We start from the raw sequence: 115,343 nt of genomic DNA, 5'->3' as shown, positions 1-115,343 counted from the left end.
ACCAAACACTAAAATAAGTTAAAAAAATCTTAAAGAAAGAACTGCTTATCTGCTTCTTTTACCTTTAGAACGGCTTGCAAAGCTAGAGCTTGAACCGCCTCCTGATTTAGATTTCGATTTGAAATCTCCACCACCGCTTCTTCTGTTTCCTCCAGATCCAGAACCGGAACTTTTTTTGTATCCGTTACCACTGCTTCTGCGGTCGCCTCCTTTGCTTCCGTAACCTCCTCTTCTTTCGCCGCCACGATCACTTCTTTCATTTCTGTCTCCTCCTCTACCTTCTTTCTTTTCAGGGATTGAGATTTGAACTTCGATTTCGCCATCACCTTTAAATGACTCTAAAATCAATTGTTCGTGCGCAGAATCAGCTTCGAAAAATGAGAAGTTTCTCAATATCTCAATTTTTCCGATTTCTATATCACGCTTACGCGTTTTTTCGTTGATTAATCCAATTAAATTAGGAATTTTGATTTGTTGTTTCTGTCCAACATTGATATGGAATCTAGTCATTCCGTGAACATTTCCACCACGGATTTTACCACCTCTTTCCTCTCTTCCGGATTCTGAAACATTCAAATCTTTTGCATGTTTGTAGTAATCCAAGAAAGTTGTGAATTCCAAAGAAACAAAACGTTTCAATAATTCATCACGATCCATCCATTCCAATTTTTGAGAAATGGTTTCCAAGTACGGTTCGATTTGAGAATAATCAACATCGATTTTTTCAATTTTATCAATCGTCGCAAACAAACGTTTTTCAACAATTTCTTTTCCGGTTGGAACTTGTTTCGCTTCGATTTTTTTACCGATGATTCTTTCAAGATCTTTCAGTTTTCTTCCTTCTCTTGAATGTACAATCACGATAGAAACTCCTTTGTTTCCCGCTCTACCTGTACGTCCGCTTCTGTGTACATACACTTCCGGATCATCCGGTAAATTGTAGTTGATAACGTGCGTCAATTCATTCACATCGATTCCACGTGCTGCAACGTCCGTCGCAACCAATAATTGCAATTGTTTTCTACGGAATTTATCCATTACAGTATCACGTTGAGCCTGAGATAAATCACCATGTAAAGCATCTGCATTGTATCCATCTTCGATCAAGGCATCTGCAACTTCTTTGGTTTCTCTTCTTGTTCTACAAAATACGATTCCGTAAACATTTGGATTGATGTCCGCCAAACGTTTCAACGCCAAATAACGATCATTTGCACGAACCATATAATAATGGTGCTCAACGTCATTTGAACCTTCATTTGTTTTTCCGATTGAAATTTCTTCCGGCTTGTGCATGTATTCAGAAGCGATTCTGCGAACCTCTTTCATCATCGTTGCAGAAAACAACAAAACTTGTTTTTCTGAGGGCGTTGTTTCCAAAATCGAATCGATGTCTTCACGGAATCCCATGTTCAACATTTCGTCTGCTTCATCTAAAACCAACCAATTTATGTTGTTGATTTTCAATGCACCACGTTTGATCAAATCCAAAGTTCTACCAGGCGTTCCTACCACGATTTGTGGATTTTTCTTCAAACCATTGATTTGTTTCAAAGCATCTGCTCCACCATAAACCGGCTGGATCGCTACGTTTCCTAAAAACTTGGCGAAATTTTCTAAATCCTTGGTAATCTGCAAACAAAGTTCACGTGTCGGGCAAAGAATAATTGCCTGAACGGTTCTGCTGTCTGCATCTAATTTTTCTAAAATAGGTAATCCGAAAGCGGCAGTTTTACCGGTTCCGGTTTGTGCCAAAGCAATTAAATCTTTCTCAGATTCAAGGATTTGCGGGATGGCTTGTTGTTGGATGGGAGTTGGGTTAACGAAACCTAATTCGTCCACGGCTTGTAACAACTTTTTGTTCAAGCCTAATTCGTGAAATGTAATCATAAAATTTTTATTTGCCGGTAATCGGTCATCTGCCTTCGCACCGGAGATTGTTAAATCGAATGCGAAAAAGATGAACTTAAATGGCTACGCAGCCTAATAAAACCCAAAATGATCTTTATACATTCGTGTTTTCTACCCAGAAAACGGGTGCAAATATAAAAATTATTTTTGGATAAATCACTAAACCTTATATTTCACTGTAAATCAATCAGTAAAAACTACAATGGAATGAAAATTCTGGGACGGAAAATGGCGCAGATCATCAAAATTAAATAGCCAATTAGTATTGGATAAAAATATTTTGGAATTTTTTGGATGAATTCTTTCACATTAAGATCAGACTTAATTACAGATTCTAAGTCATGATGTAAAAAAAAAGTTCCACACATCATCACATCTTCATTATGTTGTTTGATATGAATTACCTCAAAAGTATTTTCTTCAAGTTTCCAACCATACCTTGGCTGTTCAGCTTTTTCCATTATGTTTAACAAGTTAACAATATCTCCATAAGTATTATCTTCAGTAAGCTGAAATCGAATGGCTGTTTTATCAATATTTTTTTCTTGTAAATCTTTAACTAAATTTAAATATTTGAGCTCTGTTTCATATGAAAAATTTGATGGTACTTTGACATCATCATATTTCATATCGGCAAAAACTTCAGCAAACTCTTCTTCTTCCATATAATCCTTTGGAGGCATATTAAAACCCAACACTCTGTAATCATTTTCCTGAATGTATTGCGTTCCATAATGCCACAAAATCAAAGGAATTACAATCAAACTAATGATTCCGGGAACGTAATAAATCTTTTTATGTTTTTTGAATTTGGACAAATTTGAAATTTCATTAAAGGTAAAAAATAAATTGAAAGAGTTGATTTGGTCTAATTTTTTCTATAAAAACGAAAATTTGAATGATGAAAAATTTAGTTTTGACCTTAACTTTTTTATGTTTTTCGGGATGGATGAATGCGCAAAGTCCGGGAGAAATTTATTTCAATTACGATGAATTAATTGGAATTAAAATCGAATCGGAATCCAATTTAAAAGTGTATTATAATTTGAAAGGAAAACAAGATTCGCAAGCCACAGATTTCACCAAAAATAACAACGGAATCCTACTCGGAAAACTCAATTCCAACGCCAATCCCAACATCAAAAAACTCAGCGGAGAACCTCTCGAACTCAAAGATGGAAATTTGTATTTGACTAAATACAGAATGTTTTTTTATTCAGACAAATCCAGAAAAACGATGGAAAATCAAGATTGCTACATCGTCAACAATGAGATTTTTTATGCGCCCAAAGGAAAAGTAAAAGGCAAGCTCAAAAAAGCCATCCAAAATCTACAAAAAGAATCTTTACAAACCGTCCAAATCAATTCCAAAACCACTTATGACAAACATGGAATCCATTGTCTGGGAGCTACTGAAATCTTAGGAATTCCTAAAAAATAATTTCATCTTTGCAGCTATCTAATTTAGCTCATGAAAAAAATAATTATACTTTTTGCCTTAATTTGTTCTGTAAATTCTTTCTCACAAGAAACCTCCAAATGGCGTTTTGGAGGCGGTCTCGGATTAAGTTTTGGAAGCAATGATTATTTTGGATTTGCCATTTCTCCGTTTGCCGGATATGAAATCATGCCGATGCTCGAAGCGGGTGTGACAGCGGGGTATCAATATTCGAAATGGAGTGATTCCAGACAAAATCTTTTCAATTTCGGACCTTATGTAAATTTTTATCCGATCCAGAACATATTTATCAGAACACATTTTGAACATTACATCGGTTCACAGAAATATGATTATGAATTTGGAGGCTCCAATAAATATAACTTTGATGAAAGTGCGCTTTGGGCCGGAGGCGGTTACAGAAGTTCCGGAAGAGTTCAATTTTTTGGCGGATTGATGTACAATGTGCTTTACAAAGAAGACGATAGTTTATTCTCAACAGGACTCAGACCTATCTTTGGTGTAAGCTTGGGGTTATAATTAACTTCATAAAACACAATAAATCAGTTAATTATAAGTTATTTTTAATTTTATTGAAATTTAATTTGGATAATTAAATTATTCAGCATTAAATTTGCAACCGAGAAGTTCATAACAATTATTCTTATCAAGAAAAGCTGAGGGAAATGGCCCGTTGAAGCTTTAGCAACCTCTTCTGTAAAAGGAAGAAAGGTGCTACGTCCAGCCGCTGCAAAGCGGAAAGATAGGTACAGACACAGTTTTAGATATACACAAAATATATACAAGGCTCTTCTGACTTATCAGAGGAGCCTTTTTTTATTTTGGCTTTTCTGATGCTGCTCTTGGTGAGATTTTAAATCAAAATAGTAACATTAAAAAATCTTATAAAATGAGCAGAATTACAGACATCATCCATTCAGTACCGGTAGATCCATTGACGGGTTCTATTTCAGTTCCGGTTTACCAAACCTCCACTTTTGTACAGGAAGCGCCAGGCGTTCACAAAGGTTACGATTATGCAAGAAGCAACAATCCAACCCGAAAAGCTTTGGAAGACATCATTGCAAAATTGGAAGGCGGAGACAATGCATTTGCTTTTGCGACCGGATTGGCAGCAATCGATGCTGTAGCTAAATTACTTTCGAGCGGCGATGAAATCATTGCGGTTGATGATATTTACGGAGGGGCATACAGACTATTCACACACATTTACGAAAAATTAGGCATCAAAATTCACTATGTTGACACGACCGATGCTGAAAACATCCTTGAATTCATCAATGAAAAAACAAAATTCATCTGGATCGAGTCTCCGACCAATCCAACTTTGAAAGTAACAGATATTCAGAAAGTTTCTGAAATCGCAAAACCATTCGGGGCACTTGTAGTGGTGGACAATACCTTTGCCAGTCCGGTAGCACAATTGCCTTTCGAATTGGGAGCGGACATCATCATCCATAGCGCGACCAAATACATTGCCGGTCATTCGGATTTGGTTGCGGGATTGGTGGTTACAAAAACACCTGAATTATCAGAAAAAATCAAATTCATACAAAATGCAACCGGAGGAATTTTAGGTCCGTGGGATTGTTTTTTGGCGATACGTGGTATAGAAACCTTAGAATTAAGGGTCAGACAACAAAGCGAAAATGCGAGTAAAATTGCAGAATATCTGACAACGAGGCAGGAAATAGACAAAGTTTATTACCCCGGATTAACTACACACAAGAACCACGAAATTGCAAAAAGACAACAAAACGGACTTTTCGGCGGTGTGATCTCATTTAGTTTGAAAGAAGATACGGTAGAAGCTGCAAACCAATTTGTGACTTCAACCAATTATTTCAAATTGGCAGAAAGTTTAGGCGGCGTAAAAAGTTTGCTTTGTCATCCTGCACAAATGACTCATGCTTCGATCCCAAGAGAAAAAAGGTTGAGCTCAGGGGTTCAGGATTCTTTGATCCGTCTTTCATGTGGAATTGAAGATGTGGAGGATTTGATCAAAGACATCGAAAATGCTTTGGGGACTTTGAAGTTAGAAGTTAAAGGTCAGAAGTTAGAAGCTCAATAAAATAATAATTATCGGTTGTCCCGCGCAAGGGATGGAGGCATCTGTTTGAGCTCTTCCCGTTTTTCACGGGAAAGCGAGTGACGAGAGCCCGACCGTGTTGCGATACCCTTTTGAAATTTATAAATGATTTGAATCGCAACAGGGATGCGCCCAATTAAAAGTTGGATAATTAAAAAAATAAAATCAGTTCATAGTTTTTAAATGATGAGAAAAGCACCGGTTATGTTGCGGTAAACTGTAGGGTCGGTGCTTGACTCTTTTAAAATTAAATCGAATTAAATGAAAAAATTAAACATAGGATTATTTGGATTTGGTGTGGTGGGTGAAGGGATTTATCAGGTTCTTTCAGAAAAGCCACAATTGAATGCCCACATCAAAAAAATTGTCATCAAACATCCTGACAAAAAGAGAAATGCTCCGTCGGAATTATTTTCCACAGAGGCGAATGACATTTTGAACGATGAGGAAATCGACGTGGTTGTGGAACTGATTGACGATGCGGACGCAGCTTTTGAAATCGTAAAAACAGCTATGAACAGCGGAAAATCAGTTGTCAGCGCCAACAAAAAAATGATTGCTGAAAATCATTTAGAATTGATTGAATTGCAACGGGAGAAAAATGTTTCCTTTCTTTATGAAGCCGCGGTTTGCGGAAGCGTTCCGATTTTGAGAAATCTGGAGGAATATTATGACAATGATTTGTTGAATTACATCCAAGGAATTGTCAATGGTTCGACGAATTACATTTTGACTAAAATGCGTTCGGAAAATGAAAGTTATGAAAGCGCACTGAAAGCCGCACAGGAAAATGGTTTCGCGGAAAGTGACCCAACTTTGGATGTGGAAGGATTTGATGCTGCAAATAAATTGAGCATTATCATTTTGCATGCTTTTGGGAGATTGGTTTCGACGGAAGACATTTTGACCAAAGGAATTACTTCGCTGAAACCGGAAGATTTCCAATACGCAAGTGAAAAAGGGCAAATCATCAAGTTGATTGCGAGCTGCAATCTGGATGCGGAAACGCAGGAATTAATCCCGACAGTAATTCCAACTTTTATTGAAAAAACGAAAACTCTGGGATTGGTCAACAATGAATTCAACGGGGTTTTGATTGGAAGTGCATTGGCGGACGAACAATTTTTGTATGGAAAAGGTGCCGGCAGATTCCCTACTTCTTCAGCGGTTTTGAGTGATATTTCTGCGCTTCGTTATGATTATAAATATGAATTGAGAAAAGGAGTCAGAAATGGATTTCATGGCGATGTTCCCGTGACGAGAAAGTTTTATGTGGGTTTTCATCCGGACATTCATTTCAATGCTAAATTGTTTCAAAACATCGATGAACACTACAAAAGTAAAAATTACGAATACATTACCGGAACCATCAATCTGAATGATTTGAAAAATTCGGGAATTGTAGAAAATAAGGAGATTTCCGTAATCGGATTTTAAGTTTTATTAGGTTTAAATTGTGAGTAAACCGGACAGAAATGTTCGGTTTCTTTATTTATTAACAATGAATTTTATGATGAATATTGGATAATAAAAAACTAAATAAAGTCAACATGTTTGATTCATCTAATCTAAAATCTTTTTACCAAGCCTATCCCAAAACTTTTATTTTGATAAAAAGGTATAACCATCGTATCATTATTTTTTCCTGAAAAAGCGGAACTTATTTTAGGGTATAAAAAATAAGCAAGTTCTGTCGATAGAATTCCAAAGCCTGCACCAGCTACAATATCGCCTACCCAATGCTTATCATTCAAAGCTCTGTAAACTCCTGTAAAAACAGCAAACGAATAGCCTGAAATGCTCAAAAGAAAGTTAGAATCTTTGTATTCCCGAAACATGAATTGTGCTGAAGAGAATGCTGTTGCTGTATGCCCTGAAGGAAATGATTTATTATTAGAGCCGTCTGGACGTTCTTCCCCTACTATATGTTTTAATGGGACAACAAAAGCAGCTGAAATCAATTGTGAAGATGCGTAGATAATTGTTCTGTCCTTAAAATTATTCTTTCCTTTTATCCCTGCAGCATTCAATCCATATACCATTACTGCAGGTGCATACTGAGTATAATTATCCAATCTAATATGATCTGGACTGTGCTCGTGAATTTCAGTTCGGGTTGAAAGATTCAATTGCTGAAGCTCATTCACTTTTAAACTTGCAATTCCATAGCTTACAAAAACAACAGGAACAATCAGATTTTTATAATTCAGACGATTTTCTTGGATACTGATATTTGATAATGTATCATTTAAAACAGGATTTACAATATCTATTTCTGTTTGAGCAAACAGATTTGTCGTGTATGAAACCAGAACTGTGATATACATCAATATTTTTGTGATGTTTGACGACATTTTATACTTGTTTATTTATTAATAATTGAAGATTAATGTCTTTAAATTTAGTCAAGACCTGCTTGCCATACTCAGTTTGATAGGTATGACCATCCATCACACAAATGTTTTCATTATTCCACTGTTCATCAGTAAAAGTCAAACCAAGGAAAACTTCAAATTCAAATCTTAATGCCTTCTCATATTTAAGATAACTTGCTCGCGTAAAATGATACATGTCTGCATCGCACAGAATTTTGTCGATTAAAGAATCAGGATACTGTGGAAATTTAGTCGCATCTATACATTTCAGTACTGCAGTGATATTTGCCGAATCCCATTTTAAACTTTCTAAAAAAGCTTTTGCTATTTTTTTACTTTCTTCTTCATGTCCGTGATAAGCATGAGCATATCCGCAATCATGAAACCATGCAGCTACTTCAACAATGATCATTTCCTTAAGAGATAAATTACAGGTCGTTCCGATTTCTTTCACAGCCTCTACCACCTCATAAGTATGACTGATGTTATGAAAAAGCAGTTTTTCGGAAAGATTATCTTTGAGAAATGATCGAATGTATTTCTCTGTTTCTCTTAGAATCAAATTCATATTTCTTTTTTTTAAAACTTGTAACTATATCCAATCCGAACCACCTGTGTTTCATAATAATCATCACTGGTATAGCTAAAACCTGAACCCTCTATCTTTCTCTTTATAACCATTGTATTAAATAAATCATTGGCATTTAAGAAAATTTCTCCTTTCCCGTTTTGAATTGATTTTTTCACACCCGCATCCAATGAATATCTGAAACCTATTTTTCCCTGCGGAATAATATCCGGTGCCAGGTATGTAGCTGATATTTGTGCATCCCAATTTTTTGCAAATCGAAATGTATTGTTCAGTTTCAGATTTCCTGAAATAGCTGTTTGTTCGGGCGCGGAATATATGTTAGGTTCAGGATATAGGTTTTCCACTGTAAAGGAATTGATTTGATTTCTGTAAATATTTCCATTGAAATTGAAGGAATAAATATTCGATATTTTCTGATTCCAAATAGTCTCTATACCTGAATTGTAACTTCTTCCTGCATTTTGAAATATAGCATACACCAGAATATTTCCCGGAACGATGCTGGAAATTCGTGTAATAGTTCCATCAGCAAACCGATGATAAAGAGCACCATACAAATGACCTGAACTCCATGTATTTTTATAGCCTAATTCTATGGAATTTGTGAATTGAGCGCGCAGACTTGGATTTCCGACTTTAATAATTTCAGCATCATCATATTTGGGGAAGATTCGGATGTCAACCTCATTTGGACGGTCAACTCTTCGGTTGTAGAAAATTGAAATTTTATTATTATCATTGAGTTTATAAGCTAAACGAAGATTAGGAAAAGGTTGCGTATAGTCATAACCATCACTTTTATAAGTATTGTGGTTTGCATCCACATCATATCGAATTTTCACATACTCCAGACGTAAGCCTAATTCTGCCTCCCATTTTTCATTTTCAAAAACATAATTACCATATACAGCAGGTATCAATTCTTTATAAGTTGCCTGACCATCTGCATCCAGATCCATCACTGAATTTTCTCCCGGAAAGAATTGCATATCGGTTGGAATACTCCTATTTCGAAATTTAATCCCTGCTTCTAAACGTCCATATTTCAAAGGTTTGGAATAATCTAAATTAAAATCATAAACCTGCTCATCTGCCAATAATTTGAAATCATCCCAACCTGTAGAATTAGGCAAAAAATTATCATAGAAATACTTCTCATCTTCCCTATGAAATGTATAATTGAAAGCAATGTTCAATTGATGTCCTGGTTCATCAAATTTATGTTGGAATGAAGTTGAAACCATCGCAGTAGTAAGCACTTCATCCTCCAAAAACTGCCAAAGTCTTTTTCTTTCAGAATAGTCTGCATTAAATATTGGCTGATCTCCTTTGTCTATGATTTTTTCATTTCCGTACATACCTGATATAGTCAATGTATTTTTATCATTGATGTACCAGTCAATTCCCGTATTTACTGTAAGATAATTTGTGTTTCTATTGCGTTTAAATTGCGAATGAAGAACAGTTCCGTCATCATAAGTTCGGGTTACATATTCATTTTTATTAAGTGTTTCTGTATAAAGATTATCCGCCTGTAAAAAGAAATTGACCTTGTCTTTCCTATAATTAAGCGAAACCGAAGGATTAATTTTTGGAGTTAAAGTGTACTGCGGTCTTATTGTTGGAAGGTTTTCTTTTCTCTCCCAAAGCGAACCCAAACCTGTGGTCAGTCCAACTTTACCATTCCATCCATTTTTCTTGTTTTTTTTCATGATGATGTTGATGATACCTGCATTACCATTTGCATCATATTTTGAAGATGGATTGTTGATGATTTCAATTTTATCAATCGCCGATGCAGGGATGTTTTCCAATCCTTTCTGGCTTCCAAAACCCGTCAATGATGTCTGCTTTCCGTCAATCAAAACAGTAATTTTATCACTTCCCCTCAATTGTACTTTCCCATCGTGTATAGTCACGCCGGGTAGATTCTGCATACTTTGCAAAACAGAACCTCCGCTTTGACTGATATTGTCTTCTAATGAATAAGTTTTTTTGTCCAATTTATTGCTTACGCCACTGACTGCGCCTGTAATGACTGCACTTTCTAAAACGGTTAATTCTTCGTTAAGTTCAAAGACAGGTAATTCTATAAATTCTGATAGACTTCCAACATAAATGGATTCTTGTTTCGTTTCAAACCCTAAATATGATATTTCAAGTATGTAATTTCCCGGTTCGATTTCAGGTAATGAAAATCTACCCTCTTCATCTGTGACTGCTCCTGAAATAATTATTGGTTCTTTTTTGCTGAATAAATCAACATAAGCATAGGGTAATGCAGATTGATCTGATTTACTTTTGACAGTTCCTGAAATCGTAACTGACGGTACCTGGGCATAAGACACCGCAGAAAATGTCATGAAAATAAAAATTGCTAACTTTAATGATTTCACCATTCTTTTTAATTTTTGAGCAAAACTGCAAACCAATTTTGAAGAAATTTTGAATCAGGTTATCTTCCACTTTCATTTAGGATATTTGTATGTTTTTTTAAGTATTTCAAGATTAAGTACAAAAAGAAGGTTGCTATACACACTAGGATTAAGAAATAATCAAAATGCGTATGGCGTTCGATTAATTCTCCAATTACATCAAAAAATGCAAAAATCAAAAATACAGCCGCCAAACCGTTTTTTTCTTTTTTCAGAACTTTCTTCCAACTAAACTGAAGACCGGGTTTTACAAAATTTTTAAATTTTAAGTTTGGAATGAATGCAGGTGTTTTTTCAGACCATTCAATATAATTTTCACCAAATTTCTTTCGTAAAAATTGTTCCTCTGCAAACATGATTCGCTCATAATACACCCAGTAAAAAAGACAAAAAATAATCACAAACCAAATATTACCGCAGAGAAGAGCAATTCCCAACCACATGAAAAAATTCCCTAAATAGAGTGGATGACGCACAAGTGAATAAATCCCTGTCGTATTGATACTATCTGCTATTTGCTCTGTTGTGTTTCTGCCCGAAGTGTTTGCAGATGTATGCCCGACTGTGTAAATTCTGATTACCAAACCAAATAAACTGATAAATAGACAAAGCCTCTCAAAATAAATCTCGTAGGGAGTCTCTTCCAGAAAAAATGTTTCGGGATATAATTCTGTCCTCAGGTAAAAAACTGTACCAATCAGTAAAATAATTATCGGCAAAAAACTTCTGTATGTAAAAAGCCAGTTGCCTTGTTTTTCAAATTCTTCCTGTAATGCCATTGTATTTATTTTGATACAAATGACTGTTTCAATTTAGAAGAAATTTTGAATTTTAAAAATGAACAGAAAAAATATGATAATTATTTTCAAATTGATAATTCACTTTCCAATGATGAAGTTTACATATCTCATCAATAATTGATAATCCTAACCCACTCCCACTATTGTCCTCTGACAATTTTGAAAATCTTTTGAATAATAAATCAGCATTAAGTTCCTTTTCTCCCGAATTTCTCACTTCAAAACCAGATTGCGATAATATTACCTGCATCGAGCTTCCCACTAAAGTATGTCTAACAGCATTGACCAAAAGGTTATTAATCAAAACTTCTGTCAATCCTATATTTCCTTTTACTGTTATGTCTGAATTAATATCAATCTCGATATCTATATTTTTCTCTCTGAAATGTTCCTGAAGCCCTTCGATACTTTGATACAACAGACTATCAAATCTGATAAATTCAGAATTATCAAACTGATTGTTTTCAATTTTGGCAAGCAATAATAGATTTTTATTTGTTCTTGAACTTCTTATCAGAGCTTTGTTCATCTCTTCTGCGATATGATATTGCCGTTCGGTCAAATCATCGCTTTGCAGTAATATATCCAATTTATTCTTTAGTACAGCCAAGGGTGTTTGCAGTTCATGGGAAGCATTTTCAGTAAATTCTTTTTGACTTTTATAGGTAATAATACTATGTTGGAGCAATTTATCCAAAGTAGCATTCAGTTCAGCAAATTCAATGGTATCTGTTGTCTGAAAATCAATCCTCTGCTGATTATTTAATTCAAATGATTTTAATTTCTGTAAAGTGTCCTGAAATGGTTGCCATAGTTTTTTGGAAAGTTTCCTATTTAATATCCAGAAGCCTATAACTAATATCAGAAAAAACAAGAGAGTAACCATTGCAATGTAACCGACAGTTTCTTCGGTTTCTTCAACATTGGTTTCAACTATCAATATATAGTTTTGATTATTGATTTCAATGTTGGTTTTCAAACCGCGAAAACGATCAACAGATTCTTTCGCAGAATATGGATTTTGTCGTCTAATGGTATAAAAACTATCTTTTAGAAACGGTTGTGCTGTAAATTCAATTCTACTTACTGGTTGGATTTCATTCCAAAACTGAATACTTTCAGTTAATTTTTCATCACTAATATTCTGTTCATTAAATTCATTTTCAATCCTTTGAGCAGTAAGTTCATTGTTTTCATCTAATTCTTTAAGCCAGATCCAGTCAACTAAAAATAAATAAGACGGAATGCTCAATAGAAACACAATAAATGCAAATATAGTAAGCTGTCTGAGTGATTTTTGTAATAAATTTTTCATCCTTCCCATTTATATCCAGTCCCGTAAACCGTTTTTATATGCTGCTCTCCACTGGCATCGCTTAATTTTTTTTTCAGATTTTTAACGTGCGCATATACAAAATCATGATTGTCGAGCATATCTGCAAAATCTCCTGAAAGATGTTCTGCCAATGTACTTTTGGATAGCACCCGGTTTTTATTTCCAATGAAATAAATAAGTAAATCAAATTCTTTTTTGGTTAGTGAAATGGATTCCCCGTTAATGGAAACGGACTTTCCCAATAAGTCTATTTCTAATTCCTCCTGCTTTATGATGTTGGAATTATTAAACTGTTTTCTACGGATAATAGAATAAATACGTGCATTTAGTTCCGATAAATGAAATGGTTTGGTAAGGTAATCATCAGCTCCAATATTTAGCCCCATCACTCTATCATCTAATGAGTTTTTTGCTGAAATAATAATTACCCCGTCCTGTTTATTTTCTTTCTTTAATTCTTCTAAAATTTTCAGTCCATTACCGTCGGGAAGAGTTATATCCAGTAATATACAATCATAATTGTATCCCTCTATTTTTTCCATAGCTTGCGCAAAGGTGGATACAGACTCACACAAATACTTTTCTTCTGAGAGATATTCAACTATACTTTTAGAAAGTTCTTCTTCGTCTTCTATGATTAGTATCTTCATTTAACAAATTTAACATTTCAATTTAGAAGAAATTTAGAATAAATGAAAATCTAAATTTTCTATTTTTCAATTATTAAACAATCTTAATACTAACATCATCTACAATACTTTGGAAATATTGAAGTTTGAATTTCAACTCCAAAAGTAAATTTTCAGAATTGAATTCAACATGATTATACTTTTCGAAAAACAAATTGTTCTGCGGTTCACTCTTTTCAATGAGTTCTGAGTGTCAAGAATTAGAACTAATGGCAAAACGAGTTATTTTATGAATTTCTTTTTGGATTAAAGATTTATAGCTTTTAAGTTTATCGGTAAATATTTTCTTTATCTCTGAGAGATGTAAAGTTTCAATGACTGATTTCAAAGTTTGATTGGTTCTTCTTCCGATATTGAATGAAACTATCTTCTTACTTATTCATTCCAATGCGTAGACAATCCAGATTCTTTTTTCTTTATTTCCGATTTTTATAAGTACAGAGTTCATCGACTTCATATTCTTTTCCCAATGACATCATAGGTGATTTGATGTTTTTTATAAATATTAAATTAGTGATAATCAGATTTGAGTTTTGATGAAAGTGGTAAATCAACATGTTGATACATTGCCCAGATTTACAATGAATTAGCGCCAAACAAAAACAGGACAAACAATCAACCTGATCACTTGTCCTGTTTGGTACCCCAGGCGGGACTTGAACCCGCACGCTCTAATGAGCACAGGATTTTAAGTCCTGCGTGTCTACCAATTCCACCACCAGGGCTTAGGGTACTTTTATTATTTCAATTTGAGCGAGAAACGGGACTCGAACCCGCGACCCCGACCTTGGCAAGGTCGTGCTCTACCAGCTGAGCTATTCTCGCAAACGGGATGCAAATATAAACAAACCTTTTATTTAAAAGCAAAATTTAAATTATTTTTTTGAAATATTTTCAGGCATCAACATATTGATAGAATCGGTCAACTGCTTTTTAAGCATTTTGCGGTGTACAATCATATCGATGAAGCCTTTTTCCAAAAGAAATTCAGAAGTTTGGAATCCTTCTGGTAAATCTCTACCTATAGTTTCTTTTATAACACGGGGTCCTGCAAATCCGATCAACGCTCCCGGCTCTGCCAATACCAAATCTCCAATGGATCCAAATGAAGCTGTAATTCCACCAAAAGTTGGATTCGTCAAAACGGTAATGTAAGGGATTTTTTCGTCTGAAAGCTGTGATAATTTGGCTTCTACTTTTGCTAACTGCATCAAGGAAATCGCTGCTTCCATCATACGCGCACCACCTGATTGAGTGATCAATACGTAAGGAAGGTGATTTTTAATAGCATAATCAATCGCTCTCACGATTTTTTCTCCCATTACCGAACCCAAAGAACCTCCGATAAATTTGAAGTCCATAGCAGAAACCACTACTTCTCTTCCGTTCATCTTTCCGGTTGCATTGCGGATGGCATCTGTCAAACCGGTTTTCTTTTTTACATCTTTCAGACGGTCTTTGTACTTCTGCGTATCTGCCCAATTCAGCGGATCTTTGCTTTCTACTTTGGCATCTAATTCTTTGAATTTGGCTTCGTCAAAAAGAATTTCAAAATATTCCTGACTGCCTATCTGTACGTGAAAATCATCATCAGGACTTACATAAAGATTTGCCTTTAATTCTTCTGTACCTATGATTTTTCCACTTGGAGATTTGTACCAGAGTCCTTTTGGAACGTCTTTTTTCTCCTCGGTTGATGTGGTTATATTTTTTTTATTTCTTCTGAACCAAGCCATTTTTCCTTTTTCTTCTTTATTATTAAAATATTTTTATCCAAGTCTTCCAACGTTGTTCAAATCTTCAAATGCCTGGATCAATCTTTTCTTAAATGTTACTTCACCTTCTCTCACCCAAACACGTGGATCGTAGATTTTTTTATTCGGTTTGTCTGCTCCGTCCGGATTTCCGATTTGGGCTTTTAAATATTCTGATTTCGAACCGAAATAATCTCTGATTCCTTCCATGAAAGCAAACTGCAAATCGGTATCGATATTCATTTTGATAACACCATATCCAATTGCTTCTCGGATTTCTTCCAATGTAGAACCAGACCCGCCATGGAATACGAAGTCAACAGGATTGGTTTTCGTATTAAATTTCTCCTGAATATATTTCTGAGAATTATCTAAAATTTTAGGTGTCAAAACTACATTTCCTGGTTTGTAAACTCCGTGAACATTTCCAAATGCAGCTGCTACCCAGAAATTGTTACTTACCTGTTTCAATTGCTCATAAACATAAGCAACTTCCTCAGGCTGTGTATATAACAATGAATTATCAACACCACTGTTGTCAACGCCGTCTTCCTCACCTCCGGTAATTCCTAATTCAACTTCCAAAGTCATATCCACTTTGTCCATTCTTTCCAAATATTTTTTAGAAAGTTCTACATTTTCTTCCAAAGGTTCTTCGGAAAAATCCAACATGTGTGAACTGAAAAGTGTTTTACCTGTTTGTTTGTAATAAGTTTCGTTAGCATCCATCACACCATCGATCCAAGGCAAAAGATTTTTTGCGCAGTGGTCTGTGTGTAAAATAACTGTTGCTCCGTAAGCTTCCGCCAAAGTGTGAATATGCAATGCACCTGCAACTGAACCTTTGATGGCTGCGAGCTGATTTTCACCTTTTAAACCTTTGCCTGCGTTGAATGCTGCACCACCATTTGAAAACTGAATAATAATTGGTGAATTTACTTCTGCTGCGGCTTCCATGGCTGCATTTACAGTACTTGAACCAATTACATTACAAGCCGGAAGTGCATATTTATTTTCTTTTGCATCCTGAATGATTTCTTTTACTAAGGAACCGGTTGCTACACCGGCAGGGAATTTTCTGCTCATAGTTGTTGTTTTAAAAGATTGTTTGAATTGCTTTACAAAACTAATTATTTTTTTGTTTAAAGTTCAATGTTTGAAGTTTAAAGTTGATTTATCAGTGTAATTCTGAAATATCATTAATTCAAATTTAAAAAGGATAATTGATACCAAATGCCAGTCGCGGGCGCAAAATATTGAAATCGTTGAAACGCCATCTGTTTCCTTCTTCGAAAGATGGATCATGAATTTTATAAGCGAAATCTGCTCTGATCAAAAAATAAGTCAAGTCCAGTCTAAGCCCTAACCCTGAACCTACTCCCATTTCTTTGTAAAAATCTTTGAATTGAAACAAAGAAGGTTCGTAGTCTTTATCGGTTCCCCAGATATTTCCGGCATCGACGAAAAATGCCCCGTTGAAAATGCCTGTAATGTTAAATCTATATTCGGCACTCAAAAGTAACTTCATATTAGAAATCGCAAAAATATCTTCTCCCCCATCAAAACGTGGAATGTCTGCCGGACCCAAAGTTGCTGCCACCCAAGCACGCATATCGTTAGCACCACCTGCGGTATAACTTCTCGAAAATGGAATGAAATCGGCATTTCCGTAAGGCTCAATCAACCCGACAAATGCACGTGTTGCAATACTTGATTTTGGACTTAAATTGAAATATTTCCTTACGTCTAAATCTACTTTAATGAATTGAGAATAAGGAACATTGAACAACATTCCCGATTCTTTCCCCGAAGCCATCTGAGTTTTTTCAAATCCGAATGCATTGTCCAATAATGCCGGAACATTTCCTGCGAGTTCAATCCTTCCACGGAAAAACCAAGGGTGCTTTACCCGGGTTCTTTTGCTTTCGTCATAATTGTATTGATAAATCATGGAAGAAATCAAAACATCTTGCGTGATGGTCTGCTTACGGAAATACATATTTGCAAAAACACTCAGGTCTCTTGCTCCAGTTTCTTCATCCAGTGAATTTAAAAAACCCACATCATTTAAGAGTAGATTGATGACTTCATCATCAGAAATCAAATTAGCATTATACTGAATACCAACGTTTTCATCATAAATAAAATATTGGCCAAACATATTATCCCTGATCCCTCTATCTGCAACAAAAACATCAAAATATTTTTCTTTCTCGAGATTTGTGATGAACTCAGTATTGAAAATACTCAGACGGTGTTCGTGGGTATCGCGAAATGAAATATTATAATCCATTCCAGTGCTATAAGTTACACGACCCAATCCTATATTCCGCTGAACACCGGCTCCTAATCTCAAATCAGTTTGTTTGAAATATCTTTTCGGAAAAACGCCGTCGAGATTAAAGGGAAAAACCAAATAAGGAAATTTCAAAGCCGTGTTGAAACTCATTTCAAATGCATTGAAAAAAGTTCCGTCATCTGAGAATTTTTCGTTTACATTTCCTAAAGTTCCTCTGAATGTGGTTTCCAGATTTTCTCCGCCTCTGAATAAATTTCTAGCCAATAATGTTACCCGCGGAGAAACACCAAAATTCATAAATTCCGACCAAGACAAATCTGCTCCGTAGAATAAATCATATTTCTTTTTGGGGGTGATGTAAATCTTGACATTTAACAAAGAATCCAAAGCCACAGAATCAGTGAATGCTACCAGATTTACCCCTTCTCTTTTTAAAATATTTCTTTTGGTTTGAACTTCTGAATCGTATCTGTATAAACCTTTTTCTCTTACCACCATTGCGTCTGTAAAAAATTTCGGTCGATGTTTCATTTCCGGATTGACATAATGTAAATGATAACCTTCGTAAATTGTATCAAAATATTCCGGTTTTGGCTGCCCGCTTGGTACAGGACCAGAATCAGGATAAATATGAATTTGATTGTATCTGTAGCGTTTAAATATTTTGTTCAAATGAGTGGAATCTGATTTTTTTTCTGCCGGAATGAGCAAAGTCACATCCAATGCTTTGTCACTGTGTGTTGTATCAGCGGTAAATTCCACATCATTACCCAAATCATTAAATTTATAATAACCGCGGTTTCTCATCATTTCGACAATTCTGTCTTTTTCCGCAACGAAATCATCCATGTCATAACGATTTCCTGATTTTACGTTGCTCCTTTCAATTGTTCTTTCATAGATTCCTTTGACAATAGTATCAGTAATCTGAGTTTTGTAAGAATTGATAAATGATGCCTCCCCGGGATTAATTTTATAATTAACCTGTCCTTTTTTAGAAGAGCTGTCCAAATTGTGCGATGACTGCACATGGGCATCAAAATAACCTTTGTCAAAATAAAATCCCTCCAGATTGGTTTCAGAGAATGCTGACATTGCAGTATCTATTATAACAGGTGGTTTTCCTGAATTATAAATGAATCTTTTTAGCCAGAAATTTCTTCCTACATATTTCTCTAATCCGTTTTTCAAAAACAAGCTATCCAGAGATTCCTGCGTTCTTTTCTTTTGGGTCAAATCATAATATTCCTCAAAAACCGTATCCAATTCTGCAGGATTCATATTGTATAAAAGAAGCTGAAATGGAATTATTTGGAGGAATTTACTATTGGGACGTTGTTTTACATAATCTTGAAGTTCTGATTTGAATGGTTTTTCTTTTCCATCAAATTCAAATTTATTTTTAGTCAACAAAAATTCTCCTTCAGGCACTTTTTTGGTTGTACTGCAACTGTACACAATCAACAGAAAACCGATGAATAATATTATCTTTGTGGTTAGATACCTCATTTCAGATGTTAACTAATAGTGATAGCAAGCTAATCAATTCGCTTGTCAAAAAAAAATTTAGGCAAAAATATAACAAGTTCACGGTTGAAGGTGTTAAAATCATCGACGAACTTATTAAAAGTCCTTTCAGGATTGACAAAATTTATACCACTTCGGCAATATTCAATTCAAAATCGGTTGAGCAAATTTTAATTTCTGAAAATGAACTCAAAAAAATCAGCCAGCTAGTCCAGCCCAACACCGCTTTAGCCTTGTGTGAAATCCCTCAGCAAAAAAAAATGAATTTAAATGGATTGGTCATCGCATTGGATGACATTCGCGATCCGGGAAATTTGGGAACCATCATCAGATTGGCGGATTGGTTTGGAATTGAGCAGATTATATGTTCGTATGAAACGGTGGATATCTACAACTCTAAAGTAATTCAAGCAACAATGGGTTCTTTTTTGCGCGTTCAGGTCAATTATGTAGATTTAAAAGAAGTTTTTTCAACCTATAAAAATCCGATTTTAGGAACTTTTATGGATGGAAAAAATATTTACAAAATGGATTTCCCAAGCGATGCTATCTTACTAATGGGCAACGAAGCCAATGGAATTTCTGATGAACTGATTCCTTTTGTTTCCCATAGAATCACGATTCCCAGATTTGGAAAACTTCAGCAAACCGAAAGCCTGAATGTCGCTATGGCAACGGGAATTTTATTAAGTGAATTCAATTCTGCACAGATAAAAAAGTCTTAGCAAAAAGTTAAATTTGATTCAGGTTTTTGAGTTTTATATTAAATTGTCCCTCAAAAAGCGGAAAGAATGAAAGAATGGATGTGGGCGATGATTGCCATAATTTCCTTAACACTGATAAATTGTAAAAAAACAGACGAAAACTTAAACCTAACTTCTACAGAAAAATACAAAGATTCGATTCCAAGATATGATTCACTCAATTGGGCAAACGAATTTGAATTTGCATCTACAAATCTTATAGATAAAGCAAATAAATATGGTTTACTTGACCGTTTTTACAAAGAATTTTGGCTTCATAAAAATGTAAGTGGCGGATTTCTCGTAGCCCAAAACGGAAAAATTTTATACGAAGGATATTCAGGCTTTTCAGATATCGGAACAAAAAAAGAACTTACATCTGAAACACCTTTGCACATTGCATCCATAACAAAAGTCATGACCGGACTTGCCATCCTGAAATTAGTTGAAAATAAAAAATTAAAACTCAACGACAAAGTCGATGAATACCTGAAAGGATTTCCATATGAGGATGTTACCATTCAGGATCTGATGAGCCACCGAAGCGGCCTTCCTAATTATTTACATCTTTCTGAAGACAAAAAATACTGGGACAAAACCAAAATGATGACCAATGAAGATGTTTTAAATGTTCTAATTAATTCAAAACCAGAAGCAATGGCAAAAGCCGGAAAAAAATTCTATTACAATAATACCAACTTCGTTTTATTGGCTTTAATCATAGAAAAAGTAACGGGAATGAAATATGCCGAAGCCATGGATTATATGATTTTCAAACCGTTGGGAATGACCAATACTTTTGTGTTTGATTTCAAAAAAGATTCTGCAAAAGTTTCCAAGTCTTATGAATACAATGGAAAAGAATGGGCTTATGACCATCTTGATGCCACTTATGGAGACAAAAATATTTATTCAACTCCAAGAGACTTGCTCAAAATGGATATTGCGATGTATTCCGATAAATTTCTTCCGAAAAAATTAAAAGAAGAAGCTTGGAAAGGTTACAGTTACGAAAGCAAAGGAGTAAAAAATTATGGATTGGGTATCCGTTTGATGGAATGGGACAATGGCAACAAAATTCTTTACCATAACGGTTGGTGGCACGGAAATAATTCCACTTATGTACGTGATTATCAAAACCAAACTGTAATCATTGCTTTGGGAAACCGCAGAAACCGTACGATTTACAGTACGTTTAGGTTGGTCAGTTTATTTGGAGATTATCCGTTCCAGAGTGCGCTTGAAACCGGTTCTTCCGGTTCCACAGGAGCTGAAGATTCTTTGAATCAGCTTCAAAAAGAAATTGACAGCACCAAACAGAAATCCATCAATGACAACCTCAAAAAGAACAAACAGGAAATTGATTCTTTAAAGCAAAAAAAGAAAGTTCTAAAAAAGAAATAAAATAGAAAATTAATTTTTGTGTTTAAATTTAAAAACACAAAATGCCAAAATTAAATTGACTAAAATGGCAAAGGAATTGGACAAAATTATAGGCCATTCACCTTTCATAAACCCATACCAAACCCAAAGTGAAAGCCCTGTAATCAAAACGCCAAGCATAAGACCGGAGATGTCTTCCACATTTTTTTCTTTGATAACTTTGAGGAGTTGGGGCACCATCGCTACGGAAGTCAAAACGCCTGCTGTTGTACCGATGATGTCTTCCATATTGTGATTAGATTTTGTTTTTCTTTAAATCCAGCAATTTTTTAGCGATAATTGGTGCCGCAATGGTCAAACCTATCGACAATGCAACTTTACCCACTTTCCCTAAATCTATCTTTTTGGACTGTTGAGAAGCAAGGAATTTCAAATTGTCACGCGTAGTTTCGTCTATTTTAGATTTCTTTTTTTTACCACCTAATAATTTGTCAATCATTGCAAAAATCCAATTTTCCTTCAATTCACGATCAGTTTCGACCATTTGTAATTTAAGGTCGGATTTTGCTTCTCTTAACTGGGCTTGGGTGTCGATGTGTTTGGTCTGCATAGTTTCGAATTTTTAATTAAACTTAAAATCTATCTATTTCATACTTAATTTATTCAGAACCAAATACCATTCCAAAGGAAATATGATTGATTTGAATTAATTCTAAAAAAAATTGCGTCAGATAGTCGACCTGACGCAATTTTTCATTTGTTCAAAGTAAAATTATTAATCAAGCGGTTTGCGTCCTGAAATAATATTGAACAAAACAACGATCACTGCAATTACCAATAGTATATGGATCAAATTTCCCATGCCCATTCCTCCACCGACTCCCATTAATCCTAACACCCAAATGATAATACATATTACAGCTACTAACCAAAGAATACTTCTCATATCTAATGTTTTTAAAGTTTACATGAGGTTTATATTCAACTACTTTGCCAAAGTTATCTGAAAAAAAATAAAATGAATTGTTAGAACGGATATCCGATTGCAATATTAAGAATCAAATTGTCTTTTCGCCAGTCACTGCTTCCGAAATCGATTTTATCAAAAGTCCAGCGATCGCCTTTTTCATAGTAAGGAACACGCAAAGGCATTGCCAAATCCAATCTCAAAACCAAAATCGAAAAATCCAAACGAACACCTAACCCCGCTCCTACTGCTATTTCGCTCATCCATTCGCTTGAAAATTTAGCACCGGGACGTTGTGCATCTTCATTGACTAGCCAGATATTTCCCGCATCGACGAAAGCCGCTAAATTCAGAAAGTTGTATACATTAAAACGGTACTCTGCATTGAGTTCCAATTTCACATCACCCGATTGGTCAAAGAAAAATGCATCTTCTTCCTGGCTTCTTGGATCATAACTTCCCGGGCCTAAAGTTCGTGCACGGAATGCTCTGATGCTGTTGCTTCCACCTACAAAAAACTGACGTGAAAAAGGTATATCAACCGAATTCCCATATGGATAAGCGACTCCTGCGATAATTCGCGAAGCAAACGAACTTTTTTCACTGAATTTATGATAAAACCTGAAGTCATTTTCCATTTTTAAATATTGACTAAACGGAACATCAAAAATGGTTTTCTGGTCTCCTTCTTTCGCATTGGCTCCCGAAAGTAAACCCGTTAAATTCCCTGCTAAATCCAACATTCCACGGTAATAAATCGTATTTTTTCGAGGAAGCATCGTCGTTGTATAAGTATAAGCATACGTTGGCCCGAAAATCAATTGCTGATCTGTAATTCTACTTAAATAAATATTGTCTGCTGCAAGAGCTAAAAATTTATCAGTTTCGTTTGCAGGAGCAACATAAGTGATATCGATGATTTTCAAATCATGTTCTTTTCTTTCGTTTTCTTTCCAAACATACCCAAATGAAGCGTTGAAATTATTGAGTGTGTATAGATCTGTACGGTTCTGGAATTCATATCCTATACTGATATTAGTTCTGGGAATGTAGGCACTGGATGATGGAAAACGAAAAGGTGCGATGATTCTGGGAAAAGACAACTGCGCATTGGCTCCTGCACGAAACATATTTGCTGCATCTGCTGGCCCTCCGATTTGTACATCAAATGCACCATAAACAGCAACTTTCAATTGTTCTGCACCACGGAAAATATTTCGGTGTGTCCAGTTTAAATTTAATTCACTTCCTGCGTAATTGGCTGAATTTGTCCTACCCAAAGCTTCTAAACGCAAAGACTGAATCTTGCGCGGCGTGAGCATATAGTAAACATCGAATTTATTATTAATTGAATCCGAAACAACAAATTCATTTTTGACAAATTTGAAAACGCCCAAATTAATCAATCGGCTCAAAGAAAGATTATGGTCGGCACGGTTGTACAAATCTCCCTGTTCAAAATACAAAACGCGGTCAAAGATTTTGGGTTTGAATTTATCATCAGGATCAACTACAAAAATGTCTTCGTAAACATAAGGCGCAAGCGAATCGGCGCGCATTGGCACATTGTATTTTCCGTCTTTTACATCTTGGATATTGTAGTTTGGGAAGACAATTACTTTGTCAATTGTAAATTGTTCTGTGGCGAGTTTCGGTGTATTATCTTTGAGTTTTACATTCAAATCTACATTGTGATTTGTCGTTACTGTGCTGTCTGCCTGCACGATGATATTGTCCGGACTGAAATAATAAAATCCGTTTTCTTTTAGGTTTTTATCAATTCTTTCACGTTCCGCTTTAATTACATCAAAATCAAAATAATTTCCGACTTTCAAAAAAGATTTGTCAGCTGTTTTCTGAATTTCTGAATTAATTAAAGTTGAATCTTTTTCAAAATTAACTTCGCTGATTTTATATCTCGTCCCCGGACGAACGGTGTAAATCACTTCCGCTTTTTTGTTTTTGGCAACCGTATCGTAAGAAGCATTTACATTGAAGAATCCTTTGTTTTCGGAATAATTTTCAATGATATCTTTGTTAAATTCTCTATCTACATCCTGCAACAAAACCGGCTCCTCTCCTATTTTGTATTTCAGCCAATAGCGAAACCCTTTTTGCTTTTCCGGTTCTTTCGTTGAATTGTAAAAATATAATTTCGGACGAAGTCCTAAAATGGTAGAATTGGGTTTTGGCGTTAGATTTTCTTCTAACTCAGCTTTCAATGCTTTCTTTTCCTTGTTGGAAATCGAATCATCTTCAATCTTAATTTCCGCTCCGGTATAAAGCAATTCACCGTCCTGAAGATATTTGGTATTGCTACACGAATGAATCAACAACGCTAATCCGGAAGCGAAAAAAAATCTCAGGTATTTATGAATCATTTTTGCCATTATTTAAAATCTATCACTTCTTTTTTAGTTTTCTTGTCCTGCTCCTGTTTGGATTTTCGGAAAATTTCTTTGAATTGATCATAATCCAAAGTGATGATAAATCCAACTCCCGTTTCCACAATCTGCCCCTGCAAGGCAACCTGATACTCATCTTTGCGATAAGCGCGAAGCATGTATCTGCCGTCTCTCGATAAGCTGTAATCTATAGTCACATTTCCGGCTATGTTGGTTGTATTTTCATTTTGACGAGCCTCCCCTTCTACTCCAAAATTACTTCCGACCGAAACTTTCAGGCGGTCGTTGAGCAATCTTTTACTTACGTCAACATTCAAATCAGTTCTGGTATTTTTCTGTCCGGTTGTGTAATCTTCGCTTGATTCCAAATCAAAATTTAAATCTACACCTTTGATCAAATCCGCACTTAAATTATTCAATTGCTGCGAAAGAATTTTACTTACACTTTGTCTCGCCATCATTTCTGCCGAAAGTCCCGCACCGCTTTCGAAAGGATTTTCTCCTACAAAACGATTTAACAACAATAATGCAAAAACCTGTTTGTTCATTTCTGATTCTTCTTCGCGAAGCATTGCCAGTTTTGCGTCCACACCATCCTTTACCAATGTAGAAATGGAACTGTTTTCTTCATCCGTTGTAATGTCAAAAGTGATTTCGGGTTTCATCAATTCACCTTTCAAAATCAACAATGTATTGAATGGAATTCTTTGTTTGAACTGATTCATTTCAGAAGATTCTAAATTTGACTGCTGTTCAACTAAATCAATCGGTGCAGCTTCGGTTTTATAAATTGCGGTGATGTCTAAAGTTGCCGCAGTTGGCTCGCCTGTCCAGGTAATTGTACTTCCTTTTTGGATGTCAAATCTACGTTTCAGTAAACTTACCGAAAGTTCATAACCGCCTTCTTCTACCTGATAAACACCGACAAGTGTTGTTTTTCCGGAAGGGTCGATTCCTCCTGTCAATTCCGCTTCGCCTTGTAATTCAACAAAATCTCCGTTGGCTTTGTCGATGATGATGGATAATTTGGCTTCTTTGTTAAGTTCAATGTTGACATTTACATCCATTCCTGTGAAATTGGTTTGAGAATCCAAAGCATCTTCAATGGTTTCATTCAGAACCGGTTGGTCTTTGTCAATGAATTCAACAATTCCATCTCTTTCCTGCAAGGAAGGCGAAGATTGTGGCAATACAAAAGTAAAATCTGTATCATTTGAAACCGCTAAAGTCCCGTCCACTTTGGGTAAATTCAAATCACCGCGAATTTGTAAATCCGTATCAATTGCCAATACACCGTACATCATGGCATCATTATTTTTCTCAGAATCAACCACTTTGAAATCTCTCGAATAAATATCTAATCTGAAAGCAAAATCACGGTAAGTTTGCGTCAGAATTTCTCCATCAATATTGAGGAAATTTCCGTCTTTATCATTGATTTGGAAGTCATCAAAATCAATTCCTCTTCGCGTAAAGTCAATCTGATCTCTGATTCCTCTGAAATCACTTCCGGTCTGTGCAATTTGCAACCCGACATCGTTAAATCTGATGTATCCCAAAATCACCGGCGCATCTGTATTTCCAGTGATATTTAATTTACCTGAAAGATAACCTTCGGTTTCTTTGATGGCATTCATCGAAAATCCCTGAATGCTTTGCATTTGAATCTGATTGATATCCATATTCAGGTCAAAAGTACTTTCTGCAGTATTGTAGTTTCCAAGAATTCTGACGTCATTGTTATTTCCGGTCAATGCTACATCAGCATTCAAAAGGTTTTCAGAAGCATTGTCAACTTTTATCGCAATGTCACCGATTTGGCTTCCGTAAAATCTGAAATTGGTAATATTTAAATCTGAAGTAAAAGTCAGATTTTCCGTTAAATTTTTCAACTGCACATTTCCGTTAATCGTTCCCTGTGCCAGAAGCGAATCTTTTTTAATCATCTCGGTAATCGTTTCGATTTCGAAATTGGTAAAATTCACATTCAAAGGACTGTTCTGTTCGTTGCTTTCTGACTGAACTAAAATTTCATTTCCACTTTTTGAAATCCTAAAATTATCCGCGAAAATTCCATTTTTCCCAAATTGAATTTTATTATTTTCAGCGACCGTCCAATCCATATAATTTAATTTTAAACCATTTGGATTCAAAGAAATTTCTGTGATTTCATCAATCGATTTTACGTTTCCGGCTATCAGAAATTGATCAACGTCTTTGTCGTCTTTTTTGGTAATGTTATAATTAATGATATTGTCCGCAATATCGCCACTGACACTAAGTTTATTCAGCGCAAAACTTTCGCTGTTAAGTCCTGCAACATTCAAATCATATTGCAATGCCTGATTTTCATTTGTGATTTTTAAAGATGTATTTTCGACTGAATATTCGCCATAAGCAACTTGTGGAATTTGTGCATCCAATTCAATTTTCTGCAAATCTGCATCGTAATTTCCGGTAATGTTGATGGTTTGAAAACTTTTTAATTCAGGAACAAATTTTCTGATCAAATCATCATCTTTGATTTTTGCATTCAAAGTAAAATATTGTCCCGAATCAACTTTCGTCAGACTATCTACAGGCTGAAACTGATAATATTGATTAACCGTTCGCTGCAACGAGCCAAAAATCTGTGTGATTTTGTATTTTCCTTTCAATTCTAAATCTGCAATTTGAGAAGTAAAATTTATTTTTGTTGAATCAGTTGTGGATACGGCATTTAAAGTCATTTCCTGAATCGGGAAAATATCTTTTGTGTCTGACAATGCAAAATTCTGAAGATTTAAATATCCATTCAATTCGTCAGGATTTAAATTGGTAAAATCCGCATCAATTTTTCCAGCAAGAATCATAGGTTCCGCATAAAACCCTAATTTGTTCAAATCCAGTTTTGTAATTTCTCCGTTTACTTTTACAGTTGGGTTTGTTTCGTTATAAGCTCCCGAAGCAATCAGATTCAAATCGGCATTCGGATCATTAGAATTCAGTTCTATATTGTAATTTCCATTGTTGATTTTTCCTTTTAAATCTAAATTTTTATAACGGTAACTATTGTAATCAAAATAAGCAACTTTTCCTGTCAAATCAGCATTTGCTCTTGTAAAATCAAAGCTTTCGCCTTTCGCAGAAATCTGTGCCGAAATTGCGCCTAAATCTTTGTTCTGAATAATTTTTCCTATTTGAAGATTTTGAAGATTTGCTTTTACATTATACAATTCGCGATCTTTTCTACGCATATCGACATTCGCAATTACAGAAGCATTTCCGAGAGTAGAAGTCAGTTTCAGATTGGCATCGATGACTTCTGTTGTTCCTTTTGCTTTTCCTCGAACCGTGAAATATGAGGGCAGAGAAATGTTGGACGGAATTGTATTTTTCGGAACCAAATTATAAATCAATTTGGCAGATGAAGAAAGTTCTTTGATGTTTAAATCGTAATTTAAATTTTCAGGATTCATCGCACTTTTGATTCGTCCGTTAGCATCAATTTTCAATTTATCCAATCCTGAAACTTTCAGATTATGAATCAATAAATCGTTTACAATTCCGGTTAATTCGGCATCTATATTGAGCGTCGCATTTGGATATTTATTAAATGGAACGGTATTTTTCAACGAGGGAACGAGCATCAAAATATCTGCAAAAGAAACTTTTGATTTTCTGATATCGGCTGAAATTTCCACATTTCCTAAATCTTCGCTTAATTGGTTTATTGAATTATAATTAAGAACAATTTCATCTCGTAAAATGGTTTTCGGCGTTTGCAGGTATAAATTTTTGAGATATGCTTGCTTTTCTTCGTAAACGAAATCTGTTTCAAATTTTTCGATGTTCAATCCACGGTTTTCCTGAATTTCAGCTGACTCTACGCTTCCCGTAAACTGGTTATTTTCCATTTTGAAATCCTGAACTTCGAGATTTAATTTTGAAAAATTCAAATGATTGAAATCCATTCCTTCTTTTGTCGACACAATTGCAGTGTTGTTGTAAATAACTTTTACATCTTCCAAAGTCAATTTATCCAATAAAATTTTCATTGGATTTACGGAAGTTTCAGTTTGCGTTTCTTCTTCAACTTCAGAATTAGGATTTTCTGATGGTAAGTATAAATTTGCATTGATATTTGCACCGGAAAGTAAAAGATTATCGATGTCAAAAGCAGAATTCTCTAAATCCAATTTGTTAATTCCCGTACTCAATTCTTTGAAAATAACTTTTGCAAAAGTTTTGGTATTGTCATCGCCGTAGTCAATATCGAAATTGGTCAGTTTTATTTTGTTTAAATCAATTTTCAAAGGATTTTGCCGGCTCAAAGAATCAACCGTTTCTTCAACATTTTCTGCCACTTCAGCTACTAAATCTTGTTTTAACTTCAATTTTAAACCATCTATATTAATATCATTGACGGCATAATTATTTTGTTCTAAATCAAAAGTTTTGACACGAGTATTGAAAGATTTGAAATATAAATTAATGTCATTTTTTGATTGTTGATCTTTGAAAGTTACGCCAATATCCTGCAATTTAATTTTATCCAAAGAAATGATAAATGGCTTGGACTCCTCCTCTTCTTCTTTTGTAGCAAAAGCATCAATGATGTAATCAAAATTGAAAGTTCCATCTGGTTTTCGAACCACATTGGCACGAATTCCTTCCAAATCAATTGAAGTAATGTCGGCTTTGGAATCGAGCAATTTCCACATATTTAACCCAACATCAAAATCACGAACCGATAAAAGTGTATCGACATCTTGCCCCTGCAAATAAAGGTTTTGCATAATGACACGATTGGGAAAAGCAATATAAACCTTTTCTAAACTGACTTTGGTTTGAATTTTATCTTCGAGATAAACGACCAATTTGTCTTTTACGAAATTCTGAACTGCGGGAATCCTCAAACTCAAAATGAGTAAAATAATAAGAATCACAATCGTTAAAATTGTAATCCCAATGCGTTTCAGTACTTTTTTTGTGTTGAATTTGAATTTCAAAGCCCAGATTTTAACAAAGATAATTTCCTTAACCAAGTTAAACCTTTCAAAATTGATACCACTTTTGTTAAAATTTAACAAAACATACAGAACTTGCTTTCTTCTGAAATTTAAGTTTGTGCGTAATTTTGCTCTTCCAGTTTCATCTCCTACTTGGTATATGTTATAAAAATTATATGAAGCTATAAAATTTCTCAGGCTCAAATACTATTATATTTGTTGAACTAAAATGAGAAAATGGCACTGAAAGCAGTTTTGTTTGACATGGACGGCGTGATTGTAGATACGGAACCTTTGCACCGAAAGGCATATTATAAAACTTTCGAAGGTTTGGGAATTTATGTTTCGGAGGAATTGTATTCAACTTTCACGGGCGCCTCTACACAAAAAGTTTTCGAGACCATCATCGAAAAATTTAACCTGAAAAATTCTACCGATGAATTAATGACTGGCAAGCGTGCTGCTTTTAAAGATTATTTTTACAATGATTTGGAATTTGATTTGGTGCCGGGCGTGCGGGATTTGATTCAACATTATTATCAAAATGATGTGAAATTGGTTTTGGCTTCTTCTGCTACTCGAACTACCATTGATATGGTGTTTGAGAAATTTGGTTTGGAGAAATATTTCACTGGAAAAATTAGCGGCGCAGACTTGAAAGCATCCAAACCTCATCCGGAAATCTTTTTGTTAGCAGCTGAAATCGCTCAAGAATCCAAAGAAAACTGTATGGTCATCGAAGATTCTACGAACGGTATTCTGGCTGCGCACCGCGCAGAAATTTTTTGCGCGGGATTTAAAAGTATGAATACATTTCAACAAGATTATTCGCTAGCTAATATTGTCGTTTCTGATTTTAATGAATTGGAATTGCAAAAAATTTCAAAATATTTTTAGAATTTATAGATTTAATTATTATCCTTTTTCTGTTTCATTTTTTCCATGCGAGTCTCCATGTCCGCTGACCATTTGTTTAATTTAGCCTCGTTCCAGAACCATTTTCCCGGCAAAGCATACATTGCTAAAAATAAATAGTACAATGCTCCGGCACAAATAGCTGTTTGTGGTTCATCAAGAAAAAGTCCGCCGTGTGTTTTGGCCTGGTCATATCCGATGCGTGTGAGATTTACGTCATTTAATCCAAATTCAGGTAAAACTGAACTTCCAAAAGCAACTCCAAATAACAAAAAGAAATAAGTCATGGCAGCAAAGACTGACCGTCCGATTTGTTTGTTTTTCAAATTTTCATCTACATTGAAAAAAGCAAAACGCATCCGGTTGAATACAGCAAACATATAAATGTAAACTACCAGATTTCCGCCACCAATTATACTATTAAATGCCCAAGCAAACAAACCATAAGCAGGAACGAAAAGAAACAACGAAAGTTTGCGCGGCATCACAGCCATAAAAACACCAGAATGCACCATAATGAATTCGAAACCCATCAATGCCGCCATTTGGAAAATCTTTTCAGCATCTCCTATTCCCGGTTGCATCCACAATTTGAAATATTGATAGGACATAAATGCCATCATGATAAAATCTACAAATGTAAAGCTCGGCTCTAGCCTTTCGAGGATGGAAGATTTTTTATTTGCTGAATGAAATGTTTTCAAAATATAATTCTAATATTAATTTTTAGGAACTAAATAATTTAGAACACTGTCCCAATCAGGAAATTTCGGTTCAAAAATATGAATATGCTCACCTGAGAATTCGGCAGCACCATTTTTGGTGCGGTCGTCAATAAGGAAATCACCTTTGAGTAAGTCTTTGCGGTGAGTTAGGATTAGTTTTTTATAAAGAGAAGGTAAATGACGTTCGACCCAGATTCTTTTCTGTGACCAAGCATGAATATTGCCCCAAGGCGCAGTAGAAAGTATAAAAACATCATAATATTTTTCCAGTTCTTCGATTGCTTCAATTGCATGAAGCATTGGTGGGGCATTTAGAAAAACGGTTTCGGAATTATCTATAAGCTCATCTATTCCTTTGTAATTTTGATCATCTGCCTTGAGTTCACGTTCGACTTCAAGCATTAAATCCACAACCACACCATCTAAATCGATGTATAGAATTTTCTTTTTTGACATAAGTTTAATGAATTCTAAAAGTAATAAAATTGAATTTGATTCAAAATGATAATGATTTAAATTTAATGAAGTATAAAATTTACAATCTGAATCAGCCCAAATATAACTCAAATTTTGAGACAAAAAAAGCGCCATTCGTCTTACAATAGTGCCATTTGTAATTGCAGAGAGGAAGGGATTAAACTGTTTTAGTTATAATAAATTGAAATAAAATTAGTTACATAAATAAAATTGAATGTTATTTAGAAAAAGGGACGCAAAAGGGGACTTATTTTTAAATTTTCAACTTAGGCAGTTGAAATTGTGATTACTTTCTATACCATACAGAGCTGTTTATTTATCTATCTTAAAACATTGTTTACTCTATTTCCAAATAGTTCGTATTTTCTCAACACAGTTTGCAAGGTATTTTTTTTATATAAACTCAGAATAGCATTTGAATATCTAAAATTAAAAATTTTACCATATTATAGACTCAACCGCTTTTCGGTTATTGCTTGTTAATTAGAGATCAATTGTTTTATTCTGATTTTTTATATGCCTGCTCTGGGTGATTTGGTAATTCAGAATATTTTCTGCTTAATTTACCATCTTTTACCAGTTGATTGATTACCCTATTCTTTAAATGTTTTTCGGTTCTATCTACATAAATAGCAATTTCTCTAATTGTTTTAAAATCACTTTGACAGAAAAATAATATTTTATCAGTTAATTTTGAAGAGGAAGTTTTGATGGAAATTGAAGTGTCCACATTTGAGGTGTCCACATTTGAGGTGTCCACATTTGAGGTGTCCACATTTGAGGTGTCCACATTGAAATTTTTATTGAGATGATATGTGGTCCATCTTCCGCTGTTTTCAGATATTAAATATCCTTTTTTACATAAATCTTGCAACATTTGAGTAATATCAACTTTGTGTCTTTGTAGATTATTTTGCAATCTGTTATTAGTTATTTCACCCTCAATTTGACAGAAGGATAGGATTATTAATTGATCCTTCCCAATTGAAATAACATCTTCTCCAAAGATTTGCTTCAATTCAGATAAGGTTTCTTCTGGAATCATACTGAACATTGGCAAATTCAACTCCACTCTATCAGGTTGTGTAAAAGTCTCAATATAAGGTCTTCTCCAGTGAGCATACTCCCAACCCGACATAATCTTATTGACCCCACTTCCTGCTTTTTCAGCACTTCCCATCATCATAAACATTTTTTGAAGATTAGGATTTCTACACTCACTTATTCCTCCGCTATAATATTGATATTTGGATACTAAAAGAGTTCCCGGATTAGAAAAAGTATATCTATCCTTTCTCATTTCTATTATGATATTTCCGGGGGCTGAATAATCAGTATGAACTAAACTATTTACAAATGCCTCTCTCAATGCAATATGAGTAGGGGTTTCATCTTTTCTTCTTCCTTTCTCGATTTGAAAAGGTTTTGGAAGTTTTGATGATATTATAGGCCAAACTTTCATATAAAATTCAAACAGATTAGCTTCCCAAGTACCATCAGGATATACACGGTCTGTCCATCGTATATTTTCGTCATCTGATAATATTTCTCTGAAATCTGGAAAAAAATTAGGAGCACACTCTCTATCAGTTATACTTGCCTCTTTTCCGAACATCACAACACCTGCTAAAGTAATCCCTTCAATTTTAGTAGTTCTATCAATCCTATACCCTCCAAGTTTTCTTAACAACTCTTTATCATCCAAAACTAACCAAGGATGCGACGAATTATTAGCAGAAAAAAGTTGGCGGTATTTCTTCAAACTATTCAAATCAATATCATTTAAAGTGAAATTTTCCAAGATACGACTGTCGTGATGCAATGTAGTATCGGCATCAGCTAACATCCTCCTTACCTCAGCATCTGTACACTTGTAATCTCCTTCAAAATTTCTCTTATATGTATTTTTAAAGGGATTTTTAGTTAAAAAAATAGGCTTCTCATTCCGTTTTGCTAATGGAATATTAAATGCAAGTAGTTTTTTCCCTTCCGTTTCCAGTACTCTTACATCCTCATTTCTTAAAAGATTAATGTTGACCGTATCGGGGTTATTTACAGAATTCCAAAAATCTATTTGAATTTTTTGGATATTTTCATTTGTAAGTCCATCAATTCTCAAAACTCCAATTTTTTCTGAAACACCCAAAATGATAATACCCCCCGCAGTATTTGCAAAACCTGAATAGGTTTTCCAAAAATCATTAGGAAGTCCACCTTGTGCCGATTTGTATTCTAATTCTTCAAACTCAGTATCAGGAAATGCCTCTACAACGGAATGTATAATCGGTAAACCATTATAGTCAAATAAATCTAATTGTCTTGCTTCCATAAGTCTATTTAATTTACTTCTTTCCCATTCCCTTTGGGAGTAAGATTATTCTTTTTCAACCATTCGATTGCATCAAAAAATTCTTGACGGTCAATTTTCAGTTTTGCTTCGTGCCAGTTTTCTCTTGCTTCTGACACTATAGCATCGCTATCAATGTGAGATTTTCGGACAATTAAGTTATTCCAACCTGTGTAGGTAGTTGCAATGACTTCCGCAATTCGGGTAGTTTTCATATCTGCAAAAAGATTGATGACTCTCTTTACTTCATTCAAATTAGTTTTCAAATCTTGTACACATCTCATCATAAATGGATTAAAATTTTCGGCTTTTATGTATTTATGACCATCGTAATTTTCTCCTTTTATTTCCTGCGTGTAGAACCATTTTTTTTCATTTGCCAAAGGTTCTACTACGTTCACCAAATGCTTAAAATCAGCGGGTCCAGCAGTCATTTTTATTGCTTCTCTTCCAAAATCTAAATTTAGGTGTTTTTCAAGAATCTCAACTGTTTTTTCTCCTTTTGTTCGGTATAATGATTTTCCAATTTTTTCGTGAGCTTCCAATGCGAGGGCAATAATCATCGCTTGTTTATCTGCTTTTTTCTTTGCATTGAATTTCTTAGTTCGTGCAAAATATGGATCAATTACTGGTTGAGTAATAGGAATAACTTTTGCTCTCCTCAACTCTCCTTTAAACGCACTATCCAATACGCTGTTTTTTAGCCTTTTTAAAGCCTCTAATTTATTTTGGTAGTGTAGGTTTAGTTTTTGATTTTTCTCGGTTGTTTGATTTAGATACTCAACTATGCGTTGTTGTTCAGATATTGTGAGGAATGGAATTAATAATGTCTTCCAAAATTCAGTAGTTACTCTTGGCATTCTTGCTCCCGAACAACTCAAATTCACTTTTTCCAAGAAAAAAGGAGACCTCAAAAAATACAAAATATATTTTTCGTCGAACATATTTTTATCTACTGTAAATGGAATAATTTCAGTTGTTGCAATTCCATCAAATTCAGCCAAATAAACTTTATTTAAATATGGTCTTAACTTGCCATATAAAATATTTTCTTTTTTGAAAATAACTTTACTGCTAATGCTCTCCGAACCCTTAATTGGCTTAAAATTCACCAGTTTCCCTGAATTACTTTCGATATTTTCAAGTCCAATTATACTATATTCTTTATCGTGTTCGGGAGTTATGGTTTTTCGACTCACAGATACATAATCTAAAAAGGAAACAAACTTATCAGAGTTTCTAAACACCTCATCTAAAACACTTTCATTAAGTTGTTTTAATTTTTGGATATTTTCTTCTATCAAAGCAATCGTTGGGTCTAATTTTTCAAAAGTTTTATCTAAAACTGAAACAATTTGCTTTTGCTCATCGAGGGAAGGTATATTAAGACTAACTTCTTTGATTTCCCTCAAATGAAGATTTGGGACACCAACCCCTTTTAGCCTCGAATTAAATTGTTCTTTTGCCTTAGGTGAATTTATGAAGTTAAGCAAGAATTTGGGTAATATATCATTTTTGGGGCGAAGTAAAGCTAAGCTCACATAAATATCAAATACTAATTCTCTGTCTACGATTGCAGCAACTCCGGTAGTTCCGTTTTTAGCTAAAAGTATATCATTGATTTTGGGAGATACTCTTTTTTGTAGTTGATTGTGCAATTCCTCAGACACATATTTAACATCATTCCAATTGATTTGTCCTTTAGTTACATTTTTAGACGATAGGAAGATAACTCCTTTCTCTTCGTATTTTGGAGTGTGATGTGTGCCATCTGTAATAATTTCACAAACATCATTTAATGTAGTTTCTTCCCAACCTTTTGGCAACTTATCTTTCATAACCTTTCTGAATTAAGTTGTCAATTTCAGCCAAAAGCAAATTGATATTTTTATCATTGCTTTGGATGTCTGCTAAAATTTCGTTTGGAGATTGATGGATTATTTCTTTTTGCTTTGTTGGATTTTTACCACTCAAATCGTAATTACGCTTTCGTATTTCGTCAGCGGTTACAAGCCAAGAATTTTCTGTTGTAGCACGTGTTTTATACAATTCTACAAAGTCAGCAATATGCTCGTATTGTATCGGTTTATTTTTTGTGAGTTTCTTTTCTAAATTAATTTCGTAATACCAAACATCTTGTGTTCCGCCTTTACGTTCAAAAAATAAAATACTCGTTTTAACAGGGCTATATGGTAAGAATATACCCATTGGTAAACTCAATACCGTATGAAGATTAAAATTATCTAACAAATCCTTTTTTACAGCCGTAAATGCGTTATTGGCTTGAAACAAAACTCCTTCGGGAATGACAATACCTGCTTTTCCATTCAAAGCCAATTTTTTCATAAAATGTTGCAAAAACAATAATTCTGTTGCAGAACTTTCAACTGGAAAATTATTTTGGACTTCCTTCTTTTCCTTACCACCAAAAGGCGGATTGGCGAGGATTACGGAGTAACGGTCTTTCTCCTGAAAATCTCGGATATTTTGGGTAAGCGTATTTTGCTTGTAGATGTTCGGGCTTTCGATACCGTGCAAAATCATATTCATCACTCCCATTACATACGCCAAAGGTGTCTTCTCGTTTCCGAAAAACATCCCTTCTTTGATGTGTTTTAATTGAGTGGTGCTGTACTCATTTTTCTTTTGTATCACGTAATCAAATGCTTGAATCAAGAATCCTGCACTTCCAACCGCACCGTCATAAATGGTATCATTTACATTTGGTTCAAGCACATCAACCATTGCTTTGATAACAGGACGAGGCGTGTAGAATTCCCCTGAATTTCCGCCATCGCTTCCCATTCCTTTGAGCAGGTTTTCATAAATAATACTTAGCTCAAATAAGTCTTCCTGACTTTGAAAACTAAGGTCTGCAATATTTTCTATGACTTCTCTTAGTGTGTGTCCGCTTGCAATTCGGTTATTGATAAACTCGAAAACTGCTCCAATTTTATATTTTACAGTTTTTACTTCCTGCGGATTGGATTTGAAACTTTGCAAGTAAGGAAACAGTTCGTTGTTTACAAACTGGATGAGGTCATCTCCTCCCATTGCTCCTTTCAAATCATACATTCCATCTTCTTTGAGTGGATAAGCCCAATTATCCCAACGGAACTTGGTGTCAATGATGTATTTGTATTGTTTGCCATCAATGAGAGCATCAGAGGCTTTAGTTTCTTCGTAATCGTGTAGATATTTTAAAAATAAAATCCAACTGATTTGCTCGGTATAGTGCATTGCTCCGCTTATTCCATCGTCTCTGCGGAGAATGTCTGTAATTCTGTCTATTCTTGATTGTAAATTCACTACTTTCATATCCTTACACTGCCTGATACATTACTTGCTGTAATTTGTAAAAGGCATTAATTAAATTATTCGCATTGCCAAAAACCTTGGCAGCTTCCTGCGTTGTTCCTAATCCATTCAACTGAATGAGTTCGGAAAGTTTATCTCTTTTCAACTCTTCAATTCCGTCTCTTTTGTATCGGTCTAATACAAAATATAAAAATTGTTGAGCCTTTTCATTTTCGTATGTTTTAAAAAAATCTGATTTCTGTTTGGTGGTTTCTGCTCGGTGCGTTCTTGTTACCAATTCTTTACTGTAACTTATAAATGCAAGCAAATCAAACACATCGCTTTCTTCTGCTTCAAACATCTTTTGGAGCGTTTCAATTTGCTCATCGTCAAAACCTGTTTGTCCTAATTTCGTGAGAAGTTCCTCTCTTGTTTCGGGCTTGCTCCACAATTCTCGAAGTTGTTTTTCACTACTGAATAAATTGGGTAAAAATTCAATTAACTTTTCCAAAAACTCAGAAACTGTAAGCGGTCTTCCATCATCTCCAACGTAACGAATTTCTATGTCTGTAATACGAAGATTACGTCCGTTACTTAGTTTGACTACAATTTTTTCTTTTGGCGGTTCAGGTGTTATGAAGCCGTCATCGCCTGTATCGTCATTATCGCCAGTTGGATTTGGTTTAGGCTTTGGCTTTGTTGGTGGTTTGGGGTTTACATCATCTCCACCATCAATTATGATTTCTTCATCTGGCAATCCGTCCCATTCTTTATCATAAAAATTATTTGTTGCTCCCGTAAAATCGAGAATAGTAAAAAAATCTTTATTGTCAAAAACACGAGTTCCTCTACCTACAATTTGCTTAAATTCTACCATTGAATTGATGACCCGAACTAAAACAACATTTCTTACATTTCGGGCATCTACGCCAGTGGTAAGCATCTGAGATGAGGTAAGAATTACAGGAATGTCTTTATCATTATCCTGAAATCTCTCCAAAAGTTGTTTTCCAATATCTCCTTCATCGCTTGTAACTCTCACACAATAATGTGGGTCGTTTACAGATTTGTGCTTGTTGATTGCATCTCGCATCATCAAAGCGTGTTGTTGATTGACACAAAACACAATGGTTTTATCCATTTCTCGGATATTCATCAGAATTGCCCGAGCTATTAAGTCCGTCCTGTCTTCAACAATAATTTTATTTTCAAAATCTGAAAGTCCATACATTCTATCCTCAAGCTCTCCACTTACTACAATGTCGTCTTTTGTTGGAATGTATTCGTCAATATTGGTTCTAATACGTTTGACTTTGTAAGGTGTCAAAAATCCGTCATTAATTCCATCTTTGAGAGAGTATTCATAAACAGGTTTTCCGAAGTAATTATAAGTGTTTACGTTATCGTTACGTTTCGGAGTTGCTGTAAGTCCTAAATGAACAGCTGTACTGAAATAATCTAAAATATCTCTCCAAGAACCATTTTCATTGGCAGAACCTCGATGACATTCGTCTATGATAACAATGTCAAAAAAATCAGTGGGATATTGTTTGTAAAAACCTCCAATATTTTCTTTTTCAGCAATAGCCTGATAGATGGCAAAAAATACATTGGCATTGGTCGGAACCTTCCCATTTCTACTTTTTATCTCATCCCCATTGATTTTTACCAAATCTTTTTCTAAAGGATTGAATGTGTTGATAGCTTGGTCAGCCAAAATATTTCGGTCAGCCAAAAACAGAATTTTCGGTCTTCGCTCCATTTTGTCCACAGTCCAACGAGCTGTAAACAATTTATAGGCTATTTGGAACGCAATAAAAGTTTTTCCTGTTCCAGTTGCCAAAGTCAAAAGGATACGTTTTTTATCTTCTGCAATTGCTTCTACAACTTTATTTACCGCAATTTCCTGATAATATCGAGGTTTAAAATCCCCAGTCAGGTAAAATGGAATACTTAGTAGTTTTTCTTTTATACCATTTTTTTGAATGAAAATCCTATTGTATAGCTCTTCAGGGTTGGGATAATTTGAAATAAAATCTCCTTTTCCCATAGAAATACAAAACTCATAAATTTGCTTACCGTTACTGGAGTAAACAAAATCAATTTTTAATTTTTGAGCATAGTCAATGGCTTGTTGCAAGCCTTCTGTTGGCTGTTTATCGTAGCGTTTAGCTTCAATTATTGCCAATGGGACATTTTTATATCTTAAAAGATAATCTACAAATAAGCGTTCTCCTCTCTTGTTTCCAGAAAGTTTTCTACCGTCTGTAAAGTAATATTCCCGAACAATACAAGATTCTTCCCATTCAGCCGATTTTAGCTGTGGGTCAATAAACTTGGCTCTTGTGTCGTGTTCTGAAAATGACGTCAAATTATAATATCCTCATATTGTGTGCTGCAAATATAATCGTTAATATAAAAAACAGATGATAGAAAACAAAAAAGCGAACATTGCTGTTCGCTTTTTATTAATATTTTTAGTTTCTTCGTTATTCTATATTTCCAAGTTCAATTAAATCCTTTTTACCTGAACGTCCTGGTCTATAATAGGCTACTCCTTTAATTTCAGCAGGTATTTTATAAACTATGTTAGTAGTTTTTGAAGTTAAAGGATTAATTTGGTCAAAGAATAAACCCCAACCCTCAGCCATTACAACTTCAGACTTGTCATACAAATATTCTTGCCCATTATAATTTATTAATACTTCTCCTTCAAAAATTGCTCTACTTTCATTACTTGTATTTTTGAAAGTGGTATTAATTATCAAATACCGAGTTCCTTCTTCTCTGGGAAGATTAGAAAATTCGTTTCCAGTATTAACTCTGTCATCAACACCTGCTGAATTCACGGTTACATCAAAATACTTTGTGGGTAAAGTTTCTCCAATTTTTTTAGTAGTTGAGACATCTGCATTTACGGATGTCCCTCCCGAACTTGAATCTGATTCATTTTTGTCATCATCCATACTTCCAAATGCAATGAACATGAATGATGCTAAAGCCATAGCTGAGATTGAGTGCTTTACACTTCTTTTCATAATTTACGTTTTAAAATTTATAATTAATTGATTTATTTAAAATTAAAAAGGGTAGAAAGAAACCTATCAAATAACAGAGAACATCTACCATATCAAAAGTTCCTTGTACTAATCCAAAAAATTGTAATATTTCTGATCCTATAGCAACTAAGGGCACTATACTTATCCAAAATGTATTTTGTTTGGAAATCGACTTTCTCCAGATGCTAAGCATTAGACATACATATGAAAAAATCCACAAACCATCAGGAAGTGAATACAAGAACCAATCAGGAAAATATTGAGAAATGAGAACGCTTTTTTTTCTCAAATTGCTCTCAATAACATTAATTCCGATTGCCTCAAACCACGAGAATATTTTAAGAGTAGAGGTTCTAAAAAGAATATAAATAGCACTCCCAATCAAAAGGCTAACAATATGTAAGCTGAATATATGTAGGTTACTTTTTTCGTATTTTATAGTATTCATAGATTTCCTAAAATTTTATTCATCTAACACAAATTATTATTGATTTGCATTAAAATTTTCAAAATTAGTTTGAGTACTTTGGAAATCCTTACGGGAAACCGTAAACGCAATAAAAAAAGCGTACCGTGCATCACGTTAGCTTACAGAGGCTCGGCAAAGCCTAAACAGAAATAACGGAGCAGGTACGCCAAACTGGCGTACTTTATTATATCCGTCCTAACTGTTTGATGAATTTTGCCGATTCCTGTAAACAAGGACTTTTAAAAAGTACTATATTCTAAAACCTTTAAAAGGTCTTTTATTATATTTTTATCTGGAACAAAGATAATAAAGTTACTTTATTCCTTCTCTCTAAATTAAAAATTGAAAATAGCTTCATCTGACTCTACACTATCGCTTTTAAATATTTATTTTATAAAATTCAAATTTGCCACAAACTACCTACAATACAATTAATTACCTTATTTTTAATGAGACAGATTGAAAAAATTTGCGAGACAAGTCCTCAAAAAACATACTACATTTCAATTGTCTCAAGATTTTGAGGTTAAGAATGTAACTTATTCTCTTCTACACCTACTTTTCTACTTCTTTCTAAGAATTTATCATTTTTTAATGATTGTCTCACTGTCTCAACTCTGAAATAATATTTATTGGATTAATTGTAGTTATTATTTATGTTCCCCTTTTTCCACACATATAGCATGTTTGGAAAAAGCAAATTATTCATTAATCAAATAATCCATTTTTTGTATTATTTGTAAAAATATTTCATCATTGAAACTTTCGATTTTACGCTCGGAATGCAGGCGATTATATTTTTGTTTACGTTTCTTATAACTTTCCATATTGACTTTTCTGAAGGTTTTCCAATAATCCGAATTTTTACCAGCAAACAAAAGTTCTAAATCCTGATTTTTAATCCCCTTCAAATCAAATAATTCATCAAAAATAATTCGCTCAAAATAATAAAGAAATTTAGTTCTCAATTTACATATTACATCTTTACTCTTTAAAGATTCTAAATTCGGAGCAACAACCATTTGCTTCTTACCTCTAAGTTCAATTTCAGTTCTTAACAAGTTTCTTCTAATTGCCTCACCATAATGTAAATAGTTTTCCGTTGTTTTATTATAAGATTTTACACTTATCTGCTCCATAATTATCTTTTTACCATAAGCCTTCGTCCCTTTCAACATACTATTAAATGGTTTATTTTTATAGTGCAATATTGAATTCCAATATTCATCAGCATATTCAGTTTCAGTATTTACACCTATTTCCAGCTTTGAAAGTTTGAACAGCTTTGAATTGATACCCAAAAATTCAGACAATCTATCTATACTTTCAACTAACTCTGAATGAGCAAAGTCTGAGTAATTATTTTCCTTTTGAAATTTATGGAGAGAATTACTGACAATTAACTCATCATTTCTTAGATTTAATCTTATTCCTTCTAACTCTGCATTAAAACTTTTTACTAATAGTTCATTTCCACTGTGATAAATTGGCTTGTACATAGTACCTCTCCATTCAAATGGTATCATATTTTTTTCAGATCGGTAATATCTATCTAATAAATCCTTAGGCAGGTGCGTAACCTTGCTAACTTGATAGTCTATCACAACCTTACTATTTAGACTTGAATTTTATCGAGTTTATCTTCTCTCTCAGAGCCTCGTTTATCTCAGATTTTTTGTAGAGAACACGATGTCCGATTTTCTCTGCTTTTATAAGCCCTAACTTAGAATAGGAGTCTAATGTGCCGAGTGATATATGAAGTTTTCTGGCAGTTTCTTTTCGAGTGAAGAATTCATCATCGTCCAACTGATTACTTGGATTTTGAGAACCTAAAGCATCTAAAACTGACCGTTTAATAATCGCTTCTAAATCATCTACCGAAAGTGTTATAAATTGTACCATTGTTATTTGTTTGGCACAAAATTGAGTTTACTCGGTTTCCGATTTATGGCTGTTATTTCCGATTTCCGGAATTATAGTTCCAGATATTTTTCTTTGAGTCTAAAATAATGATTTAGTCTTGCACTACTGGTTGATTTATCAAGTGATTTAAAATTTCCTATGCCGTAAATTTTATCATAATCTTTTTCTCGGATTAGTTTCTCATCTTTCAACCAACACATAAATTCTTTGTGAGGAACATTCCTAAGCAAATGATCTTTTTTCATCTGTTGAAAAATGAAACTAATATCACTGTAGGGATCAATACAAAATTCTTTCATAAATTCATTGAGCAAATCTAAAGCTACTTTATTTACAAAAATTGTATTATCGTAATCATGATTCATTATTGAATTGTATGTAGTATTTAAGTAAGTAAGAAGCGGTGAATAATTGGACAAAATATCATTATTTTGATACAGACGAGCAATCTCAGAAATCTTATATTCATTATCCACAAAATGCCCAAAATCCACCTCAAGGAATTTTTCCATCAGATAGGAATCGTATGTTTTTCCGCCAATATGGTTTCCTGTTTTGAACCCATCATTTCTCATTCTTTCAAAAATTCTCAAAAACTGAACAAGATGAGGTTTAAACATTTCCTTTACAAACGTTTCCTTTTCCTCTGCCGAAAATTCCTTGTCCGTAATTATTTCAGAAAACAAAATCCCAACTTTATTAGAATAGCTATCCATATATTTTTTAATAAACTCTGCTTCACGTTCTCTCTCATCCGACGTTAGATTGTATTCCGATAAGTTTTTAGATTGGTAAATCCGAGAAAACCGTATAGCAGCCTCTTTATTCCGTTTCCTCAGTTCTTGATATTTATAGGATTCCATTAATATAAAATTTAATTAGACACCTTCATTTGAACAACCTTTGCTTCTTTATTCTTCCCCTGCTTCTTTTCTTCCATATTGTCATGAATTTTTGCAAGACGGTCTGCTTTCTGCTTGTCATTTAGTTTGATATAAGTTCTGAGCGTTTTTATACTTGCGTGTCCAGTAGCAGTCGAAATATCCTCTAAATCCCAACCACTTTCTGCCTTCAAGGTTGAAAAAGTCCGGCGTGCAGTATGACTTGTAACTAACAAATGTCGAGGTTTAGTTATCCTGACCACTTTTCCTTTTACATTCTGCTTTATCTCCTGCTCTCGTTTGAGAGTTTCACACAGCTTAGTTACTTCCTTTAAATAAGAATTGAAATTACTTTCCGAAATAGGCTTGGGAAGATTATACTCGTATTTTTCAAATATAAGTTTGACGGAATTCCAAAATGGTTGTGTGATTATCTTATCAGTCTTCTTCTGTTTAATTACAAGGTATTTTCCATCTTCTATATGATTTTTATTGATTCTGATAAAATCTGAGAATCTTAACCCTGTGTAACAACCCAATAAAAATTTGTCCCTTACCCTGTCAAGTTTAGGGCTTTTGGATAAATCCAGATTCTCAATTTCTTCCAACTCTGACTGCGTTAATGATATGGTATCCGCCTCTGTATAGGGAGTAACAAACCGTTTCAAATTTATATTCATCTCCCTGATGTATTTGCAGTCAATAGCGTAGTTAATAATTGTTTTTACAAACTTAAGTTTGCGGTGGATAGTTGTTTCTGCATAGAGTTTTTCCGTACGCATATATTCAATAAAATCATTTCTGAAATTTTCATTTATGGTTTCAAATTGAATTTCATATTTATACTTTTTGCCAAATTCGATTAATCCCTTTTTTACCTCACTGTATTTTTCTGCCGATTTTGGCTTGTTTTCCGCAAGCATCCGTTTTTCGTATTCATCAAACACTTCCAGTAAAGATTTATGTTTCTTTTTGGAAAACTGGGGTTTGCTCTCAAAATATTCCAGTTCAAAGAGATTCTTTAATTCCTTTGGCTCCGGTTTCCGACCAAACTCCTGTGTAATCCTTTCAAAAAGTTCCAGAATCACATTTTCCATTTCGTTTAAGGTTCCATTAATAGAAAAATCAGCTTTAATTGAATTCCGCACCCTTCGTTTTTGCTTATCCCAAAACTTTGGGTCAACAACCTGTTTGGTGTAAATCTTCACTCTTTTGTTATCATACCTGAACAACAAGATTATAGAGGTAGGAGATTTATTTTCCTTCAATACAAAAGTTACACTTGCCATCTTGAATTATTTATCGATAAAGATAATAAAAGGGGACGGTAAAAAGGACGTATTTTTTAATTTTATTTGAGTTTAGATGATTCGAAAAATTGTAATGAAATAAAAAATGCGCTGATTTTCAGCGCATTTAAATCTCAACTAAACTTAAGTAAATTTCTTATTTGCAGAGAGGAAGGGATTCGAACCCTCGATACAGTTACCCGCATACTACCTTTCCAGGGTAGCTCCTTCAACCACTCGGACACCTCTCTATTTGGGTTTGCAAAACTAAGTAAAAAAAGGTTATACGCAAAAAATGCGTAATTAATATTCAGTCAAATGGGTCAATTCTCCCCGTAAATCACTTTCATATTGATTTCTAAACTCTTCCGGAGTTAAATTTTGACCTAACAAAAATATCGTTTTGGCAACCGAAGCTTCAGTCGTCAAATCAAATCCGTTCAGCGCTCCGATTTCCACAAAAATCTCGCTTGTTTCGTAACGACCGATTTCCACCATTCCACCGGCGCATTGCGTATTGACTATTATGTACATTCCTTCATTTGATTTTTTTCGAAGTAAATCTTTGAACCAATCCTGTGAAAATACATTTCCTGAACCAAATGCTTCGATGATCATTGCTTTAAGCTTGGGCGTATCAAACATGTTTTCGATAAAAGCCTGACTCATTCCAGGAAAAATTTTAATTAATCCCAATTCGGTATTTAGATTTTTATTTACAGAGAATCGAACCTCATTTTCAGTTCTTAAAACGTGTTTTCTTACGTCTAAATGAATTCCCGATTCACCTAAATCGGGATAATTCGGAGATTCAAATGCATCAAAATTTTCCGCATTTATTTTTGTGGTACGATTTGCGCGCAATAATTTATATTCGAAATAAACACAAACTTCACCAATTCTCGGTTTGCCATTTTCATGCAAAGATGCAAAATGAATCGAGGTAATTAGATTCTCTTTAGCATCTGTCCTCAAATCCCCTACAGGCAATTGTGAACCTGTAAAAATTACAGGCTTTTGCAATCCGCTCAACATAAAACTAATTGCCGAAGCGGTATAAGCCATCGTATCAGTTCCGTGTAAAACTACAAATCCGTCATACTTTTCATAATTTTTACTGATGATTTCTGCCAATTCAATCCAGTGATTTGGATTCATGTCAGATGAATCAATCGGTTTATCAAAACCTGTATAACTGATTTCACTGTCAATTAAAGATAATTCCGGAATGTATTTTATTAAATTTTCAAAATCAAATGGTTTCAAGGATTGATTGGAATAATCTTTAGCCATTCCGATTGTACCTCCTGTGTAGATTAAAAGAATTTTTGTAGCCATGTTTGTAAAGTCGTTGCAAGTTAGAGAATTCAACGGTTTTCTGCAAAATGAAGTCAGAATTAAATCTAAATTAAATTTATTAACAAAATTAAAATGGAATAAAAATTGTTTTACCTTTAATTAATTATTAACCAAAAAAAATATTAAACTATTATGGGACTATTTTCGTTCATTAAAAATGCGGGTGAAAAAGTTTTCGGAGGTTCCGAAACTCCAGCAGAAAAAGCACAAAAAGTTAAAGAACACGTATCTAAATATGGCTTTGACTTATCAAAAGTAACTTTCACAGCTGAGGGAGACAAAATACAAGTTTCAGGAACAGCAAAAAATTTAGATGAAAAACAAAGATTATTGACTGCTGCCGGGAATGTAGATGGAGTCGAAGGAGTTGATGACAATTTGACTTTGGCTGAACCTTTAAAATTTGAATTGCCAGACCTCTCTAAAACGATGTATACTGTAAAAAGTGGTGACAATCTTTCAAAAATTTCGAAAGAAGTTTACGGTGATCCCAACAAATACAATACAATTTTCGAAGCAAATAAGCCAATGCTTGTTCATGTTGACAAAATTTATCCAGGGCAGGTATTGTACATTCCTCCACAGAGTTAAGAATAAAAAAAGAGTTTCAAACCCGGGAATTTACCCGGGTTTTTTATTTGTTAAAATTTTGGAATAGAATTTGCGGATTAAGAAATGTTAAAATCCAACAAACTAAAACCTGTAAAATATCGTTAGTTGAAATATAAGTAAATAAATTTTTATGAAATTATCCATTTTATCAGTAGCTGCCTTCGCGGCGGTTGTTTTAACAAGTTGTGTACCTCAGAAGAAATATGACGAGCTACAAAACAGATTCAATAGTGTATTTGCAGAAAATCAAGGCTGCCAAACTGAACTGGCTTCTACAAAATCCCGTGTTGAAGGCTTACAGGATCAGCTAGCTTCCGAAAGAAGCAATTTAGCAAGATTGCAAGATGCACTTACCGACTGTTTGGCGGGAAGCAAACAGGGTGGCGTAAATATTGAGAAATTGGTTAATGAAATCAACGCTTCCAACAAATACATCAAGCATTTAACTGAAATTACAAGAAAGAATGACTCTTTGAACATGGTGTTGACAAACAACTTGACACGTTCTATGAGCAGAGAAGACTTGAAAGAAGTTGATGTACAGGTATTAAAAGGTGTGGTTTACATTTCACTTTCTGATAATATGTTGTACAAATCAGGAAGCTACGAAATCAGCCCTGCAGCAAATGAAACACTTGCTAAAATTGCTAAAATCATCAAAGATTACAAAGATTATGACGTGTTAATTGAAGGTAATACTGACAATGTGCCTATTAACAAAGCAAACATCCGTAACAACTGGGATTTGAGTACGCTTCGTGCATCTTCTGTGGTTCAGGCATTACAAAACCAACATGGAGTTGACCCTAAACGTTTGACTGCCGGCGGACGTGGCGAGTACAATCCTATTGCAACTAATGCAACAGAAGAAGGTAAAGCTAGAAACCGTCGTACGCAAATCATCATTACTCCTAAGTTAGATGAGTTTATGGAATTGATCGGTCAGGCACCGGAAACGAAATAATAATTAATTAAGATTCTAATAAAAAAATGGCGGGCTTTTTATGAAAGTCCGTCTTTTTTTGTGCCCATTCTCTGGCAGTTTTGGTGGAAATGAATTCATCTTCCATTGTCAAATTACAAGCAACACATATCAAAGTCGAAGAATTACAGGTTTTAACCAAATCCTCTAAAAGCTGGTTATTTCTGTAAGGCGTTTCCATAAAAATCTGCGTACAGCCATTGGTTCGACTGTCAGATTCTAATTTTTGGATTGATTTTTTACGTTCAAATTTATCAATCGGGAGATACCCATGAAATGCAAATTGCTGACCATTCATACCGGAAGCCATCAATGCCAAAAGAATAGAAGAAGGCCCAACCAAAGGTACTAATTCAACATTTTTCTTATGAGCCAATCGCACCAATTTCGCTCCTGGATCAGCAACAGCAGGTAATCCGGCCTCGGAAAGAATCCCTATATTTCTATTTCCTGAAAGTAATTTTGATAATTCAGATAATTCAGAATCGCTCGTATTTTTATTTAATAAATGAAGTTCAAGTTCCGATTGTTTCTTTTCAGGTAAAACTGTTTTGATGAATTTTCTGGCAGATTTCTCATTTTCAACCACAAAGACATTAATTGAATTTATTATTTCTAAATTCCATCTGGGAATTGATCTTTCGAAATCATCATTTCCCAAAAGTGTCGGAATCAAATACAATTTCACTGAATTCATTTTTTAGAAATTTTTGTGGCAATTTGAGCAGCAACTTCATCCAGTATTTGAAATACATTTTCAAAACCTTCATCGCCGCCGTAATAAGGATCGGGAACATTTTTATCTCCCAGAATCAATTTAACTTTAGACTTGTGGTTTTCGTTTTTTGCCAATGAAATCACATCTTGAAAATTCGATTCATCCATCACATAAATCAAATCAAATTCATCAAAATCTTTCGGATTAAATTGTCTTGCACGCTGTGCGGAAATATCAATTCCATATTTTTTCGCAACAGAAACAGAGCGTTTATCGGGACAATTTCCGACATGCCAATCTCCGGTGCCTGCCGAATCGATGTGAAATCTTTCATTGAGTTTAGAACGTAAAATACCTTCTGCCAGCGGCGACCGACAGATATTCCCTAAGCAAACCATTAAAATTTTCATGGTCAATTATTTTTGTTGAAATTTATTCAACTGAAATTTTGCGGCTCAATTCTTCAACATACCCACGGAAAACTTTATCGGTTTCTGATAAATTTTTCACGGTTTTACAAGCATGAAGAACCGTTGCGTGGTCGCGGTTTCCTATCTGAGAACCAATGCTTGACAAAGATGCTTTTGTGAATTTTTTCGCAAAATACATCGCTAATTGTCTCGCCTGTACCACATCTCGCTTTCTGGTTTTTGACTGAATTTCGTCAATTGGAATTTTGAAATAATCACAAACTGTTCTCTGGATGTAGTCGATGGAAATTTCTTTTCTTGTATTGTTGATGAAATTTGACAAAGTTTTCTGCGTTAATTCCAGCGTGATCTCTTTCTTGTTGAGCGTTGCCTGTGCAATGATTGAATTCAAAGAACCTTCCAGTTCGCGCACGTTGGTTTTGATGCTTTTTGCAATGTAATCCAAAACATCTTCCGGCATTTCGATTCCGTCTTTTTCAATTTTATAATTCAAAATTGACAATCGCGTATCATAATCAGGTGCCTGCAAGTCTGCAGAAAGACCCCATTTGAAACGGGAAATCAATCGCTGTTCCATGTCCTGAATATCCACTGGTGGTTTATCAGAAGTCAAAATAATCTGATTACCTCTTTGGTGTAAGTGATTGAATATATGGAAAAAAACATCTTGCGTTGCTTTTTTGCCGGACAAAAACTGAACGTCGTCCATAATCAGAATGTCAATCATTTGGTAAAAATGAATGAAATCATTTCGGTTGTTATTTCGTACAGCTTCTATAAATTGTTGTGTAAATTTCTCAGTAGAAACATATAAAACGGTTTTATCTGGATGATTTTCTTTCGCTTCCAAACCGATAGCATGTGCCAAATGCGTTTTCCCTAATCCTACTCCACCATAGATGAACAGTGGATTGAACGAAGTCCCGCCCGGACGTTTCGCAACTGCTTTTCCGGCAGAACGCGCCAAACGGTTGGTTTCTCCTTCTATGAAATTATGAAAATTATATCCTGTATTTAATTGAGAATCAATTTTGATTTTCTGCAATCCGGGAATAATAAACGGATTTTTAACTTTTTTGCTGTCAATAGGCATAGGTGCATCAACTTCCTGAGGCAGCATTTTTTCTTTATTTGAACTCGGAATTTTAACAGTATAAGCTTCTTTTCCGGAATATTTCTGATCCATCACGATGCTGTAAACCAACTTAGCTTCCTTTCCTAGTTCTTTTTGCAAAGAAATTTTCAACAGTTTTATATAATGCTCTTCCAACCACTCGTAAAAAAACTTACTAGGAACTTGGATAGTGAGCACATTTTCATTTAATTTCACAGGCTGAATGGGAATGAACCAAGTCTTGAAAGCTTGTTCCTGAATGTTATCCTCTACGAAATTCAAACAATTTTTCCAGACCGATTCGGCAGTTTTTCCCATAGTTAATTTAGTATTCTAAATGATTTAATAATTAGTTTCAGCAGATATAATCTTCATTAATTCTACTAATGTAGTAGAATTTTTTGCCGTAACAAAATTGCTAACAAATTTTTAGTAAAAAAAACAGATGGGGTATTGACTTTTTAAAAATATCTTTGTATTAATTTAATGTAAAACTTTAACATGCTTTCGTCAACAATTTCTTTACGTGTAAGATACGGTGAAACAGATCAAATGGGTGTTGTTTATCATGGAAATTATGCGACTTATTGCGAGGTAGCACGAGTTGAATTCTTCCGTGAAATAGGGCTTCCCTATAAAGAACTGGAAGACAGCGGCATCATGCTTCCAGTTGTAGAATTAAATTTAAAATTTGTAAGACCTGCATACTATGATGAGGTCTTACAAATCAAAACTACTGTTTTGGAAATTCCGAGGAGCGCACGCATACAATTCGAGTATGAAATCTACAATGAAAAGCAAGAGTTATTAACAATTGGGAATTGTGTCCTTGCATTCATCGACATGAAAACCCGACGTCCCGTCCGTTGTCCTCAATACATGATTGACCGAATGGAAGAGTTATTTTCTGAAAATAATTAATCAACGAAATTGTTATAAGCATTTCTGATTGATTCTTCGTTTCGGCTAAAGGATTCCAAATTGTATTCTGTCAATTCTCCACTGGTTGAAGCTTCTCTCATAATTTTTCGGGCATCTACCAAAAAGTCATTGATTTCATCATTGAATCTTTTGAAAGAACCATCGCGACCTGGAAATTCTTTCCCGTCAGGAGCTGTCATCGCTGTATGTTGTTTATTTAATTTTTCAATTTTATCGTAAGATGCTTGTAATTTGGTTTCGATGGATTTATAATTTTCAGGTGATTCGTAAGCGATATTTACAAATTCATTGATGGCTTTTGAATCATCTTTGAAAGCAAAAATGTAGTCTTTCAAAGGATGGTCTTTGAGGATTTTTCTTTCAGCACCATCTGCAACTGTTGACAGTTTTGCTGTGATGGCTTCGTTTGTCTTGTTGTAATTTGCGATAAAAGCATCGATTTCTCCTATCAACTGTTTCCCTTTTGCACCATTATCGTCTTTGAAATCTTCTGCTTTCAGATAATTTTTTAATTCTTCGTATTTAGTTTGAACGTTTTGAAAAGTTTCATTCAAAGTCTTTATATTGGATTTGAAAAATTGACGATCTTCTTTTGAAAAAGCATTTCCCGGTTCTTCAGCCTTTGGCTCGTTAAAAGTTGACACAGGTTTAAAATAAGTCGGTGGAAATAATCCCGAAAAAGCAAATCGGTCATTTGGATTTTGCAATCCAGTTTCGATCTTACCAAGATTATTATTGATAATTTCAAGGTACTTATGCTGCGCGTCATTTAATTTGATAAGAGCATTATTGTAGCCAATGATTTCGTTTGCATCGTCCTGACTTACGTTTTCTGATGCATCAGATGAATTTTCAGATTTACACGAAAATGTTACTAAAAAACTTAGCACTAAAAATGGAAGAATTAATTTTCTCATAATTTAATTAATTTACAATCAGTTATTTAATGATATTTAGTTAATAATATTCTAACAAAAATCAAAAACCTTTCCAAAAAAGCCTCTGGGATTGACTTCTACGAGAAAGAGCTGCTTCAGAAACGAAACAGCTCTCAATTATAGATTTGGAGGATTCTAATTTATTCTGATAAATTCTACTCTTCTGTTCTGCGCTTTGCCTTCAGAAGTTGAATTTTCTGCGACCGGTTCGCTCTCGCCTTTTCCATCAGTTTGTAATTTAGAAGAATTGATGCCATATATATTTATCAATTCATTTTTGACCGATTCGGCTCTTTCTTTTGATAATCTCAAATTGGCATTTTGATCACCATCCGCATCTGTATGCCCGATGATTTTAAGCCTCAAATCGGGATTTTCTTTCAAAATATCTGCAATTTTTTTGATGGATGAATCAGATTCTGACTTTAATTTGGAAGAACCTGAATTGAACAAAATCGCGTTGGTCGAATATTTTCCGTCTTTTAAAATTTGGGAGCGCACATCTTCTCCGCTGGTCGCCAATCGAATGTTGGATAAGTAAAAATAATTTCCTTCTTTCGCTTCTCCCCTACTGAAAATCAAAGAATTGATTTTAGAATTTCCATCAAAAGCCTGAGGCAGATCCCAGATTTTTTCATCACCGAAATAAACGCGCAGTCTTTTTCCTTGTCGCCAAATTTGAACTTTGACCAAATTATTATTGTTTAAGTTGAAATTTTTAATTCCTTTCAAAACATTGGAAAAAGGTTTGTTTCCGTGTTCCCAGATTTCATATTCACTGAATCCGAGTTTCTGACCGCCTTCTTGTTGCGGATGCATCTGCAAAAGCACTCCGTTTCGTTTTTCTTTTCCTCGTTTTTCCCAAAATCTTTTCCAGATCGGAAATTCTTTCTGTGAATTCAAATTCACCATTCCCAACCATAAAGGCTGGTCGTAATATGAAAAGGAAGGCGCAACATAAAGGTCAAATTCAAATGTGAAATTTTCAGGTAAAGACCTCACAGACTGCATGATGAATGCACCATTTGTGGTCAATTCCAACCATTTTCCATCTAAATCAGAAATCGTCACAACTTTTCCGGAAGCGTCTGTATTCCAATTCGCAGGAAAATCATTGATGGCATCTTGCACAAAATCCTCCATTACTAAAACCTGATTTCCGGGCTCGAAATCTGAACTTCTATTGACTGATTTTGAAGAAGATGAATTGGAGTTATTATTTTCTTCAGAAGAATTTTCCTTGTTATTTTTGTTTTTCTTGTCTTTTTTAGATTTTTTGTCCTTTTTCCCTTCGAAAACTCCATCTAAAACTTTATCGGTTTTTTCGGAAGATTCTTTTTCGACACGCCTTTCAACAGTTTTTTCTGCTGCATCGATGGCTTTGTCCCCTAATTTTTCAAGGATTTTTTGTGCGTTTGAAATCTGGATTCCAAACAGCATTATCATTAATGGAAATAAAAGTTTCATCTTTTATGTTTTTAATTGTTTTTAATAATTTTTTCATGGTAAACTTTTCCTTCTATTTGAATTTGAATCCAATAAATTCCGGCTGGTAAATGTTTCAGTGAAATTTTATTTTGATTTGAATTGGAAACTAATTTTCCGTTTGCATCATGAATTTGAACCTCTTCAAATTTCTTTGGAGAAGAAATATTTAAAACATCCTGAACGGGATTTGGATAAATTTTTAATTCCAATTCAGACAAATTATTTGTACCTAAAGCACAATCTGCACTGAAGTTGATTTCTTCATTATAAACCCAGGATTCCGGAATATTGTCAACAACATCGACATCGACCTGAACGCATTGCAACGCCGGCAAAAATCCGGAAATCCAAACGTTGGTGAGTGTTGCATTGGTTCCGTTTTGGAGGTTGATGAGTGTAAGATTGTCCATATCGGACAAACTAACGTGTGTCAACAAAGGATTGTTTGAAAAATCCAGTTCAGTAAAATTATTGTTTAAAATGGTCACATTTTTAAGATTTGGATTTTGAGACAAATCCAATTCCGATAAACCAGGATTACTGGAGGGATAAAGTAATTCTAAGTTTGGATTCTGAGTAACATCTAAGTCAGTTAAATTATTCGAATTCAAAACTAAACTGATTAATAATACATTTTGGGAAACATCTATGGAAGTGATTTGATTATTGCCTAATCCTAATCCGGTTAATTGCGTTAAAGATGTTAAGTTAATATTTGTGAGATTGTTTTGTGTCAAATCAAGTGATCTGAGATTTATAAAAGCTTCCATTCCGGTAGGATCTGATATGTTTGCTTCCGGAATATAAAGATACCAAACGGCTTCGGCCTCCGATACTTGGATTTCTCCGTCTGTGTTCGTATCAATGGCCGGATCGTAAGTGAGCAATGCATTTTTGAGGTTTGCGTCGGGGATTTCAACGATTTGGGATTTAACGAAAATAAATCCCAAAATCATTATAAAAGGAAAGATAAATGTTTTCATAATGATTGAATTTAGAAAGTTGAGAATTCGCCGTTGGTAACTATGATGGTATCGTCTGAAGAAGCGCCCTTTAAAGTTCCTGCAAAAGCTCCTTTGAATTTTTTGTTGGCTCCGCTGCCTGAAACTTCGGTAATTTGAATGGTAAATGTGGTGCTGGTAATCCAGCCGCCCATGTAGGTTCCTCCGTTTATTCCGGTGATGGTCACACCTGCTCCGCTTCCTGAGAGTTCGTAAGTTCCTGACGTGATGTCTTCGCTTACGGAAAAGATGGCTGAAATGGAGGAGACTGCACCGTTGAAACTGGAATTTCTCCCTGTAAACGTAAAATTGTACATTCCCTCTGTTTCCGACTGGCCGATCACGATATGACTGTCGGCTTCCCAATGCGTGCCGTCGATATTCATTTTGAGTATGCTTTCTCCGGTTATGGAACTGGAGGATTCGTCGTCGCTGCTACAGGCAATCATTGCCAATAGTATGAATGCGGTAAGTAAATGGATTAATTTCTTCATGATTTTATTTTTAATTGTTTACTCAAAATTGAGGAATTCAAAGAGGGAAAGAAATCGCATGATGATGTGTAATGCGTGGGGTGCAATATAATTGAACTCGGTTTTACATTTTTGCCCGATGGTCAACGGCTCTTGACTGAGGATTCAACGCTTTGTATGGATAATTAATATCAGTCTGATCTAATAAAAATCGGGTAAACCTATTGTTTACCCGAGGGGATGAATCTGTTTCAATTAACACATAGACTTTATTTCAAAAAACAGATTCTTGACACAATTAAAAATAAGCCTATTTTTTTATGAGTTTGAGCAGCTTAGTTCCTTGTTTGGTTTGAATTTTAGCGATGTAAATTCCTGCATTTAATTTGGATAAGTTAATTTCGGCTTTGTCTGCATTTGCATTTAATTCTGAGATTAATTTCCCCGATAAATTATAAATAGAAATTTTTTCTATTATTGATTTTGAATTGAAATTTACTTTATCAATTACAGGATTGGGATAAGCTTTAATTTCATTTTGGTTATTTAAATCATTGACTGACATGGTTTGATCATACACATAAATGTCGAACATGGCTCCGATGGTCATATCTGTGAGATTTGTGGTACTGATATTCCACCTTTCGTCGAAATACTCTGCCATGAGGGCTTTGTCTAAAATAATTTGGGTTCCGCCTGTCTGTCCCCAATTGTGCGTAAAGACGAATTTTGCGTCGGGGTTTCCGTTTAATAATGGATGGTCTAAAACTGCCACATCTGCCCACATGGGATGGATATTTTCTGCCGTGACTGTATGCCTGAAAGTTTGGACATCATCTCCGCCTACAACGATGTTGGAATAAGAAGGAATATGGAACAATGAGCCGTTTTCATTGTAAATCGACCAACGGTTTTCGAAATACCAAATTCCCTGGTGTGCGTTTTCGACTGATTCGGAGGTCATGAGCGTAATGTTATCGGGGTTTCCGTTGAGCTGAGGATGATCGAGATAGGTGTAGTTTGGATCTGAGTTTTCTGTGTCGGCAATATGTTTAAATCCTTTGTCAGTATCTGCGATATACACATTGAAACTCAGGTTTTCCAGCATAGGAGTCAGGTCTTTCAAAGCAATGTACCATTTATTATGAAGTCCTGTATAGGATGCGAAAATAGGTTTATTGGGAACCGGATTTTCCTCTCCTGCTGCAATGCCATTTGGATTTGTGTTGTAGTTTGCAATGACTACAGCCGCGGGGATATCATTTGTAAGGGGATGATCAATCAACAGTCTGTGTCCTGAAATATTTTCGCCTGTGGATGTGATTGTAAACATTTTATCCTGAGCAAATATGATTTGCAACGATAAAATCAGAATGACAGTAAAAATTGCTTTCATAATTGTAATTTTAGCTTAAGAATTTATTTTTTAATCAATTTAATAGTTTGAACACCTTCTTTTGTTTGGATTTTGGCTACATAAATACCTGCTCTTAATTTGGATAAATCCATTGTAATTTTATCTGAATCGGGATTTGATTCTGAAATGATTTTACCTGAAAAATCATGGACGGAGATTTTCTGGATAATTGATTTTGAACTGAAATTGACTTTGTCAATGATTGGATTTGGATAAGCTGTCGAAGAATTTTCAATTTGAGTTTCATTGGTGTTCATAATAGCATCTGCCTGAAATAGTAAATTGAATCGCGCTCCTTCGGGTATGGTGGTAAAATCCTCTGTACAAATCCTCCAATCTCCCCGCGCCCAGTTATATTGGATAGCGAAAGTCTTATCGACCATCACATTTCCGGTAGGATTGTCAACAGAGCCATAATGATGAGAGAAAACGATACCTGCATTTTCGTTAAGGTTTAATTGTGGATGATCAATTACAGTACATCCGCCATCTATCAAATTTTCTGAATCTGTAACGTGTCGGTAGCCAATAATTGCAGGGTCTGCCCCTTCGGCTGTTATGAAATAAGAAGATGGAGAAGGGATATTTTCCAAGGATAAATTGGTCAGGTTCCAGGTTCCAAATCCGGCGTCATAAGCAAATCCTAAATTGAAATCACATAAGTCATTGTTGGCGACATTGACATGTGTATAAACAGGGTTTTTATCTGAAGAACCATTGATGATAGAATGGTCTAACATAGAAGAAATCATGGGAAGAGCGACATCATGTCTGAATGCATCATCAGCATCGGCAATGTAAACCATGTAAGCTGAATTGACTTTGATCGGTTCCCAATCTTCCTGGTAAATGTACCATCTGCCATCAAAATAAAAAACGCCCGAACGATGGTTGTTGGATTCGCCATCTCTATAATGAGAAATAAAAACTTTGGCGTCGGGACTTCCGTTTAGTAAAGGATGATCTAAAATCGAAACATTTGCCCAAGCGATGGTAGGCGCAGTCGCAATATGTTTAAAAAACTTCTCTTGTGCGCTTAACCCTAAAGCGACCAACATCATTGTAAAAAATAATAGTGTTTTCATCTTGATATGATTTTAGTCCAAAATTCATTTAATCAGGAAACAAATAACATCGCATAATGATGTGTAGAGCTTTAAACATGTATGATTTAAGTTTGCGGTCTAATTCAAATTTTCATTAAATTTGAAAAGCTTCTGACTTTGCCTTATGCGTTTCAAATGGAGTTTGATACTACTTTTTCTATCGGTTTCGATGTTCTCACAGATCGTCAATACCGACTATATCGGTAAAAAATTAGACGAGGCCAAAACCTATTATGATGCTTCGGAATCTCAAAAAGCTTATACAACTCTGGATGAATTGATTTCAAATTCGCAAAAAGAAAAAAACAACTTCGGGTATGGAATGGGGCTGATCAAAAAGGTTTTTTATGATATAGAATTGGGATACGACAAAAATGTTGCAAAAGAATGGGCTGTCATTGAAAATCTTAAAATCTCCAATCCTAATCATGAAAAAGAAATCAAAATGGGTTTGCTCTGGACCAAAAGTTTATACTTTAAAAACAAGGAAGGCGGACTGTCTAAATCGACCGAATATCTGAACGAAGCATTGAGAATAGCAGGAAAACCACCAATAAAATCCAGCATAACGGCTGAAATTTACTATACGCTCGGATCTGTCAAAGAAAAAAATAATGAATATGCTTCGGCACTTGACTATTATCAGAAATCAGTTCAGATGTATGAAAAGGAAAACGAACCAGAATCTGCAGGGTTGGTTTATGTAAATATTTCGAACGTTTATTTTTATATGGGTGAAATCGCACAGTCGATACAGTATTCACACAAGGCAATTCAATCCAGAAAAAGAGCAAAAGATTATGAAAACCTGTGTGTACAGCTTTCCAACCTAGCACGCATTTATAATAAAATAAATCAGATGGATTCTGCTATTTATTATTACAAAGAATCCAACCGATTTGCTCAAAATTCCAAAAAACCGGAAACGAAATTTATCAGCCTGGTTGATCTGGCGATGGCATACCATGCTCAAAAAGACCGCCCCAATGCACTGAAATATATGGAAGAAGCCATAGAATACGGAAAGGAAATCAACCGCCACCAACTATACCGTTATACAAGAGTAGCCGGAATGTTTGCAGGTTATACGGGTGATGAAGAAAAGATGAACCGCTACTATGAAGAAAGCTACCAGAAAGCTTTGGAAGCTAAAGACAATGGCGCAGTCAGGGATTGGTACGGCTCGCTGAATTTCTATTATAAAAATGTAAAAAATGATCCTGCAACTGCTTATGGATATTTAGAAAATTTTCATGCCTACAAGGATTCCATTCTCAATGAAACTTCCAAAAAGAACTTTCATGAGCTGGAAGTGAAATACGAAACTGAGAAAAAAGAAGCTGAAATAGAACGTTTGGCAATCGATTCAAAAATCAAAAATCTCGAAATAGAAAAGAAAAATGCTTTGATCAGAGGAAATTTAATCGAAGCGGAGCAAAAGCAAAGGGAAATTGAAATACTAGTTAAAACAAAGGAAATCAATGATTTAAAAATTTCACAGCAGAATGAATTTCTCAAAATGAATCAGGCTCAAATCCATTCTCTTGAACAACAAAAGAAAATTGCATACCAAGAAAACGAACTTAAGGAACGAAAAATTCAAAATCAAAATCTGACCAGAAATCTGGGAATTGCTTCTTTTTTAATTGTATTGATTTCCATCGCATTTTTAGTTAATAGAATTTTACTCAAGAAAAAAATCGAACAGAAAAATCTCATCATCAAAGAACGAAACCGTATTTCATCAGAGTTGCATGATGAAGTCGGAAGTACGCTTACAGCAATCAATTTGATTTCACATTCAGCCATAAAAGATTTAAATCTAGAAGAATCTAAAACCAAAGTTCAAATTGAAAAAATTAAAGAAAACACCCAAAATGTGATGGAAAACATCAGTGACATAGTTTGGAGTATGAATCCGGATAATGATAATTTCAGACAAATCATCGTTCGCATGAAAGAATTTACTGTAAATATCTTGGAAAATAATAAAATCGATTACCAATTTGAAATAGACGATTCTTTGAATGAAGTGAAGTTTTCTCCTGAAAAAAGAAGGGATTTTTATTTGATATTTAAAGAAGCGCTGAACAATTTGTCTAAATATTCACAAGCCGATTTTGCTAAAATTTCAATCATGAAAAATCCACATGAAATCCACATGAAAATCAAAGACAACGGCGTTGGGTTTGATTTGAGTACAGTAAAATTGGGCAATGGTTTGAAAAATATGAAGATGAGAACTGAGAACCAAAAAGGAAAGTTTGAAATCAGTTCGAATAAAAGTGGAACTCAGATTTATGTTTCATTTCCATACGCATAATGATGTGAGGACAGGGGAAATTTAATTCGTATAAATTTGGATATAAATCGAGACCTTATGATAAAAGTTGCTGTATTTGAAGATAACCCTGTTTTGCGGGAACAGTTGATGGAATTTCTGAATTCCAATACCGATATGAAATGTATCGGCGGTTGGGAAAACTGCGAGCTGATCGAAAAAATCATGCAACATTACATGCCTGATGTGATTTTGATGGACATCGATATGCCTGTAAAAAACGGTTTGGACGGATTGAAGATTCTTGCAAAAACAAACTCAGAAATTCCGGTCATCATGCTCACGGTTTTTGAAGATGATAAATATGTTTTTGAAAGTATCTGTCTGGGCGCAAAAGGTTATCTGCTCAAAAAATCAACACCTGAAAAAATCGTAGAATCCATTCACGATGTTCTGGACGGGGGCTCGCCAATGAGTTCGCCAATTGCGCGGAAAGTAATTCAGGCTTTTTCACTAATTCAAAACATTCCTACACAAGATTATAATTTGACCAAAAGAGAAAAAGAAATCCTACAATCTTTAGTCAACGGCAACAGCTACAAAATGATTGGTGAAGAATTGGGCATTTCCATCAATACCGTTAGGCAGTACATCCGCACCGTTTATGAAAAACTGCAGGTGCATTCGATGAATGAAGCGGTTTCGAAAGCTATTAAGCAGAGGATTGTTTAATAAATAGAAATTTTAACCTGATAAAGCGGTTCAAACAATGCCAAAAAATTATCTAAATTGTCTTTTCGCACTCTGACAATTACTACACATTTGTCTGTGAATTCTGTAGAAATTACTTCAGCATTGGACTTATCAATGTTGCGCATGACACTTCCCTGGTCTTCATAAGAAAATTCAAATTTCACTTTTTCGGTCAAATGTTTTTCTACAATTTCAGCTTCGTCCAAAGCCATTTGCGCCGAAAGTTTGTATGCTTTTACCAATCCCGAAACACCTAATTTCGTTCCGCCATAAAAGCGTATGGAAGCAACCAAAACATTGGTAATTTCTTTAGAAACAATTTGATTATAGATAGGCAAACCCGCGCTACCTGAAGGTTCTCCGTCATCATTGGCTCTGTATCTTTCGCCGTCGATTCCCAATCGAAAAGCATAACAAATATGTGTCGCTTCGGGATATTTCTGCCACAATTGAATTAACCTTTCTTTGATTTCGCCCTCATCATGTACCGGAAAAGCATAACCGATGAATTTACTTCCTTTTTCTTTGAAAGTAATTTCTTCAACCGGATTGGCTATGGTTTGGTAAGAAAAACTCATCGTGTAAAAATTTCTAATTTGTCTGAAATTATTTTTTTTGAATGAATCATTTTACCATGAATTTCAGGCGATTTAATTCCTGAATCCCAAGATTCTGAAGAAGTAAAAATTCTCGCTTCATCCCATAAATCTTTTTGGATAAATGATTCTAAAGTTTTCTTTCCGCCTTCGATGATGACCGATTGGATTCCTATTTCATGTAATTTCTGGAGAATTGAATCCGGTAAATTTTTATCAAATGAAGTTTGAATAAATTCTAAGTTTTCCTGATTTGCTTTTTCTTTTTCAGAAAAAATGATGGTTTTTTGATTTCTATCAAATAAATTCAAATTCTGATTTAATTTTAATTCTTTGTCTAAAACCAAACGAATCGGTTGATTTCCGTTCCATAATCTCGCATTCAATTGCGGATTGTCGGTTTCAGCGGTTTTAGTTCCAACCAAAATGGATTGCTCTTCCGTTCTCCATTTGTGAACGAGTTGTTTGGAATACTCATTGGTGATCCATTTTTGCTCTCCATTTTCTATTGCCATGAAACCATCAGCCGTTTGCGCCCATTTCAAAATGACATACGGTCTTTTTTCTTGATGAAATGTAAAAAAACGTTTGTTCAAATCTCGGCATTCTATTTCCAACGCTCCCGAAATCACTTCAATCCCCGCATCTTTTAATTTCTGAATTCCCAACCCATTTACTTTCGCAAACGAATCTATAGTTCCGATTACCACTTTCGGAATCTGATGCTGAATAATCAAATCTGCACAAGGCGGTGTTTTGCCATGATGCGCACAAGGTTCTAAAGAAACGTACAAAGTAGATTGTTTCAGAATTTCTTTATCATGAATTTGATGAATGGCATTTACTTCTGCGTGGGGTTTTCCGGCTTTTTCGTGCCAGCCTTCTACTATGATTTTTCCATTATGAACAATTACACAGCCGACCATAGGATTTGGATACGTATCCCCAAATCCATTTTGTGCCAATTGGATGCAGCGTTGCATCATTTGTTCATCGAAATTCATCATTGTATTTTAAGAAAACACCTGACAAGTAGGAAACCAGTCAGGTGTAATTTATTTGTTTAAAATTGAATTTTATCCTTCCGTTTCTTCAGAATTTTGTTCTGATTCAGGCTCGTTTACTTCCTCTTCAAAATCAATTCTGTGCAATTTTCTCAAACGAATTTCAGTATCGGTCAATCGTGAACGTTTCTCTTCTATCTGTCTGTAAACGTCTTTCAGTAAAGGACTGTTCTGGTCAGCATTGGCGAAGAAACCTACATTTGTTTCCAATTGGTTGATTTCTTTTTCCAATTCTTCAATGGTTTTTCTCGCTTTGCGGATTTCATCATCAAGCAATCTTCCATCATTTCCGGATTTAATCTGGTCAACCAAAGAAGCCATTTTAAAATCCTGAATTTCATTTTGCGAAAGTCCAAATGATTTTACCAAATCACCCACAGCCTTGTTGAAATCTGAATTGATCGACATTTTAGCCGCAGGAACTTTCCCCATGCTGTTCCATTTCACATTGAATTCGTTTACAGCATTCAAATCCTGTTGAGGATTACCCGACGGTTTGAATTCTGAAACTTCTTTTAAAAATGCTTCTTTTTTTACAAAATTATCTTCAAATTCCTGATTGGACTGGTTGTTTCTGTCTTTGTATTTCTCAAAAAACAGATTACATGCATCTTTGAATTCTTTCCAGATAGAATCAGAGTATTTACGCGGAACATGTCCGATTTTTTTCCAATCTGCCTGAATTTTTTTGATTACTTGTACCGAATTGTTCCAATCTTTACTATCGGCATGCTCTTTTGCGATTTTCAGCAATTCCTGTTTTTTCTCTAAATTCTGTTGCTGATCTGATTTTAAGCTCTTGTAAAATTCATTTTTCACATGGTTGAAATCACGCGTTGCATTTTTAAATGCTTCCCAGGTCTGGTGATTATGTTCTTTCGGAACTCTACCGATTGCCAGGAAATTTTCACGAAGCGTATTTAATTTTTTGATGCTTGACTGCCATTCGCCGTGAGATTTTTTCTCGGCATTTTCAGTCAATTGTTGGAATTGAGCAAGAATTTCTTGTTTTTTGGCAAGATTTTCATCTTGTTCTTTTTTTACTTTCTCACCTAATTCCGTTTTACGGTCATGAATCTTATTGGTTAATTCTTTGAATTTCTGCCAAGTTGGTTCGCGCAATTCTTCAGCTACCGGAACGGCTTCCTCTTTCCACAAACGGTGCAAATACTGCAATTCGTTCAAAGCTTTCTGAACATTTTCTTCCTGAACCAATTCTTCTGCACGTTTAATGATCGAATAACGCACTTCTAAATTGTGTACGAAATCCAATTCACGCAATTCCTTGTTCAGATTTAAATATTCATAAAAATTATCTAAATGGTGAAAATATGTTTTGAAAACATTTCCGGCTTGTGCTTTGGGAATCGACCCCGCATTGTGCCATCTTGTTTTTAACTTTCTAAATTGATTGAAAATATTTGAATTATTTTCATTTTGATCCTGATAAAGCGATTTCAACTCATCGATGATTTGCAAACGTTCCGTCAGATTTTGCTGCTGGCTCTGCTCCTGCTCTTTGTAATAAGCATCGATTTGTTTTCTGTAATCGTTGTAAACTGCATTGAATTCTCTCCTTGCCGGATTGTCATAATGAAAATCAAGTGCCTCACCTCCTTCTTCCACAAAAGCTTGTTTTTTAGCAGCTTCGTCTTCTTCCAGCTGCTTTTTAACAGCTTCTCTGATTTGATTGAAATGTTTGCTGAGCTTGCGTGCCTGGTGGTTTTTAAGCAATTCTTTTGCCTCACCAACCAAAACTCCGACAGGAAGACTTTCATAATTTTTGAAAGGAATTTCTTCTTCGATCGCTTCTTCCTCCGATTCTTCAACAAGTTCTTCAGCAGTAAATTCCTCTGAAGAAGTTTCTTCAGATGGCATTTCCGTCAGGATTTCAGACTCTGATTCGGGTTTAATTTCTTCAGAAATTGTTTCTTCCTGAACTTCTTCTACTTGTTTATTTTCTTCTTTTTCAGAAGATTCCGATACATTTTCAGGCTGAGGATTTAAGTTGTTGTCATTTTCTCCGTCTGCCTCGTTGTGCAGGTTATCCAATTCAGTTGTCATAACGCGTTTATCTTTTGTCTGAAACAAAACTATGAAATCAAAAGCGATTTACAAAGGTTGATTCCAAATTTCCCAAGATTTTTCTGCTTGTAAGACCAACATTTCATATCCGTTCTTGATTTTTGTTCCATTTTTCTCTCCCCATTCCAGAAATTTTGTCTTTTCAGGATTGTAAATCAAATCATAAAGCAAATGTTGAGAAGTCAAAAATTCGTAAGGAATTTCAGGTGCGTTATCAATATTTGGAAAAGTACCAACGGGCGTACAGTTGACAATAACCTGATGGTTTTGAATAATTTCAGAATTTAAATCTGAATAAGTGAAATTTCCGCTTCTGGTGACGGTTTTGAATGGAATATTTAATTTTTCCAAAACAAATTTCACCGCTTTTGCCGCTCCTCCATCGCCTAAAATCAAAGCATTTTGGTGATTTGAATTCAACAAAGGCTGAATTGATTTTTCAAATCCGACAGCATCTGTATTGTAGCCTTTTTTGATTCCGTTCTGGATTTTAATGCAGTTGACTGCACCTATTTTTTCAGCGTCAGCATCCAATTCATCCAAAAAAGGAATGATTTGTTCTTTGTAAGGAATCGTAACGTTACAGCCTTTTAAATGTTCGATTTGAAATGTATTTTTCACTTCTGAAATTTCATTCAAATCAAAAATACCATAAAAATGATTTTCTATATTTTCCGTTTTGAATTTCTCCGTAAAAAATTTCGCAGAAAAGGAATAGGCAATATTTTTTCCGATTAATCCGAATTGATTCATGGTGCAGTTTTACTTTTCGTAAATTGAGCTTTGATAATTCTTATTAACAACGGCATATTAGCTGCGATGATAATTCCGAAGATGAAATATTCCAAATTGTGCTGAACAAAATCAAATCCACCTAAAAAATATCCCAGCATCGAAATCACACCTACCCAAAGTACGGCACCTATAAAACTATATGTGATGAAAGTTTTGTAATCTAATTTTGTAGTTCCGCAAATAAATGGAATAATTGTCCTCACAACCGGCATGAATCGCGCAATGATGATGGCTTTTTTGCCGTGCTCATTGAAAAAATCCGTTGCTTTTTCGATGTGTTTGGGTTGGATATAAAATTTGCCCGGATTTGCCAAAAGCCAGTTACCAAAGCGTTTTCCCACAAAATAATTTACATTGTCACCCAAAATCGCAGCCAACATCAAAAGCGGCACGACGTACTCTATATGCAAATGAACCTGCTCATCGTTTGCAGCTATCATTCCCACCGCAAAAATGAGTGCATCTCCCGGTAAAAACGGCATGATGAAAGACATAATAATTAAGCCTGTTTCCGCAAAAATGATGAGGAATAAAAATACATAAATCCAATTTCCATAATTATTGATGAAATCCATCAAAACTTTGTCGGGACGACTTACAAAATTTGCAATAAAGTCAAAAATTTCCTGCATTTATTTAACCTTTTTAGAATTAACATGAATGACAATAGTTTTTGCCCAAATATCGCCAACTCTTTGATTTTTGTCTGAATTCTTTATAGTAAGTATTCCAATTAATCCAAAGAAAAACATATCAATCGGGTCTGCCAAATGTCTTTTTAGTGATTCCCCAAAGGTCAATTTTCTTTCTTCTTCATTCATTGGAATTGGTTTTAAATTCATAATTGAATTACCGATTGTAACACCAAAAAAAGATTCAATGCCTACAGTAAAAATTAACCAAAAAAGAACTGGAATTAAAGCAGGCAATCCCTTCAATGAATATCCTCCCTCATTATTAGGAGCTCCCATAGAATAAATCAAGAAAAAGCCAATACCGAATATAATAGTATAATCAATCAGACCCGCAAAAATCCTGTCAGTAATATTTGTTTTGGTATTAATTTCAGTCATTATGCGAATTTAGTTAACAAAAATTATTCCCGAATGATATCGGCTCCGATTGCACGCAATCTGGTATCGATATATTCGTAACCTCTGTCAATTTGTTCGATATTGTGGATGACACTTTTGCCTTTTGCTGACAAAGCGGCAATCAACAATGAAATTCCTGCGCGGATGTCAGGTGAGCTCATGGTCGTTCCACGCAGTGGTGTTTCATGATTTAATCCAATAACAGTTGCTCGGTGCGGGTCACAAAGAATTATTTGCGCACCCATGTCAATCAATTTATCTACAAAAAACAAGCGACTTTCGAACATTTTCTGGTGAATCAGAACGCTTCCTTTGGCTTGTGTCGCAATCACCAAAACGATGCTCAGCAAATCGGGTGTAAATCCAGGCCAAGGTGCATCTGAAACGGTAAGAATCGAGCCGTCCATAAATTTCTGAATCTTGTAATGTTCTTGTGCAGGAACAATCATATTGTCTCCGGACTGCTCTACGGCAATTCCCAATCGACGGAAAATATCAGGAATAATCCCTAAGTTTTCCCAGGAAACATCTTTAATCGTCAATTCAGATTTGGTCATGGCCGCCAATCCAATCCAAGAACCGATTTCAATCATGTCCGGTAAAACGGTGTGTTCGGTTCCGGTCAAAGATTCCACTCCTTCGATAATTAATAAATTGGAACCAATCCCTTGTATATTAGCACCCATTCTCACGAGCATTTTACAAAGCTGCTGCAGATAAGGTTCGCAGGCTGCATTGTAAATCGTTGTTTTTCCTTTTGCCAAAACAGCTGCCATCACGATGTTGGCAGTTCCGGTCACTGAAGCTTCTTCGAGCAACATATAAGCTCCGTTCAGACCTTTTTCACCCACTTCTACTCCATAGAAATCTTCTCCTTCTTCAAATCTGTATTTCGCACCTAAATTGATAAAACCTTGAAAATGTGTATCTAAACGTCTTCTTCCGATTTTATCACCGCCCGGTTTTGGCATATAAGCTTTTCCATACATCGCCAAAAGTGGTCCCATCAACATAATTGAACCTCGCAAAGCTGCTCCGTCTTTTTTGAATTCCTTGCTTTGCAAATAATCCATCTGAATCGAATCAGCCTGAAAAGTAAAATCTCCTTTTCCTTCATTTTTCTGGACTTTCACGCCCAAATCTTCTAAAATTTCAATCAAACGATTGACATCACGGATGTCGGGAATATTTTTGATGCGAACGGGTTCAGTAGTAAGCAATACTGCGCAAAGAATTTGCAATACTTCATTTTTTGCACCTTGCGGAATGATTTCACCACTTAACTGGTTTCCTCCTCGGATTTGAAAAACAGACATTTAACTATTTATGTTTTTGTTTGTAACGGTTATTATTGTTTTTATTATTGGTAGGGTTGTTCTTTCTTTTTGCCGCATTATTGTTTTGCTGCAACCTTTCCGGAGACAAAAGAACTTCATTGCTTTCGCGCAAATCTATTTTCCCATTGGACAATTCATGCAAATGATTAAAAATCGTTTTGTCGTCCACGGTATCTTTGTTCCAGATCAAATAACATTTTTTCATGTGGTTGGCAATCACCATCACCAATCCTTCTTGTTTGTCACCTTCCCAACTCAAAGCAACATCAATCATACGGCGGATATTTTTGCCATAATATTTGTATTTGTATTCGTCTTTTGGGTAAGCAACTCTATTGGGTTTACTGTAAACTTCTTCTTCTGTGAGAATGGGATACGGGGATTTCACGTCTAATTTAAATTTCGACATGATGAATAATTGATCCCATAGTTTATGTTGAAAATCAGGAATATCACGCAGATGCGGGTTCAATTCTCCCATTACATCGATGATGATTTCCGCGAATTCATTTCTTTCTTTTTCATCTGCCAGCGACATACAGTAATCTACCATTTTTTGGATGTGACGACCATATTCGGGGATGATAAGATTGGTTCTCGTAGTATTATAGTCCATTTTTGATTTTGAATGTTAGCAAAAGTACAATTTTGTATTAGAAATTTTGGGTATGCAGGATTAAATCCTAGCAAACTTTATGATTTATTGTGATTCCGTAAATTTTAATTTTTAGAATTGAATTTAAATAGAAATTTAATTCAATCCTGATTAATTCTTTGCTTCTTTTAATTTTGTTTTTAAGTACAGTTCTTCTACTTTCTCACGTGCCCAAGGCGTTTTTCGAAGAAATGACAAACTTGATTTTACAGAAGGATCGGTGGTAAAGCAACGAATTTTAATTTTCTCACCCAAAGTTTTCCATCCCAAATTTTCTTCCAGATAAATTAGAATTTCTTCTAATTTTACGCCGTGCAAAGGATTGTTAGGTTGTGAATTCATGAAAATTTATTTGAAAAAATTTACTTCTTTTTATTTCGCTTGTTGAAATTTTTATCGCCGCGCGTTTTGGCTTTTTTGTATTTCTTAGCAATTTCACGGTGGTAAGATCCACCTAAATTTACCTTTTTATTCTTTTCCTTTTTTTCGTGAAAACTTGCTCCGCCTTCTACTTTCTTAGGAAGAGGCTTCATCATTTCCACATCTTTCGGTTGTTCTTCCCAAGTCAATTGCGTTGAAATTTCAACTTCTTCCGGAAAATCTTTTTCGGGAATTTGATAATCCATCAACTCCTCAATTGACTGTTTATGAAACATTTCCGTTTCGGTATAAAACAAAATCGAATTCCCGTCATTTCCGGCACGACCACTTCTACCGATGCGATGCATGTAGTTTTCAGGAAATGCAGGTGTGTCAAAATTGATAACGTGTGAGATATTAATCAAATCCAAACCTCGCGCCATCACATCTGTTGAAACCAAAATTCGGTTCTGACCTTCGTCAAACTGACGAATTGAACGAATCCTGTAATTCTGTGTTTTATTGGAATGAATCACTGCGATTTCTTCACCAAATTCTTCATTCAAAGCCTCAAACAATAAATCTGCACGTTTTTTATTGGAAACAAAAACCAAAACTTTATGAAAGGTCTTTCTGTCTTTTAATAAATGACTCAGTAAATTTACTTTGGTATAAAAATTTTGAACCGGATAAACTTCTTGTTTTATATTTTCGAGCGGCGTTCCGCTGACAGCAACAGAAATTTTGGCTGGATTTGCAAAAAAATCATTGATTAATGTATCAATTTCTTCTGTCATCGTCGCAGAAAACATAATGTTTTGACGGCGTTGCGGTAACAGTTCAAAAATATTGGTCAACTGGAATCTAAAACCCAAATCCAACATTACATCGACCTCATCAATTACTAATTTTTTAACGGTTTTCAATGACAAAGCTTTGCACAAAGCCAAATCATACAATCGTCCAGGAGTAGCCACTAAAACGTCCATTCCTTTTTCTACTTCTATTTTCTGCGTGTTCATATTCACACCGCCATAAACGCCTAAAACTCTGATGGAATTATACTTAGTTAATTTTTCGATTTCTGACACGACCTGTACAACTAATTCACGCGTTGGAACCAAAACCAAAACCCGTGGCGAAACCTGTTTCGAAAAACTAAGCTCATTCAAAATAGGCAACATATAAGCAAATGTTTTACCAGTACCGGTTTGCGCAATCCCGACCATGTCTTTCCCAGAAAGAATTACGGAATAAGATTGAGCTTGAATCGGAGTTGGTTTTGAAAAATTTAAATCGTCAATGGCATTTTGCAATTGCTTTGACAAATTAAAATCTTGAAATGAATCCATAAATTGATTTTAGAATTTAGATTTCAGAAAATTATTGCTGAGTTTCTAATGTTTGATTTTTTGCAAAGGTAAGCCAATCAAAGTAAACCTCTTATTTACCTTAAACTCGAAACAATTGAGCTTACAATTAAATAACTATCAATTATTTAGCTTAAAAAAATGAGAGGTCAAGAAAATTAATAAGAAGCAATATCTTCATTTCTTAATATTGAAAATTCAGCATCAAAATTTCAATTTTTTTATTATTTTTTTGGCATCGGACCTCGTAGGTGGATGACCAATCCGTTTAAAAAATTACGAAGAAATTGATCGCCGCATTCTTTGTAATTGGCGTGGTCTTCGTTTCTGAAAATCGCTCCGAGCTCGCTTTTGGTAACTTTGAAATCAACCAAAGCACATATTTCAACAATTTCGTCATCCCTCAATTTCAGAGCGACGCGAAGCTTTTTCATAATATCGTTATTGGTGAGTTTCATAATAAATATATTGTTGAATTAAATATTCTCATTATCTCGTCGAATCCTCAATTTCCGACAAAGGAGATTTGATATTCGAAGTTTCAGATAGATTCTTCATTCCACTACGCTGCAATCAGAATGACAACTTAAATATTTTCCAATCGTTTTTTCAACGCACTCAAAAACTGCGAAGCCAAAGCGCCGTCAATCACTCTATGGTCATATGAAAGCGAAAGCATCATTATCTTACAAACCGCCAATTCTTCCTTGCCATCAACTACCACAACTCCTGCGCCTGAACGGATTTCGCCCAAAGCCAAAACCGCAACTTGAGGTCGGCTGATAATCGGTGTTCCCATCAAACTTCCAAAAATCCCGGTGTTACTCACCGTAAACGTTGTGTCTTGAATGTCCGTTGATTTGAGTTTATTGGATTTTGCGTTATTACCGATTAAATTTACGTTTTCGATGATTGCCTTCAAATCCAAATCGTTGACTTTTTTTACATTCGGAACGATTAAATTTCCGTCTGGCAAAGCCGTTGCAAATCCTAAATTGATGTCATTTTTGAGGATTAATTCATCTTCGTTCATCCACGCATTGAACTTCGGAAATTCAACCAAAGTTTCAATCACCGCTTTCATGATGAAATGCGTGTAAGTGACTTTTAGTCCGTTTTCTTTCTGAAATTCGTCTTTGATTTTTTCGCGGTGATTTACCAGATTCGTCACATTTACTTCTGAAAAAGTCGTAACGTGCGGAATAATTTGATACGAAGTCTGTAGATGTTCCGCTGCAATTTGACGGATTCTTGGCAAAGTTTCTACTTTGTCTTCCGGTTTTATGTTGAGATTTAATTTCGTTGAAACCTTTTGCTGAACAGGTTTTGAATCTTTATTCAAATAATTCAAAATGTCCACTTTACGGATTCTACCGTTTTCGCCAGTCGGCTGAATTTGTTTCAAATCCTCGATTTCCAATTTGCTTTCCGCGGCAATTTTCCTCACAACGGGCGAAAGAAAAGATTTTCCGTCGATTGATTTTGTTGAAATCAATTCGGTTTTCACATCTGAATTTGTTGAAACTTTTTCAGTTGACTCCACCATTTCAGCGTGAACAACAGTATTTTCATCCACTTCAAAAATAGCAATCGGACTTCCGACTTTGGCTTCTTCCCCAATCTTTACAAGGATTTCTTTCAAAATTCCCTCATATTCAGAAGGTAAATCACTGTCAACTTTATCTGTTCCAATGGTTACGAACAATTCATCTTTTGCAACTTTATCGCCTGGATTTTTCAGCCAATCGGTAATGGTAGCTTCCATTACGCTTTCGCCCATTTTGGGAAGGAGGATTTGGATTTCTTTCATTTTGATGAAGTATCAAGTAGTAAGTATCAAGTAGTAAGAATGTTATGCCCTGCTACTCGATACTTGATACTAATTTTTATTTATTCAAACGCATTAATTCCTGTGATGTCGTTTCCGGTAATCAACAAGTGAATGTCGTGTGTTCCTTCGTAAGTGATAACTGATTCTAAATTTGCAGCGTGGCGCATCATCGGATAATCGCCTACAATCCCCATTCCACCAAGGATTTGACGAGATTCGCGTGCGATGTCAATTGCCATTCTCACGTTATTTCTTTTTGCCATTGAAATCTGTGCAGGCGTTGCTTTGTCTTGGTTTTTCAAAGTTCCCAATCTCCAAGCCAGTAATTGTGCTTTGGTGATTTCGGTTACAAATTCAGCCAATTTCTTTTGTTGCAACTGAAATGAAGCAATGGGTTTCCCAAATTGATTTCTTTCTAATGAATATTTCAAAGCTACTTCATAACAGTCAATTGCTGCGCCGATTACACCCCAAGAAATTCCATAACGAGCCGAATTCAAACAAGAAAGAGGCCCTCTCAAACTGTTTACGTGTGGAAATATATTTTCTTTTGGAACTTCAACATTTTCAAAAACCAATTCTCCGGTTTTCGATGCGCGAAGCGACCATTTGTTATGCGTTTCAGGAGTTGAAAAACCTTTCATTCCACGTTCCACAACCATTCCTCTGATTTTTCCTTCTTCATCTCTTGCCCAAACAACTGCAATGTCAGCTACGGGTGAATTTGTTATCCACATTTTTGCACCATTCAGAACATAATGAGAACCTTTGTCTACTATTTTGGTTTCCATTCCAGATGGATTTGAACCATGGTTTGGTTCCGTCAATCCGAAACAACCAATCATTTCGCCTGAAGCTAATTTTGGTAAATATTTTCTTTTTTGTTCTTCTGAACCAAATGAATAAATCGGGTACATCACCAATGAAGACTGAACTGAAGCCGCTGAGCGAACCGCACTGTCGCCCGCTTCTAATTCTTGCATGATCAATCCATAAGAAATTTGATCCAATCCTGCACCGCCATATTCTTCTGGAATATATGGACCTAAAGCTCCGATTGCGCCCAATTTCGGCATCAATCCCGGTAAATCTGTATGGTTGTGAGCCGCTTCGTCAATTACAGGTTTGATTTCCTGATTGACAAATTCTCGGACACTTTGCTGAACGAGTATATTTTCTTCAGTAAGTAATTCTTCTATTTTAAAATAATCTGTTGCCATTTTTGTTTGTTTTCGGTTGCAAAAGTAATGAGAAAACTGTGAATGTCAAATATTTCAAACATATGATTCTGATTTAATCGATTGCAAAATCAAACAATAATTTAATTCATTAATATCGTCATGGAAACATCTGATTTTTATTTTTTAGAAATTCCAGTTTAAAATTCAGAATCATTTTTGGGAAATTTTGAAATAATTTCTTTTATATTATAAATTCTATCAAATTTAATCCTAATAAAAATCCCTAACCAAAACTAATTAGAAAGCGAAAAAATTATCCAGACTCAAGCTCTCTATGCGAAAGTGATGTTTAAAGTATTGATTATTAATAAATATTCAAAGTAAGTAATATCTATTTTGGCTAAATTTGATACATGAAAATCAGAACCCTTTTATTAATTTCTATTCTTCTTGTTTCATGTAATCGAACATTCGAAATAGGTATTTCTGAAGAAAAAACGGGAATTGGATTAATTTATTTGGATATAAACTCTCCGATTTATTTGTATTCAGACAAAACCAGCAAAATTCCCTTTGATTCTATTGTATTTAAAAATAATAAAATCAAAACCTCAATTCTAAAACAACAGTTACAACCTTACAAAATTTATCAAGGAGATACGGAGAAAGAAGCTAAAATAAACGAACAAAAAGGATTAATAGAATTTAAACCACAAATCATTTTCAGAGTTTTAGAAAAAGATAAAAACTTTTGGCAAGTCATTATAAATGAAAAAGAATCTGAATTTGTATATTTAAACCTAGAAAAATACCAAGATTTAAGTATCTCAAATTATTTAAAAGAAATTAATTTTGATCCGAATTTTGTTCCTGATGAAATTAAAAATTGGTACCTGTTCGAAGATTGGATGACTACTTTTAGGTCTTCATTTATCCCTAATTCAGATAATTTAATATTCCACAACCAACCCGATGGAAATAAAATCAACACCAAGTTAGAATTTATAAATTATCAAATCGATACGATTCAAAATGATTGGATGAAAGTCAAATTAAATGATTCAATATCGGGCTGGATTCGTTGGAAAAGAAATGATTCGATTGTATTGAAATATAACAGATTTTTATATTATTAAATATGAAAAACATCCTCCAAACTCCCCGATTGATTTTACGTGAATTCCACATCGACGATGCTGAATATTTTTTCAAATTAAATTCAAACCCAAAAGTAATTCAATTTACAGGCGATGAAGCATTTAAAAATATTGAGGAAGCAAAAAATTTCCTTAGTAATTATAAAAATTACGAACAAAACGGCTATGGCAGATGGTCGGTCATCGATAAAAAAACAAACCATTTTTTGGGCTGGTGCGGCTTGAATTTTAACGGAAATGAAACCGACATCGGATTTCGTTTTTTTGAAGAACATTGGAACAAAGGTTATGCGACCGAAAGCGCAAAAGCCTGTCTGGATTTTGGATTTAAAATATTAGATTTAAATGAAATCGTCGGCAGAGCCATGAAAGAAAATTCTGCTTCTCACAAAGTTTTGGAAAAGATTGGACTCAGTTTCAGCCACGAAATCGAAAAAGAAAACTACAAATGGGTGATTTACAAAATTCAAAAGAATTAAACATTTATACCGAATTGAATCCTTAATATTAAATTACAGATTCATATCTTCGTTTACATTATTTTTGATAATCGAAAGAATCTTATGTTCCAAAAAAACAATCCCAAAGTTGTCACTGCCTGGAAATTTTATGACTGGGCAAATTCAGTGCATTCACTCGTCATTGCATCTGCAGTCTTCCCTATTTATTATAGCTCTGTAACAAAATCTGAATCTCCGGATGCTATAACATTTTTAGGAATAGACCCAGCTTCCGCATTTACATTTTCGCTTGCACTGTGTTTTTTCATTGTTATTTTACTTTCTCCCATTTTATCTTCTATTGCTGACACTATTGGAAACAAGAAAATATTCTTGAAATTCTTTTGTTATTTAGGCTCTCTGAGCTGCATTGGATTATTTTTTTTCACATCTGAAAATATCTGGTATGGATTATTGCTGAATGTTTTAGCGGGAATCGGATATTGGGGAAGCATGGTTTTTTACAATGCTTATTTACCTGAAATTGTTACTGAAGACCGCATTGACAAAACATCGGCACAAGGATTTATGGTTGGTTATGTCGGCTCAGTAATTTTATTGATTTTATGCCTTGTGATGATTATGTTTATTGGTAAAAATAATGCTGGATTTTACACACGTCTTAGTTTCGTCTTAGTGGGATTATGGTGGATGGGTTTTGCTCAGATTACATTTAATCGTCTGCCTACCAATATTTACAACAAAAAAATCCCGAGAAATATCATCCAAACCAGCTTTAGAGAATTATTTAAAGTTTGGGGAGAAATAAAAAAACATAATGCGCTTAGATTTTTTTTAGGTTCTTTTTTCTTTTACAGTTTAGGTATGCAGACTATTTTTTTAATCGCAGCCATCTTTGGTGAAAAAGAAATTGGATTAACCACTGATAAATTAATTATGACTATTTTATTAATCCAGATTGAAGCTATTTTGGGCGCTTGGTTATTCTCATTTTTATCAGGAAAAATTGGAAACAGAAACACATTACTGATCGGAATATTCGTTTGGGTATTTGTTTGTTTATTGGCATTTTTCATCAACAAAAACAGCGATTCAGCTGAGATGCAATTCTATATCATGGCAGCTTTAGTCGGTTTGGTGATGGGCGGTTTGCAGGCGCTTTCGCGTTCCACTTATGCCAAATTACTACCGCCTACAGAAGACCACACGACCTATTTCAGCTTCTACGATATATTTGAAAAAATAGCCTTGTGTCTAGGCTTATTTATTTTTGGAATCATTATTGAAATGACAAATGGCATGAAAGTTTCCGCATTGGCAATGGGAGTTTCTTTTGCAATCAGCTTCATCATCATGTGTTTTCTGAAAATGAATAAAACCAAAGTTCATGATTAAAAACAAATTTACACTCGATTATTGGAAAAGCATCTGGCAGATTACGTTCAGAGCAGCCAAAAGTTATGGCGACGACCGCTGCATGAAATTCAGCGCATCGCTCGCCTATTATACTATATTTTCCATCGGACCATTGTTGTTAATTGTTATTTGGTGCATCGGTTTTTTCTACGGCAAACAACTCGAAGAAGGAAGCACAGCACAGGCTGAAGTTTTCGAAGAATTGAACGGAATTTTCGGTTCCAATGTTGCTTCATTCATGCAGTCTTCCATGGAAAAAATGATGGTGCAAACAGATTCCAACCTCGGCATCATCATCGGTATCGCGACACTTGTTTTTACATCTACCACTATTTTTGTGGACATTCAGGACTCTATCAATGCCATTTGGGGCATCAAACCCAAACCGAAAAAGGGGTGGTTAAAGCTAATTATCGACAGGTTGCTTTCATTTTCGATGGTTTTGGGATTAGGATTTTTATTAATTGTTTCCTTATTGGTCAATTCATTCATCATGTTATTTACCAATTACATCAATCAGATCATTCCCGGAATTTCACTCAATATGTTAAATTGGATCAACATCGGAATCACATTTCTGGTCATCACAATCCTCTTCGGATTCATATTCAAAGTCCTTCCTGATGCCAAAGTCCGTAACAAAGACATCATAGGCGGAGCTATTTTCACATCTCTGCTATTTATGCTCGGGCGCTACGGAATTTCATTCTATTTACAAAACAATGCTACAGCAAGTGCTTACGGCGCAGCAGGTTCAGTAATTATTTTACTGTTATGGATTTATTACTCTGCTGCCATTTTATATTTCGGAGCAGAATTTACCAAAGAACATGCAAAAGTATTCGGAAACGGCATCCAGCCATCTGCTTATGCAGTACTCATATCCCATACTGAAATCGCAGTAAAATCAGGAGAAGACACTGAAATAAAAGAAGGAGAAGTCATCCTCGAAAAAGATGAAAGCAAATGCGAAGATACCCTTGAATAATTCAATCATCTCCTAGTTTAACTTTACCTCTATCAACAGAATGTAATTAGTTATATTGAGAATGTTTAATCTTTCCGCCAAAACATTATCTTTGTACCTCATCAAAAAAGTACTATATACAGTACTTTATACTTTAATACATTCTAAAAAATGAAGATTGCTGTTTTCGTCTCAGGCGGAGGAACCAATTTACAAAACATCATTGATGCCATTCAAGACGGCAGTCTCCCTAATGTTGAAATTTCAATGGTCATAGCAGACCGTAATTGTCTAGCTGTTGAACGTGCCCTAGACGTGGATATTCCTACTTATTTATTGGAAGATAGGAAAGCATTTTCAGAAGATGCACAACACAACCTAGAAGGAGAAGAAATTGATTTAATCGTTTTGGCGGGATTCCTTTCAATTCTTTCAAAAGAATTCGTAGAAAAATGGGAAAATAAAATGATTAATGTACATCCTGCCTTGCTTCCCAAATATGGCGGAAAAGGCATGTATGGAAAAAAAGTCCATGAAGCCGTTTTAGCCAATAATGAAAAAGAAAGCGGCGCCACCGTACATTACGTAACCGCAGGCATTGACGAAGGAGAAATCATATTGCAACAAGCGTTTCCCATCAAACCTGGAGAAAATGTAGATTGGCTCGCTTGGAGAATCAGTCAGGTAGAGAAAGAAATTTTAATTGAAGCCATAAAAAAATTAGCAAAATAAACTAAAAGCCTCAGCGACCCCTCGACTGAGGTTTTTTATTTTCAATAAATTAAACGTTTAACACACATAAAATTAAATTCAAAAATGCAAAAGCAAGCATTAATCAGCGTTTCTGACAAATCAAACTTAATTGAATTCGCGCAATTCCTTTCCCAAAAAGGTTACAAAATCCTTTCCACAGGAGGAACTTTCAAACACCTTCAGGACAACGGGATCGAAGTGACCGAAGTGAAAGATGTAACCGGATTTCCTGAAATCCTTGACGGACGTGTAAAATCACTTCATCCCGCTATTCATGGTGGTATCATGGCTCGTCGCTCCGACGAAAACCATATGAATACTTTGAAGGAATACAACATCAACCCGATTGACATTGTGGTGGTGAACTTGTATCCTTTCTTCGGAAAAATGAACACCGGACTTTCCGAACCTGAAATGATTGAATTCATCGACATCGGCGGACCTTCTATGCTGCGTTCATCTGCAAAAAATTTCTACGATGTGACGGTAGTGACGGATTCCAATGATTATGCAAAAGTTCAAGAGGAAATTGAGACAGCTGGGACAACGAATTTAGAAACCCGAAAACTATTGGCAGGAAAGGTTTTTAATTTGACTTCCGCTTATGATGCGGCGATCTCCACTTATCTTTTGAACGAAGATTTCCCACAATTTTTGGAATCTTCTTATGAAAAAGTAATGGATTTGCGTTATGGTGAAAATCCGCATCAGCAAGCGGCTTATTACGTCGATAAAACCAAAAACGGTGCGATGAAAGATTTCGAATATCTACAAGGTAAAGAACTTTCATTCAATAATATCCGCGACATGGATTTGGCTTACAAAGTCGTTTCTGAATTTGAGGAAATTACCTGTTGCGCCGTGAAACATTCTACGCCATGCGGCGTTGCAATTGGAGATTCGGTAGATGAAGCTTATCAAAAAGCATATGAATGTGACCCGGTTTCCATCTTCGGAGGAATTATCGCTTTCAATGCAGAAGTAAATCAGTCGACAGCTGAAGAATTGAACAAAATATTTTTGGAAATCATCATCGCACCGGCATTTACAGAAGAAGCTTTGGAAGTATTCAAATCTAAAAAGAACTTAAGAATCATAAAAGTTAAAAATCCTGTTTCAGACAAAGTGAGTTACGCCAAAGTTGACGGCGGATTGTTGGTGCAAAGCGTAGACAATCAATTCTCAACCGATTTGAAAGTCGTAACCGAAAAGCAACCCACCGAAAAGCAAATGGTGGATTTGGTATTTGCACAGAAAATCGTGAAATGGGTAAAATCCAATGCAATCGTTGTGGCTACAAACGGACAAGCCTTCGGAATCGGCGGCGGACAAACCAACCGTATCTGGGCAGCACAGCAAGCCATCGAACGTGCCAAAAAAGTTCAGACCGAAGAACTGGTTTTGGCTTCAGACGCATTTTTTCCGTTCCGTGACTCAGTTGAATTCGCAGCAGAAAACGGCATCACCGCTTTGATTCAGCCGGGCGGTTCTGTAAAAGATCAGGAAAGTATTGATGCCTGCAACGAGCGCGGCATCCCGATGGTATTTACAGGAATGAGACATTTTTTACATTGATTTTAAAATTTGAGGATGTGGAAATTTGAAAATATCAGGTCAATTCTTTGTTTAAATTTTGTTTGCTTATTCTGTTTCCATTGTAATGATTCGAATGAGGAAATAATTATACCTAAAACTATTCAAGAAAAATCAGCAGGAAAAATTATATTGGATTCCCTAAAAGAATTGAACAATATTACGGCTGTTTACGATGAAAGTTTTTTTCCAAATTTCAAATCTAATTTTAAATCTTTAGGAAATTCTACGATTGTAGATTCTATGCAATTACCTTATTATAACATTCTATTTTTTGGTAGAGGTGAGGAGTGGTTTAAATTTCCTTCAAAAGAATTAATGGATGATTATAAAATTTGGAATAGAATTAATTCTGATTTTGTAAAAGGTAAAATTAGATTTTCAGATTTTGAGAATTTTAATTTTCCAATGTTAAAAATTTGGGTTGATACTACTCAAATAATTAACAATGAAAGAATGTATACTGGACAGCTAAAAGGTGATTCTTATGCAGTTTACATTATCAATAATTCAAATTTATGGCACATCGCGAACACGTACACAGAATTTCCAATCCTCATGCAAGCAATGAATAGACATGGCGAATGGTGTCACATAGAGTACAGAATTAACTCTAAAATCTGTGGGGGATTATTTTATTTTTTAGAACCCAAATCTTATTTTGTAACATCTGCCCGAAAGTACGGAGGGGATTTCAAAACCAAATTCAGGCTTAAATTTAAACAAAAAGATAAATTTATTTATTCCAATGAATTCTCAGGCTCAATGAATGAATCGCAATTTGAAATTCCACACTTGCCAAAAACAAATGATGTTGGAAAGAAAAATTACACAATATTTTTAGAATAATAAATCATGGACAATCAAAATAACTTTGAACATAAAACTTTAAACTTGAAACGAATTTTAATTATAGGAAGTGGAGGAAGAGAGCACGCCATCGGTTGGAAATTTTCAGAAGATTTCAAAAAGAAAGATGAAACACTAGAACTTTTCTTCACACCCGGCAACGCGGGAACCGCACAAATCGGAACCAATGTAACTTTAAAATCACTAGAAGAAATCCGTGATTTTTCAAAAAATGAAAACATCGATTTGACTTTCGTCGGACCTGAAGTGGAATTGGCCGAAGGTGTAGTAGATTTGTTCCAAGAAGCCGGATTGGAAATTTTTGGACCCGATAAAAAAGCAGCACAATTGGAAGCCAGTAAAGCATTTGCAAAAGATTTCATGGCGAAACACGGCGTAAAAACTGCTGCCTACAAAAACTTTCAAGGACCCATGCTCGCTATTGAATATTTGGAAACTCAAGAATTTCCGATTGTTGTAAAAGCAAGCGGATTGGCTGCCGGAAAAGGAGTGATCATCTGTCAGGATTTTGAAGAAGCAAAAGCTGCAGTTTTAGATATTATGGAAGATAAATCCTTTGGTGATGCCGGCGCAGAAGTAGTAATTGAAGAATTTTTGGAAGGTTTCGAAGCGTCGATTCTTTCTGTTTTTAACGGAAAAGAAATCGTTCCTTTTGTTTCGGCAAAAGACCATAAGAAAATCGGTGAAGGTGAAACCGGATTAAATACCGGAGGAATGGGTGTGATCGCACCAAATCCTTTATTTAAAAATGAACATTTTCAAGCATTTCAAACTGACATTTTAGAAACTACATTAAAAGGTCTGATTGCTGATGATCTGCTTTTTTCAGGTATCATTTTCTTTGGATTGATGATCACACCAAAGGGTGTTTATTTGCTCGAATACAATTTGCGCATGGGCGATCCGGAAACGCAAACGACTTTGCCTTTGCTCGAAAATGATTTGTACGAAATTATTTCTAAATCAAACAAAGGAGAATCATTTGAATTAAATTTCTCTAACCAACAAGCTTGTTGTGTGGTAATGGTTTCAGGCGGCTATCCGGGTAATTATGAAAAAGGATATGAAATCCGCGGATTGGAAAAGGTTGATTGTCCTTATTTCATAGCGGGAGCCAAAGAATCAGATGAGAGAATCCTTACTTCCGGTGGACGTGTTATCAACGTCGTTGGTTTAGGAAATACAATGGAGGAGGCCCGAAAAGTCGCTTACGAAAACATCAAAAAAATTCATTTTGATTACGAATATTACAGAAAAGATATCGGGTTAATTTGAATAATTTAACAAAACTCTATAAATTTAGTCGATTAGTTATAAAAACTTATGTTATGAGAAGACTTTTATTTTCTTTTTTATTATTTTCAATTTCAATTGGAAATGCCCAAGTTATTGTTTACGAACAAAATTTTAATGAGGGTGTTGAACCAATTGATTGGACAACTGAAGTCGAAGGATTGGGAACTTGGATATTTGACAGTGACACCACACCAGGTGGTGTAGTACCAACCAACCAAGTAGATTCTTTTGATTCACTTGCTGCAATATTTGATGACGATTCTAATGGATCAGGAGGTGGTCAGTCAATTGCGACTCTTTTATCTCCACCTATTAGTGAAGCAGCTTCCATGGATATTGATACCATTTTAGAATTTGAGTACGCTTGTAATTTTTACCCTATGGACAATGGAGGTAGATTTTATGTGGAAGTATTTGATGGAGAAGAATGGGTTGAAATTTTAAGTGCAACTTCGATGGTACAACCTACAGTTTTTAATCTTTCAGTATGGGATTATGCTTTTGAAAATGATGATTTCCAGGTTCATTTCGTATTTGATGATGAAGGAAATTGGTCTTGGGGTGCAGGTGTAAATTATTTCAAATTGACTCAAGAAACTCTTTCGGTGCAAGAGCTATCAAATAATACATTCAGCATTTATCCAAATCCTGTAAAAGATGTTGCTATTATCAAATCTTCTCAACTGGTAAAACAGTTGTCGGTGTATGATTTAACAGGAAAACAACTAGTTCAAAAAAATAATGTAAGCGATATAAATTTATCTCATCTTCAGACAGGAATTTATTTAATAAAAGCTGTTCTGGCTGACGGTGCAGTGATCACTCAAAAATTAGTTAAAAAATAAACTTAAATAGAATTAAAAAATAAAACCTCTGAAATTTATAGTCGGAGGTTTTTTTATGCATTCAAACAAATGATATGAAAATTTTTCTTGTAATACTCGGGTTCATCTCATTAGGGATAGGAATTGCTGGAATATTTCTTCCGATATTGCCTACAACACCGTTTCTATTGCTGACGGTTTTTTGTTTTTCGAGAGGTTCGGAACGTTTTCATAATTGGTTCATCGAAACGAAAGTTTATAAAAAATATGTGTTGAATTACAAGAAAAAGAAAGCAATGACGCTCAGAGAAAAATTGGTATTATTGCTTTCTGTTTTTGCAATGCTGAGTATTTCGTTTTATTTTGCACCACCTTATTGGTGGCTTCGTTTAATGCTTGCAAGTGTTATGATAGGACACGTTATTTATTTTGGTTTTGTTGTGAAAACTACAAGAGTTTCAGATTGAAAATATAGATTATATCAACCTATAATCCTTTTTGCCATTCCCAAGCCGTTCGCATAGATTCTTCCAGCGAAGTTTCCGGCTTCCAGCCTAATTCTTTTTCTGCCAATTCATTGTCAGAATAAGCTTCAACGATGTCTCCCGCCCTTCTGTCAACCAGTTTATAATTTAACTTTAAATTATTTACTTCTTCAAATGATTTTACCACTTCCAAAACAGTAGAACCGATTCCTGTTCCTAAATTGAAAATTTCCAGACCGGATTTGTTTTTCTTTTCAATCAGCCTTGTCAAGGCTTTTACATGCGCATCTGCTAAATCGCAAACGTAGATGTAATCACGAATGGCTGTTCCGTCACGCGTCGGATAATCGTTTCCAAATATTGACAAGTAGTCACGGACTCCGGCTGCAGTCTGGGTCACAAATGGCACTAAATTATTAGGAACGCCTTTCGGCAATTCACCAATCAAAGCACTTGGATGCGCTCCTACCGGATTGAAATACCTGAGTGATATTGCATTTTTAGAATATGCTGATACAAAATCTTCCAAAATCTCATCTCCCATTTGTTTGGTTTTTGCATAAGGAGATTCTGCTTTTTTTATAGGAGCTTTTTCATTGATCGGCATTTCATCTGCCTGACCATACACCGTACAAGAAGAACTGAATATGAAATTATCTAAACTTCTCTCTTGCATTTGTTCCAAAACATTGAGCAGGGAAAGCAGATTGTTTTTGAAATACATTAAAGGTTTTTGTACGCTTTCGCCGACTGCTTTGTGTGCAGCAAAATGAATTACCCCATCAATTTGATTTCCGTCAAAAAATGCTTTTACTTTTTCTGAATCCTTCAAATCGATTTGATGAAATTCAGGTTTGGTTCCTGTAATTTCTGTAATTCTGTCTAAAACAAATAATTCTGAGTTAGATAAATCATCAATAATCACAACTTCATATCCGGCCTCCTGCAAGGCTACAGCAGTGTGTGAACCAATGTATCCTAATCCTCCTGTTACTAATATTTTTTTCAAAGGTTTAATTTTAAGTTTAAGAATTGATTTATTCTGGAGAATATGAACTAAAAAACTCCAACACAGATTGTTTGATGAATTCCAGTTGTTCTTTGTCCAATTCAGTATGCATAGGCAAAGAAATTACTTCATTAATTAATCTGTCTGTATTTGGAAATTCAGCATCATTGTAGTTTCCCGTATCGTAAGCTTTTTGTTTTCGTAATGGAACTGGATAATAAATCATCGCCGGAATTCCTTTTCCTTCTAAGAAAGTTCGCAATTCATCTCTTTTTCCGTTGGTAATTCTCAACGTATATTGGTGAAAAACATGTGTTGATTTTGCGTTTCTTGTCGGTATGAGGATACTTGGATGATTGGCAAATGCCGCATCGTAAAAATCCGCAGCTTGTCTTCTCGCATTATTGTAAGAATTTAACAAAGGAAGCTTAACTCTTAAAATAGATGCCTGAACGCTGTCCAATCTTGAGTTTACACCAATTTCGTCGTGGTAATAACGCTGGTACATTCCGTGATTTACAATTCCACGCATTTTGTGCGCTAATTTATCATCATTAGTGAAAATCGCTCCACCGTCACCATAACACCCCAGATTTTTAGAAGGGAAAAATGAAGTGGTTCCGATCGTACCGATTGTTCCGGCTTTTTCTCCGTTGAAATCAGCTCCAATTGCTTGTGCAGTATCTTCCACCACATACAAATTATGCTCTTTTGCGATTTGATTGATTTCATCCATATTAGCACATTGACCAAATAAATGCACTGGAATAATCGCTTTTGTATTTGGTGTAATCGCCGATTTCAATCTTTCTGAATCCATCAAAAATGTATCATAATCCACATCGACCAAAACCGATTTCAATCCCAAAAGGTGAATTACTTCCACCGTCGCAGCAAATGTAAAATCAGCCGTAATCACTTCGTCTCCTGGCTTCAAATCTAATGCCATCAAAGCAATTTGAAGTGCATCGGTTCCGTTCCCACAAGGAATTACGTGTTTTACATTTAAATAGGATTCTAATTCGTTTTGTAAATTTTTGACTTCAGGTCCGTTGATAAATGCTGTAGAATCTATTACAGCCTGAATGGAATCGTCTATATCTTTTTTGATTTTTTGGTACTGAGCACCTAAATCAACCATTTGAAGTTTGCGCATTGTTTAAAAATTTTGATAGCAAACCTACATATTTTTTTCGTTTTTATGTCTATCAAACCTACCCTAATAAATCATGTTAAGTCACTAATGAACTTAATTTTAAATTAAAATTTTAACCCAATAATTTACACGTCGGAATTTGTATCTTCGCCCACGATTATGAATCTCATTTACAACTTATTCATTTGGCTGTATGGACTTGCCGTTTCCATCGCTTCTTCCTTCAACCCCAAGGCTAAATTGTGGATTGACGGAAGGAAAAATTGGAAAGAAAAGATGAAATCACAAATCAAACCTGGGGATAAAATCATTTGGGTGCATTGTTCGTCTTTGGGTGAATTTGAGCAAGGAAGACCTGTGATAGAAAAAGCTAAAACTGAATTCCCCAATCATAAAATTGCAGTAAGTTTCTTTTCTCCTTCTGGGTATGAAGTCCGTAAAAATTACAAAGGCGCAGATTATATTTTTTACCTTCCGTTGGACTCTAAGAAAAATGCAAAATCTTTGGTTAAGATTCTGCATCCTGAAATTTTGATTTTGGTCAAATATGAATATTGGTACAATTTGCTCAAAAGGCTTCAGAAAAAGAAAATTCCAATCATAGTAATTTCTGCTGTGATCAAAGAAAAAAATCTTTTTTTCAAAGCTTGGGCAAGCTGGTTCAGAAAAATCATCAGCAAAATTGCTCACTTTTTTGTGCAGGATGAAGATTCAAAAAACCTTTTAGAATCTATCCATTACCATCATGTCACAGTTTCAGGCGACACAAGATTTGACCGCGTGAAAGAAATTTTGAATTCAAAAAATGAATTGATGTTTGTCGAAAAATTCAAAGGAAATTCCAAATTAATTGTTGCCGGAAGCACTTGGCCCGACGACGATGAAATTTTGACCGATTTCATTAATTCAAAACTTCCAGAAGATTGGAAAATCATTTTCGCTCCGCACAACATCGACCTGAAAAAAATCACTCAGCTAAAGGAAAAATTAAAATTACCAACTACAATTTACACACAATTGAATGATGATGAGTTAATTAATTCCAGAGTTTTAATTGTGGATACCATCGGGATTTTGACCAAAATTTATTCATACGCCGACATTTCTTATGTGGGGGGTGGATTTACCAAAACAGGTGTTCACAATACCTTAGAACCTGCAGTATTCGGCGTTCCTATTATTTTCGGACCAAATTACGGCCGGTATTTTGAAGCAGTAGAATTAATTGAAAACGAAGCAGCAGTCAAATTTGAAAATCAATTTGAGTTTGATGAGAGAATGAAAAATCTAATCGAAAACGAATCTGAAAGAGAAAGACGTGGTAAAATTTCAAATCAATACATTCAGCAAAAACCAAATTCTACAATTGTCATTTTAGATCATTTAAAAGGGATAATTTCCGAAAATCATTAAAATATGATTATTTTATTGCCATAATTCAATTATTTTTCTATATTATTGCGAAATAGAAAATTTAAAGGTTTCATGAAGCAATTTTTGAATAATTACCTCTCTTTCAAAAATCTCAGAGGAGACATTTTCGGTGGATTGACTGCCGGAATTGTTGCTTTACCCTTAGCTATGGCATTTGGTGAACAATCCGGATTGGGTGCGGCTGCGGGGCTTTATGGCGCAATTGCGATCGGATTTTTCGCTTCACTGCTTTGTTCTACACAACCTCAAATCAGTGGTCCGACCGCTCCGATGACTGCAGTCAGCATGATCATCATCGCAAGAATCATTCAGGCAAATGACGGCGATTTGAACGCTGCTCTTCCATCCATTTTAATGGTATTTTTCTTAGCAGGAATTCTGCAGATTATTTTAGGATTTATCGGCATTGGGAAATACATAAAATTCATCCCATATCCCGTAATTTCTGGTTTTATGACTGGGATAGGACTCATAATAATCATGGGACAAATTTTCCCTTTATTAGGCTACAACGCAGGAAATGATTTAGAATTAATTGAGAAAAACCGGCATTTAGCCGAAGCCAATATCATCGGAAAAATTTTTCAGGATGGAAATAACGGGGAAGCAATTACGTTAAAAGATTTGGGCGAGGTTGAAACCAAAGTTCAGATTGCAAAAAGCATCACCGAAAAAGAAATCATAGAAGAAGCTAAAAATTTAAGCAAAAGCCAGACGAAATCTCCTGTAGGAATCATCAAGAATTTACACCGAGGCATCAAAAATTTCAACGTTATGGAATTCATATTTGTGATTTCTACGATTGTTGTCATTTATGGATTTCAAAGGTTAATTAAAATCATTCCGAGTAAATCTCCATATGTAAACCGAATGAAGAAAATTACTTCTTCGATTCCTTCCACTTTGATTGCTTTGGTTTTGGTTTCCGGAATTGCGATTGCCTTAAAAATTGATTTATATACTATTGACAAAATTCCAGTTGGATTCCCGACTTTCCATTACGAGATATTTACGCAATTCCATTTCAGCGACATTAGCCCTTTTGTGATGGCGGCTGTTTCGTTGGCATTGCTAGGTTGCATCGACTCTTTGCTCACTTCTGTGATTGTCGATAACATGACCAAAACACGCCACAACAGCAGCCAGGAATTGGTTTCACAAGGATTAGGAAATAGCATGTCCGCACTTTTTGGTGGAATTCCGGGTGCATCGGCGACCATCAGAACTTTGGTTAACATGAATTCCGGCGGTAAAACAAGGATTTCAGGAATTATCGCTTCACTCCTATTGCTTTCGATTTTGATTGCTTTTGCACCGATTGCTTCCATGATTCCTTCAGCAGTTTTAGCTGGGGTTTTGGTGACGGTCGGCATCGGAATTATGGATTACAAAGGTTTGAAAGCCATTGGAAAAATGCCTTTAGGCGACGTAATCGTGATGTTCGTTGTGATGTTGTTGACAGTATTTTTTGATTTGGTCATTGCGGTTGGTGTTGGATTGGTCATTGCTGCCTTGATTTTTATGAAACAAATGGGAGAAATTTCCTCAAAACGCTCCGGTTTAATTGGTTTGGGAGAATTTTCTGAATTGCCTTGGGGCGACGAAAAACATTTTCCGCTTGAATTGAGGAAAACTGTATTCATAAAACATTTAGAAGGTCCTATTTTCTTTGGTTCAACCAATGATTTACAACTTTTGACAGCACAAATTCCTAAAAAATCAAAGTACGTAATCGTCAGAATGGATAGAGTTCCCTACATCGATCAAAGCGGATTGTATGCCTTGGAAGACATTTTGATTGATTTAAAAAGTAAGGAAATGGAAATTCTATTTGTCGGTGTTCAGAAACAGCCTGAGTATTTGCTTCGGAAAATTGAAATTATTCCGAATTTAGTGGAAGAAGATTTTTCATTCAAAACTTTCAAAGAATGTTTGACTTGGGTGCTGGAAAATGTTCCACAAAATCCAAACAATTCTAATTAAAACGTAAATTAGCAAAAAATGAAATTTTGCTAAAATCCAACGAATTCAAAATCTACAATGCCTCTGCCGGCGCGGGAAAAACCTATACGCTCGTCCGAGAATATCTTTCGATTTTACTCACAGATTCCAATCCGTTCAAATTTGAATCCATTCTTGCCATCACTTTTACCAACAAAGCTGCGAATGAAATGAAGCAAAGAATTCTGGAAAAATTGGTTGAATTTTCCAATGAAAATTACACTGAAATTTCAGAGTTGCATAATTTGAGCCAAGAATTAAACATAGAACCTGAAAAAATTCATTTGCGTTCGAGAGAAATTCTTTCAAAAATTTTGCATAATTATTCACGATTTTCGGTCAGTACGATTGATAAATTCAATTTAAGATTGATGAAATCATTTGCACAAGACATGGGATTATCTGTGAATTTCAATGTGGAAATGGATTTGGAAAATTTGTTGGAAGAATCTGTCAATCAATTGTTTTCAAAAATCGGAGAAGATGAATTATTAACATCTGTTTTGATTGAAATTGCCGTTGATAATTTGGAAGAAAACCGTTCGTGGGACATCACCAGAGAATTGATTTCCAATGCAAAAGGACTTTATTCAGATACGCATTTGGAAAAATTAGGAGCTTTACAAAAATATGATTTGGAGGAATTTAATAAATTCAGAAAAATCGTTTACCAGAAAGTTTCTTCCAGGAAAAACGACTTGAAGCAAATTGCAAATGAAGTTTTAGATTTAATTCAAAAAAATGGAATTGCTTTAGATGAATTTTCAGGTGGAAAAAGTGGAATTCCAGGATTTTTTACAAAATTTCTCAATGATGATTTTTCATTCCCTACCGCAACGCATTTAAAAAATATAGAAAATTCAAATCCTGATAAATTTGCTTCTGGAAAAGCTTCTGCAATTACTTCGAATTCAATTGAAGTAATTTTTCCTGAGATCAAATCGCAATTTTTTGAAGCATATAAAATTTTACAAAATTTGCCTTTATGGGAAGGAATTCAAAAAACCGTTGCTGCGCTCAGCATCATCAACGAAGTTGAAAAATCGGTTGAATCAATCAAAGAAGACAATAACGTTTTGTTGATTTCTGAATTCAATAAACTAATCAGTTCCAATCTACAGAAACAGCCTTCGGGATTCATCTACGAGCGAATCGGAAACCGTTTTCATCATTATTTCATCGATGAATTTCAGGATACTTCGACGCTTCAATGGAAAAATTTGAATCCGTTGATTGAAAATGCACGTGCCGGCTCTGACACTGTGATGTTGGTTGGCGATGCGAAACAATCGATTTACCGTTTCCGTGGTGGAAATCCCGAGCAAATGGTGAAACTCATCAACGAAAAAGATGTATTGGATATTACAGTTGAAAATCTTCCGAAAAACTGGCGGAGCTATGAAAACATCATTCATTTCAACAATCAATTTTACCAGTCTATTTCTCCAAATTTACCGACGGAAAATTACCAAAATCTTTATCTGCAAGGAAATAATCAGGAATCAAATCATAAAAAAGGCGGTTACGTTCAGCTCAATTTTATTGAGAAAAATGATGGAACTGAAGTTTATGAAGAACATACATTAAATCAGATTTTGATAAATGTAAATTCCGTTTTGGAACAAGGTTTTGAATTTGGAGAAATTACGATTTTGCACCGCACGAATGCACATGGGAAATTGATTGCGGAATTCCTTTCTCAAGAAAACATTCCGGTCATTTCTGCTGAATCTTTATTGGTTTCAAATTCTTCTGAGATTCAATTGATTGAATTGTTTTTCAAAGCAATCTCAAATGAAGAAGATTTGGTTTCAAAAGCTAAATTTCTGACAAAATTAAATGAATTAAATATTATTCAAAATGAAGATATTACTTCAGAGATTCAGTCAGTTCTAAAAGAAAATTTAATTCATTTAAAAGATTATTTAACTCAATACGAATTAGATATAAATTTCATTTTTCAACCTTCGCTCTCACTTTATGATTTCACAGAAAAAGCAATAAAAAGTTTTAATTTAGGAAAAAATGGCAATGCTTACATTCAGTATTTTTTGGATTTCGTGTTGGAGTATTCGATAAAAAATGAATACAATTTGCAGCGATTTTTGGAACATTGGGAAGAAAAAAAGGGAAAACTCAGCGTTTCTATGCCGGAAGGAATCAATGCCGTGAACCTGATGACCATCCACAAATCCAAAGGTTTGGAGTTTCCCGTTGTGATTTTACCGTTTGCAGATTGGGGCGAAAGAATGATGGCGCCGAAATTCTGGGTTCCGCTGCAGGATGAAGATTTACCGTTTGAAGAATTCATTGTGGATGCTTTTGGAAATTTGGAAAATGTTTCGCCCGAAATCGCGCAAATCATTCAAAATGAAAGAAATGAATTTGAATTGGACAATCTGAATATGTTGTACGTGGCTACGACGCGTGCGGTAGAACAGCTTTACATCACAACTCAAAAATTAAAACCAAATTCCAACAACAAGGGTGTTTCGCTTTATTTCAATAATTATGTAGAAACGACTGAAAATGAAATTGTTTTGGAAGGAGAAAAGAAACGTTTTTCAGTGTTGAAACATTCTAAAAATGAAACAGAAAAAATTCCTTTTATTTCAGAAAATTGGAATGAAAAAATCACCATCAGCAAAGAATCTTCGAAACGCTGGAGAAAAAGAAAATCAATCGTTTACGGAGAATTGATTCATGATTTCATGAAATTTATTTATACCGAAAAAAACATCGATTCTACTTTGCAAAACATCATCAATTTAGGATTGATTCAGAAAAATGAATCGGAAGCAATCAGAAAATTGATTTTGGAAATTGTTAATCATGACCGTTTAAAACTTTATTTTTCAGAAGAATATAAATCCATCAACGAGCGTGATTTCATCAATGAATTGGGGGAAGTTTATCGTCCGGACAGAATTTCATACCAAGAAAATATCGCAACAATCATTGATTACAAAACGGGAAATATGCAGGAAGAGCACGTGAATCAAATAAATTCTTACGCAGAAAACCTAACAAAAAACGGGTTTGAAGTCAAGGAAAAATTGTTGGTTTACATTGGTGAGGAAATTGAGGTGAAAGAGATTTGAACTAACCAACAAAAAATTCCGAACTTTGCGGTTATATAATGCAAGAAAATTTAAAACTCATTCTTCAGACTTTGCCCGACAATCCCGGTGTTTATCAGTACTATGATAAAAACGGGAAGATTTTATATGTCGGAAAAGCAAAAAATCTGAAAAAGCGGGTTTCTTCCTATTTCAATAAAATCCATGATTCCGGAAAAACGAGAGTGATGGTCAGTAAGATTGCTGACATCCAAACCATCATCGTTGAAACTGAGTTTGATGCGCTTTTGCTGGAAAATAATTTAATCAAAAAATACCTTCCGAAATACAACATTTTGCTCAAGGATGACAAAACTTATCCCTGGATTTGCATCAAAAATGAACCTTTTCCACGAATTTTCAAAACGCGAAAAGTGATTAAGGACGGTTCGGAATATTTCGGTCCCTACGCTTCTGTAACGATTTTGCAGGCTTTATTGGGATTGATTCGTGAGATTTATCCTTTGCGGACTTGCAATTATGATTTAAGTCCGAAAAATATAGAATCTGGGAAATACAAAGTTTGTTTGGAATACCACATTGGCAATTGTTTGGGTCCGTGTGAAGGTTATCAAGCTGAGGAAAATTATGATGCCAACATAGAATCCATTCGCAATATCATCAAAGGAAATTACAATGACGCGATTCGTTTTATGACGCGATTGATGAATGAATTTGCAGAAAAATTAGACTTTGAAACAGCCCAAAGCATCAAGGAAAAAATTGATTTGGTTAAAAATTATCAGGTAAAATCTACTGTTGTCAATCCGACAATCAAAAACGTAGATGTTTTCACGATTATTTCTGACGAAAGTGCAGCTTATGTGAATTTTCTTCGGGTTAACAATGGTGCTATAATTCAGTCTCATACATTGGAATTAAAGAAAAAATTGGATGAATCCAATGAAGAGTTACTGGAATCTGCAATCGTCGAAATCTTGAATCGATTTGGAAATCATTCGCGTGAAATTTATCTGCCATTTAATTTAGATTTTGAAATTCCGAATGTAAAAATTTCCGTTCCGCAGATTGGCGATAAAAAACGGCTTTTGGATTTGTCCGAACGAAATGCAAAATATTTCCGCCTGGAGCAGATGAAACAAATGAAAATCCTCGATCCCGACCGCCACACCAAACGCATCATGGCGCAGATGCAAAAAGATTTGCGCATGCCTGCTGAGCCGCGTCACATTGAAGGTTTTGACAATTCAAACATTCAGGGAACTAATCCCGTTTCGGCTTGTGTGGTTTTCAAAGATGGCAAACCTAGCAAGAAAGATTACCGCATTTTCAATGTAAAAACGGTGGAAGGTCCTGATGATTTTGCGACGATGGAGGAAGTGATTTACCGTCGCTACAAAAGGGTTTTGGAGGAAGAGGGAGAATTGCCGCAATTGATTTTGATCGATGGTGGAAAAGGTCAGTTGAGTTCGGCGTTGAAAAGCATTGACAAATTGGGATTGCGCGGAAAAATTACGATTATCGGCATCGCAAAACGGTTGGAAGAAATCTTTTTTCCCGGAGATTCGATTCCACTTTATTTGGACAAAAGTTCTGAAACTTTGAAAGTTTTGCAGCATATCCGAAATGAGTCGCACCGATTCGGAATTACAAAACACCGCGCGAGAAGAAGCAAAAATTCATTCAATTCTGAATTGGAAGGAATTCCCGGAATCGGCGACAAAACGATTCAGGATTTATTGAACAAATTCAAATCTGTAAAAAGAATCAAATCCGCCTCCAAAGAAGAATTAGCGGAAATCGTTGGAAGTTCGAGGGCAGAGAAAATTATTGAATTTTTCAAAAATTAAATTTTCATAGTTTTACAAAAAACTATTTTATGAAAATTATTGTATCTCTTTTTCTAATAGTCTTCAGTTTATTTATTCTTAAAGCTCAATGTCCAACTGGTACTTTAACAATTAATTCTCAGTCTCAAATTGACCAATTTATAATTGATTATCCAAATTGTCAAGAAATAAATGCTTCCATTAGAATTTTAAATGCACCATCAGTTACAAATTTAAATGGATTTCAAAATTTAACCTCTATAAATGGGTTGCTAGAAATATATAATTGTTCGAATTTAACTGATATTACAGGCTTGAGCAATTTGGAACGTATAAATGACGATTTTCGATTAGATTCTACGGGAGTTACAATGATTGAAAACAACTTTCCAAAACTCATGCATATTGCCGGAAAATTGCATATTGATAATGAAAACCTAATTAAAATTGATGATTTTAAAAACTTAGTAAATTGTAATCTCGTTGAAATTATTGGTAATATTAATTTAAATCAACTTATGGGATTTGATAATTTGGATAATAGCACTGTAAGAATTGAAAGCAATAATATCGAATTCATAGACGCTTTTCAAAATGTAAGTAAAATGCAAAGGTTGAATATATCAAATAACACAGATATATTTCTAAACATCTCTCCTTTATATAATCTTTTGGAAATTAGCTCTTCCCTAAGTTTGAATATGAGAAGCCACAGTTTAGATTGGTTACCCAATCTCACATCAATTAATTTCGGGCTTAGCATTAATATTTTTGAACTCAATGATATATCGGGACTTAGCAATCTTAATTGTATAAACGGTCTGATTTATATAACGAATTCAAATTTGAATTCACTTACTGGGCTTCAAAATATAAACAGCGAAAGTATTACAAGTATTAATTTGCTTAACAATTCCAATCTTTCATCATGTTCTTTACCCAACATCTGCTCATTTATTTCACAAGGAGGATTTACTACTTTAATAAATAATGAGCAAGGCTGCAATTCAGTTGAAGAAATTCTTGAGAGTTGTAGTATGTCAATTGATTCTCATGAATTAAATTCAAAAATCAATATTTATCCAAATCCGGTTAAAAATGATTTGAACATTTCATTAAAGGATAATAGCTTAAAGGTGAATAAAATTTCACTTTATGATTTGAGCGGAAAATTGGTTAATGAATTTGAGAATCAGTCAAAACTGAATTTGTCTTTTTATCCAAGCGGAAATTATGTAATTGTCCTCGATACTGATAAAGGATTTATCAGCAAAAAAATAACCATTGCGAAATAGTCATTAGGAACACAAATTGATTATAAGTTTCAAAAAATTACTTCTATGAAATTCCTTTATTTTTCATTTTTCTGTTTAATTCTTTCTATCCATTCATTTGCTCAAAAAGATGATTATTTAATTCTGGAAGGAAAAATCGGCGAATTTCCGGTCAGTATGGAATTGACCATCGGGAAATGGCCGGAGCAAGAAGAAAAATTTTACAATGGGAATTATTATTATCATTCGCAGGAAATCCCAATTGATTTGTATCAAGCTGACTCCATAAAAGGTGAATTAAATTTGACCAATTGGGAAGATGAAAACGCTCAGGAATTTTTCAAAGGAAAATTTACAAATGGCATTTACAAAGGGATTTGGACAAAAGGAAATAAAAGTATACCTTTTGAATTGAAGAAGGTTTCAGCAAAATATCATACCGAAATCGTTCATTTTCAAAACTCTAAAGTGGTTCCGGTGGGAAGCAATGCAGGTACTTACGAATACGATTGGTATTTGCCCAAAGATCTGAAAATACAGCGAGAATTGGTTTGGAAAATTGACTCTACTTATACTGATTTTCACAGTTACACAAAAAACAGTCTTGCATCTTTTGAGGAAGATTACACCAACGAAATCAAAGAATATCAGAAAGATAGCGATGACGACAGTCATTCTTTTATGATGAATTATGCATTTCATGAAGGATTTTCGCCAGTTGTCAATTCCAAGAATTATTTGGTAATGAGATATTCGCTTTATCAATATACCGGCGGCGCACATGGAATGTCACATGAAATTTATTTTACTTATAACAAGAAAACGCAAAAATGGATGGAAATCAGCGATGTTTTAAATGAAAAATATGTGATTCAAATCAATATGGTTGTGGACAAAGCTTTACGGAAAGAACATAATATTCAAGGCGGAATTCCTTTGCAGGATTCAGAAAACAGCATTTTCATTTCTGATGAAATTACGTATTCCAAAAATTTTACTTTGTCTAAAAATGGAATCACATTTCATTATGGTTTGTATGAACTAACACCTTATGCGTACGGATATTTTTCACAATTCGTCCCTTATGAAGAATTGAAAATGTATTTGAACCAAGATTTTAAATATTAAATTAGATTCTTCATTTCGTTTTACTTCATTCAGAATGACAAAACACTATGTCATTCCGACAAAGGAGAAATCAAAAAAATCCCTTTTTGTTTATAGCAAAAAGGGATTTCTGTAAAACACGGATTAATTGAGGTTTGGCTGAGGCGTCAACCTCAAATATGATTTAATTTCTTTATAACCTTTCGGGAAAAGCTGGTCAGCTTCTTCATTTGAAACCGCAGGCGTGATAACCACTTCCTCGCCATATTTCCAATTAGCCGGAGTCGCAACTTTATAGTAAGCTGTCAATTGCAATGAATCAATCACACGGATTAATTCATCAAAATTCCTTCCGGTCGAAGCCGGATATGTGATGATCAATTTAATCATTTTGTCCGGTCCGATTATATACACCGAACGAACAGTCGCGGTCAGCGAAGCATTCGGATGAAGCATATCGTATAATTCAGAGATTTTCTTTTCTTCATCTGCGATGATAGGGAAATTCACTTCTGTTGACTGGGTTTCGTTGATGTCTTTTACCCAGCCTTTGTGCGATTCAAGTCCGTCAACGCTGAGTGCCAGCACTTTCACATTTCTCTTTTCAAATTCATCTTTGTATTTCGCAACTGTCCCCAGTTCAGTTGTGCAAACAGGCGTGTAATCAGCAGGATGCGAGAAAAGGATTCCCCATCCATCGCCTAAAAATTCATACAAATCAATAATTCCTTCCGTCGTTTCAGCCTGGAAATTGGGAGCTATATCACCTAATCTTAGTGTTGACATATTTGTTTTAATTTAATTTAATGAAACAAATATAAAAATACTCTACAAAATCTATAGATTAAACAGAGTTAAATATTTCAAAACTAATTCTTCGAAAGAGTTTAATCTGAACTAAAAAGGTAATCCAGGAAATCCGCCCATGCTTCCTTTCGCAGTCTGCTTGGCTTCTTCTATTGCATTTCGTTTGATTTCATCTAAAGCTTTATTCAAAGTTACGACCAGAGTGTCTTCTAACTGTTGTTTGTCTGCCATTAAACCGGAAGCGATTTGAATATCTTTGATGGTTGCTAATTTCGTAATTGTTACTGAAACCGTTCCGTCTGATGAAGTTTCAGTAAAAGATTCACTGTCTAAACGGTTTTTTAAATCTTCAAAATCTTTTTGGACGTTTTGTAATTTGCCCATCATTTCCATTATATTTCCAAACATGATAATTGTTTAAAGTTTTTATGTTTCAGGTTTAAAATTTATAAGTTTAATTAAAAATCTCCAAAATTCCACCTTGAAAAGAAGTCTGATAAACCCTTGGTGTACGATCCGGCGCAAATCCTTCACTGTTTTGAATAGGTTGCCCGGTCAATAAAATCCATTCTGCTCCGTCATGCGGGCAATACATTTTGATTGCATCTCTGACTTCAATTGTTGACTGTGTATTGGGGCAGATGTGAGGAGCATTTCTGTCGTAAGCCCGGAAACCTTGCCCTGTATTGACAACAATTATCCCACGAGTCCCCGCTCCTTCTCCTTGTATATATGCCCAACCATTTGGATTTTGCAGTTCACTGTACAACGGCAATGCTAAATTGATCGACGCAAAGACATTGTATTGTGGATTGCAGCTAATCTGCCCATCATCTTCGGAACAACTATTTGAAATTCCAATAGTTAAAACCATCACAAAAATCCAAAATATTTTCAAAGCGGGTAATTTCATTTTATTTGTCAAATTAAATTTATTATATTTGCGTCAGTAGTCCTGCGGTGCGCCGCAGGATTATTCTTTTATATATTAAATCGAAAAAATACTATGGCAAATATACAATATGTAACGAAAGAAGGTTTGGATAAATTGCGTGCCGAATTGGACCAATTGGAATCTTTTGAGCGTCCGAAAATATCTCAACAAATTGCAGAAGCACGCGACAAAGGCGATCTTTCTGAAAATGCAGAATATGATGCTGCTAAAGAAGCACAAGGTTTGCTGGAATTGAAAATCGGAAAATTACAAGACCAGATTGCCAATGCACGTGTAATTGACCCTTCACAATTGGATAGTTCAAAAGTTTCAATCCTTTCAAAAGTGAAAATCAAGAACTTAGCCAATGGAATGGAAATGACTTATTCGCTTGTTCCTGAAACGGAAGCGGATTTATCAAAAGGTAAAATTTCTGTCAACACACCGATTGCCAAAGGTTTATTAGGCAAAAAACTAGGTGAAATCGCTGACATCGAATTGCCAAACGGAACGAAAATGCAGTTTGAAATCTTAGACCTTAAAATCGAAGAATAAAGTGGCAAGCGTTTTTACCAAAATCATAAACGGAGAAATTCCTGCATTTAAAATCGCTGAAAATGAAGACTATATGGCATTTTTAGATGTATTTCCACTCGTGAAAGGCCATACTTTGGTCATTCCTAAACAAGAAGTGGACAAGATCTTTGAAATGGACAAATCGCTTTACCTCGGATTGATGGATTTCGCTTATGACGTTGCGCAAGCGGTGGAGAAAGCAATTCCTTGCATCCGTGTAGGAATTGCTGTTATCGGTTTGGAAGTGCCGCACACGCATGTTCATCTGGTTCCGTTGAATACCATTCAAGACATCAATTTCACCAATACAAAATTAAAATTAGAAAATGAAGAAATGATTGAAATCGCTGAGAAAATCAAATCGTTTCTATAAAGTTAGTTTCATGTTTAAATTTTCAAGTTCAATGTTAACTTAAACTTTGAACTTTAAACAAAAAATACCAATGAATAAGTACATCAAATTAGTCCTCGCAGTTTTAATGATTTCAGGAGCGGTTTACCTCATTACCGACCGCGAATATGCTTGGGGCTTCATCCTAATATTTCTATCCATTATTCCGATTCTTTTGTTTTTCAGAAACGAATATATTTTATTGGCTTTCTGGCAGATGAGAAAACAAAATCTGGAAAAAGCAAAAACTTGGTTATTAAAAATTACCAATCCTGAAGGTCAATTGGTTAGAAAACAAATGGGTTATTTCAATTATTTGATGGGAATTACCGAAGCACAGACCAATGTAAACGCTTCCGAAAAGTACATGCGCAAAGCACTCGATTATGGTTTAAGTTTCAAACATGACCGCGCCATGGCAAAATTGAGTTTGGCGGGAGCTGTCATGGCAAAAGGGCGCAAACAGGAAGCGGAAATTCTACTGAAAGAAGCCAAAGCTTTGGACAACCAAGGAATGTTTACCGATCAAATCAAAATGATGCAGGAACAAATGAAACGTGTCAATGTCGGAAAAAACATGCAAAATCCTCACATGCGCAGAAAAGGGAAGTATTTTTAGAATTTAGAACTAATATCTCCTTCCTCCACTTGGATATTGTTTTCTAAACAATATTTGATGATTATTTTATTAATTTTATTGATAAAGGAATTTTTAGACCAAAAACTTATATTAAATATAGATTCTCCTCCGCCAGCTGCAATCAAATCTAATTGCATTTGTTTTTCTTTTACTTTTATAACAATTACATTGAACTGAGTTGTATTATTTCGAAAATAGTAGTCTTAATAACCTAATACTATCATTTGATCTGAACTGTTTTCATATTTAAAAGGATATTCACTTTTTAAATATTCTACCAATTTCTTAGTGTCAGAATCGAAAATAATATTTTTTTTAACTTTCACTTTTTAAATAAAAATTCTTACGCAATCGGAATCTCCACAATCAGTAAAAATTTATTTTTGACCTTGTGTTCGATTTTGTTGAGGACTTTTGCGCCTTTGTTTTCAAAAAATGCCAAACCGTTCGGATCGAGCACAATGGTCGCTTTTTCTACATGATTTGATTTCAGGAAATCTTTCAAATATTTGAACATCGCAGAGCCGTAACCCTTTCTCATAAAAGGTGTATCGACCCAGTATTGCGCAATTCTAGTCGTCGGCTGGATTTCTTCCAAAGCAAAAAATCCTACGATGTCATCTTCCAAAGTCGCTTTGATGACTGTGTGTGTATTCAAAAATTCTTCGGTCATCGTCAGGTTTATGTTCCAAAGTTCCATCGCTTCTTTCGAATAGCCCCAATGCCTCTTGGAACGAATGGCCAATTCGCTCAAACTTTCACAATCTGCAGCAACTGCCTTTTCAAAAATCATATCTTCCGGTGGTAATTTGGAGTAATTCATCAATCGTATTTTATTAGGTATTTATACAAATTTATTCCAATTTTAAGATTAAACAAATTGCATCAACTGAATTCTCAAAATAATCCACAAAGATTTATCTTTACAGCCTGAATTTAGATTAAAATTTATTCAACAATCATGACAAAACAAGAAATCATCGATACTTTCGACCCGAACCAACCGGGACTTTCAGACGCTTCCTTATTTGGACTTCCATTTTCTGCCGTAAATAGTGAAATTATCATCGTTCCAGTTCCTTGGGAAGTGACAGTAAGTTATGGATCAGGTGCATCGGAAGGTGTTGAAGCGGTTTTTGAAGCTTCCTTTCAGGTTGATCTGCAGCATCAGGAATTTCCGGAATTATGGAAAAACGGAATTTTTATGGATGATGAAATTCCGAATTGGAAAGAACGCAGCGAAAAATACAAAGCTTTGGCTTTACCTATCATCGAAGCTTTGGAAAATGGTGAATCCATCGATGAAAATCCAAGTCTCGATAAAAATTTAGATGAAGTCAACACTGCTTGCCATCAATTCAAAATTGAAGTAAAAGAAAGAATTCTCCATTGGATCAATCAGGATAAAAAAGTTGGGCTTTTGGGCGGTGACCACTCTACTCCACTTGGTTATTATGAAGCTTTGGCAACGAAATATGACAATTTCGGGATTTTGCACCTCGATGCACACATGGACTTGAGGATTGCTTACGAAGGGTTTACTTATTCGCACGCTTCGATTATGTACAATGCGTTGCAAATCCCTCAGGTTTCAAAAATCGTTCAGGTTGGAATTCGTGATTTTTGTGAACAGGAAGTTGAAGTTGTAAAATCTGAAAAAAACCGTGTGAAAATCTTTACTGATATGGATTTGAAAGCGCAAAATTTCGGAGGAAAAAACTGGAAAGACCAATGTGACGATATCATCAGTGAATTGCCGCAAAAAGTACACATCAGTTTTGACATCGATGGTTTGTATCCTTGGTATTGTCCGAATACAGGAACACCGGTTCCGGGTGGATTTTCATTTGAGCAGGCGGCTTATCTGTTGTCCAAATTAGCAGAATCCGGAAAAGAAATCATCGGCTTTGATTTGGTGGAAGTGGCGCCGGGAGAAGACGATGACTGGGATGGAAATGTAGGTGCAAGAATGCTTTTCCATTTATGTGGCGTTTTTGCGAAATCTCAGAAATTAAATACAGGAGAAAAAATTCAGTTTTAAAAATTAATATTAATCAACTTAAAATAATTTATGTTTTCCATAGAAGATATTCAAAATGCACACGCCAAAGTGAAGTCAGGAGCAGATTTCCCGGCTTACATTCAGGATTTGAAAAAATTAGGTGTTATCCGCTATGAAACTTTTGTTTCGGATGGGCATACTGTTTATTTGGGAGAAAATGAATTCAGAGCTTCATCTCCCGCAAAATATGATGAAATGAAAATCGCTGATAATTCGGATGCTGAACAGTTCAAATCAGATTTGAAATCACATCAGCAAGGAAATACAGATTACAAAAAATTTTGCAGTGATTGTGCTAAATCAGGAATTGAAAAATGGATTGTCGATTTGGAGAAAATGACTTGTACTTATTATGACAAATCCGGAAATGAAATCTTGGTAGAAACTATTCCAGGATAAATTTAATTTAAAATATAGAAAAAGAAAAATCCCCGAATTTTCGGGGATTTCTTCTATTAAACATTTTAATTTATAAATAAGTTGGATTAAATATCCAACTGATAAACTGCGTCCAATTCTGCATTTGAACTCACGTTTGTGTTCAAATCTTTTACAAGGCCGGAACCTACACCGTAAACCCAACCGTGAAGATGAAGATCCTGTCCGGTTTTCCAAGCATTTTGTACAATGGTCGTTTTTGCCAAATCATACACTTGTTCCTGAACATTTAATTCGATAAACCTATTCAATCTATCTTCTTCATTTTCAACAGCATCCAATTCATTTTTATGAAAACGGTAGGTATCTTTGATGTGACGGATCCAGTTATCTACCAAACCATGTGATTGATTTCCCATCGCTGCTTTCACGCCGCCACAACCATAATGCCCGCAAACAATTACGTGTGAAACTTTCAAAGCATTTACAGCATAATCTAAAACGCTCAACATATTCATATCGCTATGAACAACCATATTGGCAATGTTTCTGTGCACGAAAACTTCGCCTGGCTGTGCGCCGATGATTTCGTTTGCCGGAACGCGACTGTCAGCACAACCAATCCAAAGTACCGGCGGGCTTTGTCCGTTTGCCAATCTTGAGAAAAATTCCGGGTCTTGGCTAATTTTTGATTCCACCCAGTTTTTATTGTTATCGATTAATTTTTTATAAAAATCTAAATTCATCTTGTTTTCTTTTTTATTTGTTTAAATAATATTTTTTGAAATTTTGTCATTCCTACAAAGGAGTAATCTCAATTTTTATAGATTCTTCTTTTCTTTTAAATTTTCTTAATCTCAAATACTCAGAATGACAGAATTTAATTAATGTCCCATTTTGAATACTTTGTGGCCAAAGAATTCTCTGAAACTGTGAGGGTCATCTACAATTCCTCTTTCTGAAATAATTTTAATCTGAATATTGTTATTCTTTGCTTTTACTTTGAATTCATCCAAATATTCTAAAATATCATAATCGAGAATCTTAGTTTTTCTGAAATCCAGTTCTAAGAATGCTCCTTGTGGCAAAGCATCCAGTTCTTTTACGATTGAACCACGGTTTACGAAAGTTACCTCTTCTGCCAAATTCATGTGGTAAAGATTTTTCTTTCCTTCAAATTCTTTGATGAGCATTGAATGCGAGTTTGTATAGGATTTTAGTAATAATACAATAACACCTACAATCAATCCTGCAATAATTCCGACTAATAAATCGAAAATAACAATAGCTACAACTGTCACTATAAAAGGAATAAACTGTTCTTTTCCAAGTTTATACATTTCTACGAAACGTTTTGGATTAGCTAGTTTATAACCAATTATAAGTAAAACACTCGCCAAAACAGCAAGAGGTATCAAATTAAGAAGTTTCGGTATGATAATTACACTTAACAATAACAACAAACCGTGTAAAACAGTGGAAAGTTTTGACAATCCTCCGCTCATTACATTTGCTGAACTTCTTACAATTACCTGAGTTAAAGGTAATCCCCCAATTAATCCAGACAATGTATTACCAATCCCTTGCGCGATTAATTCAAAACTTGTGGGAGTCTGACGTTTCATTGGATCTAATTTATCTGTTGCTTCAACACTTAATAAAGTCTCCAAACTTGCTACTACAGCAATCGTCAATGCTGTTAAGTAAACTGCAGGATTGTTAAGTGCTGAAAAGTTAGGGAAAGTAAAATTAGAAATAAATGAGTTAAAATCCTCTGGAATTGGAACATTTACTAATTGAGATTGGTTCAATGCTAAATCTCCTGATTGTCCCATTGTCAAATAAATTATTATTCCAATCGCTACTGCAATAAGAGGTCCTGGAACTAATTTGAAGAGATTACTTCTCTTTGCTAGAACTTCGTCCCAAAGTAATAAAACCAACAATGAAACTACCGAAACAATTATAACACCGATAGAAATTTTTTCATGAAAATTAATAAAAGTTATTCTGTCAGATTCCATTTCTCCGCTTAATCCTAAAACCAATGGAATTTGTTTTAGCAAAATGATAATACCAATGGCACAAAGCATTCCTTTGATAACTGATGAAGGGAAATAATAACCAATAACTCCCGCTTTTAAAAGCCCCATAATAATTTGCAGAATACCTGCCATCACCACTGAAACCAAGAATATTTCGTACCCGCCCAAATCCGTTATTGCAGTAAGTACGATTGCTGTCAATCCTGCTGCCGGACCACTTACACCAATATTTGATTTGGAAATCAAACCTACTACTACACCCCCGATTATTCCTGCGATAACACCTGAAAACAACGGTGCTCCACTCGCCAATGCGATACCCAAACATAATGGTAGCGCTACAAAAAAGACAACCAAACTTGCTGGAACATCTTTTTTCCAATATTTAAATAAATTCATTTAAAATGATAATAATTTGTTAGATAAAATGTTGATAATGTGTGATAAATTTCACACTATGATTTATCCAACAAATTCCGGAGGCGGCGTGTCATAATTAAGAATAAACTGACACACTAATTCTTCATTTTGATAATGATACATTTGGATGTTTGGTTTTACCAAACTGAATTCAAATTGAGGAATTTTCTGACAAACTTTGCTTTTACAATTCTCTTTAATTTCATTTAAAGTATTGTTATTGCAGTCGTTGTGCTCAATTTCATTATACATATTATTTTCTCCGTACTGCATATTAATTGTCAATCCATTACTCATACTTAGCATGAATAAGGAGACAAACAAATAAATAAGGATGTTATGTGTACTTTGAAATTTCACTCGACGCAAAAATAAGCAGATTTTAACAGTTATGTAATAAATTTATCTTAAAATTTAGGTGAATTTGATGCAAATTATGCACCAAAATTTAGCTTTTATTAGATTTAAATCTGAAAATTGACATTTATCATGTACTTTAAATAATTACTCACATTTCATATCACTTTTAAAACCAATTCATTTTAATTACATTTGGAATCATTTTTTATTACATAATATGAAATTATACACATTCATTCTTTCTGCTTTTTTATTCATAACAATTACACAAGCACAGCAAAATATGATGACACCTGAACTTTTGTGGAAACTCAAAAGACTTTCTCCAATCGGAATCACAAAAGACGGCAAAAACGTCATTTATTCTACAACCGAATACAAAGTGGTCGAAGGAGAAAAAATTTCCAAAAAATTCAGTTTACCTATCAATGGCGGATCGTCAACAGAAATTCAGGATTTCTCCAATTTAATTTTCGATAAATCTATTTCTCCTGACGGGACCAGAAAAATTGATATCCAAAAAGTAAAATTGGACAAAGTTTCAGGAAGCGATTATTATCCGCAACTGCAAAATTCTGATGTCAAAATTTATGACGATTTGCATTACAGACATTGGGATACCTGGATGGATGGGAGTTACAACCATTTGATTTTAAATTTAAATAATGGTTCTGAAGTTGCCGGAATTGATTTGTTAAAAGATGAACCATTTCACAGTCCGCAAATGCCATTCGGCAGTGATGAAGATTTCACATGGAGTCCAGACGGAAGCAAAATCTTATATGTTGCCAAAAAGAAAAAAGGAAAAGAGTATGCAACCAGCACCAATACTGACATTTACGAATACGATGTAAAATCAGGTAAAACTAAAAACCTCACAGATGGAATGATGGGCTACGATACACATCCTGAATTTTCTTCAAAAGGAATTTTAGCTTTTACAAGCATGGCGCGCGATGGTTACGAAGCTGACAAAAATGATTTGATCATGGTTCAGAACAATGAAAAAATTAATCTTACCGAAAGCTGGGACGGAACTGTAAATGCTTTCAAATGGGCAGATAATGGAGAAAAAATTTATTTCAATGCACCTATCGGGGGAACTATTCAATTATTTGAAATTGAAATTAAATCTAAAAAAATCAAACAAATCACCGATGGAGAATTTGATATTGCAGGATTGGTTGGACAAACCAAAGACGCTTTTATTGTAACCAGAACAGATATAAATCATGCTGCTGATTTGTTTTCTGTGGATTTGAAATCAGGGAAATTGAAACAGTTAACAGATGTCAACCAAGACATTTACAGCAAAATAAAATTAAGCAAAGTCGAAAAAAGAATTACCAAAACGACTGATAATAAGGACATGGTTTCTTGGGTAGTTTATCCGCCTGATTTCGACCCTGCGAAAAAATATCCAACCTTGCTTTATTGTCAAGGTGGACCGCAATCTGCGTTAACGCAGTTTTATTCTTACCGTTGGAATTTACAGTTGATAGCAGCCAACGGCTATATCGTTATTGCGCCAAACCGTCGCGGAATGCCTGGTCACGGAGTTGAATGGAATGAAAAAATCAGTAAAGATTGGGGCGGACAAGTAATGGATGATTATCTTTCTGCGATTGATGATATTTCTAGAGAAAGCTATGTCGATAAAGAAAGATTAGGAGCTGTGGGTGCAAGTTACGGTGGATATTCTGTACTTTATCTTGCAGGAATTCACAACAAAAGATTCAAAAGTTTTATCTCGCACAACGGTGTCTTTGATTTGAAATCGATGTATGGAACGACTGAAGAAGTTTGGTTTCCAAACTGGGATGCAGGCGGGGCTTATTGGGAAAAAGACAATAAAGATGCAGTAAAAACTTACGAGAAATTTGACCCAAGTAACATGGTTAAAAATTGGGATACGCCAATTTTGATTTTCCAGGGAGGAAAAGATTACCGTGTTCCGATTGGGCAAGGACAAGAAGCATTTCAGGCAGCACAATTGCAGGGAATCAAAAGCCGTTTCATTTATTTTCCAGATGAAAACCATTGGGTTTTACAACCGCAGAATTCTGTGATTTGGCATACCGAATTTTTCCGATGGTTGAAAGAAACTTTGTAACAGAAATCAGATTAAATAAAAAAATCCCGTTCAACGAGCGGGATTTTTATTTTGATAGAATGAATTACCTCACTTCCAGAACCAAATCTTTTTTAACTCTTGATTTTGGCTTTAATTCCGGCTGGTTAAAATCTTCTGCATCTCTTATTCCCAGAGCAACAGCAACTAAAGGCTCATAGCCATTTAATCCTAAAATCTCTGCATACTTATCGGGTTCGATTCCTTCCATCGGCGTAGAATCAATTCCCATGTTAGCTGCCGCACTCAACAAAACACCCAAAGAAATATAAACTTGTCTCGCCATCCAGTTTTTGGCATGTTCTTCTCCTAGCGGTTTGATGAGTTTGTTATAATAATCTACTGCGCCTTGTGGTAAATTTTCCTGAATTTGTTTTTCAAAAACTGAAACATCATTAATCGCACTCAAAACTACCAAATGACTGCTTTGGTTAATTTTTTCTTTGTTAAACATCGAAGCATTCGCCAATTTTGCTTTCAATTCATCATCAGAAACAATTACAAATTTCCAAGGCTGGCTGTTAATCGAAGAAGGAGTTAAATGCAAAATCTCTTTCAGTTCTTCTATTTTTTCATTGTCAATCTTTGTCGCTGCATCATATTTTTTGGTTGTATAACGCAGTTTCATTGATTCTAAAAAAGTCATATCTATAAATTTAAACTATATTAATTATAGTTGCAAAATTAATGATAGTAGCTTAAATTTGCAATAACGGTAATAAATGATAGTATGTTTCAAATCGACGAAAAGATGTTCCCCTGCTCCACCAGCATCACGATGCGTTTCATCGGCGGCAAATGGAAAGCGGTGATTTTAATCCATTTGGCAAAAGACAACAAACGTTATAATGAACTTCGAAAACAAATTCCAACGATTACAGAACGTACGCTGAGCTTACAACTGAAGCAATTGGAAGAAGACGGATTGATTCAGCGAAAAGTTTATTCAGAAAAACCTCCGCTGATGGTGGAATACAGCCTGACTGAATTTGGAAAAAGTTTGATTCCTCTGCTTAAACAAATTGCAATTTGGGGAGAATTTGCTAAATTGAACTCGAAAAAAGTTCAAAATATAGAATCGCATCATTCTAATTAATTCTAAAAATTTAAAATGAAATTCGGAAAAGTTGAAAATCCTGAATTGGTTGATTTCACGTTGCCAAAAGATCACCCTGACACAAAGAATATTTTGAATGAATTTAAAAATCAGAATTCATTTGAAGCTTATGTCGGCTGTGCCAAATGGAATCGCGCTGATCTGAAAGGATTTTATCCGCGCGGAACCAAAGACGAATTGACTTATTATTCCAAACAGTTTAATTCTATCGAATTGAACGCAACTTTTTATAAAATGCCAGACTGGCAGCAAGTGCAAACCTGGAAAAATAAAACGCCGGACGATTTCAAATTCTTCCCGAAAATCACGGATTTGATTACGCATTACCGAAGATTAATCAACGTGGAAGAACCGATTCAGAATTACTGCAATGCGGTCAGCAATTTCGAAGAAAAACTCGGAATGGCTTTCATGCAGTTACATGATAATTTCAAACCGAAAGATTTTGAAAGACTGAAAACTGCTTTAGAATTTTTCCCTCCGGAAATTCCATTGGCAGTAGAAGTGAGAAATGAAGAATGGTTTTCTGATGAAAAAGTAAGCGATGATTTTCACAATTTACTCAAAGAACTCAACATGGCAAATATCATCGTCGATACTGCCGGCAGACGAGATATGCTGCATATGCGTCTGACAAGTCCTGTTGTTTTTATCAGGTATGTAGGCGCGAATCATGCTTCAGATCCGAAACGTTTGGATGATTGGGTAGCAAGAATTAAAAAGTGGAAAGAGGAAGGTTTACAAAAATTGTATTTTTTCGTTCATCAAAATTTAGAAGTTGAATCGCCTTTGCTGGCGGCTCATTTCATTGAAAATTTAAATAAAGAATTAAATCTTTCGCTGAAAATTCCAAATAAAAAAGACGATATCAATCCTACATTGTTTTAATCAAATGAAATCAAAAGCGGTTTTCAATTGGAGCAGCGGCAAAGATTCAGCTTTGGCTTTGTATAAAATTTTGAATTCAAATCAGTTTGAAATTGTTTCGTTACTTACTTCAGTGAATTCAGAATTCAAACGCGTTTCAATGCATGGATTGAGAGAAGAATTACTCGAAAAACAAGCCGAAAGCATCGGTCTTCCTTTATACAAAGTCATGCTTCCCGAACGACCTTCGATGGAAGAATACAATTCTATCATGAATTCCACACTGACAGATTTAAAACAAAAAGGAATCACGCATTCCATTTTCGGAGATATTTTTCTGGAAGATTTGAAAAAATACCGAGAAGATAAATTGAATGAAGTTGGATTAAAAGCCGTTTTTCCACTTTGGAAGATCAGTACAAAGAATTTGATTGAGGAATTTATTTCAGTTAAATTTAAAACAATTGTGATTTGTGTAAATGAAAATTATCTCGATAAAAGTTTTGTCGGAAGAATCATCAACCAGCAATTCCTAGATGATTTGCCGGAAAACGTTGACCCTTGTGGCGAAAACGGAGAGTTTCATACTTTTACATTCGATGGTCCGATTTTTCAGTTTCCAATAAATTTTACAATTGGTGAAATTGTCCGGAAAACTTATCCAAAGCCGAACTCAGAAGCATCGGAAAATACCGATTATGATTATGGATTTTGGTTTTGTGATTTGATTCAAATTTGAATTCAAAAACTACATACTTTTGCATAAGAATTCACTCAAAATATTTTAGAATTCTATAAAAATGGAAGGGATTTTAACGCTGCATAAAGGTGAATATTCAGGCGATATACTTCAGATGAAGGAGTATAAAGGGATTATTGCGAGCAGAACTTCCTATGATAAAAATTACAATTCTGCCTTTCATTACCACGAAAACCCGCATGTGACATTCATCGTTCAGGGAGGAAATTTAGAAACAAAAAAAGGAGAGTCTACCATTCGAAAATCTAACGAAGTGATGTTTTATTATGCAGGTGAATGGCACCAAACGACTCCTACAAATCCCAACACTAAAAACTTGAATATTGAGCTGGATTATGATTTTTTAATCAACAACAACATCAGCGAAAATCAAATCAAAGAAGCGGTTACCAAAAATTTTGACACGTCATTTTACATTATGAATATGTATTCGGAACTTCTTTTAAATGACAGTTTTACGGAATCGTCCATTCACAGCATCTTATTTAAATTGGTAAGTGAGAAAAATTATAAAAATTACCAATCTATTTCGTGGTGCAATCAACTGAAACAGATTTTAAATGATGAATGGTATGTGAATCACAATCTGGTTGATTTGGCTTTGAGAACCGGAGTTCATCCGGTAACTATTTCTAAATATTTTCCGAAATATTTTGGGTGTACGATGGGAAGTTACATGAGAAGACTTCGGGTTTTTCATAGTCTGAAATTGATTAAAAATGATTCCGAATCCCTGACTGAAATCGCATTGCAATGCGGATTTTCAGACCAAAGTCATTTCACAAGAGTATTCAAATCTTATACAGGATTTAACCCATCCTCATTCAGGAATTTATAGGACGCTAATTTTATTCTATTTTTTAGATACTTAATTATTTTTTTTTGCAAGTTGTTTTATAAGTCGGATTAAATTTAACTCAAGCAGCAAACAGATTATGTACATTTCAGAATTAGATTATTATATAAAATTTGTTTTTAATTTTGCGGATGAGGAAATATTGTCTACGACCGATGTATCTGTAATCAATGAATTTATAGAACAAGACAAATTGGAAGTTGGAGGAAGAGTTACGCTTGCCGGCGAAAATTATATCATAGAAAATATCAAAATCAAGAATTTTTCTGAAATCCCTGAATTAAATTCCATTGGTTTAAATCTGAATAATGGGGAAAACCCCTTAACAGGAACAATTAAAAATTCGCTCTTTACAATTTGCATTTATCTGGAAAAGTAGAATTTCTTCATTTAAAATAATTATAAAACAAAAGGCCTGCTATTCATAGCAGGCCTTTATTGTGATAGATTGATTTAGACAAAATAATTTTATAAATTTAACTGTCATATGGAAATTATCATCAAAATATTATTTTTAATACCCTCACTGAAAAAAGTTAACTTTACTAATTAAAGTTTAAACAAAAGATATTTAAAAGTGGATAATTCAAGAGTTTACAAAATGATTTTCGCAGGTGTTTATCCTCATTATATAACAAAAGCAGAGAAAAAAGGACGGACGAAATCTGAATTAGATGAAATCATTTTTTGGTTGACAGGTTATGATTCAAAATCTCTGCAAAAGCAAATCGATAAAAAAGTGGATTTTGAAACTTTTTTTAGTGAAGCTCCACAATTAAATCCAAATGTATCAAAAATAACAGGTGTGATTTGCGGTTACCGTGTGGAAGAAATCAACGATCCGCTAATAAAAAAAATTCGTTATCTGGACAAATTGGTTGATGAATTGGCAAAAGGAAAAACTATGGACAAAATTCTTAGGATTTAATTTACTTAATCAAAAAAATGAAAAAATCAATATTTTTAGCAGGAATTCTGACGGCATTTGTATCAGGTATCAGCATAAATACAATTTTTGCAAAGCAACACGAAACTACCCAGATAATTACTAACAAACAAACAATAAACGATATGAAATTAGGCGCATTTTCAATAAGTCTCAGCGTTAAAGATTTGAAAATCTCCAAAGAATTTTATGAAAACTTAGGCTTTCATACTTTTGCGGGAAGCATGGAACAAAATTACCTCATCATGAAAAACGGAAACACACTCATTGGTCTTTTTCAAGGTATGTTTGAAGGAAATATTTTGACCTTTAATCCTGGATGGGACGAAAATGCAAAAAATCTAGATGATTTTGATGATATAAGAGAAATTCAAAAACATCTGAAAATTAAAGGATTTCCACTCATGAGCGAAGCTGATGAAAAAACTACAGGTCCCGCAAGTCTCATGACCAATGACCCCGACGGAAATTTGATTTTGATTGACCAGCACAGGTAAATTCCTCTTTACTTTTGAAATGAATGAGAGAAATCAATGTAACAGTGATTTTTCTGAGTTAAGAAGAATTATAAATTCTTAGGAATTATTTGATGTTACGTCCAACGGTAAATTTGATGATTTAAATAATAAAATATTAAATCATTTGCATTGTGATGCTGATTTTGAACAACTTTCAAGAATTATATCAAATGAATTAATTGCCAATTATGGACTTTTTATGATGAATCTGATGCCCAAAAAATCCCCGATGAAGTTTTAGAATGGTTGAATGATAAATCTTAATTAATCTTAAATTCAAACCAATTAATTCTCCCATTTATAATCAAATAGTTAAATAAAAATATACTTTATATTTAAAGCCTTGTATTTTCGACAATTATACGTACTTTTGCACCCTCAAAATCCTATATGCAAAATATACGTAACATCGCTATTATAGCACACGTTGACCACGGAAAAACCACATTGGTTGACAAAATTTTACACAGTACCAACGTTTTTCGTGAAAACCAAGATGCAGGTGAACTCATCATGGACAACAACGATCAGGAGCGTGAAAGAGGAATTACCATTTTCTCAAAAAACATTTCAGTTAATTACAAAGACATCAAAATCAATGTAATCGATACGCCTGGTCACGCCGATTTCGGTGGTGAAGTAGAGCGCGTTTTGAAAATGGCTGATGGTGTAATCCTTTTGGTGGATGCCTTCGAAGGACCTATGCCTCAGACTCGTTTCGTATTGCACAAAGCATTGCAATTAGGATTGAGACCATTGGTTGTAATCAACAAAGTGGACAAACCAAACTGTCGTCCTGACGAAGTTCATGATGCGGTTTTTGATTTGTTTTTCAATTTAGATGCGACAGAAGAACAGTTGGAATTCCCAACTTTCTACGGTTCATCTAAACAAGGTTGGTTCAACACAGAAAACGTTGAAACAGAAAATATTTTCCCATTATTAGATGGAATTTTGGAATACGTTCCGGCACCTCAGATTTCAGAAGGAACTTTGCAGATGCAGATTACTTCATTGGATTATTCTTCTTTCTTAGGAAGAATCGCCGTTGGAAAAATCGCTCGTGGATCTATCAAAGAAGGACAATGGGTTGCTTTGGTAAAACCGGACGGAACTTTTGTCAAACAAAAAGTAAAAGAATTGTATGTATTTGAAGGACTTGGAAAGAAAAAAGTAACCGAAGTTTCTGCAGGTGACATCTGTGCTGTTGTAGGTATGGACAAATTCCAAATCGGCGATACCATTGCCGATGCTGAAAATCCGGAAGGTCTTGCAAACATAAAAATTGATGAGCCAACGATGAATATGTCGTTTGGTATCAACAACTCTCCGTTTTTTGGTAAAGATGGAAAATTCGTTACCAGCCGTCACTTGATTGACAGATTAGAAGCGGAATTGGAAAGAAATTTAGCTTTGAGAGTAGAGCCGACTGACGATTCAAATACATATTTGGTTTACGGCCGTGGTATCATGCACTTGTCTGTTTTGATCGAAACGATGCGTCGTGAAGGTTATGAATTGACGGTAGGTCAGCCTCAGGTAATCATCAAAGAAATCGATGGTGAAAAATGTGAACCTTACGAAACATTGGTGATTGACGTTCCACAAGACTTTGCGAGTAAAGCGATTGACTTGGTTACGCAACGCAAAGGTGATTTATTGATAATGGAAGCAAAAGGTGAATCTCAGCATTTGGAATTTGACATTCCATCAAGAGGTTTGATCGGATTGCGTTCTCAAATGTTGACTGCTACTGCTGGTGAAGCTGTGATGGCACACCGTTTCAGCGAATACAAACCATTGAAAGGTAAAATTCCGGGACGTTTGGCCGGAGTCTTGATCAGCAAAGACCAAGGTGTTTCGACTCCTTATTCTATCGATAAATTACAGGACAGAGGTAAATTTTTCATCTCTCCTGGTGAGGAAGTTTATGCAGGTATGATCATCGGTGAGCACTCTCGTGACAACGATTTGGTTGTAAATGTAATCGAGGCGAAAAAGTTGAACAACATCCGTGCTGCGGGCAAAGATGATTCAAATGCCATCGCTCCAAAAATCGATATGTCTCTGGAAGAATGCATGGAATACATCCAAGGTGGTGAATGCATCGAGGTGACGCCAAACTTCATCCGTTTGAGAAAAATTCACTTGAAAGAAGAAGACAGAAAACGTCAGCAAAAAGTTTTAGAAGGATAATTCATTCTGAAATAATCAATATTAACTGAGACGTCATTTATGGCGTCTCTTTTTTTATACCCAATACAATTCTTTAAATTGATTAAAATAAATCAAAGCGGCAAGCTTATTGAATATTGACAGATAACACTTTACAATAAATTGAAACATTAACAATAAAGCATCTGAATTCCTTTGCTGATTTGTTTTATGAAATTATAAAAATCAAATATTATGAAATCAAAAACAAAAAAAATACCGTCGCAAACTCAAAGACAACAACCAGGAAAAGAATCCAGAATGAAACCACAGCCGGAATTTTCCCCCATAAATGATCGAAAAGAAGGTCGCCTAGAAGGAAAAGTTACCATCATCACAGGCGGCGACAGCGGAATCGGACGTGCAGTTGCAGTTGCTTTTGCTGAAGAAGGTGCAGATATAGTAATTGCTTATCTTGATGAACACGAAGATGCAAAAAAAACTGCCGAAGAAATAAAAAACAAGGGCAGGAAAGTGCTACTCATTGCAGGAGATGTTTCGAAAGAATCATTTTGTAAAAAAGTAATTCAGAAAACAATTGATAAGTTTGAAAAAATTGACATCCTCATCAACAATGCAGCCGTACAGTATGAAACGGATTCGCCGACCGACATTACCAAAGAGCAATTATTAAAAACCTTTGGGGTCAATGTTTTTTCTGCTTTTTACCTTTCCATCGCCGCCATTCCTCACATGAAAAAAGGAGCCTCTATTATCAACAGTACTTCTGTTACAGCTTACAGAGGAAGTGATCATTTGATTGATTATTCAACTACGAAAGGCGCTTTGGTTTCTTTCACACGTTCTATGTCCGCAGCACTTGTGGATAAAGGAATTCGCGTAAATGCGGTTGCACCGGGACCAATTTGGACTCCATTAATTCCTGCAAGTTTCGATGCGAAACAAGTTGCCAAATTCGGAAAAGATACGCCTATGAAACGTCCTGGACAACCGAATGAAGTTGCGCCTTGTTATGTATTTTTGGCCTCTGAAGATGCCAATTACATGACGGGACAGGTTTTGCATCCAAATGGCGGAGAAATCATTAATGGATAATTTTTTGATGAAATAAAAAAAAGTAATTTTTATTCGTTTATAATATTACATCTATAATATAAACTTATCAATAAAGATTAAATCTTTAAAATTAATTATTATATTTTTCGGAAAAAAAAATATTCACATTGGGGAAATTTTATGCTCTTTTTTCTTATAAAAAAAACCCTCTCGCCCATTTGACAGAGAGGATTTCAACAATCTCAACTATGAAACAATTTTAATTTAATAATTCCTGATGTTCACACTCCCGCTCAACTTCTCTCCCGATTCAAGAATAAGTATATACCAATAACTACCACTTGGAAGCGGCTGGTTATTGTACTTCCCGTCCCAAGTGAAGCTCGATTCGATCATCCTGTCCACGAAGATCTTTCCGTACCGGTCAAAGATCTGAAGCCTCGTATTGGGATAAACTTCCAGTCCTCTCAGC

104 protein-coding genes, 3 tRNA genes, 2 pseudogenes and 1 riboswitch are annotated in these 115,343 nt (G+C 34.9%); of the genes and pseudogenes, 43 read left to right on the top strand and 66 right to left on the bottom strand.

What is annotated here, in order from left to right; translation table 11 throughout:
- Positions 1 to 45: 45 nt before the first annotated feature.
- Both B8977_RS11105 and B8977_RS11100 read right to left on the bottom strand, forming a co-directional pair.
- On the bottom strand, positions 46 to 1,890 hold the full coding sequence (locus B8977_RS11105) for a DEAD/DEAH box helicase (protein ID WP_084017789.1): 1,845 nt from the start codon (positions 1,888 to 1,890) through the stop codon (positions 46 to 48).
- A 218-nt stretch (positions 1,891 to 2,108) separates the two neighbouring features.
- Positions 2,109 to 2,729, bottom strand: a complete 621-nt coding sequence (locus tag B8977_RS11100) for a hypothetical protein (protein ID WP_084017788.1) — start codon at positions 2,727 to 2,729, stop codon at positions 2,109 to 2,111.
- A gap of 80 nt (positions 2,730 to 2,809) precedes the next feature.
- Between B8977_RS11100 and B8977_RS11095 the strand changes: the two genes are divergently transcribed.
- From B8977_RS11095 to B8977_RS11080, 4 genes are all read left to right on the top strand, one after another.
- Positions 2,810 to 3,352: a hypothetical protein gene (locus tag B8977_RS11095; RefSeq protein ID WP_143736473.1), complete on the top strand. Its 543-nt coding sequence runs from the start codon at positions 2,810 to 2,812 to the stop codon at positions 3,350 to 3,352.
- A gap of 30 nt (positions 3,353 to 3,382) precedes the next feature.
- The gene (locus B8977_RS11090; RefSeq protein WP_084017786.1) at positions 3,383 to 3,889 is read left to right on the top strand and encodes a hypothetical protein; all 507 of its coding nucleotides are present in this window, start codon (positions 3,383 to 3,385) and stop codon (positions 3,887 to 3,889) included.
- 121 nt (positions 3,890 to 4,010) lie between these two features.
- A riboswitch (SAM riboswitch) is annotated at positions 4,011 to 4,119 on the top strand.
- Between the two features lie 140 nt (positions 4,120 to 4,259).
- On the top strand, positions 4,260 to 5,441 hold the full coding sequence (locus B8977_RS11085) for a trans-sulfuration enzyme family protein (protein ID WP_084017785.1): 1,182 nt from the start codon (positions 4,260 to 4,262) through the stop codon (positions 5,439 to 5,441).
- A gap of 279 nt (positions 5,442 to 5,720) precedes the next feature.
- On the top strand, positions 5,721 to 6,896 hold the full coding sequence (locus B8977_RS11080; RefSeq protein ID WP_084017784.1) for a homoserine dehydrogenase: 1,176 nt from the start codon (positions 5,721 to 5,723) through the stop codon (positions 6,894 to 6,896).
- A 131-nt stretch (positions 6,897 to 7,027) separates the two neighbouring features.
- Here B8977_RS11080 and B8977_RS11075 read toward each other — a convergent pair whose 3' ends face one another.
- From B8977_RS11075 to tamL (B8977_RS11025), 12 genes and pseudogenes are all read right to left on the bottom strand, one after another.
- A complete protein-coding gene (locus B8977_RS11075; RefSeq protein ID WP_084017783.1) occupies positions 7,028 to 7,813 on the bottom strand; it encodes a phosphatase PAP2 family protein in 786 nt (261 codons plus the stop codon).
- Position 7,814: 1 nt separating this feature from the next.
- Positions 7,815 to 8,402, bottom strand: a complete 588-nt coding sequence (locus B8977_RS11070) for an HD domain-containing protein (RefSeq protein WP_084017782.1) — start codon at positions 8,400 to 8,402, stop codon at positions 7,815 to 7,817.
- An 11-nt stretch (positions 8,403 to 8,413) separates the two neighbouring features.
- Positions 8,414 to 10,825, bottom strand: coding sequence for a TonB-dependent receptor (locus B8977_RS11065; RefSeq protein WP_084017781.1), 2,412 nt, complete (start codon positions 10,823 to 10,825; stop codon positions 8,414 to 8,416).
- 56 nt (positions 10,826 to 10,881) lie between these two features.
- The gene (locus B8977_RS11060) at positions 10,882 to 11,640 is read right to left on the bottom strand and encodes a methyltransferase family protein (protein ID WP_084017780.1); all 759 of its coding nucleotides are present in this window, start codon (positions 11,638 to 11,640) and stop codon (positions 10,882 to 10,884) included.
- A 52-nt stretch (positions 11,641 to 11,692) separates the two neighbouring features.
- Positions 11,693 to 12,976, bottom strand: coding sequence for a sensor histidine kinase (locus B8977_RS11055; protein WP_084017779.1), 1,284 nt, complete (start codon positions 12,974 to 12,976; stop codon positions 11,693 to 11,695).
- Entirely contained in the window at positions 12,973 to 13,647 is a 675-nt protein-coding gene (locus tag B8977_RS11050; RefSeq protein WP_084017778.1) for a response regulator transcription factor, read from the bottom strand. Before B8977_RS11050 ends, B8977_RS11055 begins: the two co-directional genes overlap by 4 nt.
- 132 nt (positions 13,648 to 13,779) lie before the next feature.
- Positions 13,780 to 14,183, bottom strand: a pseudogene (locus B8977_RS15345) (IS1 family transposase); the annotation flags it as partial.
- A 141-nt stretch (positions 14,184 to 14,324) separates the two neighbouring features.
- Positions 14,325 to 14,411, bottom strand: a tRNA-Leu gene (locus tag B8977_RS11045).
- Positions 14,412 to 14,438: 27 nt separating this feature from the next.
- Positions 14,439 to 14,511, bottom strand: a tRNA-Gly gene (locus B8977_RS11040).
- 50 nt (positions 14,512 to 14,561) lie between these two features.
- On the bottom strand, positions 14,562 to 15,422 hold the full coding sequence (gene accD, locus B8977_RS11035; protein ID WP_084017777.1) for an acetyl-CoA carboxylase, carboxyltransferase subunit beta: 861 nt from the start codon (positions 15,420 to 15,422) through the stop codon (positions 14,562 to 14,564).
- Between the two features lie 33 nt (positions 15,423 to 15,455).
- Positions 15,456 to 16,526, bottom strand: coding sequence for a class II fructose-bisphosphate aldolase (fbaA, locus tag B8977_RS11030; protein ID WP_084017776.1), 1,071 nt, complete (start codon positions 16,524 to 16,526; stop codon positions 15,456 to 15,458).
- Positions 16,527 to 16,650: 124 nt separating this feature from the next.
- Positions 16,651 to 19,248, bottom strand: coding sequence for a translocation and assembly module lipoprotein TamL (tamL, locus tag B8977_RS11025; protein WP_084017775.1), 2,598 nt, complete (start codon positions 19,246 to 19,248; stop codon positions 16,651 to 16,653).
- Positions 19,249 to 19,253: 5 nt separating this feature from the next.
- On the opposite strand from tamL (B8977_RS11025), the gene B8977_RS11020 reads away from it, so the two are divergent.
- Together B8977_RS11020 and B8977_RS11015 are read left to right on the top strand one after the other, a co-directional pair.
- The gene (locus tag B8977_RS11020) at positions 19,254 to 19,991 is read left to right on the top strand and encodes an RNA methyltransferase (protein ID WP_084017774.1); all 738 of its coding nucleotides are present in this window, start codon (positions 19,254 to 19,256) and stop codon (positions 19,989 to 19,991) included.
- A gap of 66 nt (positions 19,992 to 20,057) precedes the next feature.
- The gene (locus B8977_RS11015) at positions 20,058 to 21,413 is read left to right on the top strand and encodes a serine hydrolase domain-containing protein (protein ID WP_084017773.1); all 1,356 of its coding nucleotides are present in this window, start codon (positions 20,058 to 20,060) and stop codon (positions 21,411 to 21,413) included.
- Positions 21,414 to 21,422: 9 nt separating this feature from the next.
- Here the strand turns inward: B8977_RS11015 and B8977_RS11010 are convergent, their stop codons facing one another.
- From B8977_RS11010 to B8977_RS10995, 5 genes are all read right to left on the bottom strand, one after another.
- Positions 21,423 to 21,680, bottom strand: coding sequence for a SemiSWEET transporter (locus tag B8977_RS11010; protein WP_084017772.1), 258 nt, complete (start codon positions 21,678 to 21,680; stop codon positions 21,423 to 21,425).
- Positions 21,681 to 21,687: 7 nt separating this feature from the next.
- Positions 21,688 to 22,002, bottom strand: a complete 315-nt coding sequence (locus tag B8977_RS11005; RefSeq protein ID WP_084017771.1) for a hypothetical protein — start codon at positions 22,000 to 22,002, stop codon at positions 21,688 to 21,690.
- A 165-nt stretch (positions 22,003 to 22,167) separates the two neighbouring features.
- Entirely contained in the window at positions 22,168 to 22,338 is a 171-nt protein-coding gene (locus B8977_RS15020; RefSeq protein ID WP_143736471.1) for a lmo0937 family membrane protein, read from the bottom strand.
- Positions 22,339 to 22,418: 80 nt separating this feature from the next.
- Complete coding sequence (gene tamL, locus B8977_RS11000; protein ID WP_084017770.1) at positions 22,419 to 24,749, bottom strand: translocation and assembly module lipoprotein TamL; 2,331 nt, start codon at positions 24,747 to 24,749, stop codon at positions 22,419 to 22,421.
- Positions 24,749 to 29,755 (bottom strand): translocation/assembly module TamB domain-containing protein, encoded by a 5,007-nt coding sequence (locus tag B8977_RS10995; RefSeq protein WP_084017881.1) that lies wholly within the window; start codon positions 29,753 to 29,755, stop codon positions 24,749 to 24,751. Before B8977_RS10995 ends, tamL (B8977_RS11000) begins: the two co-directional genes overlap by 1 nt.
- A gap of 237 nt (positions 29,756 to 29,992) precedes the next feature.
- On the opposite strand from B8977_RS10995, the gene B8977_RS10990 reads away from it, so the two are divergent.
- Complete coding sequence (locus tag B8977_RS10990; RefSeq protein WP_084017769.1) at positions 29,993 to 30,652, top strand: HAD family hydrolase; 660 nt, start codon at positions 29,993 to 29,995, stop codon at positions 30,650 to 30,652.
- A gap of 11 nt (positions 30,653 to 30,663) precedes the next feature.
- Here B8977_RS10990 and B8977_RS10985 read toward each other — a convergent pair whose 3' ends face one another.
- From B8977_RS10985 to B8977_RS10920, 13 genes are all read right to left on the bottom strand, one after another.
- On the bottom strand, positions 30,664 to 31,374 hold the full coding sequence (locus tag B8977_RS10985; protein WP_143736470.1) for a hypothetical protein: 711 nt from the start codon (positions 31,372 to 31,374) through the stop codon (positions 30,664 to 30,666).
- Positions 31,375 to 31,389: 15 nt separating this feature from the next.
- Complete coding sequence (locus B8977_RS10980; protein WP_084017880.1) at positions 31,390 to 31,851, bottom strand: 5' nucleotidase, NT5C type; 462 nt, start codon at positions 31,849 to 31,851, stop codon at positions 31,390 to 31,392.
- A 520-nt stretch (positions 31,852 to 32,371) separates the two neighbouring features.
- Positions 32,372 to 34,201, bottom strand: coding sequence for an ATP-binding protein (locus B8977_RS10975; RefSeq protein WP_084017767.1), 1,830 nt, complete (start codon positions 34,199 to 34,201; stop codon positions 32,372 to 32,374).
- Between the two features lie 8 nt (positions 34,202 to 34,209).
- Entirely contained in the window at positions 34,210 to 36,057 is a 1,848-nt protein-coding gene (locus B8977_RS15100; protein ID WP_084017766.1) for a restriction endonuclease subunit S, read from the bottom strand.
- Positions 36,047 to 37,537, bottom strand: coding sequence for a type I restriction-modification system subunit M (locus B8977_RS10965; RefSeq protein ID WP_084017765.1), 1,491 nt, complete (start codon positions 37,535 to 37,537; stop codon positions 36,047 to 36,049). Before B8977_RS10965 ends, B8977_RS15100 begins: the two co-directional genes overlap by 11 nt.
- A gap of 4 nt (positions 37,538 to 37,541) precedes the next feature.
- On the bottom strand, positions 37,542 to 39,887 hold the full coding sequence (hsdR, locus tag B8977_RS10960; RefSeq protein ID WP_084017764.1) for an EcoAI/FtnUII family type I restriction enzme subunit R: 2,346 nt from the start codon (positions 39,885 to 39,887) through the stop codon (positions 37,542 to 37,544).
- Positions 39,888 to 40,005: 118 nt separating this feature from the next.
- Positions 40,006 to 40,554, bottom strand: coding sequence for a DUF4352 domain-containing protein (locus B8977_RS10955; RefSeq protein ID WP_084017763.1), 549 nt, complete (start codon positions 40,552 to 40,554; stop codon positions 40,006 to 40,008).
- A gap of 1,191 nt (positions 40,555 to 41,745) precedes the next feature.
- The gene (locus tag B8977_RS10945) at positions 41,746 to 42,648 is read right to left on the bottom strand and encodes a hypothetical protein (protein WP_143736468.1); all 903 of its coding nucleotides are present in this window, start codon (positions 42,646 to 42,648) and stop codon (positions 41,746 to 41,748) included.
- A gap of 7 nt (positions 42,649 to 42,655) precedes the next feature.
- Positions 42,656 to 42,946 (bottom strand): helix-turn-helix domain-containing protein, encoded by a 291-nt coding sequence (locus B8977_RS10940; protein WP_084017760.1) that lies wholly within the window; start codon positions 42,944 to 42,946, stop codon positions 42,656 to 42,658.
- Positions 42,947 to 43,017: 71 nt separating this feature from the next.
- Positions 43,018 to 43,830 carry a hypothetical protein gene (locus B8977_RS10935; protein WP_084017759.1) on the bottom strand — a complete coding sequence of 271 codons (813 nt, stop codon included), beginning with the start codon at positions 43,828 to 43,830 and terminating at the stop codon, positions 43,018 to 43,020.
- 11 nt (positions 43,831 to 43,841) lie between these two features.
- The gene (locus B8977_RS10930; RefSeq protein ID WP_159447486.1) at positions 43,842 to 45,056 is read right to left on the bottom strand and encodes a tyrosine-type recombinase/integrase; all 1,215 of its coding nucleotides are present in this window, start codon (positions 45,054 to 45,056) and stop codon (positions 43,842 to 43,844) included.
- 245 nt (positions 45,057 to 45,301) lie between these two features.
- Positions 45,302 to 45,388: transfer RNA gene (locus B8977_RS10925), tRNA-Ser, on the bottom strand.
- A gap of 52 nt (positions 45,389 to 45,440) precedes the next feature.
- Positions 45,441 to 46,475 (bottom strand): asparaginase, encoded by a 1,035-nt coding sequence (locus B8977_RS10920; RefSeq protein WP_084017757.1) that lies wholly within the window; start codon positions 46,473 to 46,475, stop codon positions 45,441 to 45,443.
- Between the two features lie 153 nt (positions 46,476 to 46,628).
- On the opposite strand from B8977_RS10920, the gene lysM reads away from it, so the two are divergent.
- Positions 46,629 to 47,087 carry a peptidoglycan-binding protein LysM gene (gene lysM / locus B8977_RS10915; protein ID WP_084017756.1) on the top strand — a complete coding sequence of 153 codons (459 nt, stop codon included), beginning with the start codon at positions 46,629 to 46,631 and terminating at the stop codon, positions 47,085 to 47,087.
- A gap of 151 nt (positions 47,088 to 47,238) precedes the next feature.
- Positions 47,239 to 48,072 carry an OmpA/MotB family protein gene (locus tag B8977_RS10910; protein WP_084017755.1) on the top strand — a complete coding sequence of 278 codons (834 nt, stop codon included), beginning with the start codon at positions 47,239 to 47,241 and terminating at the stop codon, positions 48,070 to 48,072.
- Positions 48,073 to 48,079: 7 nt separating this feature from the next.
- Here the strand turns inward: B8977_RS10910 and B8977_RS10905 are convergent, their stop codons facing one another.
- The 3 genes from B8977_RS10905 to dnaA are packed head-to-tail and all read right to left on the bottom strand — an operon-like array spanning position 48,080 to position 50,671.
- Complete coding sequence (locus B8977_RS10905) at positions 48,080 to 48,787, bottom strand: SAM-dependent methyltransferase (RefSeq protein ID WP_084017754.1); 708 nt, start codon at positions 48,785 to 48,787, stop codon at positions 48,080 to 48,082.
- On the bottom strand, positions 48,784 to 49,218 hold the full coding sequence (locus B8977_RS10900; RefSeq protein ID WP_245828539.1) for a low molecular weight protein-tyrosine-phosphatase: 435 nt from the start codon (positions 49,216 to 49,218) through the stop codon (positions 48,784 to 48,786). Before B8977_RS10900 ends, B8977_RS10905 begins: the two co-directional genes overlap by 4 nt.
- Before the next feature lie 22 nt (positions 49,219 to 49,240).
- Complete coding sequence (gene dnaA / locus B8977_RS10895; RefSeq protein WP_084017753.1) at positions 49,241 to 50,671, bottom strand: chromosomal replication initiator protein DnaA; 1,431 nt, start codon at positions 50,669 to 50,671, stop codon at positions 49,241 to 49,243.
- Positions 50,672 to 50,854: 183 nt separating this feature from the next.
- Here dnaA and B8977_RS10890 point away from each other — a divergent pair, with 183 nt between their 5' ends.
- Complete coding sequence (locus tag B8977_RS10890; protein ID WP_084017752.1) at positions 50,855 to 51,274, top strand: acyl-CoA thioesterase; 420 nt, start codon at positions 50,855 to 50,857, stop codon at positions 51,272 to 51,274.
- Here the strand turns inward: B8977_RS10890 and B8977_RS10885 are convergent.
- From B8977_RS10885 to B8977_RS10860, 6 genes are all read right to left on the bottom strand, one after another.
- Positions 51,271 to 52,212 carry a DUF3829 domain-containing protein gene (locus B8977_RS10885; RefSeq protein WP_084017751.1) on the bottom strand — a complete coding sequence of 314 codons (942 nt, stop codon included), beginning with the start codon at positions 52,210 to 52,212 and terminating at the stop codon, positions 51,271 to 51,273. The two genes, B8977_RS10890 and B8977_RS10885, sit on opposite strands and share 4 nt — an antisense overlap.
- A gap of 156 nt (positions 52,213 to 52,368) precedes the next feature.
- Positions 52,369 to 53,700, bottom strand: a complete 1,332-nt coding sequence (locus tag B8977_RS10880; protein WP_084017750.1) for an OmpA family protein — start codon at positions 53,698 to 53,700, stop codon at positions 52,369 to 52,371.
- An 11-nt stretch (positions 53,701 to 53,711) separates the two neighbouring features.
- The gene (locus B8977_RS10875; protein WP_084017749.1) at positions 53,712 to 54,704 is read right to left on the bottom strand and encodes a T9SS type A sorting domain-containing protein; all 993 of its coding nucleotides are present in this window, start codon (positions 54,702 to 54,704) and stop codon (positions 53,712 to 53,714) included.
- A gap of 11 nt (positions 54,705 to 54,715) precedes the next feature.
- Positions 54,716 to 55,216: a hypothetical protein gene (locus B8977_RS10870; protein ID WP_084017748.1), complete on the bottom strand. Its 501-nt coding sequence runs from the start codon at positions 55,214 to 55,216 to the stop codon at positions 54,716 to 54,718.
- A 289-nt stretch (positions 55,217 to 55,505) separates the two neighbouring features.
- Entirely contained in the window at positions 55,506 to 56,591 is a 1,086-nt protein-coding gene (locus B8977_RS10865; protein ID WP_084017747.1) for a T9SS type A sorting domain-containing protein, read from the bottom strand.
- Between the two features lie 23 nt (positions 56,592 to 56,614).
- Positions 56,615 to 57,697 (bottom strand): T9SS type A sorting domain-containing protein, encoded by a 1,083-nt coding sequence (locus tag B8977_RS10860; protein ID WP_084017746.1) that lies wholly within the window; start codon positions 57,695 to 57,697, stop codon positions 56,615 to 56,617.
- A 190-nt stretch (positions 57,698 to 57,887) separates the two neighbouring features.
- Between B8977_RS10860 and B8977_RS10855 the strand changes: the two genes are divergently transcribed.
- Entirely contained in the window at positions 57,888 to 60,041 is a 2,154-nt protein-coding gene (locus B8977_RS10855) for a tetratricopeptide repeat-containing sensor histidine kinase (RefSeq protein ID WP_159447485.1), read from the top strand.
- A 57-nt stretch (positions 60,042 to 60,098) separates the two neighbouring features.
- The gene (locus B8977_RS10850; RefSeq protein WP_084017744.1) at positions 60,099 to 60,731 is read left to right on the top strand and encodes a response regulator; all 633 of its coding nucleotides are present in this window, start codon (positions 60,099 to 60,101) and stop codon (positions 60,729 to 60,731) included.
- Here the strand turns inward: B8977_RS10850 and B8977_RS10845 are convergent.
- From B8977_RS10845 to B8977_RS10785, 13 genes are all read right to left on the bottom strand, one after another.
- A complete protein-coding gene (locus B8977_RS10845) occupies positions 60,728 to 61,330 on the bottom strand; it encodes an IMPACT family protein (protein WP_084017743.1) in 603 nt (200 codons plus the stop codon). The two genes, B8977_RS10850 and B8977_RS10845, sit on opposite strands and share 4 nt — an antisense overlap.
- Complete coding sequence (gene ribD / locus B8977_RS10840; RefSeq protein WP_317043208.1) at positions 61,327 to 62,355, bottom strand: bifunctional diaminohydroxyphosphoribosylaminopyrimidine deaminase/5-amino-6-(5-phosphoribosylamino)uracil reductase RibD; 1,029 nt, start codon at positions 62,353 to 62,355, stop codon at positions 61,327 to 61,329. The genes B8977_RS10845 and ribD overlap by 4 nt, the downstream gene beginning before the upstream one ends.
- 69 nt (positions 62,356 to 62,424) lie before the next feature.
- Entirely contained in the window at positions 62,425 to 64,476 is a 2,052-nt protein-coding gene (locus tag B8977_RS10835; RefSeq protein ID WP_245828536.1) for a DUF349 domain-containing protein, read from the bottom strand.
- A gap of 48 nt (positions 64,477 to 64,524) precedes the next feature.
- Entirely contained in the window at positions 64,525 to 65,250 is a 726-nt protein-coding gene (locus B8977_RS10830; RefSeq protein ID WP_084017741.1) for a shikimate dehydrogenase family protein, read from the bottom strand.
- The gene (locus B8977_RS10825; protein ID WP_084017740.1) at positions 65,247 to 65,924 is read right to left on the bottom strand and encodes a VTT domain-containing protein; all 678 of its coding nucleotides are present in this window, start codon (positions 65,922 to 65,924) and stop codon (positions 65,247 to 65,249) included. The genes B8977_RS10830 and B8977_RS10825 overlap by 4 nt, the downstream gene beginning before the upstream one ends.
- Positions 65,925 to 66,365 carry an RDD family protein gene (locus B8977_RS10820; RefSeq protein WP_084017739.1) on the bottom strand — a complete coding sequence of 147 codons (441 nt, stop codon included), beginning with the start codon at positions 66,363 to 66,365 and terminating at the stop codon, positions 65,925 to 65,927. It abuts the gene before it with no gap.
- A gap of 23 nt (positions 66,366 to 66,388) precedes the next feature.
- Positions 66,389 to 67,702, bottom strand: coding sequence for a UDP-N-acetylglucosamine 1-carboxyvinyltransferase (gene murA / locus B8977_RS10815; protein ID WP_084017738.1), 1,314 nt, complete (start codon positions 67,700 to 67,702; stop codon positions 66,389 to 66,391).
- A gap of 4 nt (positions 67,703 to 67,706) precedes the next feature.
- Positions 67,707 to 68,339, bottom strand: coding sequence for a DUF4290 domain-containing protein (locus tag B8977_RS10810; RefSeq protein ID WP_084017737.1), 633 nt, complete (start codon positions 68,337 to 68,339; stop codon positions 67,707 to 67,709).
- Positions 68,340 to 68,489: 150 nt separating this feature from the next.
- Complete coding sequence (locus tag B8977_RS10805) at positions 68,490 to 68,720, bottom strand: VF530 family protein (protein WP_084017736.1); 231 nt, start codon at positions 68,718 to 68,720, stop codon at positions 68,490 to 68,492.
- Positions 68,721 to 68,740: 20 nt separating this feature from the next.
- Positions 68,741 to 70,090 (bottom strand): DEAD/DEAH box helicase, encoded by a 1,350-nt coding sequence (locus B8977_RS10800; RefSeq protein ID WP_084017735.1) that lies wholly within the window; start codon positions 70,088 to 70,090, stop codon positions 68,741 to 68,743.
- A 242-nt stretch (positions 70,091 to 70,332) separates the two neighbouring features.
- The gene (locus tag B8977_RS10795; RefSeq protein ID WP_084017734.1) at positions 70,333 to 70,566 is read right to left on the bottom strand and encodes a DUF1456 family protein; all 234 of its coding nucleotides are present in this window, start codon (positions 70,564 to 70,566) and stop codon (positions 70,333 to 70,335) included.
- A gap of 128 nt (positions 70,567 to 70,694) precedes the next feature.
- The gene (locus B8977_RS10790) at positions 70,695 to 71,918 is read right to left on the bottom strand and encodes a dihydrolipoamide acetyltransferase family protein (protein ID WP_084017733.1); all 1,224 of its coding nucleotides are present in this window, start codon (positions 71,916 to 71,918) and stop codon (positions 70,695 to 70,697) included.
- 80 nt (positions 71,919 to 71,998) lie between these two features.
- Positions 71,999 to 73,159: an acyl-CoA dehydrogenase family protein gene (locus tag B8977_RS10785; RefSeq protein ID WP_084017732.1), complete on the bottom strand. Its 1,161-nt coding sequence runs from the start codon at positions 73,157 to 73,159 to the stop codon at positions 71,999 to 72,001.
- Positions 73,160 to 73,533: 374 nt separating this feature from the next.
- On the opposite strand from B8977_RS10785, the gene B8977_RS10780 reads away from it, so the two are divergent.
- The 10 genes from B8977_RS10780 to B8977_RS10735 all read left to right on the top strand — a co-directional run bounded on the left by B8977_RS10780 (position 73,534) and on the right by B8977_RS10735 (position 82,924).
- Positions 73,534 to 74,256, top strand: a complete 723-nt coding sequence (locus B8977_RS10780) for a hypothetical protein (RefSeq protein WP_084017731.1) — start codon at positions 73,534 to 73,536, stop codon at positions 74,254 to 74,256.
- Between the two features lie 2 nt (positions 74,257 to 74,258).
- A complete protein-coding gene (locus B8977_RS10775; RefSeq protein WP_084017730.1) occupies positions 74,259 to 74,756 on the top strand; it encodes a GNAT family N-acetyltransferase in 498 nt (165 codons plus the stop codon).
- Positions 74,757 to 74,840: 84 nt separating this feature from the next.
- Positions 74,841 to 76,133, top strand: coding sequence for an MFS transporter (locus B8977_RS10770; protein WP_084017729.1), 1,293 nt, complete (start codon positions 74,841 to 74,843; stop codon positions 76,131 to 76,133).
- Positions 76,126 to 77,142, top strand: coding sequence for a YihY/virulence factor BrkB family protein (locus B8977_RS10765; protein ID WP_221405783.1), 1,017 nt, complete (start codon positions 76,126 to 76,128; stop codon positions 77,140 to 77,142). Before B8977_RS10770 ends, B8977_RS10765 begins: the two co-directional genes overlap by 8 nt.
- Positions 77,143 to 77,292: 150 nt before the next feature.
- Positions 77,293 to 77,853, top strand: a complete 561-nt coding sequence (gene purN / locus B8977_RS10760; RefSeq protein WP_084017728.1) for a phosphoribosylglycinamide formyltransferase — start codon at positions 77,293 to 77,295, stop codon at positions 77,851 to 77,853.
- An 84-nt stretch (positions 77,854 to 77,937) separates the two neighbouring features.
- A complete protein-coding gene (gene purH / locus B8977_RS10755) occupies positions 77,938 to 79,449 on the top strand; it encodes a bifunctional phosphoribosylaminoimidazolecarboxamide formyltransferase/IMP cyclohydrolase (RefSeq protein WP_084017727.1) in 1,512 nt (503 codons plus the stop codon).
- A gap of 168 nt (positions 79,450 to 79,617) precedes the next feature.
- Positions 79,618 to 80,316: a hypothetical protein gene (locus B8977_RS10750; protein WP_143736467.1), complete on the top strand. Its 699-nt coding sequence runs from the start codon at positions 79,618 to 79,620 to the stop codon at positions 80,314 to 80,316.
- Positions 80,317 to 80,322: 6 nt separating this feature from the next.
- The gene (gene purD, locus B8977_RS10745) at positions 80,323 to 81,612 is read left to right on the top strand and encodes a phosphoribosylamine--glycine ligase (protein ID WP_084017725.1); all 1,290 of its coding nucleotides are present in this window, start codon (positions 80,323 to 80,325) and stop codon (positions 81,610 to 81,612) included.
- 53 nt (positions 81,613 to 81,665) lie between these two features.
- Positions 81,666 to 82,478 (top strand): T9SS type A sorting domain-containing protein, encoded by an 813-nt coding sequence (locus B8977_RS10740; RefSeq protein WP_084017724.1) that lies wholly within the window; start codon positions 81,666 to 81,668, stop codon positions 82,476 to 82,478.
- A gap of 74 nt (positions 82,479 to 82,552) precedes the next feature.
- Positions 82,553 to 82,924: a YbaN family protein gene (locus B8977_RS10735; protein ID WP_084017723.1), complete on the top strand. Its 372-nt coding sequence runs from the start codon at positions 82,553 to 82,555 to the stop codon at positions 82,922 to 82,924.
- 19 nt (positions 82,925 to 82,943) lie between these two features.
- On the opposite strand, the gene galE is transcribed toward B8977_RS10735, so the two are convergent.
- A complete protein-coding gene (gene galE / locus B8977_RS10730; RefSeq protein ID WP_084017722.1) occupies positions 82,944 to 83,951 on the bottom strand; it encodes a UDP-glucose 4-epimerase GalE in 1,008 nt (335 codons plus the stop codon).
- Between the two features lie 28 nt (positions 83,952 to 83,979).
- Complete coding sequence (locus B8977_RS10725; RefSeq protein ID WP_084017721.1) at positions 83,980 to 85,107, bottom strand: DegT/DnrJ/EryC1/StrS family aminotransferase; 1,128 nt, start codon at positions 85,105 to 85,107, stop codon at positions 83,980 to 83,982.
- Positions 85,108 to 85,266: 159 nt separating this feature from the next.
- Here B8977_RS10725 and B8977_RS10720 point away from each other — a divergent pair, with 159 nt between their 5' ends.
- The 6 genes from B8977_RS10720 (at position 85,267) to B8977_RS10695 (ending at position 95,853) form a co-directional block, all read left to right on the top strand.
- Positions 85,267 to 86,520, top strand: coding sequence for a 3-deoxy-D-manno-octulosonic acid transferase (locus tag B8977_RS10720; protein WP_084017720.1), 1,254 nt, complete (start codon positions 85,267 to 85,269; stop codon positions 86,518 to 86,520).
- Between the two features lie 72 nt (positions 86,521 to 86,592).
- Positions 86,593 to 88,524, top strand: coding sequence for a SulP family inorganic anion transporter (locus B8977_RS10715; RefSeq protein WP_084017719.1), 1,932 nt, complete (start codon positions 86,593 to 86,595; stop codon positions 88,522 to 88,524).
- A gap of 26 nt (positions 88,525 to 88,550) precedes the next feature.
- Complete coding sequence (locus B8977_RS10710; RefSeq protein ID WP_084017718.1) at positions 88,551 to 91,643, top strand: UvrD-helicase domain-containing protein; 3,093 nt, start codon at positions 88,551 to 88,553, stop codon at positions 91,641 to 91,643.
- Positions 91,644 to 91,681: 38 nt separating this feature from the next.
- Positions 91,682 to 93,472 carry an excinuclease ABC subunit UvrC gene (gene uvrC, locus B8977_RS10705; RefSeq protein ID WP_084017717.1) on the top strand — a complete coding sequence of 597 codons (1,791 nt, stop codon included), beginning with the start codon at positions 91,682 to 91,684 and terminating at the stop codon, positions 93,470 to 93,472.
- A 29-nt stretch (positions 93,473 to 93,501) separates the two neighbouring features.
- Positions 93,502 to 94,746, top strand: coding sequence for a T9SS type A sorting domain-containing protein (locus B8977_RS10700; RefSeq protein WP_084017716.1), 1,245 nt, complete (start codon positions 93,502 to 93,504; stop codon positions 94,744 to 94,746).
- 45 nt (positions 94,747 to 94,791) lie between these two features.
- On the top strand, positions 94,792 to 95,853 hold the full coding sequence (locus B8977_RS10695) for a DUF3298 and DUF4163 domain-containing protein (RefSeq protein WP_084017715.1): 1,062 nt from the start codon (positions 94,792 to 94,794) through the stop codon (positions 95,851 to 95,853).
- A 123-nt stretch (positions 95,854 to 95,976) separates the two neighbouring features.
- Here B8977_RS10695 and B8977_RS10690 read toward each other — a convergent pair whose 3' ends face one another.
- The 3 genes from B8977_RS10690 to B8977_RS10680 all read right to left on the bottom strand — a co-directional run bounded on the left by B8977_RS10690 (position 95,977) and on the right by B8977_RS10680 (position 97,552).
- Positions 95,977 to 96,618 (bottom strand): peroxiredoxin, encoded by a 642-nt coding sequence (locus tag B8977_RS10690; protein ID WP_084017714.1) that lies wholly within the window; start codon positions 96,616 to 96,618, stop codon positions 95,977 to 95,979.
- Positions 96,619 to 96,729: 111 nt separating this feature from the next.
- Positions 96,730 to 97,047, bottom strand: a complete 318-nt coding sequence (locus B8977_RS10685; protein ID WP_084017713.1) for a YbaB/EbfC family nucleoid-associated protein — start codon at positions 97,045 to 97,047, stop codon at positions 96,730 to 96,732.
- Between the two features lie 46 nt (positions 97,048 to 97,093).
- Positions 97,094 to 97,552, bottom strand: a complete 459-nt coding sequence (locus tag B8977_RS10680) for a Rieske (2Fe-2S) protein (protein WP_143736465.1) — start codon at positions 97,550 to 97,552, stop codon at positions 97,094 to 97,096.
- A 93-nt stretch (positions 97,553 to 97,645) separates the two neighbouring features.
- On the opposite strand from B8977_RS10680, the gene greA reads away from it, so the two are divergent.
- The 3 genes from greA to B8977_RS10665 all read left to right on the top strand — a co-directional run bounded on the left by greA (position 97,646) and on the right by B8977_RS10665 (position 99,159).
- A complete protein-coding gene (gene greA / locus B8977_RS10675) occupies positions 97,646 to 98,128 on the top strand; it encodes a transcription elongation factor GreA (RefSeq protein ID WP_185116611.1) in 483 nt (160 codons plus the stop codon).
- Between the two features lies 1 nt (position 98,129).
- A complete protein-coding gene (locus B8977_RS10670; protein WP_084017712.1) occupies positions 98,130 to 98,522 on the top strand; it encodes an HIT family protein in 393 nt (130 codons plus the stop codon).
- Between the two features lie 70 nt (positions 98,523 to 98,592).
- Positions 98,593 to 99,159: a hypothetical protein gene (locus B8977_RS10665; protein WP_084017711.1), complete on the top strand. Its 567-nt coding sequence runs from the start codon at positions 98,593 to 98,595 to the stop codon at positions 99,157 to 99,159.
- On the opposite strand, the pseudogene B8977_RS15095 reads toward B8977_RS10665, so the two are convergent.
- A pseudogene (locus tag B8977_RS15095) lies at positions 99,156 to 99,365 on the bottom strand (hypothetical protein); the annotation flags it as partial. The gene B8977_RS10665 and the pseudogene B8977_RS15095 sit on opposite strands and share 4 nt — an antisense overlap.
- 158 nt (positions 99,366 to 99,523) lie before the next feature.
- Positions 99,524 to 100,003, bottom strand: a complete 480-nt coding sequence (locus tag B8977_RS10660) for a GNAT family N-acetyltransferase (protein ID WP_084017710.1) — start codon at positions 100,001 to 100,003, stop codon at positions 99,524 to 99,526.
- Between the two features lie 138 nt (positions 100,004 to 100,141).
- On the opposite strand from B8977_RS10660, the gene B8977_RS10655 reads away from it, so the two are divergent.
- Together B8977_RS10655 and B8977_RS10650 are read left to right on the top strand one after the other, a co-directional pair.
- A complete protein-coding gene (locus tag B8977_RS10655) occupies positions 100,142 to 101,221 on the top strand; it encodes an agmatinase family protein (protein ID WP_143736464.1) in 1,080 nt (359 codons plus the stop codon).
- Between the two features lie 30 nt (positions 101,222 to 101,251).
- Positions 101,252 to 101,641 carry a DUF1398 domain-containing protein gene (locus B8977_RS10650; RefSeq protein ID WP_084017708.1) on the top strand — a complete coding sequence of 130 codons (390 nt, stop codon included), beginning with the start codon at positions 101,252 to 101,254 and terminating at the stop codon, positions 101,639 to 101,641.
- An 86-nt stretch (positions 101,642 to 101,727) separates the two neighbouring features.
- Here the strand turns inward: B8977_RS10650 and can are convergent, their stop codons facing one another.
- The 3 genes from can to B8977_RS10635 all read right to left on the bottom strand — a co-directional run bounded on the left by can (position 101,728) and on the right by B8977_RS10635 (position 104,382).
- On the bottom strand, positions 101,728 to 102,366 hold the full coding sequence (can, locus tag B8977_RS10645) for a carbonate dehydratase (RefSeq protein ID WP_084017707.1): 639 nt from the start codon (positions 102,364 to 102,366) through the stop codon (positions 101,728 to 101,730).
- Positions 102,367 to 102,504: 138 nt separating this feature from the next.
- A complete protein-coding gene (locus tag B8977_RS10640) occupies positions 102,505 to 104,064 on the bottom strand; it encodes a SulP family inorganic anion transporter (protein WP_084017706.1) in 1,560 nt (519 codons plus the stop codon).
- A gap of 63 nt (positions 104,065 to 104,127) precedes the next feature.
- Complete coding sequence (locus tag B8977_RS10635) at positions 104,128 to 104,382, bottom strand: hypothetical protein (RefSeq protein WP_084017705.1); 255 nt, start codon at positions 104,380 to 104,382, stop codon at positions 104,128 to 104,130.
- Between the two features lie 280 nt (positions 104,383 to 104,662).
- Between B8977_RS10635 and B8977_RS10630 the strand changes: the two genes are divergently transcribed.
- A complete protein-coding gene (locus B8977_RS10630; RefSeq protein ID WP_084017704.1) occupies positions 104,663 to 106,558 on the top strand; it encodes a S9 family peptidase in 1,896 nt (631 codons plus the stop codon).
- Positions 106,559 to 106,622: 64 nt separating this feature from the next.
- Here B8977_RS10630 and B8977_RS10625 read toward each other — a convergent pair whose 3' ends face one another.
- Positions 106,623 to 107,222, bottom strand: a complete 600-nt coding sequence (locus B8977_RS10625) for a nitroreductase family protein (RefSeq protein WP_084017703.1) — start codon at positions 107,220 to 107,222, stop codon at positions 106,623 to 106,625.
- An 84-nt stretch (positions 107,223 to 107,306) separates the two neighbouring features.
- On the opposite strand from B8977_RS10625, the gene B8977_RS10620 reads away from it, so the two are divergent.
- The 9 genes from B8977_RS10620 (at position 107,307) to B8977_RS10580 (ending at position 114,910) form a co-directional block, all read left to right on the top strand.
- Positions 107,307 to 107,672: a winged helix-turn-helix transcriptional regulator gene (locus tag B8977_RS10620; RefSeq protein WP_084017702.1), complete on the top strand. Its 366-nt coding sequence runs from the start codon at positions 107,307 to 107,309 to the stop codon at positions 107,670 to 107,672.
- Positions 107,673 to 107,687: 15 nt separating this feature from the next.
- On the top strand, positions 107,688 to 108,581 hold the full coding sequence (locus B8977_RS10615; protein ID WP_084017701.1) for a DUF72 domain-containing protein: 894 nt from the start codon (positions 107,688 to 107,690) through the stop codon (positions 108,579 to 108,581).
- Between the two features lie 4 nt (positions 108,582 to 108,585).
- Positions 108,586 to 109,299 (top strand): Dph6-related ATP pyrophosphatase, encoded by a 714-nt coding sequence (locus B8977_RS10610; RefSeq protein ID WP_084017700.1) that lies wholly within the window; start codon positions 108,586 to 108,588, stop codon positions 109,297 to 109,299.
- A gap of 61 nt (positions 109,300 to 109,360) precedes the next feature.
- Complete coding sequence (locus B8977_RS10605; RefSeq protein WP_084017699.1) at positions 109,361 to 110,158, top strand: AraC family transcriptional regulator; 798 nt, start codon at positions 109,361 to 109,363, stop codon at positions 110,156 to 110,158.
- A 97-nt stretch (positions 110,159 to 110,255) separates the two neighbouring features.
- The gene (locus tag B8977_RS10600) at positions 110,256 to 110,555 is read left to right on the top strand and encodes a hypothetical protein (RefSeq protein WP_084017698.1); all 300 of its coding nucleotides are present in this window, start codon (positions 110,256 to 110,258) and stop codon (positions 110,553 to 110,555) included.
- 222 nt (positions 110,556 to 110,777) lie between these two features.
- The gene (locus B8977_RS10595) at positions 110,778 to 111,104 is read left to right on the top strand and encodes a DUF2200 domain-containing protein (RefSeq protein WP_221405784.1); all 327 of its coding nucleotides are present in this window, start codon (positions 110,778 to 110,780) and stop codon (positions 111,102 to 111,104) included.
- A gap of 143 nt (positions 111,105 to 111,247) precedes the next feature.
- Positions 111,248 to 111,619, top strand: a complete 372-nt coding sequence (locus B8977_RS10590) for a VOC family protein (protein ID WP_084017874.1) — start codon at positions 111,248 to 111,250, stop codon at positions 111,617 to 111,619.
- Between the two features lie 411 nt (positions 111,620 to 112,030).
- Positions 112,031 to 113,836, top strand: a complete 1,806-nt coding sequence (typA, locus tag B8977_RS10585; protein ID WP_084017696.1) for a translational GTPase TypA — start codon at positions 112,031 to 112,033, stop codon at positions 113,834 to 113,836.
- A 213-nt stretch (positions 113,837 to 114,049) separates the two neighbouring features.
- Entirely contained in the window at positions 114,050 to 114,910 is an 861-nt protein-coding gene (locus B8977_RS10580) for an SDR family oxidoreductase (RefSeq protein WP_084017695.1), read from the top strand.
- Between the two features lie 225 nt (positions 114,911 to 115,135).
- On the opposite strand, the gene B8977_RS10575 is transcribed toward B8977_RS10580, so the two are convergent.
- A partial coding sequence (locus B8977_RS10575) for a T9SS type B sorting domain-containing protein (RefSeq protein ID WP_159447483.1) occupies positions 115,136 to 115,343 on the bottom strand: 208 nt, incomplete at its 5' end.

It is taken from the genome of Moheibacter sediminis, from assembly GCF_900176425.1.
Lineage (GTDB): Bacteria > Bacteroidota > Bacteroidia > Flavobacteriales > Weeksellaceae > Moheibacter > Moheibacter sediminis.
Note: the sequence above shows the minus strand (reverse complement) of the source record. Positions and strands in the feature narration are given on the sequence as shown.

Coding starts and splice junctions, on each gene's coding strand:
- B8977_RS10935 (WP_084017759.1), bottom strand. CDS start 43,830: ATGGAATCCTATAAATATCAAGAACTGAGGAAACGGAATAAAGAGGCT.
- B8977_RS15020 (WP_143736471.1), bottom strand. CDS start 22,338: ATGAGAAGTATTCTTTGGTTAGTAGCTGTAATATGTATTATCATTTGG.
- B8977_RS10595 (WP_221405784.1), top strand. CDS start 110,778: ATGATTTTCGCAGGTGTTTATCCTCATTATATAACAAAAGCAGAGAAA.
- B8977_RS10765 (WP_221405783.1), top strand. CDS start 76,126: ATGATTAAAAACAAATTTACACTCGATTATTGGAAAAGCATCTGGCAG.
- B8977_RS11085 (WP_084017785.1), top strand. CDS start 4,260: ATGAGCAGAATTACAGACATCATCCATTCAGTACCGGTAGATCCATTG.
- B8977_RS10775 (WP_084017730.1), top strand. CDS start 74,259: ATGAAAAACATCCTCCAAACTCCCCGATTGATTTTACGTGAATTCCAC.
- B8977_RS10780 (WP_084017731.1), top strand. CDS start 73,534: ATGAAAATCAGAACCCTTTTATTAATTTCTATTCTTCTTGTTTCATGT.
- B8977_RS11005 (WP_084017771.1), bottom strand. CDS start 22,002: ATGCAGACCAAACACATCGACACCCAAGCCCAGTTAAGAGAAGCAAAA.
- tamL (WP_084017770.1), bottom strand. CDS start 24,749: ATGGCAAAAATGATTCATAAATACCTGAGATTTTTTTTCGCTTCCGGA.
- B8977_RS11105 (WP_084017789.1), bottom strand. CDS start 1,890: ATGATTACATTTCACGAATTAGGCTTGAACAAAAAGTTGTTACAAGCC.
- lysM (WP_084017756.1), top strand. CDS start 46,629: ATGGGACTATTTTCGTTCATTAAAAATGCGGGTGAAAAAGTTTTCGGA.
- B8977_RS10655 (WP_143736464.1), top strand. CDS start 100,142: ATGACAAAACAAGAAATCATCGATACTTTCGACCCGAACCAACCGGGA.
- B8977_RS10740 (WP_084017724.1), top strand. CDS start 81,666: ATGAGAAGACTTTTATTTTCTTTTTTATTATTTTCAATTTCAATTGGA.
- B8977_RS10835 (WP_245828536.1), bottom strand. CDS start 64,476: ATGACAACTGAATTGGATAACCTGCACAACGAGGCAGACGGAGAAAAT.
- B8977_RS10940 (WP_084017760.1), bottom strand. CDS start 42,946: ATGGTACAATTTATAACACTTTCGGTAGATGATTTAGAAGCGATTATT.
- B8977_RS10605 (WP_084017699.1), top strand. CDS start 109,361: ATGGAAGGGATTTTAACGCTGCATAAAGGTGAATATTCAGGCGATATA.
- B8977_RS10615 (WP_084017701.1), top strand. CDS start 107,688: ATGAAATTCGGAAAAGTTGAAAATCCTGAATTGGTTGATTTCACGTTG.
- B8977_RS10820 (WP_084017739.1), bottom strand. CDS start 66,365: ATGACTGAAATTAATACCAAAACAAATATTACTGACAGGATTTTTGCG.
- B8977_RS11075 (WP_084017783.1), bottom strand. CDS start 7,813: ATGTCGTCAAACATCACAAAAATATTGATGTATATCACAGTTCTGGTT.
- purH (WP_084017727.1), top strand. CDS start 77,938: ATGCAAAAGCAAGCATTAATCAGCGTTTCTGACAAATCAAACTTAATT.
- B8977_RS10735 (WP_084017723.1), top strand. CDS start 82,553: ATGAAAATTTTTCTTGTAATACTCGGGTTCATCTCATTAGGGATAGGA.
- B8977_RS11015 (WP_084017773.1), top strand. CDS start 20,058: ATGAAAGAATGGATGTGGGCGATGATTGCCATAATTTCCTTAACACTG.
- B8977_RS10920 (WP_084017757.1), bottom strand. CDS start 46,475: ATGGCTACAAAAATTCTTTTAATCTACACAGGAGGTACAATCGGAATG.
- B8977_RS10860 (WP_084017746.1), bottom strand. CDS start 57,697: ATGAAAACACTATTATTTTTTACAATGATGTTGGTCGCTTTAGGGTTA.
- accD (WP_084017777.1), bottom strand. CDS start 15,422: ATGGCTTGGTTCAGAAGAAATAAAAAAAATATAACCACATCAACCGAG.
- dnaA (WP_084017753.1), bottom strand. CDS start 50,671: ATGGGAAAAACTGCCGAATCGGTCTGGAAAAATTGTTTGAATTTCGTA.
- B8977_RS10885 (WP_084017751.1), bottom strand. CDS start 52,212: ATGAGAAAATTAATTCTTCCATTTTTAGTGCTAAGTTTTTTAGTAACA.
- B8977_RS10875 (WP_084017749.1), bottom strand. CDS start 54,704: ATGAAAACATTTATCTTTCCTTTTATAATGATTTTGGGATTTATTTTC.
- B8977_RS10610 (WP_084017700.1), top strand. CDS start 108,586: ATGAAATCAAAAGCGGTTTTCAATTGGAGCAGCGGCAAAGATTCAGCT.
- B8977_RS10590 (WP_084017874.1), top strand. CDS start 111,248: ATGAAATTAGGCGCATTTTCAATAAGTCTCAGCGTTAAAGATTTGAAA.
- B8977_RS11090 (WP_084017786.1), top strand. CDS start 3,383: ATGAAAAAAATAATTATACTTTTTGCCTTAATTTGTTCTGTAAATTCT.
- B8977_RS11070 (WP_084017782.1), bottom strand. CDS start 8,402: ATGAATTTGATTCTAAGAGAAACAGAGAAATACATTCGATCATTTCTC.
- B8977_RS11080 (WP_084017784.1), top strand. CDS start 5,721: ATGAAAAAATTAAACATAGGATTATTTGGATTTGGTGTGGTGGGTGAA.
- B8977_RS10785 (WP_084017732.1), bottom strand. CDS start 73,159: ATGGCAACAGATTATTTTAAAATAGAAGAATTACTTACTGAAGAAAAT.
- B8977_RS10890 (WP_084017752.1), top strand. CDS start 50,855: ATGCTTTCGTCAACAATTTCTTTACGTGTAAGATACGGTGAAACAGAT.
- B8977_RS11020 (WP_084017774.1), top strand. CDS start 19,254: ATGTTAACTAATAGTGATAGCAAGCTAATCAATTCGCTTGTCAAAAAA.
- murA (WP_084017738.1), bottom strand. CDS start 67,702: ATGTCTGTTTTTCAAATCCGAGGAGGAAACCAGTTAAGTGGTGAAATC.
- B8977_RS10720 (WP_084017720.1), top strand. CDS start 85,267: ATGAATCTCATTTACAACTTATTCATTTGGCTGTATGGACTTGCCGTT.
- B8977_RS10665 (WP_084017711.1), top strand. CDS start 98,593: ATGAATAAGTACATCAAATTAGTCCTCGCAGTTTTAATGATTTCAGGA.
- B8977_RS10725 (WP_084017721.1), bottom strand. CDS start 85,107: ATGCGCAAACTTCAAATGGTTGATTTAGGTGCTCAGTACCAAAAAATC.
- purD (WP_084017725.1), top strand. CDS start 80,323: ATGGACAATCAAAATAACTTTGAACATAAAACTTTAAACTTGAAACGA.
- B8977_RS15100 (WP_084017766.1), bottom strand. CDS start 36,057: ATGAAAGATAAGTTGCCAAAAGGTTGGGAAGAAACTACATTAAATGAT.
- B8977_RS10975 (WP_084017767.1), bottom strand. CDS start 34,201: ATGGAAGCAAGACAATTAGATTTATTTGACTATAATGGTTTACCGATT.
- B8977_RS11060 (WP_084017780.1), bottom strand. CDS start 11,640: ATGGCATTACAGGAAGAATTTGAAAAACAAGGCAACTGGCTTTTTACA.
- tamL (WP_084017775.1), bottom strand. CDS start 19,248: ATGAGGTATCTAACCACAAAGATAATATTATTCATCGGTTTTCTGTTG.
- can (WP_084017707.1), bottom strand. CDS start 102,366: ATGAATTTAGATTTTTATAAAAAATTAATCGATAACAATAAAAACTGG.
- B8977_RS10905 (WP_084017754.1), bottom strand. CDS start 48,787: ATGAATTCAGTGAAATTGTATTTGATTCCGACACTTTTGGGAAATGAT.
- uvrC (WP_084017717.1), top strand. CDS start 91,682: ATGCAAGAAAATTTAAAACTCATTCTTCAGACTTTGCCCGACAATCCC.
- B8977_RS10865 (WP_084017747.1), bottom strand. CDS start 56,591: ATGAAAGCAATTTTTACTGTCATTCTGATTTTATCGTTGCAAATCATA.
- B8977_RS10640 (WP_084017706.1), bottom strand. CDS start 104,064: ATGAATTTATTTAAATATTGGAAAAAAGATGTTCCAGCAAGTTTGGTT.
- B8977_RS11065 (WP_084017781.1), bottom strand. CDS start 10,825: ATGGTGAAATCATTAAAGTTAGCAATTTTTATTTTCATGACATTTTCT.
- greA (WP_185116611.1), top strand. CDS start 97,646: ATGGCAAATATACAATATGTAACGAAAGAAGGTTTGGATAAATTGCGT.
- B8977_RS10685 (WP_084017713.1), bottom strand. CDS start 97,047: ATGTTTGGAAATATAATGGAAATGATGGGCAAATTACAAAACGTCCAA.
- B8977_RS10650 (WP_084017708.1), top strand. CDS start 101,252: ATGTTTTCCATAGAAGATATTCAAAATGCACACGCCAAAGTGAAGTCA.
- B8977_RS10805 (WP_084017736.1), bottom strand. CDS start 68,720: ATGAATTCACAACCTAACAATCCTTTGCACGGCGTAAAATTAGAAGAA.
- B8977_RS10625 (WP_084017703.1), bottom strand. CDS start 107,222: ATGACTTTTTTAGAATCAATGAAACTGCGTTATACAACCAAAAAATAT.
- B8977_RS11050 (WP_084017778.1), bottom strand. CDS start 13,647: ATGAAGATACTAATCATAGAAGACGAAGAAGAACTTTCTAAAAGTATA.
- B8977_RS10910 (WP_084017755.1), top strand. CDS start 47,239: ATGAAATTATCCATTTTATCAGTAGCTGCCTTCGCGGCGGTTGTTTTA.
- B8977_RS11055 (WP_084017779.1), bottom strand. CDS start 12,976: ATGAAAAATTTATTACAAAAATCACTCAGACAGCTTACTATATTTGCA.
- purN (WP_084017728.1), top strand. CDS start 77,293: ATGAAGATTGCTGTTTTCGTCTCAGGCGGAGGAACCAATTTACAAAAC.
- B8977_RS11010 (WP_084017772.1), bottom strand. CDS start 21,680: ATGGAAGACATCATCGGTACAACAGCAGGCGTTTTGACTTCCGTAGCG.
- B8977_RS10660 (WP_084017710.1), bottom strand. CDS start 100,003: ATGAATTACTCCAAATTACCACCGGAAGATATGATTTTTGAAAAGGCA.
- B8977_RS10630 (WP_084017704.1), top strand. CDS start 104,663: ATGAAATTATACACATTCATTCTTTCTGCTTTTTTATTCATAACAATT.
- B8977_RS10845 (WP_084017743.1), bottom strand. CDS start 61,330: ATGAGTTTTTCTTACCAAACCATAGCCAATCCGGTTGAAGAAATTACT.
- B8977_RS10795 (WP_084017734.1), bottom strand. CDS start 70,566: ATGAAACTCACCAATAACGATATTATGAAAAAGCTTCGCGTCGCTCTG.
- B8977_RS10790 (WP_084017733.1), bottom strand. CDS start 71,918: ATGAAAGAAATCCAAATCCTCCTTCCCAAAATGGGCGAAAGCGTAATG.
- B8977_RS10690 (WP_084017714.1), bottom strand. CDS start 96,618: ATGTCAACACTAAGATTAGGTGATATAGCTCCCAATTTCCAGGCTGAA.
- B8977_RS10900 (WP_245828539.1), bottom strand. CDS start 49,218: ATGAAAATTTTAATGGTTTGCTTAGGGAATATCTGTCGGTCGCCGCTG.
- B8977_RS10955 (WP_084017763.1), bottom strand. CDS start 40,554: ATGAAAAGAAGTGTAAAGCACTCAATCTCAGCTATGGCTTTAGCATCA.
- B8977_RS10695 (WP_084017715.1), top strand. CDS start 94,792: ATGAAATTCCTTTATTTTTCATTTTTCTGTTTAATTCTTTCTATCCAT.
- B8977_RS10850 (WP_084017744.1), top strand. CDS start 60,099: ATGATAAAAGTTGCTGTATTTGAAGATAACCCTGTTTTGCGGGAACAG.
- B8977_RS10620 (WP_084017702.1), top strand. CDS start 107,307: ATGTTTCAAATCGACGAAAAGATGTTCCCCTGCTCCACCAGCATCACG.
- B8977_RS10870 (WP_084017748.1), bottom strand. CDS start 55,216: ATGAAGAAATTAATCCATTTACTTACCGCATTCATACTATTGGCAATG.
- B8977_RS11095 (WP_143736473.1), top strand. CDS start 2,810: ATGATGAAAAATTTAGTTTTGACCTTAACTTTTTTATGTTTTTCGGGA.
- ribD (WP_317043208.1), bottom strand. CDS start 62,355: ATGATGAATTTCGATGAACAAATGATGCAACGCTGCATCCAATTGGCA.
- B8977_RS10800 (WP_084017735.1), bottom strand. CDS start 70,090: ATGGATTCATTTCAAGATTTTAATTTGTCAAAGCAATTGCAAAATGCC.
- B8977_RS10810 (WP_084017737.1), bottom strand. CDS start 68,339: ATGGACTATAATACTACGAGAACCAATCTTATCATCCCCGAATATGGT.
- B8977_RS10965 (WP_084017765.1), bottom strand. CDS start 37,537: ATGAAAGTAGTGAATTTACAATCAAGAATAGACAGAATTACAGACATT.
- B8977_RS10715 (WP_084017719.1), top strand. CDS start 86,593: ATGAAGCAATTTTTGAATAATTACCTCTCTTTCAAAAATCTCAGAGGA.
- B8977_RS10600 (WP_084017698.1), top strand. CDS start 110,256: ATGTACATTTCAGAATTAGATTATTATATAAAATTTGTTTTTAATTTT.
- B8977_RS10855 (WP_159447485.1), top strand. CDS start 57,888: ATGTTCTCACAGATCGTCAATACCGACTATATCGGTAAAAAATTAGAC.
- B8977_RS10825 (WP_084017740.1), bottom strand. CDS start 65,924: ATGCAGGAAATTTTTGACTTTATTGCAAATTTTGTAAGTCGTCCCGAC.
- B8977_RS10700 (WP_084017716.1), top strand. CDS start 93,502: ATGAAAATTATTGTATCTCTTTTTCTAATAGTCTTCAGTTTATTTATT.
- B8977_RS10990 (WP_084017769.1), top strand. CDS start 29,993: ATGGCACTGAAAGCAGTTTTGTTTGACATGGACGGCGTGATTGTAGAT.
- B8977_RS10635 (WP_084017705.1), bottom strand. CDS start 104,382: ATGAGTAATGGATTGACAATTAATATGCAGTACGGAGAAAATAATATG.
- fbaA (WP_084017776.1), bottom strand. CDS start 16,526: ATGAGCAGAAAATTCCCTGCCGGTGTAGCAACCGGTTCCTTAGTAAAA.
- B8977_RS10880 (WP_084017750.1), bottom strand. CDS start 53,700: ATGAAACTTTTATTTCCATTAATGATAATGCTGTTTGGAATCCAGATT.
- B8977_RS10770 (WP_084017729.1), top strand. CDS start 74,841: ATGTTCCAAAAAAACAATCCCAAAGTTGTCACTGCCTGGAAATTTTAT.
- typA (WP_084017696.1), top strand. CDS start 112,031: ATGCAAAATATACGTAACATCGCTATTATAGCACACGTTGACCACGGA.
- B8977_RS10680 (WP_143736465.1), bottom strand. CDS start 97,552: ATGAAATTACCCGCTTTGAAAATATTTTGGATTTTTGTGATGGTTTTA.
- B8977_RS10830 (WP_084017741.1), bottom strand. CDS start 65,250: ATGAATCAATTCGGATTAATCGGAAAAAATATTGCCTATTCCTTTTCT.
- B8977_RS10980 (WP_084017880.1), bottom strand. CDS start 31,851: ATGTCAAAAAAGAAAATTCTATACATCGATTTAGATGGTGTGGTTGTG.
- B8977_RS10580 (WP_084017695.1), top strand. CDS start 114,050: ATGAAATCAAAAACAAAAAAAATACCGTCGCAAACTCAAAGACAACAA.